Annotated in this window: 95 protein-coding genes and 3 pseudogenes (1 of these 98 cut by a window edge); 34 read left to right on the top strand and 64 right to left on the bottom strand. The window is 36.6% G+C overall.

Annotated elements, in window-relative coordinates:
• Positions 1–764: 764 nt before the first annotated feature.
• On the bottom strand, positions 765–1,217 hold the full coding sequence (locus tag HC179_RS16190; protein WP_168865243.1) for a ferritin-like domain-containing protein: 453 nt from the start codon (positions 1,215–1,217) through the stop codon (positions 765–767).
• 114 nt (positions 1,218–1,331) lie between these two features.
• Here HC179_RS16190 and HC179_RS16185 point away from each other — a divergent pair, with 114 nt between their 5' ends.
• The gene (locus HC179_RS16185; protein WP_168865242.1) at positions 1,332–2,039 is read left to right on the top strand and encodes a DUF421 domain-containing protein; all 708 of its coding nucleotides are present in this window, start codon (positions 1,332–1,334) and stop codon (positions 2,037–2,039) included.
• A 29-nt stretch (positions 2,040–2,068) separates the two neighbouring features.
• Here HC179_RS16185 and HC179_RS16180 read toward each other — a convergent pair whose 3' ends face one another.
• The 4 genes from HC179_RS16180 to HC179_RS16165 form a co-directional block, all read right to left on the bottom strand.
• Entirely contained in the window at positions 2,069–3,571 is a 1,503-nt protein-coding gene (locus HC179_RS16180) for a phytoene desaturase family protein (protein WP_168865241.1), read from the bottom strand.
• 127 nt (positions 3,572–3,698) lie between these two features.
• The gene (locus HC179_RS16175) at positions 3,699–5,567 is read right to left on the bottom strand and encodes a PTS fructose transporter subunit IIABC (RefSeq protein WP_168865240.1); all 1,869 of its coding nucleotides are present in this window, start codon (positions 5,565–5,567) and stop codon (positions 3,699–3,701) included.
• Between the two features lie 13 nt (positions 5,568–5,580).
• Positions 5,581–6,492 carry a 1-phosphofructokinase gene (gene pfkB, locus HC179_RS16170; protein ID WP_168865239.1) on the bottom strand — a complete coding sequence of 304 codons (912 nt, stop codon included), beginning with the start codon at positions 6,490–6,492 and terminating at the stop codon, positions 5,581–5,583.
• A gap of 4 nt (positions 6,493–6,496) precedes the next feature.
• The gene (locus HC179_RS16165) at positions 6,497–7,243 is read right to left on the bottom strand and encodes a DeoR/GlpR family DNA-binding transcription regulator (RefSeq protein WP_168865238.1); all 747 of its coding nucleotides are present in this window, start codon (positions 7,241–7,243) and stop codon (positions 6,497–6,499) included.
• Between the two features lie 324 nt (positions 7,244–7,567).
• Between HC179_RS16165 and HC179_RS16160 the strand changes: the two genes are divergently transcribed.
• The 3 genes from HC179_RS16160 (at position 7,568) to HC179_RS16150 (ending at position 10,004) form a co-directional block, all read left to right on the top strand.
• The gene (locus HC179_RS16160; RefSeq protein ID WP_205825353.1) at positions 7,568–8,161 is read left to right on the top strand and encodes an MEDS domain-containing protein; all 594 of its coding nucleotides are present in this window, start codon (positions 7,568–7,570) and stop codon (positions 8,159–8,161) included.
• A 216-nt stretch (positions 8,162–8,377) separates the two neighbouring features.
• Positions 8,378–9,313: a F510_1955 family glycosylhydrolase gene (locus HC179_RS16155; RefSeq protein WP_168865237.1), complete on the top strand. Its 936-nt coding sequence runs from the start codon at positions 8,378–8,380 to the stop codon at positions 9,311–9,313.
• Positions 9,314–9,473: 160 nt separating this feature from the next.
• Entirely contained in the window at positions 9,474–10,004 is a 531-nt protein-coding gene (locus tag HC179_RS16150; protein ID WP_168865236.1) for a hypothetical protein, read from the top strand.
• 83 nt (positions 10,005–10,087) lie between these two features.
• Here HC179_RS16150 and HC179_RS16145 read toward each other — a convergent pair whose 3' ends face one another.
• Together HC179_RS16145 and HC179_RS16140 are read right to left on the bottom strand one after the other, a co-directional pair.
• Positions 10,088–12,124, bottom strand: coding sequence for a heavy metal translocating P-type ATPase (locus tag HC179_RS16145; protein ID WP_168865235.1), 2,037 nt, complete (start codon positions 12,122–12,124; stop codon positions 10,088–10,090).
• A gap of 171 nt (positions 12,125–12,295) precedes the next feature.
• Positions 12,296–13,711, bottom strand: coding sequence for a SpoVR family protein (locus tag HC179_RS16140; RefSeq protein WP_168865234.1), 1,416 nt, complete (start codon positions 13,709–13,711; stop codon positions 12,296–12,298).
• A gap of 152 nt (positions 13,712–13,863) precedes the next feature.
• Here HC179_RS16140 and HC179_RS16135 point away from each other — a divergent pair, with 152 nt between their 5' ends.
• Positions 13,864–14,736, top strand: a complete 873-nt coding sequence (locus HC179_RS16135) for a sulfite exporter TauE/SafE family protein (RefSeq protein WP_168865233.1) — start codon at positions 13,864–13,866, stop codon at positions 14,734–14,736.
• Positions 14,737–14,796: 60 nt separating this feature from the next.
• Here the strand turns inward: HC179_RS16135 and mgtE are convergent, their stop codons facing one another.
• Positions 14,797–16,158: a magnesium transporter gene (gene mgtE / locus HC179_RS16130; RefSeq protein WP_168865232.1), complete on the bottom strand. Its 1,362-nt coding sequence runs from the start codon at positions 16,156–16,158 to the stop codon at positions 14,797–14,799.
• Between the two features lie 525 nt (positions 16,159–16,683).
• Positions 16,684–17,712, bottom strand: a complete 1,029-nt coding sequence (locus HC179_RS16125; protein ID WP_168865231.1) for a M14 family zinc carboxypeptidase — start codon at positions 17,710–17,712, stop codon at positions 16,684–16,686.
• 139 nt (positions 17,713–17,851) lie between these two features.
• On the opposite strand from HC179_RS16125, the gene HC179_RS16120 reads away from it, so the two are divergent.
• A complete protein-coding gene (locus tag HC179_RS16120; protein ID WP_060667079.1) occupies positions 17,852–18,109 on the top strand; it encodes a YhdB family protein in 258 nt (85 codons plus the stop codon).
• 378 nt (positions 18,110–18,487) lie between these two features.
• Here HC179_RS16120 and HC179_RS16115 read toward each other — a convergent pair whose 3' ends face one another.
• The 36 genes from HC179_RS16115 to HC179_RS15945 form a co-directional block, all read right to left on the bottom strand.
• Entirely contained in the window at positions 18,488–19,027 is a 540-nt protein-coding gene (locus tag HC179_RS16115) for an NADPH-dependent FMN reductase (RefSeq protein ID WP_168865230.1), read from the bottom strand.
• A 128-nt stretch (positions 19,028–19,155) separates the two neighbouring features.
• Positions 19,156–19,788 (bottom strand): response regulator, encoded by a 633-nt coding sequence (locus HC179_RS16110; RefSeq protein ID WP_168865229.1) that lies wholly within the window; start codon positions 19,786–19,788, stop codon positions 19,156–19,158.
• Positions 19,785–20,924, bottom strand: a complete 1,140-nt coding sequence (locus tag HC179_RS16105) for a GAF domain-containing sensor histidine kinase (RefSeq protein WP_168865228.1) — start codon at positions 20,922–20,924, stop codon at positions 19,785–19,787. Before HC179_RS16105 ends, HC179_RS16110 begins: the two co-directional genes overlap by 4 nt.
• A 323-nt stretch (positions 20,925–21,247) precedes the next feature.
• Entirely contained in the window at positions 21,248–23,011 is a 1,764-nt protein-coding gene (locus HC179_RS16100; RefSeq protein ID WP_168865227.1) for a phospho-sugar mutase, read from the bottom strand.
• A gap of 176 nt (positions 23,012–23,187) precedes the next feature.
• The gene (locus tag HC179_RS16095) at positions 23,188–24,894 is read right to left on the bottom strand and encodes a glycerol-3-phosphate dehydrogenase/oxidase (protein WP_168865226.1); all 1,707 of its coding nucleotides are present in this window, start codon (positions 24,892–24,894) and stop codon (positions 23,188–23,190) included.
• A gap of 148 nt (positions 24,895–25,042) precedes the next feature.
• Positions 25,043–26,533: a glycerol kinase GlpK gene (gene glpK / locus HC179_RS16090; protein ID WP_168865225.1), complete on the bottom strand. Its 1,491-nt coding sequence runs from the start codon at positions 26,531–26,533 to the stop codon at positions 25,043–25,045.
• A 21-nt stretch (positions 26,534–26,554) separates the two neighbouring features.
• Positions 26,555–27,112 carry a glycerol-3-phosphate responsive antiterminator gene (locus tag HC179_RS16085; protein WP_168865224.1) on the bottom strand — a complete coding sequence of 186 codons (558 nt, stop codon included), beginning with the start codon at positions 27,110–27,112 and terminating at the stop codon, positions 26,555–26,557.
• A gap of 477 nt (positions 27,113–27,589) precedes the next feature.
• Positions 27,590–28,099, bottom strand: coding sequence for a GNAT family N-acetyltransferase (locus tag HC179_RS16080; RefSeq protein WP_168865223.1), 510 nt, complete (start codon positions 28,097–28,099; stop codon positions 27,590–27,592).
• 69 nt (positions 28,100–28,168) lie between these two features.
• Positions 28,169–28,606, bottom strand: a complete 438-nt coding sequence (locus HC179_RS16075) for a hypothetical protein (protein WP_168865222.1) — start codon at positions 28,604–28,606, stop codon at positions 28,169–28,171.
• Positions 28,607–29,082: 476 nt separating this feature from the next.
• A complete protein-coding gene (locus HC179_RS16070; RefSeq protein WP_168865221.1) occupies positions 29,083–30,369 on the bottom strand; it encodes an IS110 family RNA-guided transposase in 1,287 nt (428 codons plus the stop codon).
• 594 nt (positions 30,370–30,963) lie between these two features.
• A complete protein-coding gene (locus HC179_RS16065; RefSeq protein ID WP_168865220.1) occupies positions 30,964–32,715 on the bottom strand; it encodes an adenine nucleotide alpha hydrolase family protein in 1,752 nt (583 codons plus the stop codon).
• Positions 32,716–32,779: 64 nt separating this feature from the next.
• Positions 32,780–33,736, bottom strand: coding sequence for a hypothetical protein (locus HC179_RS16060; RefSeq protein WP_168865219.1), 957 nt, complete (start codon positions 33,734–33,736; stop codon positions 32,780–32,782).
• A gap of 83 nt (positions 33,737–33,819) precedes the next feature.
• Positions 33,820–34,014: a hypothetical protein gene (locus HC179_RS16055; RefSeq protein ID WP_168865218.1), complete on the bottom strand. Its 195-nt coding sequence runs from the start codon at positions 34,012–34,014 to the stop codon at positions 33,820–33,822.
• Positions 34,015–34,194: 180 nt separating this feature from the next.
• On the bottom strand, positions 34,195–34,599 hold the full coding sequence (locus HC179_RS16050; RefSeq protein ID WP_168865217.1) for a hypothetical protein: 405 nt from the start codon (positions 34,597–34,599) through the stop codon (positions 34,195–34,197).
• Positions 34,596–35,177 carry a hypothetical protein gene (locus HC179_RS16045; RefSeq protein WP_168865216.1) on the bottom strand — a complete coding sequence of 194 codons (582 nt, stop codon included), beginning with the start codon at positions 35,175–35,177 and terminating at the stop codon, positions 34,596–34,598. The genes HC179_RS16050 and HC179_RS16045 overlap by 4 nt, the downstream gene beginning before the upstream one ends.
• Before the next feature lie 279 nt (positions 35,178–35,456).
• Positions 35,457–35,837 (bottom strand): hypothetical protein, encoded by a 381-nt coding sequence (locus tag HC179_RS16040; protein WP_168865215.1) that lies wholly within the window; start codon positions 35,835–35,837, stop codon positions 35,457–35,459.
• A 278-nt stretch (positions 35,838–36,115) separates the two neighbouring features.
• The gene (locus tag HC179_RS21300; RefSeq protein WP_168865214.1) at positions 36,116–40,381 is read right to left on the bottom strand and encodes a PKD domain-containing protein; all 4,266 of its coding nucleotides are present in this window, start codon (positions 40,379–40,381) and stop codon (positions 36,116–36,118) included.
• 1 nt (position 40,382) lies between these two features.
• Positions 40,383–41,354 carry a hypothetical protein gene (locus tag HC179_RS16030; protein ID WP_168865046.1) on the bottom strand — a complete coding sequence of 324 codons (972 nt, stop codon included), beginning with the start codon at positions 41,352–41,354 and terminating at the stop codon, positions 40,383–40,385.
• Between the two features lie 302 nt (positions 41,355–41,656).
• Positions 41,657–42,145 (bottom strand): peptidase M23, encoded by a 489-nt coding sequence (locus HC179_RS16025; protein WP_168865213.1) that lies wholly within the window; start codon positions 42,143–42,145, stop codon positions 41,657–41,659.
• 20 nt (positions 42,146–42,165) lie between these two features.
• On the bottom strand, positions 42,166–42,543 hold the full coding sequence (locus tag HC179_RS16020) for a hypothetical protein (RefSeq protein WP_168865212.1): 378 nt from the start codon (positions 42,541–42,543) through the stop codon (positions 42,166–42,168).
• Positions 42,544–42,574: 31 nt separating this feature from the next.
• Positions 42,575–42,748, bottom strand: coding sequence for a hypothetical protein (locus HC179_RS16015; protein WP_168865045.1), 174 nt, complete (start codon positions 42,746–42,748; stop codon positions 42,575–42,577).
• A 16-nt stretch (positions 42,749–42,764) separates the two neighbouring features.
• The gene (locus tag HC179_RS16010; RefSeq protein ID WP_168865211.1) at positions 42,765–42,914 is read right to left on the bottom strand and encodes a hypothetical protein; all 150 of its coding nucleotides are present in this window, start codon (positions 42,912–42,914) and stop codon (positions 42,765–42,767) included.
• A 10-nt stretch (positions 42,915–42,924) separates the two neighbouring features.
• A complete protein-coding gene (locus HC179_RS16005; RefSeq protein WP_168865210.1) occupies positions 42,925–43,080 on the bottom strand; it encodes a hypothetical protein in 156 nt (51 codons plus the stop codon).
• A 33-nt stretch (positions 43,081–43,113) separates the two neighbouring features.
• A complete protein-coding gene (locus HC179_RS16000; RefSeq protein ID WP_168865209.1) occupies positions 43,114–43,251 on the bottom strand; it encodes a hypothetical protein in 138 nt (45 codons plus the stop codon).
• A 15-nt stretch (positions 43,252–43,266) separates the two neighbouring features.
• A complete protein-coding gene (locus HC179_RS15995; RefSeq protein WP_168865208.1) occupies positions 43,267–44,061 on the bottom strand; it encodes a hypothetical protein in 795 nt (264 codons plus the stop codon).
• Between the two features lie 132 nt (positions 44,062–44,193).
• The gene (locus HC179_RS15990) at positions 44,194–45,189 is read right to left on the bottom strand and encodes a type II secretion system F family protein (protein WP_168865207.1); all 996 of its coding nucleotides are present in this window, start codon (positions 45,187–45,189) and stop codon (positions 44,194–44,196) included.
• Positions 45,182–46,708, bottom strand: coding sequence for an ATPase, T2SS/T4P/T4SS family (locus tag HC179_RS15985; protein WP_168865206.1), 1,527 nt, complete (start codon positions 46,706–46,708; stop codon positions 45,182–45,184). Before HC179_RS15985 ends, HC179_RS15990 begins: the two co-directional genes overlap by 8 nt.
• Positions 46,708–47,907, bottom strand: coding sequence for a CpaE/TadZ family protein (locus tag HC179_RS15980; RefSeq protein WP_168865205.1), 1,200 nt, complete (start codon positions 47,905–47,907; stop codon positions 46,708–46,710). The genes HC179_RS15985 and HC179_RS15980 overlap by 1 nt, the downstream gene beginning before the upstream one ends.
• A 14-nt stretch (positions 47,908–47,921) precedes the next feature.
• The gene (locus HC179_RS15975; RefSeq protein WP_168865204.1) at positions 47,922–48,809 is read right to left on the bottom strand and encodes a hypothetical protein; all 888 of its coding nucleotides are present in this window, start codon (positions 48,807–48,809) and stop codon (positions 47,922–47,924) included.
• A 20-nt stretch (positions 48,810–48,829) separates the two neighbouring features.
• Positions 48,830–50,368: a hypothetical protein gene (locus HC179_RS15970; protein WP_168865203.1), complete on the bottom strand. Its 1,539-nt coding sequence runs from the start codon at positions 50,366–50,368 to the stop codon at positions 48,830–48,832.
• A 218-nt stretch (positions 50,369–50,586) separates the two neighbouring features.
• Positions 50,587–50,721 (bottom strand): hypothetical protein, encoded by a 135-nt coding sequence (locus HC179_RS21230; RefSeq protein ID WP_277351329.1) that lies wholly within the window; start codon positions 50,719–50,721, stop codon positions 50,587–50,589.
• Between the two features lie 14 nt (positions 50,722–50,735).
• Positions 50,736–51,254 (bottom strand): hypothetical protein, encoded by a 519-nt coding sequence (locus HC179_RS15965; RefSeq protein ID WP_168865202.1) that lies wholly within the window; start codon positions 51,252–51,254, stop codon positions 50,736–50,738.
• Between the two features lie 52 nt (positions 51,255–51,306).
• Complete coding sequence (locus HC179_RS15960; protein ID WP_168865201.1) at positions 51,307–52,176, bottom strand: hypothetical protein; 870 nt, start codon at positions 52,174–52,176, stop codon at positions 51,307–51,309.
• Positions 52,177–52,262: 86 nt separating this feature from the next.
• Entirely contained in the window at positions 52,263–53,153 is an 891-nt protein-coding gene (locus HC179_RS15955) for a S1 RNA-binding domain-containing protein (RefSeq protein ID WP_168865200.1), read from the bottom strand.
• Positions 53,154–53,362: 209 nt separating this feature from the next.
• Positions 53,363–56,128, bottom strand: coding sequence for a type IV secretory system conjugative DNA transfer family protein (locus tag HC179_RS15950; protein WP_240948552.1), 2,766 nt, complete (start codon positions 56,126–56,128; stop codon positions 53,363–53,365).
• Entirely contained in the window at positions 56,121–57,392 is a 1,272-nt protein-coding gene (locus HC179_RS15945) for a replication-relaxation family protein (RefSeq protein WP_168865199.1), read from the bottom strand. Before HC179_RS15945 ends, HC179_RS15950 begins: the two co-directional genes overlap by 8 nt.
• A 1,013-nt stretch (positions 57,393–58,405) precedes the next feature.
• Here HC179_RS15945 and HC179_RS15940 point away from each other — a divergent pair.
• The 8 genes from HC179_RS15940 to HC179_RS15905 all read left to right on the top strand — a co-directional run bounded on the left by HC179_RS15940 (position 58,406) and on the right by HC179_RS15905 (position 68,007).
• Positions 58,406–58,837: a hypothetical protein gene (locus tag HC179_RS15940; protein WP_168865198.1), complete on the top strand. Its 432-nt coding sequence runs from the start codon at positions 58,406–58,408 to the stop codon at positions 58,835–58,837.
• A gap of 1 nt (position 58,838) precedes the next feature.
• Entirely contained in the window at positions 58,839–60,293 is a 1,455-nt protein-coding gene (locus HC179_RS15935) for an FtsZ/tubulin family protein (RefSeq protein ID WP_168865197.1), read from the top strand.
• A gap of 482 nt (positions 60,294–60,775) precedes the next feature.
• The gene (locus HC179_RS15930; RefSeq protein WP_168865196.1) at positions 60,776–61,807 is read left to right on the top strand and encodes a hypothetical protein; all 1,032 of its coding nucleotides are present in this window, start codon (positions 60,776–60,778) and stop codon (positions 61,805–61,807) included.
• 989 nt (positions 61,808–62,796) lie between these two features.
• Positions 62,797–64,419, top strand: coding sequence for a hypothetical protein (locus tag HC179_RS15925; RefSeq protein ID WP_168865195.1), 1,623 nt, complete (start codon positions 62,797–62,799; stop codon positions 64,417–64,419).
• Between the two features lie 424 nt (positions 64,420–64,843).
• On the top strand, positions 64,844–65,701 hold the full coding sequence (locus HC179_RS15920) for a tyrosine-type recombinase/integrase (RefSeq protein ID WP_168865194.1): 858 nt from the start codon (positions 64,844–64,846) through the stop codon (positions 65,699–65,701).
• Between the two features lie 120 nt (positions 65,702–65,821).
• Positions 65,822–66,412 carry a hypothetical protein gene (locus HC179_RS15915; RefSeq protein ID WP_168865193.1) on the top strand — a complete coding sequence of 197 codons (591 nt, stop codon included), beginning with the start codon at positions 65,822–65,824 and terminating at the stop codon, positions 66,410–66,412.
• Entirely contained in the window at positions 66,399–67,160 is a 762-nt protein-coding gene (locus HC179_RS15910; RefSeq protein ID WP_168865192.1) for a hypothetical protein, read from the top strand. Before HC179_RS15915 ends, HC179_RS15910 begins: the two co-directional genes overlap by 14 nt.
• Positions 67,141–68,007, top strand: coding sequence for a hypothetical protein (locus tag HC179_RS15905; RefSeq protein WP_168865191.1), 867 nt, complete (start codon positions 67,141–67,143; stop codon positions 68,005–68,007). The genes HC179_RS15910 and HC179_RS15905 overlap by 20 nt, the downstream gene beginning before the upstream one ends.
• Positions 68,008–68,023: 16 nt before the next feature.
• On the opposite strand, the gene HC179_RS15900 is transcribed toward HC179_RS15905, so the two are convergent.
• The 8 genes from HC179_RS15900 to HC179_RS15865 all read right to left on the bottom strand — a co-directional run bounded on the left by HC179_RS15900 (position 68,024) and on the right by HC179_RS15865 (position 76,365).
• On the bottom strand, positions 68,024–68,908 hold the full coding sequence (locus tag HC179_RS15900; RefSeq protein ID WP_168865190.1) for a ThiF family adenylyltransferase: 885 nt from the start codon (positions 68,906–68,908) through the stop codon (positions 68,024–68,026).
• Positions 68,901–69,857, bottom strand: a complete 957-nt coding sequence (locus tag HC179_RS20930) for a Mov34/MPN/PAD-1 family protein (RefSeq protein ID WP_205825352.1) — start codon at positions 69,855–69,857, stop codon at positions 68,901–68,903. The genes HC179_RS15900 and HC179_RS20930 overlap by 8 nt, the downstream gene beginning before the upstream one ends.
• A 77-nt stretch (positions 69,858–69,934) precedes the next feature.
• Complete coding sequence (gene ltrA / locus HC179_RS15890; protein WP_168865189.1) at positions 69,935–71,746, bottom strand: group II intron reverse transcriptase/maturase; 1,812 nt, start codon at positions 71,744–71,746, stop codon at positions 69,935–69,937.
• 804 nt (positions 71,747–72,550) lie between these two features.
• A complete protein-coding gene (locus HC179_RS15885; protein WP_168865188.1) occupies positions 72,551–73,240 on the bottom strand; it encodes a hypothetical protein in 690 nt (229 codons plus the stop codon).
• Positions 73,200–73,751, bottom strand: a complete 552-nt coding sequence (locus HC179_RS15880; RefSeq protein ID WP_168865187.1) for a hypothetical protein — start codon at positions 73,749–73,751, stop codon at positions 73,200–73,202. Before HC179_RS15880 ends, HC179_RS15885 begins: the two co-directional genes overlap by 41 nt.
• A gap of 15 nt (positions 73,752–73,766) precedes the next feature.
• A complete protein-coding gene (locus HC179_RS15875; protein WP_168865186.1) occupies positions 73,767–74,117 on the bottom strand; it encodes a hypothetical protein in 351 nt (116 codons plus the stop codon).
• A 47-nt stretch (positions 74,118–74,164) separates the two neighbouring features.
• Entirely contained in the window at positions 74,165–75,277 is a 1,113-nt protein-coding gene (gene dnaN / locus HC179_RS15870; RefSeq protein ID WP_168865185.1) for a DNA polymerase III subunit beta, read from the bottom strand.
• A gap of 74 nt (positions 75,278–75,351) precedes the next feature.
• Entirely contained in the window at positions 75,352–76,365 is a 1,014-nt protein-coding gene (locus tag HC179_RS15865) for a Rad52/Rad22 family DNA repair protein (protein WP_168865184.1), read from the bottom strand.
• Between the two features lie 355 nt (positions 76,366–76,720).
• On the opposite strand from HC179_RS15865, the gene HC179_RS15860 reads away from it, so the two are divergent.
• The 13 genes from HC179_RS15860 (at position 76,721) to HC179_RS15800 (ending at position 93,086) form a co-directional block, all read left to right on the top strand.
• Positions 76,721–76,963 (top strand): helix-turn-helix domain-containing protein, encoded by a 243-nt coding sequence (locus tag HC179_RS15860; protein ID WP_168865183.1) that lies wholly within the window; start codon positions 76,721–76,723, stop codon positions 76,961–76,963.
• Positions 76,935–78,392, top strand: coding sequence for a P-loop NTPase family protein (locus HC179_RS15855; protein WP_168865182.1), 1,458 nt, complete (start codon positions 76,935–76,937; stop codon positions 78,390–78,392). The genes HC179_RS15860 and HC179_RS15855 overlap by 29 nt, the downstream gene beginning before the upstream one ends.
• A 152-nt stretch (positions 78,393–78,544) precedes the next feature.
• A complete protein-coding gene (locus tag HC179_RS15850; protein WP_168865181.1) occupies positions 78,545–78,883 on the top strand; it encodes a DUF4258 domain-containing protein in 339 nt (112 codons plus the stop codon).
• 29 nt (positions 78,884–78,912) lie between these two features.
• Entirely contained in the window at positions 78,913–80,199 is a 1,287-nt protein-coding gene (locus HC179_RS15845; RefSeq protein WP_168865180.1) for a DUF3854 domain-containing protein, read from the top strand.
• 95 nt (positions 80,200–80,294) lie between these two features.
• On the top strand, positions 80,295–81,212 hold the full coding sequence (locus HC179_RS15840) for a hypothetical protein (protein ID WP_168865179.1): 918 nt from the start codon (positions 80,295–80,297) through the stop codon (positions 81,210–81,212).
• A 270-nt stretch (positions 81,213–81,482) separates the two neighbouring features.
• Entirely contained in the window at positions 81,483–82,121 is a 639-nt protein-coding gene (locus HC179_RS15835) for a hypothetical protein (protein ID WP_168865178.1), read from the top strand.
• A 198-nt stretch (positions 82,122–82,319) separates the two neighbouring features.
• Positions 82,320–82,706, top strand: a complete 387-nt coding sequence (locus tag HC179_RS15830; RefSeq protein ID WP_168865177.1) for a hypothetical protein — start codon at positions 82,320–82,322, stop codon at positions 82,704–82,706.
• Positions 82,707–82,776: 70 nt separating this feature from the next.
• Positions 82,777–83,097 (top strand): PrgI family protein, encoded by a 321-nt coding sequence (locus HC179_RS15825; RefSeq protein ID WP_168865176.1) that lies wholly within the window; start codon positions 82,777–82,779, stop codon positions 83,095–83,097.
• Between the two features lie 3 nt (positions 83,098–83,100).
• Positions 83,101–83,994 carry a hypothetical protein gene (locus tag HC179_RS15820; RefSeq protein ID WP_168865175.1) on the top strand — a complete coding sequence of 298 codons (894 nt, stop codon included), beginning with the start codon at positions 83,101–83,103 and terminating at the stop codon, positions 83,992–83,994.
• Positions 83,948–86,002: a VirB4 family type IV secretion system protein gene (locus tag HC179_RS15815; RefSeq protein ID WP_205825351.1), complete on the top strand. Its 2,055-nt coding sequence runs from the start codon at positions 83,948–83,950 to the stop codon at positions 86,000–86,002. The genes HC179_RS15820 and HC179_RS15815 overlap by 47 nt, the downstream gene beginning before the upstream one ends.
• Before the next feature lie 11 nt (positions 86,003–86,013).
• Positions 86,014–90,273, top strand: a complete 4,260-nt coding sequence (locus tag HC179_RS15810) for a TrbL/VirB6 family protein (RefSeq protein ID WP_168865174.1) — start codon at positions 86,014–86,016, stop codon at positions 90,271–90,273.
• A complete protein-coding gene (locus HC179_RS15805; RefSeq protein ID WP_168865173.1) occupies positions 90,236–92,413 on the top strand; it encodes a peptidoglycan DD-metalloendopeptidase family protein in 2,178 nt (725 codons plus the stop codon). The genes HC179_RS15810 and HC179_RS15805 overlap by 38 nt, the downstream gene beginning before the upstream one ends.
• 16 nt (positions 92,414–92,429) lie before the next feature.
• The gene (locus HC179_RS15800; RefSeq protein WP_168865172.1) at positions 92,430–93,086 is read left to right on the top strand and encodes a hypothetical protein; all 657 of its coding nucleotides are present in this window, start codon (positions 92,430–92,432) and stop codon (positions 93,084–93,086) included.
• A gap of 17 nt (positions 93,087–93,103) precedes the next feature.
• Here HC179_RS15800 and HC179_RS15795 read toward each other — a convergent pair whose 3' ends face one another.
• Positions 93,104–93,646 carry a hypothetical protein gene (locus HC179_RS15795; protein WP_168865171.1) on the bottom strand — a complete coding sequence of 181 codons (543 nt, stop codon included), beginning with the start codon at positions 93,644–93,646 and terminating at the stop codon, positions 93,104–93,106.
• Positions 93,624–94,760, bottom strand: coding sequence for an energy-coupling factor transporter transmembrane component T family protein (locus tag HC179_RS15790; RefSeq protein ID WP_168865170.1), 1,137 nt, complete (start codon positions 94,758–94,760; stop codon positions 93,624–93,626). Before HC179_RS15790 ends, HC179_RS15795 begins: the two co-directional genes overlap by 23 nt.
• A gap of 211 nt (positions 94,761–94,971) precedes the next feature.
• Here HC179_RS15790 and HC179_RS15785 point away from each other — a divergent pair, with 211 nt between their 5' ends.
• Positions 94,972–96,612, top strand: coding sequence for a putative bifunctional diguanylate cyclase/phosphodiesterase (locus tag HC179_RS15785; RefSeq protein ID WP_168865169.1), 1,641 nt, complete (start codon positions 94,972–94,974; stop codon positions 96,610–96,612).
• A gap of 58 nt (positions 96,613–96,670) precedes the next feature.
• On the opposite strand, the pseudogene HC179_RS15780 reads toward HC179_RS15785, so the two are convergent.
• A pseudogene (locus HC179_RS15780) lies at positions 96,671–97,472 on the bottom strand (ATP-dependent DNA ligase).
• A gap of 137 nt (positions 97,473–97,609) precedes the next feature.
• On the opposite strand from HC179_RS15780, the gene HC179_RS15775 reads away from it, so the two are divergent.
• Positions 97,610–97,972 carry a YhjD family protein gene (locus HC179_RS15775; RefSeq protein ID WP_168865168.1) on the top strand — a complete coding sequence of 121 codons (363 nt, stop codon included), beginning with the start codon at positions 97,610–97,612 and terminating at the stop codon, positions 97,970–97,972.
• Between the two features lie 512 nt (positions 97,973–98,484).
• Here the strand turns inward: HC179_RS15775 and HC179_RS15765 are convergent.
• From HC179_RS15765 to xerS, 6 genes are all read right to left on the bottom strand, one after another.
• Positions 98,485–99,129 carry a JAB domain-containing protein gene (locus HC179_RS15765; protein WP_168865166.1) on the bottom strand — a complete coding sequence of 215 codons (645 nt, stop codon included), beginning with the start codon at positions 99,127–99,129 and terminating at the stop codon, positions 98,485–98,487.
• A 232-nt stretch (positions 99,130–99,361) separates the two neighbouring features.
• A complete protein-coding gene (locus HC179_RS15760; RefSeq protein WP_168865165.1) occupies positions 99,362–99,694 on the bottom strand; it encodes a hypothetical protein in 333 nt (110 codons plus the stop codon).
• A 14-nt stretch (positions 99,695–99,708) separates the two neighbouring features.
• Positions 99,709–100,047 carry a hypothetical protein gene (locus tag HC179_RS15755; protein ID WP_168865164.1) on the bottom strand — a complete coding sequence of 113 codons (339 nt, stop codon included), beginning with the start codon at positions 100,045–100,047 and terminating at the stop codon, positions 99,709–99,711.
• 510 nt (positions 100,048–100,557) lie between these two features.
• Positions 100,558–100,848: a hypothetical protein gene (locus HC179_RS15750; protein WP_168865163.1), complete on the bottom strand. Its 291-nt coding sequence runs from the start codon at positions 100,846–100,848 to the stop codon at positions 100,558–100,560.
• A gap of 13 nt (positions 100,849–100,861) precedes the next feature.
• Complete coding sequence (locus HC179_RS15745; protein ID WP_168865162.1) at positions 100,862–101,404, bottom strand: hypothetical protein; 543 nt, start codon at positions 101,402–101,404, stop codon at positions 100,862–100,864.
• A gap of 85 nt (positions 101,405–101,489) precedes the next feature.
• On the bottom strand, positions 101,490–102,569 hold the full coding sequence (gene xerS, locus HC179_RS15740) for a tyrosine recombinase XerS (RefSeq protein WP_168865161.1): 1,080 nt from the start codon (positions 102,567–102,569) through the stop codon (positions 101,490–101,492).
• A gap of 1,052 nt (positions 102,570–103,621) precedes the next feature.
• On the opposite strand from xerS, the gene resA reads away from it, so the two are divergent.
• The 3 genes from resA to HC179_RS15725 all read left to right on the top strand — a co-directional run bounded on the left by resA (position 103,622) and on the right by HC179_RS15725 (position 105,728).
• Positions 103,622–104,152: a thiol-disulfide oxidoreductase ResA gene (gene resA / locus HC179_RS15735; protein WP_168865160.1), complete on the top strand. Its 531-nt coding sequence runs from the start codon at positions 103,622–103,624 to the stop codon at positions 104,150–104,152.
• Positions 104,153–104,483: 331 nt separating this feature from the next.
• Positions 104,484–105,191, top strand: coding sequence for a cytochrome c biogenesis CcdA family protein (locus tag HC179_RS15730; protein WP_168865159.1), 708 nt, complete (start codon positions 104,484–104,486; stop codon positions 105,189–105,191).
• A 279-nt stretch (positions 105,192–105,470) separates the two neighbouring features.
• Positions 105,471–105,728 carry an urease accessory protein UreH domain-containing protein gene (locus HC179_RS15725; RefSeq protein WP_342515730.1) on the top strand — a complete coding sequence of 86 codons (258 nt, stop codon included), beginning with the start codon at positions 105,471–105,473 and terminating at the stop codon, positions 105,726–105,728.
• A gap of 30 nt (positions 105,729–105,758) precedes the next feature.
• Here HC179_RS15725 and HC179_RS15720 read toward each other — a convergent pair.
• Both HC179_RS15720 and HC179_RS15715 read right to left on the bottom strand, forming a co-directional pair.
• Positions 105,759–106,328: pseudogene (locus HC179_RS15720) on the bottom strand (DUF4158 domain-containing protein); the annotation flags it as partial.
• A pseudogene (locus HC179_RS15715) lies at positions 106,319–106,865 on the bottom strand (recombinase family protein). The pseudogenes HC179_RS15715 and HC179_RS15720, both read right to left, overlap by 10 nt.
• A 316-nt stretch (positions 106,866–107,181) precedes the next feature.
• Between HC179_RS15715 and cadC the strand changes: the two are divergent.
• Together cadC and HC179_RS15705 are read left to right on the top strand one after the other, a co-directional pair.
• Positions 107,182–107,550 carry a Cd(II)-sensing metalloregulatory transcriptional repressor CadC gene (cadC, locus tag HC179_RS15710; protein WP_168865157.1) on the top strand — a complete coding sequence of 123 codons (369 nt, stop codon included), beginning with the start codon at positions 107,182–107,184 and terminating at the stop codon, positions 107,548–107,550.
• Positions 107,543–108,956 carry the 5' portion of a heavy metal translocating P-type ATPase gene (locus tag HC179_RS15705; protein WP_168865156.1) on the top strand. Its footprint extends 758 nt past the window's final position, so only the first 1,414 of its 2,172 coding nucleotides appear in the window; it begins with the start codon at positions 107,543–107,545; its stop codon lies beyond the right edge, outside the window. The genes cadC and HC179_RS15705 overlap by 8 nt, the downstream gene beginning before the upstream one ends.

The following is a 108,956-nucleotide window of genomic DNA, read 5'->3' as shown; positions in this document are numbered from 1 at the left end:
AATGTTCACGTATTTCCACCTCTGCCGGGCGTCATTGCTCTTCTATGAGGACAATGTTCACGGATTTTCCCTTTCTCCGGGCGTCATTGCTCTTCTATGAGGACAATGTTCACTTATTTCCACCTTTTAAGGGCGTCATTGCTCTCCTATGAGGACAATGTTCACTTATTTCCACCTCTTCAGGGAGTCATTGCTTTCCTATGAGGACAATGTTCACTTATTTCCACCTCTTCAGGGAGTCATTGCTTTCCTATGAGGACAATGTTCACTTATTTCCACCTCTAAAGGGCGTCATTGCTCTCCTATGAGGACAATGTTCACTTATTTCCACCTCTTAAGGGCGTCATTGCTCTTCTATGAGGACAATGTTTACGGATTTTCACTTTCTCCGGGCGTCATTGCTCTTCTATGAGGACAATGTTCACTTATTTCCACCTCTTAAGGGAGTCATTGCTTTCCTATGAGGACAATGTTCACTTATTTCCACCTCTTAAGGGAGTCATTGCTTTCCTATGAGGACAATGTTCACTTATTTCCACCTCTAAAGGGCGTCATTGCTCTCCTATGAGGACAATGTTCACTTATTTCCACCTCTTAAGGGAGTCATTGCTCTTCTATGAGGAAAATGTTTACTGGTTTTCCCTTTCTCCGGGCGTCATTGCTCTTCTATGAGGACAATGTTTCATGCTATTCTCTTCCTAAGGGATTCATACACTATTAACCCAAAAAGCAACCGACTTCTCACTCGAGAAATCGGTTGCTTTTTATCCTTTACTTTCCGTATAGAAAAATAAAAACCATACCGCATGATTCTGCTCATCTGCTGCTGCTCTTTTGAAGACTCTCCTAATATAAGGATTTTGCGTAGAATCAGCGATATCTAAATAAAAATCCACGGTTTCCTGTTCATCCTTCAATGATGCAACCAAACCCTCCTGGTAATCATCCATACACTCTTCCGTTATCTCAGGAGTGGCCGTTTTTCCAGTTAACGATTGATAAATTTGACTGAACGTATTATAGTGCTTGATTTCATCTTCTCTTATTTCGGTTATTCTCTTTCGAGTTTCCGCATCTGGTGCCATTTGGGCAAGTTTTTCGTAACAGGCAACGGCACTATATTCTCCATTAATTGCTTTCATGATATTTTCTATTAAAGTGGGATCCTGTGGAGCCCTTGTATAGTATGGATAATAATACCCAGTCAAAATTCCCATCTCCTTTTCAGGTCAATTCCTACTAATACTGTATGATGCAATACTTTTATTCATGCCTTATATGGTAATACTAATAGGATTAAACTCGAAGTCTTGCGAAAAGGAGCTGGAATAATGCCTGAACACATAGAAGTGGTCATCCGATCCATTCTAGCCTTCAGTATCCTTCTGATAGGAACGAGAATTTTAGGAAAACAAACCATCTCACAGATGACATTATTTGATTTTATTGCGGGAATTTCTTTAGGGGCCATTACAGCAAATTTAGCTTTCAACCTGACGATTGATATTCATCATTTCCTTATTTCATTCTTCATATTTGTTTTAATACTATTTATTACTGCCTATATCTCTATGAAAAGTAGAAAGGCGCGAAAGATCTTGGCAGGTGACCCAACCGTTATCATTCAAGAGGGAAAGATACTAGAAAATAATATGAGAAAGATGCGTTACACATTAGATTATCTAAATCAACAATTAAGAGAAAAGGATATTTTTGAAATTGAAGAAGTACTTTATGCTATGGTGGAACCTAATGGAACCCTCACAGTATTGAAAAAGCCTTTATTCCGGAGCGTAACACCAAAGGATCTCCAGCTACAGCCAAGTGAAAAGATGTTACCCATTGAACTAATAATGGATGGGAAAATTATTACAAAGAATCTAGCGGAATATAACCTTTCCCTACACTGGCTCGAAGGAGAGTTAAGAAAACGTAGTGTTACATGCAAAGAAGTATTGTATGCAGTCCGTTCCTCTAACGGATGTCTTTATTTTGACTATTATGACGATAACCTCCCTTCTCCAGTAGATAAGGAATAACGATGTAAATAAGCACCCACAAGGTGAAATCACACTCTTTGACGAGGGTGATTTCCTCTAATTGCATCAGCCACCATCCAGCCGCTCAAGCTGCTTCCTAATGAACCAGCTCCTGGAAAAACGGTATCTCCACAAAACCATAGCCCATCCACGCCAGAGTTCGGAGAGTAACTTTTCAATAAACTATATTTTCCTGATGGAATATAGCCACCTACCTTTCCATAAGACCGTTGGGTATAACGCTTGAAAGTCACGGGAGTTCCCGCCATCTTCATATCAATATGGGAAGAGAAACTCGAAAACCTTTTATCAATAGAATCAATGATTCTCTCCATGTATTCTTCTTTTAAGTTTTCATACCTTTCCCTCTCCCACCACTTGTCCACATTGGTGTGAGTGGAAATAGTAATGGACGTTTTTCCACGTGGAGCGAATTTTGTATCCCCCTCTTGTGACATGGAAAATAAGAACTGATTCCCTTCTGATAATGGAGAGTCATAAGAGGAGATAAAATGATGAAATGGGATGGAACTTGTTTCTGGCATCATAAACGAAGGTTCTGCTCCAATATAAAGTGTAAAAGCTCCCCAAGCATCTTTTTGTTTTTCTTTCTCCTCTTTTATAGGTAAATCCATATGCAACTCTGGCTCCAACAACGAAAACACATTATGAATAGGGGCATTCATAATCACCTGCTTCGTTCTAAATACCTCTCCACGTTTGGTCATAATCGTCCAGACATCGCCCTGTTTGGCTATACTGACCACTTTATGACGCAGGCGCAGTTCTCCACCAGAAGTACGATAGTTTTCCGCTAACGCATGGATGATAGAAGCAAGGCCACCCTCCACGTAAAATGCTCCCTTATGAAAAATACTTAATGCCATATAACCTAACAAAGAAGGACTAGATGCTGCTGTGGTCTGAACACTATCCATCAGCTGACCATTGATAAACGTCATAAACGGCTTATTTTTCGTCAAACCGAATTTAGATAGCCGGTCTTGTACTGATTGCGTCAAGTAAGGTGTCAACCCTAGAAGTTTCACATCCATACTTTTTAGTAAATGAAAATACTCTGATGCAGTGGATGGTGGAAAGATAGCGCGTTTCTCCACAAATTTCTGCAATATCTCGGCTACCTTAAATACATCTTCAAAAAATGCATGAATACGGACTTGATCGCACTCAAATTTTTTAACGATTTCTTTAAACCAGCTCTCTTTGTCCGAAAAATAAGTAACCGTCCGGTCAGGAAGGTACACATTCATTATTTCATTAAGCTTTCTCATTGGAGGAATTGGTGCATTTAGCTCTTCAAAGAGTCTCTTTAACATCCCACCCTCTTCAAAACCCATGCCAACTGTCGCACCAGCACTGAACCGATATCCACCTCGGTCAAATTTGCTCGCACACCCACCAAGCTCACTGGCAGCTTCAAGGGTCAAAACGTCGAACCCAGATTTTGCAAGAAGAGCTGCCGCAGTAATTCCACCAAAACCTGTTCCGATAACGATTGCATCTTTAAGCATGATGTTCCCTTCTTTCTTACATGGTAGTACCTATTATATACAAAGGGTACAAAGTCACTAATGTTGGATGTGTTTAAAACTTTTAATAGAAAAAGTGATGAGATACCCCATCACTTTTTCAACCATATTACATCACAACTCTTTTTTTCAACAACCCTACCATTACCGCCGTCACAGCAGCTCCAATTATAATTGCCAACACATACATGAAAATACCGCCGGTCACAATTGGAATAACAAACAATCCACCATGCGGAGCTGGCAATCCTATTCCAAACAGCATAGTCAAAGCACCTGCAATTGCTGAACCTACCACCACTGAAGGGATGACGCGTAACGGATCTGCTGCTGCAAATGGGATGGCACCTTCTGTGATAAAAGAAGCCCCCATGATATAACAAGTTTTTCCTGCTTCCCTCTCCTGCTTGTTAAATTTATTTTTGAAGATGGTTGTAGCAAGTGCCAATCCCAGTGGCGGCACCATTCCCCCTGCCATGATAGCAGCATGTGGCGCATAATTCCCTGCATCAATCATAGCAATACCGAATGTGAAGGCAGCTTTATTGATAGGACCACCCATATCAATAGCCATCATCGCCCCTAATATAATACCCAAAACAACTAGATTACCAGAGCCTAATCCCCCCAGCCAAGACGTTAACCCTTGATTAAACGCTTTCAAAGGAGTCACAAGTTGCAGCATGATCATTCCTGTAAAAAAGATCCCGAATAGTGGGTACAGTAGAACCGGCTTAATTCCTTCAAGAGATGCTGGTAGCCCACTGAAAACTTTCTTTAAACCTAGAACGAGATAACCTGCAAGGAAACCGGCAATCAGACCACCCAAGAAGCCAGCTTCACCTGTATATGCAATCAGTCCCCCTACCATTCCTGCTGCAAAGCCAGGTCGGTCTGCAATACTCATTGCAATGAATCCGGCAAGAACTGGTATCATCAAATAGAAGGCATTTCCGCCCCCAATAGTCATAAGAGCTTCTGCAAACCAATGGTAACTTGGGTCATCAGGATTTGCAGCATTGATTCCGAACATAAAGGATATCGCAATGAGGATCCCACCACCTACAACAAACGGTAGCATATTGGAAACACCGCTCATCAAGTGCTTATAGAAACCAGAACGTCCCTTTTTTCCTTCTGAAACAAAGTTGCCTGATCCCTTGTAAGTTTCCCCTTCTCCACGGTTTGCCTTTAATAAAAGTTCCTCAGGCTTACGAATTGCTTGGGCCACAGGAACCTGAATGACTTTCTTGCCATTAAACCGATCCATTTCCACTTGCTTATCGGCAGCTACGATAATTCCTGAAGCGTTATCAATTTCTTCTTGGGTCAATTGATTTTTCACACCACTTGAACCATTCGTTTCTACCTTTAACTCTAATCCTAATTCCTTCGCCTTGTGCTTTAACGCATCTGCCGCCATGTAAGTGTGGGCAATTCCAGTCGGGCAGGCGGTTACAGCAAGAATCAACCCTTTATCAGAAGAAAGAGAGGCTGCTTCCACTTCTTCCTCTTCAAATAATTCCTTTTCCTTGTTATCTATTAATCTGATAACTTCTTCTTTAGAGGATGCTGCTAATAAAGCATTACGGAATTCAATATCCATCAGCATGGAAGACAACCGAGATAAGGTTTCCAAGTGTTCGTTGTTGGCCCCAGCACTTGCTGCAATCATAAAAAACAGCTGACTTGGCTGACCGTCCAGTGACTCGTAATCCACACCATCCTTTGCAATACCAAAGGCGATCGCTGGTGTCCTCACCGCATCCGTTTTTGCATGTGGGATTGCTATTCCCTCACCGATTCCAGTCGTGCTCTGTGCCTCCCTGGCAAGGATCGCTTCTTCATACTTCTGTTTATCTGCAAGCTTTCCGGCACGATCCAATGAGTCAATCAATTCTTTAATAACATTAGTTTTGTTACTTGATCTTAACTCCAGGGTAACTGTTTCTTTAATTAGTAAATCTGTAATTTTCATGGTCCTTTCCCCCTCATAACTTTTCTATGCTTACTAGGTTTATCATTCTATTTACATCTGATGTTTGACAAAGGTCATAAGAAAATGCCGTCGCACTTCCGGAAGCTATTCCGTATCGCAACGCTTCTTCACTTTTTTTTGAGTTTATATATCCCGCGAGAAAACCCGCAACAAGGGAATCCCCAGCACCTACGGAATTTTTCACTTCACCACGCGGCGCTTTTGCGCAGAAAACACCCGATCCTGTGTAAAGGATTGCGCCTTCCCCAGCCAAGGATACAACGACATTCTCAACACCTTGTTCATGAATCTTGCCTGCGTAATGGATAACATCATCTTGTGATTGAATGGTGACACCAAACAGCTCCCCAAGTTCATGGTGATTTGGTTTAATGAAAAAAGGTTTGTATGGAATGAGTGTTTTTAATGTTTGCCCTCCCGTGTCCAGTACTACTTTTGCTTCATGTTGCTGACACTTTTGTATGAGTGTTTCGTAAATATTAGATGGAACTGTTCCCGGGATGCTCCCAGCAAGCACGACGATATCTTCACTTGAAAGCTGATTCAGCTGTTGAAGCAATCTCTTCACCGCATCATCACTTACTAAAGGTCCGGTTCCATTGATTTCCGTTTCCTTATCGGCTTTTAGTTTTACATTAATACGCGAATGGCCTTCGACTTCCACTAGCCTGACCGCCACTTGTTCCTCTATCAATTTCTCTTTTATAAAGTTTCCGGTAAACCCTCCTGCATAGCCTAGTGCTATCGTATCTGCACCAAGTCTTTTTAACACTCTGGAAACATTTATCCCTTTTCCTCCGGGGTAATAATTTGTTTTGGAAGCCCTATTTATCGTTCCCTCTTCAAACCCCTCCACCTCAACTACATAATCAATAGAAGGATTCAATGTAATGGTATATATCATGAGTTCACACCTCTATCACAGTTGTTATCTCTTTGTAAGCTGCTGCAAGACCTTGTTCGAATTTATTAGTTATAAGTGTTCCTGATTGAAGGGGTCCAATTTTCGCAAATGCTACTTCATTGACTTTAGAGGAGTCCGCGAGGATGAATGTTTCATTTGCAAGCTTAATTGCCAATGTCTTAATACTCGCCTCTTCAGGATCAGGAGTTGTATAACCTGTTTTTGGATGCACGCCATTTGCCCCTATAAAAGCTTTATCAAAATTGTACTCCAGCAAGGATTGACTAGCCTTGCTTCCGATAATGGCACCTGTTTTATTTTTCATAAATCCTCCAACAATGTATGTTGTTAGCCCTTTGTCCATTAAAGATTGAATATGGGCAAACCCATTGGTAACAACGGTTATCTGCTTATTTTCAAGATAAGGAATCATCTGAAATGTTGTGGTTCCAGCATCAAGGAAAATGCAATCTCCCTCATTTACAAGCTCTGCCGCAGCTTTAGCTATCAGTTGTTTTTCATGAAGATTTATCGAAGATTTCTCAAGAATGCTTGGCTCTTCTGTCTTCTGATGTATCCTTGCAGCTCCACCGTGGACTCTTTTTAATTTATTCAACTCTTCAAGCTGACTCAAATCTCTTCGTATTGTTGACTCTGATGCTCCTGTTGCATCTACGAAATCTTGTAGCTTTACTATTTCTTGTTTTTGAACCAACTCTAGAATCTTTTGTTGTCTTTCTGGAGTTAACATGCCATTCACCTTTTCTTTTGTTCGTTTGTATGTAAGTTACATTGTAATGTAAGCTCTTACAAAAATCAACCACAAACAATCATAAACGATTAATATCAACCATAAACACTCAAACTCTACCATGTTCTTTACGTTGATTTTTCGAGTATTCCCGCAACTTAGACCGCTTTCCAAACAACTTTCAGACTATTTCAATCCCATATCAATCAAACGAATAGAATTAGTGGTATACTTGGTAGGATATCCTCTAGAAAAAACATAAGATGATTCATGATACGGTGTCCACGGTTAACATCCGAGGTAATGACGTAATGTTTATTTTGGTTGAAATCAAATCTATTTTTAGAGGTGAGACCAATTACTGTATCTTCAATCCAAAGTCTAGAGAGTATAAAAGCAGGTCACGTCTACTATCTCTTTGAGGATAGAGATGTCTACCTGGATCACTTGATAACATTTGCGAAAACAGGAGTAAACACTGGTGAAAATGTTCTTATCATTGAGAGCATGAAAAACATTTCAAAAATTTACGCTGAATTAAATAAACATTTTAATGAGGAACAGAAATCAAATATTAGAGTAGTAAATAATTTTGATTACTATTTTGCAAGCGGGGATTTTAATACAAAGGCTATGCTAGCTCATTTTGCAAAAGATGTAATTTTGTTTAATAGGGTAAACAGTACTATTCGCACTTGGGCCAATGTGGAATGGGCTTCAGATGATCCTGATGCAGATAAGTTAAAAATCTACGAAGCAACCATCGACGACTTTGTATTAAATGAAAACATGGTATCAGTGTGCGCATACTCCAGCACCTCAGTCACACCAACGTTAGACACAATTTTGAAAAAGGTGCACTATTACCAAATGACTGATCACAGCTTTACAGTGTCAAACCTATATAAAAAACCTTGAGGGCTTACTTCCCTCAAGGTTTTTTTGTAATATTTTTAGTTATATTCTATAAACCTGCAAACTTTCTCGATATTTACAGGATACTCTATATTTATTACAGGTAGGATACGACCTTGAATCTTAGCCAATCTAGGGCTTTGAGTTCTTTCTTGATGTAATGTTTCCCTCACAGACGGGTGGGAAATAAAGAAAGATAAACACTATGGAGGTTCGGAAATGAAAAAAAAGGTGAAGTTATTTATCACGATGTCAATAATAAGCATTCTGGCTGTTGGTTGCTCAAGTAAAGGACAGAATAGCAATGATAAATATTTTATAGAAGCAAAGGAAGACACCATAAATCATATCCACGGAATTGGTTACTTGGGTGATAAACAAGATTTTTTTCTAGCAACCCATCATGGCCTTTTCCGTTTCTCTGAAGATAAGTGGTATAAGACTAGTAGAAATAATCATGATTATATGGGATTCCAAACTACAGATGAGCAATTCTTTTCCAGTGGTCATCCTGAGCTAGGCTCCGATTTAAAAAATCCCCTAGGAATCATAAAAAGTAATGACCAGGGAAAGTCAATGGAAAAGTTAGCTTTTTACGGAAAAATTGACTTTCACTATCTTGCGGCGGGCTATAAGAGTCACACTTTGTATGTTTTTAATGAGCAAGAAAATTCTTTGAAAATTGGTCTCCATTTTTCGATTGATGAAGGTCAAACATGGGAAACTGCTTCTATGAAAGGAATCTCTGCAAATTCGGTTGGAAACATTGCGACACATCCTACTGTTTCCGAAAATGTTGCTATTTCCACCAATAAAGGATTATTTATTTCTACTGACTTTGGTAATGAGTTTAAATTACTTACAAGTTCAAATCCCGTGACAACAGTGGAATACCAAGAGGACAGCCTAATTTACTTTATCTTGGAAAACAATGAAACCAAATTATTAACATACAATTCTAAAAATGAAACTTTCGACGAATTGTCCCTACCTGAAGGGATATCTCGTAAAAATCCCATCTTGTTTATTGCCACGAATCCTGAGAATCGGAAAGAAATAACAGCAGTCTCCTTAAATAATGACATTTTTCAATCGGATGATAATGGAGCAAGCTGGAAGCTACTAGTAGAGGAAGGAAACGTCACGAATGAATAGTGATCGTTCAATTCCGATAAGTTTATAAATATTAAAAAGCAGAACTCAGAGTAAAACTAGCATTCTTTAGCCTCTTTTTTCGCTAAGGTGTTACTTAATAATTCTAAATAGTATTCCATTAAAAAATAATTACATTTATACGAACTAGGGGGAAATACCAGTGGAACAAATCTCAAGAACCTGGAATCTAATATGGTTTCCATATGTCATTTACATCATGTACTTTTTAGGAGTTGGGCTCATTTCTGGAGGAATAGTCCATATGCCAATAGAACCAGCACGATATTCTATAATCCTAATCTTAGGTTCCTTCTTATTTATTTCTGCATCTTTTGTAAATGAGTTTTATATAGAAAAAAAGAAGATGAATTTACCTCAAGCTATGAAGCTTTTATTTTTTTCACTTTTACTTTCTTTAGGAGTAGGTATGGTAAGCGGCGGTATCCAGCATTTTGGTGATTTGGGAGGTTATGCTGTAGTCTTAATTCCAGGTGGGATAGTATTGTCGGTTTTAAGTTTTATTTTCAAAAACAATATTAAGTTAAACACTAAACAAACTACTTTAGTAATTACAATGTTATTGCTTCTAGTGTCCCCTTTAGCATTCACACTGAACTGGTATGTTGATGGAGTAACCAGAACTGAGAATATCAGTGAGGTAAAAAATGATGGGCATGGACATGGGCATTAATATTCTGGATAAAATTTAATAATTTTTTTACAAAGAAAAGCTCGCAGTAGTTGGCCTGCGAGCTTTTCTTAATATAACATTACTTATTCGTCTTTGAGTAATTTGGCGTTAATGGCGACAATAATGGTACTTAAAGACATCAACACGGCTCCAACAGCGGGGCTCAAAACTATACCAGCATTATAGAGGATACCCGCTGCCAATGGAATGGCAAGGATATTATAGCCAGCTGCCCACCATAAATTTTGAACCATTTTCCTATAGGTCGCTTTGGATAAATGGATTACATTCACTACATCCTTAGGATTACTTTTTACCAAAACTACATCAGCAGTTTCAATTGCTACATCAGTCCCAGTTCCAATAGCTATTCCTAAATCAGCATTTGCTAAGGCAGGTGCATCATTTACTCCATCTCCGGTCATAGCCACCCGCTTATTGGTCTGTTTGATTTCCGTTATCTTTTCCGACTTTTGATGGGGAAGAACTTCCGCATAAATTTTATCTATGCCTAGTTGTTTTCCCACATATTCAGCAACTTTTTGATTATCACCAGTCAGCATAATGGATTCTATACCCATCTCTTTCAGCTCTTGAATAGCCTGCTTTGCAGTTTCTCTTACAATATCCGCCAGAGCTATCATACCAGCCAGATTGTTTTCAATTAATACAAATACTACCGTCTTACCTTCTTCAGCCCACTTGCTATATTGGTCCGTATTATAAGCTAGATTCTGTTCTCTCATGTAACCAGGGCTTACCACCTTGATGGCTTTTCCATTCACAACACCCTGTAATCCTTTACCTGTTAGGGACTTAAAGTTTTCAACTGAATAATATTTTAAGTTTCTATTATTCGCTTCTCTTACGATTCCCTTTGCAATAGGATGCTCCGATTTAGCTTCCACACTTGCGGTCAATCTCAAGAATTCCTCTTCTTCCATAGATTGAATCAAATCTAAGTTGGTTACACCGAATTTTCCTTCTGTCAAGGTTCCGGTCTTATCAAAAACAACTGAATTTACTTTTCTAGCTTCCTCAAAATTGGTTCTATTTCTAATTAACAACCCTTTTTTTGCAGAAATAGCTGTAGACACCGCTATTACTAAAGGAGCTGCTAATCCTAATGCATGTGGACAAGAGATAACCATTACAGTAACCATTCTTTCCATTGCAAATGACAATGGATACCCTGCTATCAACCAGCCCAAGAACGTAATGAAACCAGCCCCCAAAGCAACATAAAATAGCCATTTTGCTGCCCTGTTTGAGAGGTCTTGTGTTTTGGATTTTGAGCCTTGTGCCTCTTTCACTAAATTGATAACCTGGGACAGGTACGTTTCATCGCCAGTTTTTTTAACAGAGATAGTGATAGATCCTTCACCATTAATGGAACCGCCAATCGCTTCTTCTCCACTTTTTTTGTTAACAGGTACAGATTCACCGGTTAGCATTGATTCATCAATGGTTGTTTCACCTTCAATAATGCTTCCATCAATTGGGACCTTCTCACCGGGTTTAACTAATACTTTATCTTCATGTTTCAGTTTATCAATAGATACCTCTTCGGTTGTCCCATCTTCCTTTACAAGATGGGCTTTAGATGGCATCAGTTTTACTAACTCCTCTAGGGCCCTGGATGCTCCCATTACAGAACGCATTTCAATCCAATGACCAAGAAGCATAATATCAATCAAAGTAGCAAGTTCCCAGAAAAAATTATTGCCTTCTAAACCGAAGACAGCAAATGAACTGTAAACGTATGCTACCACAATTGCCAAAGCAATAAGAGTCATCATTCCAGGATTTCTTTTCTTTAACTCATCCCTAGAACCTGATAAGAAAGGCCATCCTCCATAGAAAAAAATAAATGTGGAAAGTCCAAACAATATGAGCATATCATAGGGAAAACGCCAATCAACCTGTAAAAACATCTGAATCATTGGAGATAGAGCCAATATAGGAATCGTAATAATAACTGAAATCCAGAACCTCTTTTTAAAATCCCCTATCATATTATCATGGTCATTATGGTCGGTGTGATTATGGTTTGAATGATCATGACCAGATTCTTGTTTTATTGTTTTTTGATTATTGTGACCAGAGTGCATATCCGACATCAAGTTTTCTCCTTTCTTTAATATCCTTATTTACAGTAGTTATTCCCATAACCTTTGCAGAAATGGTGCAGATTAATAAAAAAGTATAATTTCTTTAAATTAGAAAAACCCCATCCCTAAGAATGAGGTTTATTTCCCATATTCATGTCTTCTTTTTCCATTTCATGTTTACTAGATATACTTCCTATGCACGCTCTTCCCGTCATACGTAAACAATACATTTTTCGTCTCAATCACCGATTCCATATGGACTGGTCTACCCCAAATTTGAAAAATGTACGGCATTACTTTTTCTAGATATTTTAGGTCGAGCTCAATTCCCTCAAACCAATGCTTCAAATATAGCTCCCCTGCTCTTAAATAATCCCCGTCATTAACCGTAATATATGGGAACCCACCGTTAACACGCATGTTCACCAGTTGATCTCGTACTTGTTCCCAAGCCTTATCGACAATCTTGTAGTCCTTGCCCTGCTTTTGGAAAAGGTACATATCCTCCCGCATGACAAGATCTTTGTTGAGATAGTTGCGAAGGAAGGAGATGTCAGATTCTACTTCCCTCACCTCAAACATTTTTTCCCTTCCTGATCCTGGCATCACTCCATCCCGTTTCATCGCTTCAGTCGGGTTGTTGTAACGTTCCTCGATATCCTCAAAGATTTTAATGCCAAGATAGTATGGATTGATACTCGTTTTTGAAGGTTGCACAACCCCTGCATTCAATTTTGCATATTCCAATGCCTCATCACTTGTGAGATCCATTTCGCGCAGAATTCTTTGATGCCAATAGGAGGCCCAGCCTTCATTCATGATTTTCGTTTCCATTTGCGGCCAGAAATATAGCATCTCCTCTCGCATCATCGTCAGGATGTCGCGTTGCCAGTCTTCAAGCTCACTGCTGTATTGTTCAATAAAAAGCAGAATATCTTTTTCAGGTTGAGGAGGAAATTTCTTTTTTCTTTTCTTAGGAGCTGCTTTCGGTTTACTCCGATTATCCAAATTCCATAAGTCATCATATTGACTCGCCTTCTTCGGTGCTTCTTCCTCCTCCACCATATCCTCCATGCTCCAGGCAAGCTTGGATCGAATGAGAGAAGGATCAATGTGTTCCTGTATGGCAAGGACTGCATTCAAAAAGTCCTCTACTTCTTTTTTTCCATAATCATGTTCATATTGCTTAATTCTCTCGGCAGTTGCGGCCATACTCTCCACCATGTCCCTGTTGGTGTTTTGGAACCGGCAATTATTCTTAAAAAAGTCACAGTGGGCTAGCACATGAGCGACAATCAACTTGTTTTGAATTAGCGAGTTGGTGTCCAAAAGAAAGGCATAACATGGATTCGAGTTAATAACCAATTCATATATCTTACTGAGACCCAGATCATAGTGCAGTTTCATCTTGTGAAATTGCTTCCCAAAGCTCCAATGGGAAAAGCGTGTCGGCATTCCGTATGCTCCAAAAGTATAGATGATATCAGCAGGACAAATTTCATAACGCATTGGGTAAAAGTCCAGTCCAAACCCTTTGGCAATCTCGGTAATTTCATCAATGGCGTGGAATAAGGCCTTTTCATCATTTGCTCTCATTAAAACTACCTCCCTTTTCCTCTTATCACAATGTATGAACAAGGTGACAATAACATGAGAAGGGATTGTTCTATTGCGACATTTTTCTATATCCCCCCTAACTTTAGCGCATGTTATACTAAAGATAAGCGTTTTTGAAGGAGAATACATATATGGAATATATATTATTTATACTAGTAGGATTTTCAATCAGTATGCTTTCTGGTTTTTTTGGAATAGGAGGTGGCCTTGTACTCACGCCGGTCTTGCTTCTTATTGGCTACACCCCCATCGAAGCAATTTCTACAAGTCTTCTTTATACCATCGGGACATCTGTGGCAGGTGTATATGCCCATTTCAAAATGAAGAACATTCAATGGAAGGCCGCACTCATAATTGGAGCAAGTGGAGTTGTTGCCACACAAATTGCCTACCCTGTAGTAAGTTGGCTAGAGTTTAATGAATATGACACTACTGTTGTACCAATTCTATATCTTGCCTTACTTACCTATTTTGCATATAAAATGTTGAGGAATGAAAAAGGGGAAAAACCAGTTGCTTATGATGCCACTTCGAACAAGCAGAACTTTTGGAAGTTTATTTTCATAGGAGTCATTGCAGGATTTCTTTCTACTACCCTAGGTGTGGGTGGCGGATTTATCATTGTCCCATTATTGATCGCCTACTACGGTTTCTCTTCCAAGCAAGCTGTAGCAACAAGCCTTGCAGGAGTCATTTTAATTGTGAGTGCAGGATTCATTACATATGCAATAAACAATCCAATAAATTTTAAGGTAGGATTATTTTTAATTGCCGGTGCGATCGTTGGGTCTCAATTAGGCGCAAAAGCCACCTCTTTCTTTAAAAGCAGAAGTATACAAAAATTGTTGGGATTTCTATATATAGTTACCATGCTTAGTCTCATTTTAGAGATGATAGAACTGTCTACAGTTGGCTTGGTGGCCTTAGGTTGTTACACCATATTTATTAATATCTTCTTGCTGACAAGACTTTTAAAGAAGAAAGTACAGCCGTCTCATTTGTAAAAAAGAAAAGACCCTCCTTTTAACATTGAACTGTTGATAAGGAGGGACTTTTCTTTTGAATTATGGAGCCAAGTATGATAGAAATGCTGTCGCAATTCCAAAATATATTAATAATGAAAGGATATCGTTCACTGTTGTGATAAGTGGCCCGGATGCAATGGCCGGGTCAATGTTCAGTTTATAGAGAATTAAAGGAATGATAGTACCCGCGAGTGTACCGATGATAAGAGTAAAAAATAAAGAAACCCCTACAACCATTCCCAAAATCAAATCGCCTCGCCATACAAAAGCAATGATGGCAATTAAAAAAGCGCATGTAACTCCAATTGTTATTCCCACTCCAAGTTCACGGAGTACAACTTTTGTAACCAGCTTTTTATCCAAATCACGAGAGATGAGTCCACGAACAATCACTGCAAGGGACTGTGTACCTGTATTACCTGTCATCCCTGCAATCATCGGCATAAAGAATGCCAGCGCCACAACGGTACCTAAAGTATCTTCAAACCCGCTTATGATGCTTCCTGAAATAAGTCCAATAAATAATAATAAAATCAGCCACGGCAAACGTCTTGCAGAGGCCACTAGGGCCGGTGTATCGAAGTCAATATCTTTACCAGATGCAGAAAGTTTTTCAATATCTTCATTTGCTTCTTGAATGACGACGTCGATGACATCATCAACTGTAATAATTCCAATTAATGTTTTTTCATCGTCCACAACAGGGACCGCTAAGAAGTCGTAACGCTCGATGACATTTGCCACTTCCTCTTGGTCTGTATCAACATGAACGGAGATTACCCTCGAAAACATAATTTCCTGAATCTTTTCATGCGCGTCTGCCAATATAAGGTCACGGTAAGAGACAACGCCTACAAGCCTTTTTTCTTCATCAATTACATACAAGTAGTTGATGGTCTCTGCCAGTTCCGCAAAAGATTTAAGTTTATCGACCACTTCACGGACTGTGTATTCTTGAGGTATCCACACGTAGCGGTTTGTCATCAATCGACCGGCAGTTTCCGCTTCATACTTCATTAGGTCCTGAACGGCGCTGGATTCTTCTTTGTTCATTTTTGCTAAAAATCGGCCCTTAACTTCCGGATCCATTTCATCGAATAATGTAGCTAAGTCATCATTGTCCATTCGGTCCATTACTTTTGCCGATTTTTCCACACCGATTTTTTGTAATACTTCCAGTTGCAATTCCTGATTTAGTTCTTGAATTAGTGCTGTTAACTGTTCGATTGTAAGGTATGTTAAAAATCTCACTTTATGTTTTTCAGGAAGCTGTTGATAAATGACTCCTGTGTCATAAGGTTGAAGCTCTTCGATGATATCTTGAAAAGCTTTTCGCTTTCCATCTTTTAAAAAGTTGATGATGTTTAGAATGATTTGATCCTCTGTCATGTTTTTCACCATGAGCTTTGCCTCCCCTGCATGCTAAGGAGTACCAGGAACCACAATTTTTATTTTACCATGGGGGTGGTAACGAATAATGATATGTATGTTCCTGTACTTCTTATAAAATTCGTCCTCGGACTTGGACTACTATCCATTTTCGTTACCACCACCTTTAAATTTGTATATTACAGTAACTCCCTGTTTCATTGCGTTCCAGGTGTTCGCTTTCCGCGTGACGGTGCTTGAGCCTCCTCACAACGCTTCAGGGGGCTCAACATACTGTTACTCCCCCGCTGGAGTCTCACACCTTGCACTTCATTCAACAGGGGGAATCAGGTTTCACTCATTAAAAAAGCACCTGTCATTTTGGTCGAATGAAGGTGCATGAAGCCCCGCCTAACGAAGGTTATATGAGTTGATTTTGTTTTTCATATTTACTACTCTACAAGGGAAAAACGGACGGTGTCAACCTTTTTTGGCAACTCTTGAATAAAACAATTAACAGACTAAAACCCTTTTTTTTCTTTTGAAAAACCAATACGACTATTCTGCCTCATTAATTTTAATTTCATTACGGTCTAGAAAGAGATTTTTCGCTTGAGCGACAAGGTATATACCCACCTTTTTATTCCGGTTCCATTCTTCCTGAAAAACCGATATCGGAGGGTTTGTATCTTCCACAAAATAAGAGATTTCCGGAGTGAAGGAAGGCCTGCTGAATTCTGAAACAAACCAATCGGAAAACCCACCACCAACAGCATGCTCTTCCGGTTGGTCTAGTTCATACCCTGTTAATTTCGATAACTGATCTGCTATTTTCTTATCCCGTTTTACCACTGCTTGATTATTCTTGAAGTACCAATACAGAACTCTCCCAGAGGAGTGATAGGTAACCGCCATCAACGGCTCTACTTCCTTTGTAAAATGTACAACTGCTCGAACCTCTTTAGCTTGCAGAGGGTATTTCCCCTTATAATATTGGTAGGATGGAACTGACGTCTTTTCTTTAATGCTTTTCCAGCCTGCTGGGTATTGCCTGTTCAAATCAATTCCCATCCCATTTGCTTTCCAGCGATCAAAATCCGCACTATTATCATTCATGTGGATTAATTGAGTTTGATGATGTTTAGGCAGAAAACCTATGCCTTCTTGTTGAATTCGTATCCCGTCTGGATTGACCATCGGGACGAACCAAATGGAAACTTCATCCAAAATTTTCGGGTTGTAACCAAATATATCATGACCTTTTTTATACGCTTCCGAGTAATATTCCAGCTTTGTCATGACAAGGCTTGTCGTAAGCCATTCTCTTCCATGATGACCACCTAATATGATGATGTTTTCTTTACCTGTGCCTATTTTCGCAGCCCAGATATTTTGACCAAACTCTGATTTTCCCAATAGCTTGATTTGCATCGCTTCGTTATACTTTCTATTCAAAAGCCTCAAATCTTCCCTCATTCTGTCATAGGTATACCATTCTTGAGCATTCACTATTTGCTCTGCATCTGAAATGACTGGGTTGATTTGCACAAATATAAGCAGTAAAACAATCGCTTTCCATCGCTTCATTTATACACCTCAAAATCGCATTTCAATTATTTTGTGTAACTTTTCGTTTGGAGATACGACCAACATTTTCAACGGAGGAAACATCGATTTTTAACACAAAATAAAAGTACTCCTTAACAAGAGGAGGCGAGGATTCCAGATGAACACCGTTGATTATGACCGCGCCTTATATTACACGCACCGTTCTGAATGGGATAACCTGCTTATCCTGATGGTGCGGACAAAAGATGACTTCCTCTCCAAAAATATCGAGCACTTCCTTCACTCCTACAATTTCTCTAAGGATTATAAGGAAATCGAGAACAATCTCTATCAGTTGCTTCGATATATTGATCACGCTGTAACAAGGAGCACAGAAGATCAATTGGATGAAATCAGTCACGGATATATGGTGTAAATCACTTTTTAAACAAACAGTGATCCGAGGTGCTATGAGCCTTGGGTTGCTGTTTTTATTGTCTAAAATTTCCATTTTTCGGTATCATTTTGTGCTAATGAGGCTTTACACGTAGGGAATTCCAAGAGGTTAATGAATATTGACGAAGTAACAAAAAAAGTATCTCCCCTAGATGAAAAGAGACGACCATGATAACCTCTCTCGTCCTATTTCCTTGCCACTCAAGTCTTCAGACCAACCATGAAGACCCCTCTCGTCCTATTTCCTTGCCACTCAGGTCTTCATACCAACCATGAAGGCCCCTCTCGTCCTATTTCCTTGCAAACTATCCACAATTCTTATATTTTTGTATCCTAAACAATAAAAAAAGGCCACTAATTAGGCCTCTTTACTCTGCATCATATATTCACGCATTTTCACATACATCACTAACTCTTTATATAGTGCATCAACCAATTCTGAACTCTCTTCATTCACAGAATCATTTTCATAATCAAAACAATGCGGGTCCAATACCAATTGTCTTGGAATCACATTCGCATAGACGCCACGGCCAACCACACGCATATTGTTCAAGGCATTGATACCGCCTTTTCCACCACCTGCTATTGCCAACAACCCAACAGGCTTGCTATGGAACTGCTCGCTGCCAAGGAAATCCAACGCGTTCTTCAATGCACCACTCATTCCACTGTGGTACTCAGGAGATAAAAGCAGAACTCCATCTGCCTCTTTAACCTTCGCCCTTAAGGCCGCTACGTTTTCCAACTCCGCCTGATAAGACTCTCCATTATATAAAGGAATGTCACCATCACTTAAATCAATAACTTCTACACCATATTTATTTTGAAGAAATCTTGCGGCTATTCCAGTACGACCATTTTTTCTCGGACTACCACTTATCGCTAAAATTTTCATAACTAATTACTCCCTCCAACTGTCTTTATACATTTAGTATATTAGACATTCTACATTGGCAAATCGGAAGAAATAGCTAACTTTCCCTACGAAAAACGAATCATCTTTTCTACAACTAAAGTCGTAGATCAAGCAATGCCATGTTTCACTGCATATAATGCAGCCTGGGTCCGATCTGCCACTTCAAGCTTCGCCAATATGTTGGAAACATGGGTTTTTACCGTCTTTTCGGTAATAAACAATGATGAAGCAATTTCTTTATTGCTCTTTCCTTTTGCTATCTCCGCTAATACTTCCAGCTCTCGTTTGGTTAGTTCTTCATGTAAGTTTCTTTTTTCAAACCCTTTAGCAAAATGGGACATGACATGTGATGTGACTTTAGGGTGCAGTTGACTTTCCCCTCGATGAACCGCTCGAATTGATTCAATTAATTGGTCAGGTTCTACATCCTTCAGTTGATAGCCAGTCGCACCAGCACGAATAGCAGGAATGACATGATCTTGGTCAGCGAAACTAGTCAAAATTAACACCTTGGAAGGTATCTTTCTTTCCATGATCTGCTTCGTTGCTTCAATTCCATCCATTTCCGGCATAACCAAATCCATTAGAATAACATCAGGCTTCAATACCTCAGCTAGCTCCACTGCTTCCTTACCGTTTTTTGCCTCCCCGACAATTTCTATATCCTTTTGTGTTTTCAAGAAAAAAAGTAAGCCCCTTCTCACCACATGATGGTCATCTGCAATTACAATCCTGATCATTTACTCTCCCCCTTTGTGACTGGCATTTCTACACGTACCATCGTGCCTTTTCCTAACTGGCTTAAAAGGATAAATTCCCCTCCAAGCGCCTCGGTTCTCTCTTTCATGCTTTTTAATCCTAATGAAGGAATTTCTTCACTTTGTGTAAAAGAAAAGCCTGTCCCCGTATCTTTTATCTCCATGGAAACTTTATTATTTTTCACTTCAATTAACAAGCACGCTTCTTTTTTTCCTGCATGCTTTTTACAATTGTTTAGCGCTTCTTGTCCTATCCTCCATAAGCATTCTTCCATATGATTTGGCAAATCAATGACACCTTTCACCTCGGAATGTATGCTTAAACCAAGCACTTTGCCATAATTGAGCAGTGCACTCACTACCCCATTTTCCAAACCTTCTGGCCTCAATTGCCAAATGAGCGCTCTCATTTCACTTAAAGCTTCCTGGGAAAGTTCTTGCATATACGTTAGCATTTCTAGGATTTGAGCGTCTTTTGTCAGCTCTTTTGTCCCTCTTGCCGTTAGCATAAGAGAGAAAAGAAGTTGGTTGACCGAATCATGCAAATCCCTGGCTAAGCGATTTCTTTCTGCCAAAATGGAAAGATGCTGCTCGCTTTCAGAAAGCCTAATACGTTTGATTGCAGTTCCGATTTGATAGGCAACAGACTCTAAAAGCTCTAGTTCTGTATCGGTAAAATGTGTTTTGGAAGGAGAAGCTACATTCAGAAGACCAAACTTCTCCTCTCCTGCACGTAATGGGACTGTAGCATGGTGTGTAATATCATTTGTCTCCCCCCATTCAAACTTTACTGCATCCTCTAGCCTTTTACAGGCAATGATATTGGATGCGCGCTTCAGACGACCGTCCTGATAGCGATCAAGACACCAACACCCGCCCTCGCACATTGGTTTTTTATTTTTGCTTTTGAGTGCTTCTGGTAATAGGTGCTCTGCGGCCAATTCGTAATTTCCTTTTTCATCTATAAGAAAAATCCAGCCTGTTTCGAGGCTTGTCACCTGTAATAGTTCTATTAACACACTTTCTAACATTGTCGGTAAATCATTTGCTTGATTAAGTGATTCGGCAATGATTTTTAACGCGCGCAGTTCTTGAATTCTTTGATTTTCCTGGACCATGTTTCATGTCCCCCTGTCATATGATGGTTGACGCCACCTTTTATCTTTCTATTGTAACAACGGGAATCCCTTTCGGCTTTCGCATAAAGTCTGGAGTTTTTTTACGACTTTGGTCGTAGATGTGTTGAATCTCAACATAAAACCATTTCAAACATGATACTCTACTTACAACAGCACCTAATGATTCGTTTTAGGATGTAATTTTCTCTTCTCAGTTAGAGTTCGTGCCAAACTACCTTATCCCCCTAAAATCCCACCTTATAATTCGTCTCCAATAAAAAAGGGAAAGCGACCAACCTCGCCTTCCCATCTTACAACAATTTTTAAGCTTTTCCTTCAGAGTTCATGCCTTTCAAAAACTGATCCACCTTCTCCATCAGCGAAGAGGAGATGGTATCCAACTTCTCCTTGCTGGCTTCCATTGAGTCGGATTGAGTACCAAAGTAGAACTTAATCTTCGGCTCTGTCCCTGAAGGCCTTACACATACCCAGGTACCGTCTTCTAAGAAATACTTCAGTACGTTGGATTTTGGAAGTTCCATTTTTTCCACAGCTTTTGTTTCTACAACCAATCTTTCCTGTGTGGAGTAGTCCTCTATAGCTGTAACCGCATATCCAGCTAAATCAGCAGGAGGGGTATTACGGAATGCTGTTAGGAGATTAGCAATCTGCTCTGCTCCTTCTTTTCCTTTTAATGTGAGGGACTTCATGCCTTCTAAGTAGTAACCGTACTCTTCATACAATTCCATTAACCCTTCATACATCGTCTTGCCAAGTCTCTTGTAGAATGCGCATATTTCCACTGCCATGATGCATGCTTGAACGGCATCTTTATCGCGGGCAAAATCAGCAATCAAGGAACCATAGCTCTCTTCGTAACCGAATAAGAAGGTATATTCTCCACTCTCTTCATACTGCTTGATTTTCTCTCCGATAAACTTAAATCCTGTTAGCGTGTCTACAGTTTCCACACCATAACTATCGGCAATGACGCGGCCAAACTCTGAAGTTACAATCGTTTTCAGCATGACACCATTCCCAGGAAGGGTACCTGTTGCCTTCTTCTCAGACAATAAATAATGTAGGAAAAGAGCACCTGTTTGGTTACCAGTCAACACTACATAATCCCCGTCAGCATCTTTGACTGCTACTCCAAGACGGTCTGCATCTGGATCTGTTGCTATTAGAATATCGGCATCCATTGCCTTGCCATCACGAATCGCCAATTCAAATGCAGCATGCTCCTCCGGGTTTGGAGAGGAAACAGTAGAGAAGTTAGGATCTGGCTGTTCCTGCTCTGCCACTACTTTCACATTTTTATATCCAAGGGCATTTAGACCTTCGCGTACTGGTAGGTTAGCTGTCCCATGTAATGGAGTAAATACCACCTTTACATCCTCGCCCATCTCATCCCCTAACTCAGGGTGTACACTAATGGTAGTAAGCTGTTTTAAGTACTCCTTGTCTAACTCTTCTCCAATGATTTTAATCAGGCCATTATTCTTCAGCTCTTCTTCTGAAGCAACCTGTATTTCAAGCTCATTCTCCACTTCTTTCACTTTAGAGATAACCTGATCCGCTTCAAACAACGGCAATTGTCCCCCGTCTGGACCATATACTTTATAGCCGTTATATTCTGGTGGGTTATGACTAGCCGTAATGACGATTCCAGAGAACGCTCCTAAATATCGAACGGCAAAAGAAAGCACCGGCGTCGGACGCAGGCTTTCAAACACATATGTTTGAATACCGTGGCTCGCAAGTGTTTTAGCTGCTTCCATTGCGAACTCTGGAGATTTATGGCGGCAATCATAAGCAATCGCCACTCCGCCTTTTTTCGCTTCCTCACCGAATGATTCTATGTATCGTGCCAATCCTTCAGACGCTTTTCGTACAGTATATATATTCATACGGTTTGTTCCTGCGCCAATTTCCCCGCGCATTCCACCAGTACCAAATTCTAATTCTTTATAAAAGCTTTCTTCTTTCGCCTTCTCGTCGTGCTTCATTTCTTGAATCAGCTTCACCATTTCTTCATCAAGATTCGTGTGTGACTCCCATAGGTCAAATTTTTCCATCCATTTCATCTGTCTTTTCCTCCTTGCGTTTATCAGGATATAGTATAACTTCTACTTACCTACTAATGCTTCCTGCAAAAAAAATACGTCGAATTATGACAAATTACGCGTTCGTGAAACATTTCACTCATTATTATACTAAAAAACAAGGAATTGCCCTATGCAATTCCTTGTTAAAGAAAAACTTAACTGATTTTATTTGAAGCCTTTTGTTCAAAACCCTGTTCTTCGTCCACCGCTCTTACTGCATCATGTAAATGACGCTCTAACAAGATTCGATGTTGCTCTTTTTGCTCTCTGCTCCAAACTAATTCCTTGCCCATTAAATCCAATACTTTTGTTTTCCAATTCTCCACCCAGGCAATGTCGAAAAACAATGCGCCCGTTCTGCGGATGAAAAAGTCAGCAGGAGTTGCCGTCATTTCTTCTTTTAATGCATATACAACCTGTGCATACACATCTAATGGCAAACCTGCTTTTTTTGCTTGGCCCGCATCTGTTGCAACAATGGCATAAAGTTTATCCACATTAGAACCATACATGGAAGAAAGCTTCGTTGCTGTTTCTTCTGTGAACCCTAACTTCATTCCTTCTTTCACTTTCTTTTTCATATAGGAAGGGAAGTTATGAGAACCTCCGACATCTCCGCCTGAAATTGGCATATTCTTTGTTTTGGATTTACCGTAGTTTTTACCTGTTTCTTTTACAAACTGTTTATTAATTAGATCCACAACCATTTCAGCCATTTTTCGATAGCCTGTCAGCTTGCCACCTGCAATGGTAATTAATCCGGAGTCTGAGATCCACACTTCGTCTTTTCTGGAAATTTCAGAAGCTGATTTCCCTTCTTCATGAATTAACGGGCGTAATCCAGTCCAACTGGATTCAATGTCAGACTCCTTCAGCTTCAAGGAAGGAAACATGTAAGCAATCGCTTCCAGTACATATGTTTTATCCCCTTTGGTCATTCGTGGATGGACCATGTCTTCTTTGTAAACCGTATCCGTTGTTCCAACATATGTTTTCCCATCACGAGGAATGGCAAAAATCATTCTCTTGTCTTGTGTGTCAAAATAGATCGCCTGTTTTAACGGGAATTTCTTTTGGTCAAATACTAAATGAATCCCTTTTGTCAGTTGCAGATGCTTTCCTTTTTTCGAACCGTCCATCTCACGCAGTGTATCTACCCACGGACCTGCAGCATTTACGATTTTTTTAGCGTGGATAGTATAAGCCTTGTTTGATAATTGATCGACCACTTTTGCTCCTACTACTTTGCCGTTTTCATAAAGGAGTTCTTCCACTTTTGCATAGTTAACTGCTTCTGCTCCTCTTTTGACCGCTTCTTTCATTACTTCAATGGTAAGGCGTGCGTCATCCGTGCGGTATTCCACATATACGCCTCCACCTTTTAAGCCGTTGCTGTTTAAAAGGGGCTCACGTTTTAACGTTTCTTGTGGATTCAACATTTTGCGGCGTTCTGATTTTTTTACATTTGCCAAGAAGTCATACACCCTTAAACCTAAGGAAGTAGAGAACTTTCCAAATGTTCCTCCTTGTTGGATCGGCAACAGCATCCATTCAGGGGTCGTTACATGCGGGCCATTTTCGTACACGACGGCACGTTCCTTCCCTACTTCTGCCACCATCTTCACTTCTAATTGTTTTAAGTATCGAAGTCCGCCGTGAACAAGCTTAGTGGAACGGCTGGATGTACCGGCAGCAAAGTCCTGCATTTCAACAACAGCCGTTTTAAGTCCACGTGTTGCAGCATCCAGGGCGATTCCACTGCCTGTTATACCACCACCGATTACTAATACATCATAAGTCTCTTTTGTCATTTTTTCTAAAATAAGGCTTCTGTTAAAGCTCGCAAAATTTAATTTTTTCATTTTATTTGCCTCCATCCTCTTAGTGGGTATATATACAAAAAGAGACCACAGAAAACATAGACAAAGCTTTTGCTCTGAATACGTTCTGTGGTCTCTCCTAATCTCCAACCGAAATATTAACTTATATTTAGTATATCATATGCAACGCTTACTTGAAAGCAATAGTTGCATTTACTGCTTTTTTCCAACCACTGTACAATTCTTCTTGTACTTGTTTGTCCATCTCTACCTCAAAGGTTGTTTCAACCTGCCACTGTGAAGCGATTTCCTCTTTATTTTTCCAATAGCCAACAGCCAATCCAGCCAAATACGCTGCTCCAAGTGCCGTCGTTTCATTGACAGATGGTCGCTCCACTCCAACCCGAAGCATATCACTTTGGAATTGCATTAAGAAATTATTCTTCACTGCTCCTCCATCTACACGCAATGTTTTTAAAGAAATACCTGAATCATGCTCCATCGCTGTCAAAACATCTTTCGTCTGATAAGCCAATGATTCTAACGTGGCACGAATAAAATGTTCTTTAGATGTTCCCCTCGTCAAACCAAATGCCGCTCCGCGAACATCGCTATCCCAATAAGGAGTGCCTAGTCCGACAAATGCCGGCACTACATACACACCTTCTGTAGAGTCTACTTTTGTGGCATATTCTTCACTTTGACTTGCATCCTTGATCATGCGGAGTCCATCACGTAGCCACTGAATAGCGGAACCTGCTACAAAAATACTGCCTTCCAATGCGTAAGTTACTTTCCCATCAATACCCCACGCGATAGTTGTAAGAAGTCCACTCTCTGATTTAATCGGATTTTCCCCTGTATTCATGAGCATAAAACATCCTGTACCGTAAGTGTTCTTTGCCATCCCCTCTTCATAGCACGCCTGTCCAAATAGCGCAGCTTGCTGATCGCCTGCCGCACCTGCAATCGGAATTTCCTGACCAAAGAAATGATAGTCCACAGTATGTGCGTAAATTTCCGATGATGGCTTCACTTCCGGAAGCATACTTGCAGGGACATCGAGAATATCCAGTAATTCTTGATCCCATTTTAATTCATGGATATTGTAAAGAAGAGTCCTTGAAGCATTGGAATAATCCGTCACATGTGCCTTTCCACCTGAAAGCTTCCAGATCAACCACGTATCAATAGTTCCAAAAAGCAACTCACCTTTTTCCGCACGTTCTCTGGCCCCGTCTACATGATCGAGCAGCCACTTCACTTTTGTCCCGGAAAAATAGGCATCAATTAATAAACCTGTTTTTTCTCTAAAGGTCTGTTCGTGGCCATCTTCTTTAAGTTGGTCACAAATAGCTGACGTCTGTCTGGACTGCCAAACAATCGCATCATGTATCGGTTGTCCCGTCTCTTTATCCCACACAACAGTCGTTTCACGTTGATTGGTGATACCAATACCAGCTATCTGGTTAGGCTTTACCCCGGACTCAGACAAGCAAGATGCAATTACAGACAAGATGGAGCTCCATATTTCGTTCGCATTATGCTCCACCCAGCCTGACTTTGGAAAGTACTGTTGAAATTCTTTTTGGGCCGTATATACCGGCTCCCCACTCTTATTAAAAAGAATCGCTCGTGAACTTGTTGTTCCCTGGTCTAATGATAATATATATGTTTCCATTTCTAGCACTCTCCCTAACATCTATTTTGAATAATGCTCCCAAAGATCCTGTTTGGATGTGGTAACTGCTGTCGCCCCTGCTTCAATGGCACGATCCACATCTTCCACGGAACGTATCAAACCTCCTGCAAATACAGGAATGCCTGTTTTTTCTTTTACTTCCCTAATCATATGAGGGACAACCCCGGGTAATACTTCTATAAAATCGGGCTGGACCTTTTCAATTACCTGATAACTTTTTTCCACTGCATTGGAATCTAGTAAAAAGAGACGCTGTATAGCGTAGATACCCCTTTGTTTGGCTTTTGCAATCACTGCCGCTCTCGTGGAGACGAGTCCTGCCGGTTTTAAGGTTTGACATAGAAATTCTGCCGCATGTTCATCATTTTTTATTCCTTGGATAAGGTCTACATGGACAAATAGCTTTTTCTTTTCTTTTTTAGCTGCTTTTATATAATTTGGTATTTGTGAGAGTTGACTGTCTAGTATTACACCATATTCGTAGTTGCTTTGTAAAAATCTTTCTAGTGTTTTGCCGTTTTTTACAGCAGGGAGTATGGTTTGGTTTTGGAATGTCATATTATTAACCTCAATTCATATGGTAATCGAGTTTAGGTATAACGCTTACATTTTTTATACCTACATTTTAATACGTTTTGTATTAAGGTTACAACCTTTTTGCGCGAAATAATTAAGAAGCACGTTGAACACCGCTGGTGATTTCCGCACGGGGCTTCGCTTTCCTAGGGGCGGTGCTTGAGCCTCCTCACTTCGTTGCGGGGTCTCAACCTACCGCTACCTCCCTCAGGAGTCTCCGCCCCGTGCTCCAATCACCAGCTAGAAAATTAAAAAATCTTAATGTTTATGTTAACGAGTTTACTTGTGGGGTGCAAACAGCAAATCACAATGAAAATCACGACATTTTTGACATAAAAAAGGCTCAAAGAGATTTTCTTTCCTAAGCCTTTTTTACTTTGTTTTATTTCACAACAATCGCTCCTATATTCTTGAAGACTTAGTACTGAGATAGTTTAGCGAGCTTAATCTATAAAGTCGTTAAATAGCCCATATATAATTTACAAATCTCAATTTTTCTCCATTCATTACAAATTCTTCGGCACTTTCTTCTATCTTCTTAAAGCCATTTTTTTCCAAGACTTTTTGTGAAGCAATGTTATTATTTGTGGTTTTAGCAAAGATTTTTTTAAAACCATCCGTACTTAATTTATCCATTAAGGTATGTAAAGCTCTATATGCTATCCCATGCCCAGTATGTTTTTCACCCACTCTATAGCCTATGTGACCTGAGTTTTGGGTTTTGTCTATGTCTACAAAATTGATCCTCCCTAAGATTTCACCATTCGTTTTTCTTATCAAGTAAAAGTAAGATAATCCTTGACTCTGTTCATTTAATAACTGATGGTGGCGTGTAATGAAGTTGTCAAAGTAATAGTAGTCATCCCCCCTACTTGGTACCATCTTTTCAAAATATGCTCTATTTTCTTTTTCAAAGTCAATCACTGCTTCTGCATCTTCAAGTCTTAATTTTTCAACTGTAATGTCCATTTAATCCTCCCACTAACCTTATTAGGAAGTTGCAATATTTACCTCATCCTTGTTAAACAAAAGCCCCATTTAGTTTAATAAAGAAGCAGTATTCATAGAAAAGTTTAATTCATTTTCTAACATTTGATAATCAAAACTCCAGTAATAACCATTGCTACCTTGGACAATGTTTTCTCCCATCATAAATAGATTCCCACCATAAGTAGTGTTATCTTTTGTGCGGATAAGAATTTTTGTGTAATCACCAGAAGTGTTTATAGAATAGGAGTCAGAAACCTCCACTTTTGAGTGTTTTTTCATTGTTGAAATTTCCTTCGCAATCGCTAACACAGTCTCTTTATGGGTAATCAAATAAGATGTATTTTCAGTTTGAACGATTACCTCTTTAATGTCTTTTTTGGCAATTTTAAATCCCCATATTGATATATGAGTTTGTTGATAAAAAACAAATGATAAAGTTACTATTAAACTGATGCAAATTAAAATATTCCAACCCTTTTTATTCATAAACTCGACTCTCCTTTTTATAAATACGTCTTACATAATATTAAACCCTCTTGTACAACTCTTCTCCCTCTATAAAGAAAGAGATAACTCTTGTTTTCTCGCTTATTCTCAATATTTCTATAAGGTTTAATTTTTCATAACATTTGAAGTGTGGTTAGATGTTGAAAATAAGGATGATTTTGGGCATAAAGAGAAAAAGAAAGCTAACCTTTCAGCCACTTCAATCCAAAAAGTGGATAACTAGTTAAAGTATGGTCGCACTGGTGGATCTCCACATATCTCACGGAGGTCAACCCTCCCATTTCTCACAGAGTCTATGCTCTAAAATTCCTTCGTCCAACCTTTCCATGAGGTGGATGTCAGTCATGCTGCCCGACAGGGTCTATGCCCGCACTTTAATTGTTTTACTGACTAATCCGTGCTTCAAATGTCTATGACTATACTTCTTAGAAAAATACTTAAAAAAACGATGAAACTTAAGCTACGGCCTGTAATGAAGCCAGATGGGGAATGTCTTTCAACATTCTTTCTTCACTAAATTCACATTGCTTTGTGCCAATCGCAAATAAGATACGTATTAGCTTGTTACATATGGCAATCATGGACTGCATCTTCTTCAAAGGATTACTCTTTCGAGTTGTATAGTAGTGATGTAGAGCCTTAAAAGCTGCATTCTTGGCAACTAACGGCATAGCTACTCGGAAGAGGAGAGCTCTGAGTGCTTTCCTGCCTCGTTTCGTGATTTTCGTTAGTCCTTTATGTTTCCCTGAGGTGTTTTCTTTCAAGCTTAGTCCGGCCAATTTAATGATTTGGCGAGGGTGAGAGTAGTTCCTTAGGTCTCCTACTTCCGCATAAAAACCTGCCACTGTCTCCTTGCCAATTCCAGTAATGGCTAACATCTGTGGAACTCCAGGAATATGTTCGAGAAGCTCTTCAATATCAGAATCTAACTCTTCGAACCTTTCGATTATCAATTCATACTTTTCTAGTAAGGTGCGGAGCTCTAATTTAGCCATTTTTGAACCTTCACGAATGCCAATAGAGTCATTGGCTGCTCGTTTAAGTTCATGAATTTTACGGAGTCCAACCGCACGTTTTACTGCCTTTCTGAGGTGAATTAGGATCTCTTGATCCGAGATATGTTCGAGCTCATGTGGTAATACATTGAGCTTTAATAATTGTAGTGCTGCTTTCCCTTCCCAATCCTTAAAAATAGTTAAGAATTCAGGGAAATAGCGATCCAGCCAGTTGTGAATCTGCCCTTGAAGCATCTGTAAGTCAACAGACAAAAGGTCGCGTATTTTTCTAGCCACACGAAGTTCTGCATAAACTCCTTGAGGAATTTGTGGTTCAGCGTATCTTCCGTCCTTGACTAACTGTGCAATCACTTTGGCATCTTTCACATCATTTTTGGTTGGTGAGTTGTCATCCAATTCCTTGGACTTCTTGACATGCATTGGGTTCACCACGACGAACTTAATATCTTTTTCCTTTAAGAAATGAGCAAGATTAAGCCAGTAGTGACCTGTCGGTTCCATTCCAATAATCACATTGTCCATCTCATTTTGCTTCATCAGCTGGTTAATCCAGCTAAGGAACAGATCGAAATGAGCATGTGTATTTTCAAAGTGACAAGGAGCTCCAAACTCCAAGCCTCTGAAGTCTTGAGCACGCGCGACATGCTTGAACTTCGCAATATCTACACCTATAATTAGTGTTTGAGAAGTGATTTGAGCAATCTTTTCATTTTGGTTATAATTCATCTTGAAGGCCTCCTGGTATATATGATTTTGTCCATTTTGCTGGCCAGCTCAGGACACTCATATCATACCAAGAGGTTATTTTTTAGTTCAAACCCCATTTTTCTTCATAACAGGAATGCTGCCCGATTGTTTAATACCAATTATTTCAAAAACAGATGATAATCTCAATCATTTATTTTCATTTAATATCTAGATATTTTTCCACTTTCCACTCATAAAAATTAATTTAATGAATATAAGTTAAGAAGAATGAGGGTTGGACTATAATAGGGGGGAACAAGATGGAGAACTTATGGACATTTTCTATTAATGGGACTGATTGGCCTTATGATACCTATTCTTCAGCTCAAGAAGCAATAGATCAATGAGTAGAAAAGATAAGTTATAATCAATTGGAGTTCACTATTTGGGTTGGTAGATTGAGCACTAAAGATGAACAGCAGCTGGTATTCATAGTTACCGATATTGAAGAAATAAATTTCTACTCATTAACATACGAAAAAACTCCCTGCGCCATTTAATACTGCAGGGAGTTTGCTATTTTTATAATTGTTTTCATTAATTTTAAACCTTAAACACGCGCTTTCATTTTTGCTAGGAAACTTGAAATAAGTCTAGTTGATACATCGTTTCTTCTTTCTCGATAGGAAAAGGTTCTTTTCCTAAAGTAATCAACACTTTATTAATTTGTGTTAATTCTTCTAAATTTTTAGTGCGTTCTTTTAGCAACTCTCTTCCAGCATCTATATATCTTTTAGCAAAAGCTTCCCAGTCCATCCTCTCGCTCTTAGGAGGCTCATACAGCCAATTTGAGATAGCATTTACCGCTTCCTCATATGAATGTACCCCTTCCTCACAAACAAGGAAATAAGCCACGTTCCAGGCGTATTGTTCCTCCTCCCCTATATCATGATGATCGGAATAGTAGAAGTAAGACTTTCCAGTTTGTTTTACACGCTGTTCAATGTGCTTAACCAATTCATCTCGGCCAAGTTCAAAATCCTGATGTACCCAAAATTGAGGATAAGGGCTTAAAGTCTCCTCTTCTTTTAAATCTCCATCTTTATCGTATACAACCGGGCCCTCGTATTGCCAATCTAGAGGAGAAATATCCGAAACGGTATAACCCTCTTCCTTCCATACACTCTCAATAGCATGTACTATGTTGGGAGGAATAAGATTGGTTTGCAATTGCCTCTGAATGAATAATAGCTTTCTCAATAGCAAAACCCGCGCTTCAATGGTTAAAGAGCCTGGATTATACTCGGTATCTTCCGCTCGGTGGAAGTTTTCATATTCTGTTAAGCGAATTCGCTCAAGAACTGATTCTTCATTATCCTTAAGAAATCCATCTCCCAATAAATCTAATTGATTACCCGCATTGTTTATATGTTCCATGCGCTTGTTTGTTCTTTTGAGTTCCACTCTTTTAATTGGCATTCGGTACCTTGCATCATTCCGAATCTGTGCTAAAATGTTCTTATATTCAAGGAGAGGCTCTAGCTTGGTGTCTTTTTGAACTAAGTTTTTAAGCATTTTATCCTCAGAAATAGCGGTGCACGTCCAACATCCGTTCCTCCCATTTCCGCAGCTATTTCCTTGCCCGTCTGTTTTTAGAGAACACTCAAAAATATCTTCTGGATAGAAATTTCTTAATTGATTAACGCTTGTCCCCCAAGGAAAACAATCATAATCATCAAAATATCCCCATAACTGATCTCCAGATATATGTTTAATAGGGTGATAAACTAGTACATTTTTATACGTGCTATGTTTAGCAAACTTTCCTTCGTCGCCATTTAATTGATTCTTTTTTATCGACGCATTCCTTGAAATAGACTCTTGCATTCTAACTCCCATCCCCAGGATCACATCATATTCTTCTCCTATTGATACAATCCCACTTGCAATGATATCTTTCATGAGGCGATCTACTGCATTTATCTTTAGTTTGCTACTGCACCACCGGAATCTGCTATTGGGAGAAACTGGTGGATTCCCTTTACCAAGTACATTCATCCAATAATTATCTTTTAAAGAGGGTACAGCAATATGCCCAACAATAGGTAAATCTTGGACAGTAGCTGCCTTATTTAATTCTTCAATAGATTTTACTAGATAATGGTGCATATCTGGTGTTTCAACCTCCGTATTGGAAGTGACAACATGGATGGTTTTATGTCTATCTGTAGGTGGGATAGAAAGTAACATTTCCCAAAACAACAGCAATACCAACGTAGAGTCCTTTCCAAAACTTGTAGCCAATACAATCTCTTTTTCGTCTCTTAAATAGAGCTCTTTCATTTCTTCTTTTATGTCCTTAAATGGTTTATAAAAATTAGACATGATCCATTCCTCCCGATAATAAAAAAGACTCCTCCTATCACTAGGAAAAGTCTCTCTTCTCTTATTACGCGAATAAACTTAATGATTTTTGAATGGACATCCGTTGGAATTGAGAAGTAATCCTTCTCTCCACTTCAAGATTCATCATCACAAAGTCTAATCTGTAATCAATTATTTGTTTAAAACGCTCTACCTCTGATTGGGGTAGAATACGATTCTCTATTAGCGACTGTAACGCAGCAGTCTCCGGCACAGCATAGTTGACCAAGAACTCCTCCCCGTACACTCTTAGGATCTTTTCTATGTCAAAGGTGGGACGATTGGCAACTAACGAAACTGAGCCGAACTCGTGGGGCAATTTTTTGCTCTCCTTCAGCTTTTCGCATGCTATCATTTTCTTTTTTATTGATTCGTACTCTTCTTCTTGCGCCTTCACTCTTTCTTGGAGCGGCACAAACCGTTTTACCAGGTGGTCAAGCGACATTTCGCCAAATGAATAAGTATCTTCTACAGCCAGCAACTCTTTTCCATTCTTGTTAAAGCTAGGCTTTACATAGTAGGAAGATGGAAGTTCAAACTCCTTAAGCGCCACTAGCTCCTCTGGAAGCTCCTTTTTAATTAAGGTAGTATCTAATTTAATAACACTACAAACAATCTGGTCATGTAAAAAACAGAAAAGATTTTCAATTAAACCAGGACTGTCCACTTTAGTAATAGGTTTACGAATAAACTTAGCAACTACATTATGCTTTTCATATTCATGCCTTCTTACTTCACTATCCTTTAAGCGATAATGAACTTCGCTTTTAAGGGCTTCAAGTTGACTCTTATGTTGCTTCATCGCTAAATATGCGCCATCCCTTAAAAAACCTTCCATTATGTCAGCTGCTGATAGTATTACTTCTTCCTCTTGAATGGGCTCAAAGAAAGCTCTATTAGTTCTTGAACATTTTTTGCATAGTTTTATATCAAAGTGAGTTTGCTGCATATTGAACTTGCAGTTATCACAACTTTTCTCCATCTCAATACCTCCATAGCTCCCTATTATCTAGTATATTTGGGAGCGGAATTAGGTACTCCCTACTAGAAAGGGTTTATGAAGTTTTAACCTGCTACACTTGTTGCTGTGTCTTTAATTAATTTTCCTTGCATATCACAGACAATAAGCCTGGCAACACTTTTATTTGTTCTAATGAAACTCTCAAACTCTTCAATAGGAAATGTAACGGTTTCTTTTACATAACCACTTTTATTAATAAGGTAGCCTTTATAAAGACACCGCTGCTTTTCTTGAAACATGCGTATTCTCCCTGTTATTTCTTATTTAGCACTAAGTTCATTAATACCATCTTAGCGGTGCGAGGATCTAGATTATCTACTATGACAAATTTCTTGTACTCGTCGTCAGTTGTGATAAGTTTTTTATAGATTTTAGAGATATCTTTCATCAACCTCTCTCACCTTCTCTTCTTGTGGATTTCATGCGACTGATTTCCCTGTTTGTTGAGTAATTTTTTCTACAACAGTTTCAGGAAGAAAATGAGTGAATATGCTTCTTGCATGTTCCGAATCCACTCCAGGTATTAGGAAGTGCAACACTTGTTCATGTTGATCCGCTTTAAATCTGTATGAGATCTCAAATAAATGTTTCTTAGCAGGCTCTCCATCTAAGTATTCATTTGCTGCTAAAACAGAAGTGATAGTCTCAGTTTTTAGAAACTGAGGTGGACAATACTCAGAATGCGTTACAATAAGAATAGCCGGCATACCAAGTAAGATTTGAAAAGGAAAAATAGTCCCTTCTGCAATAAGTTCACCATCTTTAAATAGACGACTACTATCCACTAAGAAACAGGACTTTGAAGTATGAAATTCATATTTCATATAGCCACAACCTCCTCATAAGCAGAAAATAAATCGTATTTTACGGGCTTTAATTCCTCTTTAATATTCTCAACTTCCTTTAGTAACTCAATTAGTTTAAATGCTTTTGAATGCTTTTTCCTAATCTGTAAATTTACAATTTGGTTAGGCAAACAAATAACATTCACATTCCCCTTAGAGAAGATCCCTCTCACTTGTTGAGGTGTATAGGAAGGTCTTTTTAATAGGTCCTTAATCCAATCTTCTTGTTTTTTACCTTTGAATATAAGGTCATATTCGACAGCATTGATTGTTGGGTTAAGGCAGCCCATGGATAATTCGAACAGGTATAAACCTCCATCAATGGAACCATTAAAATACACACGGTAACCATATTGCGTTTGGGAATTACCTTGAGTACCGAACGGTACAATCCGAAAACAATGCCCATCTACTTCCCAAACAAATTCATTAGCAATATGTTTGAATCTAAAACCCTTTAATAAATTTCCAATCTCCTTAGCAGGTACAGGTGAAAAACATGTCAACTTGAACATACCTAATCCTTTCTTTTCACCATAGTTACTACAATCTTTCATACAAAAAACACCCTTTCTAAAAGTTTATTATTAAGATTTTTGCCAAAACGCAAAAAGACCCCTGGAACAAGGTTTTATAAACGACGAATGGTTTCATTCGTTAAACCTTGACCCAGAGGCCAATCAACTCTTATATATCCGCTGTCAAGCTGATTGCTGACGCTTTGAAAAATGAAAAATAAAGAAATCTTAATAAATTTATTATACCTTATTTATACCATACAAAAAAAGTACTAAATAAAAAAGACATTGCTTCCTAATGAAGAAAGCAAGTGTCCTTTAGTTTAATTTTAAAGTTTTAGTGCTAAACTCAATATCTAATAATTCTTTAAATGTATCTTCAGTATATGTGTTAACAATATAATTATATTGTAAAGTATTTAATTCAATTTCCTCAATATTATTCACTAGGGTTACCCGTTTTTTTTCTAAAGGTGATAATTCTGAAATAACTCGTTCCCTTGATGCGGTAAGAATAGTTTCAACTGTTTCTTTAAAGTCATGATCCGTTTCCCATACTCCACTTTTCAACAGGGTTAGTAACTCGACAACAATATCTTCCTCTTTAAGAATAATGATTCGTTTTCTTAAGTGAAACTTTCGATCCGCTTTCATAATCATAAAACAACCTTCTCTAATACATTTATTTTTACTTTTCATTAATATACCCTCACTTATTTAAAATAATCCTTATTTTAAGAATAAATGAATAAATATAGAAAAGTGGTGGATTCAAATATTATATTACATATTTATATAATCTTATAATATCAATTGACCTATTTATCAGCGTAAACTTGATAATTTCCTCCTTTTTTTGGAATAATATCAAAATTATTATAACACCTACAGTTTACTAAAACTACAATAATTAAGTGCTTTCTACCTATAAAATAAAAACCTCTCCTGCCGAAGCAAAGAGAGGTTTTTAAGTCGTATTAGTATGATTGATGCAAGTCAAAAGCGTTATAGCTTGAACCTAAAATTTCAATCCATACTATATCATTTCTTACTGCTCCATTATAGAATTCTACTTCAAAGTTAACCATTAATGGCCCTTTTTTCATAGCATATTCAGGATTCATGTACAGCTCCTTAAAGAAATCATTGATATGAATTTCTAATGACTGTGGATTTAACATTACAGTTTCTTCTATTACTCTGCCATTTACATCTTCAGTAATCAATGTTGCTTTTACATAATTTGAAGGAGCATCAGGTGTATTTCCAGTAAGAATAATTGTTTCTCCTGAATAGAAAAAGTGAGCCGGATGGCCATGACCTTCATGAATTTTTAACCAATCATCTGTATGGTCAACTTTTCCTTTTATAAAAAGGTCTTTAACGACAATAATTGTTTGAGTGGTGTCTTTCTCACCATACTCATCTGTTACCGTTTGCTCAACGATAATATTGCCATGTTCCTCAACTTTCCAGCAGAAATTAGGTTCAGTGCTTTCTATCACTTTTCCGCTTGGTAGTATTATTTTATAGTGAATAGTAATCCTATGGTTATCTGGATCATAAGCTGTACTTCTTAAACATATATTATCTTCTATCCAATATTCTTCTTTATCCGGTTCAATTCCGCCAACCGGCTCCGTGTTTACAAACCGTGAAACATGCGCCTCATTATCAGTTTCAATTGATTCAAGAATTTCATCTGGGTAGTCAACAAAAGCTCTAAACGTTTTCTGACCTGGATTTCTTGCTGTAAATGTTAAATAAATTGTTGAACTTGAAGCCTTTGATATAGTATTAACAGTTAAGTCAGTTAAACGAGTGTTTTCCTCATATAAGCCAATCTTATGCTTTGAAATATCTAGGTTTCCTGTGTTGCTATATATGACTTTAGCTTTGTAATTTCTACCAACTACTAAGTGAGATACATGTTTATTGCTCTCATCTACAATCTCTATAGATGTAGCTTTAAGGTTTATTTCATTTACCACTACACTCTTTGTTACTGTCACGCTACCGCCAAAAGGATCAGTTACCGTTTGTTTAACTGTATAAGTCCCTCTTATTAAGTTAGTAACAGTTGGATTTTCTGTATTAAAGGTTAATTTTTGATTGTTTGGTGATGTTATTTCATATAAATGTATCAAGCGATCACCATCTGGATCACTTGCAGTGGAAGTAATTTTGATTGTATCAGTCGTCAAGTAATCAGGTTTATCAAAATTAAATCCACCTTTAGGGTCTCTGTTTCTAACGGTAATAGTCTTGGTAGCAGAGTGACTCACTAAACCGTCGAAAGCAGTCAGTCTGATTTTCCATTCACCCTGTGTATTTAATATTCTAGTAGGGTTTACCGCGGTAGAGAAATCGACCCAAGATGAAGACTGAGGTTCTTGATATGACCACTGATATGATAATGTATCCAAATCAGCGTCTGTACTAGAATTTGTAAATGTAATATTCGTATTGTTATAGATGGTAGTTGGACTATAGGTAAAGTTAGCTACTGGAGCTCTATTTTGAACGATTAAGTTTTTAGTAACAGTATCAGAAAATTCTCCGTCATTAACAGTTAGGCGAACTTTCCATGCTCCCTTTTTGTTAAAAGTCCTTGAAGGGTCTTCTAAAGTGGAAAAATTCACCCACGAAGTGGAATTAGGTTCCTGATAGGACCATTGATTAGTTAAAATGTCCCCCTCTGGATCTGTTGATTTGTTCTCAAATTGTACATTTGTATTGTTATAAACATTTGTAGGACTCCATACAAAATCAGCAGTTGGAGGATTATTAAACTTAAACATGTTAGATGTAGCGGCACCTATATTACCTACATTATCCTGAACTTCTACCTGGATTCTATGTTCTCCATGATTTGATAGAACGATGTCTGTACTATTTTGATTCGTCCAGCTTGTCCAACTTGTATAGCTTTGACCGTTGTTATTCGATGTTCTGTAGCGGAGGCTCTTAACACCTGATCCGATATCACTTGTGTTAACTCTTACGGTTGTATGTTGTGTATTGGTAAAGGTTGCTGTAGGAACGTCACCGTCAACCTTAAGATACTTTTCAGCAGCACTCCAACCATAGTTGTCTCCTTCAGAGATATTATCAACGTTATCAGAAAAACGATGCCTAATTTCGTGACTAGCTCTATTGGAAATTCCCTTCACATTAAAAGTAACTTCTTTTATGTTCCCACTAGAGTAAGACCTATTTAGAGAGGATACAGTAAATTTGTTACTATTATGGGTGTGCGTTATATTTGTAGCACTGCCACTCCAACTATGAACAGATATATTACGATCAGAGCCGCTTCCTGTACTCAACATAGTATCTTTAAGGCCAGAGTCATAATCTCTACCTCTAATACTAACCTGGACTGAATCGTTGGGACGAATCCAGTAGTCATTTCCATTTTTATACCTGTAATTTGTAATTGATTCACTTACAAGTAAAGGTGATTCTCCATCTACTCTTATCTTTTTCCCAGTGGAGGTGTAATCTGTTGAAGAGTTTCTTGCATTATCTTCAAAGTAATAGAGAACGTCATAGGAATGACCGTGAGTTTTAGGTGTAACGCCCCATAATACCTTCCCATAAGAAGAGTTTTCTTCTTCTTCTCGCAATGCAGAGGCTATTGCCACTCTATCATTTTCGCTTAATCGAAACCTTTCATTATATGTTTCTGAACCATGAAATGTATGCAAACTCCTGACGTCTTGACCACTGCCATCTAACCTCAAATATTGTATTCTATTACCTGAATGAGGGTCATTTTGTCTAAGTCTTACATTTAAAGAATCATTGGGCCGCACCCAATAGTCTGAACCATTAACGTACCTGGCATTAAGTATGCTGTTTGAGACATGAGTGGGTGCTACACCATCAATACGAAGCCTTAAATTTGTGTCTACCCATCCAATATAATTTCCTACATTATCTTGGTGCCAAGCATTCACATCATAGGAATGACCATGGGTTTTTCCTGAAACTTGAAATGTTGCTTCTCGGGTTTTTTTTGTACTTGATTCATACGACTTTTCACCCGAAAATACATCAATACTCGAGCTTTGAGTATAATATTCATAGTTTTTATTTCCATCATTATAACTATGCCTTACTCTAGCTAAACCGCTGCCATCTAATTGCATAGAAGTACGCTCGAGTAAAGAATCATTGTCAAAGCCTCTTAAGCGAATGTTAACTTTATCATTAGGTTGTGCCCAATAATCATTACCGTTTTGATAACGATGACTAGATATACCATGTTGCTTATGCTCTGGCTTAGTATCCTCTGGAGTAAATTTTATAACAGCTTGTTCTCCACCAAAAGTCCAATAAGCCGTATTTGCCCACCTTTTATTGTTATTATCATGTGGACTTCGAACCCCATACCATACTGAAGTTCCAGTTTCATTTGCATCTATTCTGTTATACGTTCTATTTTCTTGAAAATATCCAAGATCATGACCGGAAACTCCAGTTTGTTTTGCTTGTGTCCTTCTGATTACAGGATAATCATTCATAATAAGGTTACTCGCACTTATACCACTTGTTAAATCAATTTTTCCTGTATTAAACGAACGATTATTGAATTCGAATGGTAAGATTAGTTGTGAGTAAACAATATGACTGTCTACTTTTTTAACAATATAGAGACGCCATGATACATTATCTCTATTATTTTGGAACAATTCATTTAGAGGAATATAGGCATCAAAACCGACATTATTATATTGCATGTTACACTCTATATTGTCCTTATTTGTAGCAGTAGAAGAACATTCATTATAAAGTCCAGTTGAACCTTGACTGTTATATTCCAATTCCTTAGTTGCTGATAGATTGATAGGTATAGTAGAATAAATCTTTGTCTCAGAACTACCAGTTTTTTGAGCGACTATATACGTATCATGATTTGTAGAAGTGTGTCTTTTATGTCCGAATAGAACTGCCCAACCTCTAAAGTTTAAATATGGTTGGCTTCCTCTGTTGTTAAAATTCCGATTGGTTATTTGAAATCCACCATCAATGTATTTATGTGAATAAACGTCATAAACTAGTTTACGACCAGTTGTCATATTAAAAGTTTTGCCACCAGGCTTATCGTCCCATCCATTTCTGACACTTGACGGAACATCATAAGGAGAGGAAGCAGCAAAAGCTACCTCCTCATTGGACGTCAAAGCGATGGCAACAATAATTAAACCCGCCAAGAAAAGTCTTGCAATTTTCTTCACGTCATGCCACCTTTCGTTTTATCAACCACCAACCTACAACTAATGAAACAATAATAAGTATTGAGAATAGAATTATAAGTATGGTAGAAGAACCATTCTTATTTCCTTCTTTTAGATCAGAAGCAAGCTCTTGTTCCTGAGAAATCCGACTGATTTTTTTATCTTCACTTTGAGTATCACTTCTACCTTCTTTTAAGGAGGAGTCAGATTTTTCATTTGCTTTATTTTGTTTATTCTCCTGATCTTGTTTATCTTCTTCAATATCTTTTTCCTTTTTTTCTACAGTGTTTTCTTTGTCAATATTACTACGTGCTTCTGTTGTCGTTGAACTGGTCGATACAACCTGGTTTTTTACATCTGAAGACTGACTAGACGATGTCGTTGAATTTGAATTGCTACTAGTATTACTTTTGCTACTAGTATTTGTAGTAGTTGAAGTCTTGTTAGAAGAGGAGGTGCTTGTCGACTCTTCTTGCTCCGGTTTTGGTTCAGGCTTTGGCTCCGGCTTTGGTTCAGGCTTTGGCTCCGGCTTTGGTTCAGGCTTTGGCTCTGGTTTCGGTTCAGGCTTTGGCTCTGGTTTTGGTTCTGGCTTTAGCTCTGGTTTCGGTTCAGGCTTTGGCTCTGGTTTTGGTTCTGGCTTTGGCTCTGTAACTTTAACAGTAAAAACTGTAAGCAATGCGTGGGAATACTCGCCTCCTAAAGGCAGCTCATATACCTTACCGTTTGTAGCATAACCGTTGATAAAACCTTGCAATATGAACTCATTCAAGCTAGGATCATAAAATCCCCAAACATATTCTTTTTCTCCGCAAACTCCATTTGGTCTCGCAGGATTACTTTGGGTATGTTTATTTGACTCAATAGTCATTGAGCATTTAGGAACATTAGCATTCCCTTCTTGTGGTAGCGCTGTAATGAAAATTGCTCCCAACAGTAAAAAACTCAGTAGTAATTTTTTTGATAGATTCTTCATAAAGATCTCCTCCTAGTTTTTATATCGTGGAAAGCCTTCTCTTCTTAAGTAAGTATTTAATGGGGTTAATCGAAATCAAGACACAAAAAACGGTCTCCAGGTATGTAGAGACTATCTAATTAGTAATATACCAATTAGAAAAGTTTACCTACAGTAGCCCAAAGACCGTTATATTTGATGGATTCCGGCTAATCAAAGAGACTGCCACGAAAAGATAATAAAAATATTTGCTATCTTTATTATACTATTATTCATCTTTAGAATCTATCAAATTTTCACTTTAGAGGATATAGATGGTATTTTTATCTTCTATAGTATTCATATACTACAGCTTGGCGAATTAACATACTATCTCCTCTAAAAAATCTAGGGGACTCAGTTTCTGCTACGATTATGACCGCTGGACCTCGGACTGTTTCTAATACATTAAACGTACTATTTGAAAAGTTCATTGGAAACTCCACTCCACTACTGTCATCAATAAATTCTACTTGTAGTATCTCTACCTCGTTGTGGAAGAAGGTATTAGGAAGTGGCTTAAGCAATCCATCAAGATGAAGATTGGCTTGAAGGGATTTATTTATGTTCTCAAGAGCCGCAGCTTGATCAAAAACAATTCTTCCTTGACCCAGTTCTTGTTGGTTAAGAGCTAAAGCTGCATCGTGCACAGCAAGCTCTAAACCATTTTTGAGCTTGCGTGTAGTAGACATATCTAGGTCGAAGTTGAATTGCATGACCATAATACCTGCCCACATGGTAACTAACGCCAAGCCTCTTAATAACGAAGACATACAACTACTTCCTCCTAATACTATCCAACATACTCTGACATAATCTCAGCTGTTCTTTCAATTTTTTTTGGACCTTGATTAAATATATTTAATACAAATATCGGCCCGCGTGGAACGGTTATAGTGCATTCTAAGTAACCACCACGACTGGTTAAAGTCGTAGTGGCATCTATCTCTATTTTAGATCTGTCGAAATTATAATCCTTTTCCAGGGTATCTTTCATTTCATCTATAAGACTACTAGTAAATTGCCCTTTCAAACTGGCTTCCTTCATCATCTGATGTAAAACAGTATCAACCGCTTCTCTATGCAAAGAATCGGTATAAGCCAGGAGCGGCGTAAAAATAATCGTTATAGCTATGAAAATCATCATCCACTTTGCAAGGACTTCACTCATGCTACCACATCAACTTTCGTCATAATTATAGTTAGCGCGTCCCTGGAGCACCAGTTGTAAGACCATGGTTGTCGTCACTTTCAATAACATCTCCGTAGTCAGCGACTTCCCCATCAATTAATGTATAGCCTACTACAAACAACAAAGCTACAATCACCGTAACCGTTAGTGCAATTTTCATAAACTGAGAAATACTTGAATTCATCTTTTAAAATCCTCCCTTAATTTGCTTGAATTTGATATTTGTTAAGCTTTTCATGTTGGTCATTATTAACATTAGATAGTGTCATATATGTAACGCCAATGATGAAGCTGAAAATAGCAACCACTAAAAATGCTAGTTTCATAAATTGGACTATAGAGGTATTCAAATATACCACCTCAATCAAATATTTCGTGATTCTTCTGCACTTCAACTATTTCTTTATAAGCTTCAGATTCATCATCCACGAGGGTATAACCAACCACAAAAAGGCAAGCTACAATTACTGTTACTGTCAGGGCCACCTTCATAAACGTCGCGATTGACGTATTCAACTTGTCACCTCCTTAAAGAACTTATTATAAAAACTAATTAGTTTTATCTACATATTCGGCTACATCATCAGCCATGTCTGCCATCAGGGGAGCAAGCTTGTTCCACAAGAGTGCAACCACGACAATGGAGACTAGCGCCAGCTTCATGAATGTTGCAATTGATGTATTCATTGCCTCCCATCCTTTCTACAAACTAAATCTTGATTCACTCATGATGAACGAAACCATATACACGATTACAACTACGAAGTTTAGAATTATCAAAAAGTGCGTAGCTTTAATAGGTAATTTTCCTAAATCGACATATAGCTTCCTTCTTCTTCGGTAGTTTTCAATTTGGGAGTTTATAAAAGTATCTTCCATTCCTTTTAGGGACTGAAGGATAGTTTCTCTTTTGTTATCATCAAACGTTTTAAGTACTGTTACCAAGGACTCTGCTTCCGGTGTATTTAATTCCTTCGCAAATAATTCCAGTGCGTACTCTGGCCCTTTATCTGAATTCCAATTGATAAGCAGCCTATTAAGCTCGCCGTTAATTTCAGAGAAATAAGGTTTTAAACCTTTCAGAAGGTTATAGGCATTAATCCTAGTGGAATTCATCATTTGGATCTCGCCAATCAACATATCGTATAAAGAGAATAATTCTGCATTTTTCTTTGCTTTTTTATACTCAATCCACCTTTTTAGAATAAAAGTAGAGAGAGAAAATGGATATTTAGGAGATATACCAAACATGATCACAACAATACCTACAACACTAAAGATGGAAAAATCTCCTTTGAACAGATACGGATAAACCATGTAATTTAGTATTAGTAGAACTAATAAGCTATAGCTAAAAAGATGCCACCTTATTGCATTAATTCCTAAAGGATAGCCTGCATCTTTAAATACTTTCTCAAGCTTCCCCTCAGATGATTTAACCACGATTTGTTCTTGCTGCTCTTTCAGGGCTTGTTTAAACCTTAATCTGTAATGCAATCGTTCTTTTCTAGAGGAGAGCCCTAAATAGACCAATAAACCAGAACCAATTGCTCCTAACACAGAGAAAAAATAGATGATAATAGGAAGGAACTTATAAAAAAGAACAGATTCTGCGATAATAATCCCCCCTTACAAATCGTTCTTTGGTTTTCTTAAGAGCAGAGAAACCATAAGAGAAAAAATGGTGAAAATTGCACAGACAATAAATAAGAATAGTGACCAAGTTTGACCGAACTGCAATTTAAACCAATCTTGCGGCCCTGTTACATAATAAGCCAATCCGATAGATGCTGGGAAAATGAAGATGGGCAAGTACCCATCATAAACCGCATCCATAGAGTTAGATTTTTCTTGTTCTAACATCTTCTCTGTATTTTGCATCTGACTTTGTAGCGTTAACAAAGTATTAGCAACATTTTCGTGATATACATAGGCTTTTAATATGACGTTACCTAATCTTTTACTCCATGTGTTTCCGCAAGTGTAGATAAACACGTCTATTGTTGTTCTCAACTCTTCATCATTTCGAGCGGTTTGTAAGTCATTTATTAGTTTTGAAAATACTCGCTTTAAGGAAGGTTCTTCAATATGGGCGTGTGTGTATTTTAAAGCTTCGTAAATGTTATAGCCGGAAGCGCTGTAGGAGCTTACTAACATTTCTGTAACTTTATTTACTTGATTTCCTATCGTATTCCTGGCGCTCCTCAGTTTGATTTGCAAGATGGTATATGGAATGATACTCACCAAAATAGCGAAAATAAGAGAAATTACCAGGTCTTCAAACTTAACCACTGAAAAGCATAGAATAGCTACAAACAGTAACCCGCTTAAGAAGAAGAAGTTTGATACCACATGCTCCCCACCTTCGTCATTACTTGATTTCAACAAGAAATAGATATGACGGTATAGAGGGCTTCTTTCTTCTAGTGGTTTTTCATTCTTTGAAAAAGCTCTACTCCTTTTTAGTTTGGAACGGTATCTCATCTGTGATAACCGTTCTTTGATCGGTAAGTTTATTATTTGGTGAGCTGTCCAAATCGTGATAACAATTAGTATTAAATAAAATACATAATCTAGAAAAACAGTTACCTTGATGTTATGCAATAGGTCATAAATTTTATCCATTTATACCGACACTTCCATCCAATAAATCGTCAATAGATAATTCTTCTTCATGATACGATTTCATCGGGCTTTCTTCTTCTCGCTGTTTTAGCAAACTATAAAGGATTTTTGTTTCCTCCATATTTTCCTCGGCCATTAATCGCAACAGGCGCTTTGAAATATTAGAAGAATAATAATATTTTCTTGATAGTCTGGAATACCTTATTAAATCTACTGTTGTATGCTCTCCTGTTTTGGTATCAAAAACCACTTCCGTAACACCAATGACACGTTTTCTTTTCCTGTCTCTATCAGCTGCCATACTAATGATGATGTCTAAATTCTTTGCAATACGTTGGACTTCGACTTCAAATCTTCTGGTAGGGAATTCATCTAATGTGTGTCGTGCAAGCTGCTCTACTATATCCTGTACATCTGTTAAGTGATAGGTAGATAACGCACCTCTTTCACCGCGCTCCGTAGAAATATTGAATGCCTCAATTTCAAGGGAGCGGATTTCCCCTATTACGATATAATCATGTTCCATTCGCAATAATCGCGGAATGGCATTATGCAGATCCCCTTCTTTTGCTTGAATTTCAAAGAACAATCTGTCTTTAAAGTGTTTAGAAAGCGCTAACTCAAAGTGTTTTTCTAAACAAGCACCTACATATTGAGGATTTCTCTCTCCTATTAAGGTTTTCATAAAGGTAGATTTTGCGGAGCGAACTCTCCCAGCTACAATCGTATTTGGCATAGCTCTAGATAACGCTCTATACAGCGGTACATCTTTAAAAGGGATTGTATCAAAACTTGCTTGATCTTCTAGAGTGAATTGATTAACAGTAAAGCGGCGTAACATGATGTAATTATCTTTACTTCTCGGAGGTTGTATCATGGTGATACGACTACCATCTTCTTTTTCTAATTCGACTTCTGGATTTTCACGGTTTAAGACCGTTTCAGCCGAGCGGATTAGGAATGCCCGCTTAATTCGCTCTACTCTATGAATACTCTCAAACTCTTCGGCTTGCCGAACGAATTGTCCGTTTATATCAATCCAAAGTTGTGTACCACGGACACAACAAGCTTCACTTTCAGGGTAAATGTCCCATTTTGCTAGCACACTCAACCCCCAAACTTCATGGAATACAGCCTGGCTAAGTGTCTCAAAGTAAGAAGGATGATCGGTAGAAGTGATGTTTTTATCTCTCAACACTCGTTCTATCTCCGCTATAAAATAACCAATAGCAGCCTCATCCCCAATTATTGCTTTATGCTGTCTTTCTAAATACTCTCCTTCATTAACATTATTTGAATCTAACTCACTCTTAATAATGTCGCATATCTGTTTGAAGTCCTTTTTCTTCTGATAATTAAATCCAGATACTTGTTCATCTTTTTCTATTTGAGTATGTTTTGAGACAAAGGATGCAACATCAAACGGAGAATCATTAGATAAGTCGTCAAGGTGCAATGGGAGATTTCGATTGGATCGGTCTTCCGTTTTTTCCAGTACTTGAATGTTTTCATTACTCATTATTGGGCCACCTTCTTACTAGCAAAGAAACCAAAGAATCCTCTTTTTCCATCTGTCACATTAACATCTTCACGAATAGTTAACTTTGACCTTGATATGATGCTGCTAGCAATGGTAGAAATGGAGTTTCTGTAATCCTTTGTAGCAATTTCATGTAATAAGCTTTTTCTTGCAATTGCCTGAGATCCCAAATTTCCTTCATCAGGAATGGAAGTCAGTAGAAACATGTCTAATTCTTCCGAGAGATCCTTTTCAGAGATAAGAGATAATTCAGACTCGTACTTATTGATAATCAACATGAAATCCTCAGTTTTAATTTTCATTGGTTGTAACAGTTGATGAAAAGTATGTGGCCAATATCCCCTATATCCCTTAGGCTCCTGGGTTGTCACTAAAAACTTCATTTCGCTTTCCAAGAATGCTTGCCCGTAACAAGCATTATCAAAATGTGTTCCAGTATCTATGAGTACAACATCAAATGTTTGTTTAGCCACGTTTATCAAATGATGAATTTCTTCTGGATTGTAGTACCGTTGCAGTTTAACGTCGCGGTTTCCTGCTAGTAAGTGAAAGCCATTAGTTAAAAAGGTAGAATCCAATAATTTTTGTTCGGTTAAGTTCTTTGTTTTTAATTCTACCTTCATATCATCTAAGTACTTCCCGCGATACTCAGTAAAGTAATCAGCAGGGTCCCAAGGATTAAGTGATAATACTACTACCTTATTGGTAACTCTCTGTGCTAGTGCCTTTGCAACATTCAATACTGTTGTGCTAACTCCAGCTCCAGAATGCGTTCCACTAAAAGTTATCACTCTTTTTCCTTCTGTGTACTCTTCCTCGAAAAGCGCTTTTTTAACTGCATCACTTATCTGTTCGCCTACAAGGTATTCATCTAAAGTATGAATGCTATATGCGTTGCAGACTGCTTGAATGTTCTTTGTAACTGTATGGTTTGTCACATGTGGTAATTTATATAAGATTGGTACAGTAGGGTTTTGTTCCCTTATATACTTTATATCCTTATAAGATACCGAGCTGCCATCAAGGAAAATGGCATTATATCTTAGGTCGTTATCTAAGCTGTCTCTCTGCAAAACTAAATCAATCTTTTCAATACTTGTCAGAATTTCTTTTAATGCTGAATCTACAGAAATTAACTGGACTATAAATGTGGTACCTTCCCACTCATCCTTTGCCAACCCGTCTCACTCCTTTACACATATGTTATATATAGCTTGTATCCCATTTCGATATATTCCTTGAGAAACCGATATTCGTCTTCTGTTAGAATTAACTCTAAATCTGAAATAGTACCTGTGGAGGTTAATCGTTCCTCCTCAGAGGAATTCTCTCCGTTGCGAACTTCATTTCCACTTCCGTCTTTTGCATAGATAATTGGAATATCCACCAAAAGCGGTATGTTTCCAGATTCTATTTGAGCAAGCAATTCCGTTTCGCTTAAGTCCTTGATATTCTCATCTATTATGCTTTTTCTGATTTTCTTTTCTGTGTCCTCTTTATTGCTTACTTCCGTTTTATTGCTTGCGGCTATATTCTCTCTTTCTTCCTGGTACTGCTCACTCTCTTCATTTTGCTTTTCTTCAAGTTCTTTGAGCTTTTCGATTTGTTGGGGAGATAAGCCTTGTATATCAGCAGATCCGTCCGTGTTCTCAGGTGCGAAGAGATAAAGGCTGATTTTATCGTTTCTTCTTAACGTAGAAGGTTTAGCGTAAATCCATTCATTTGGAATAGGACGTATGGCTTGCCCAAAATACGGATTAGGTTTGAGTCCTTCAAAATCTAAAGAGCGTTTAGACAGTAATGAATTGCCTGCTAAGTGGTGGATAGCCGTTGTTCCTAAAACATCTTCTAGTTCATGTGGTAAAACAACACCTTCTACTATGGATGTTCTCCGGCGTTTTTCTACTGATAATTTTTCTTTTGTTATCATTTCATGCTCCAGAATTTCCACTCCTGGCTTTACGACAACCACATCTATACTATCTATTTGATCTTTGATTTTTACGTCCCATATTACGATAAAACCGATTACACTAAGAGCTAGAGTTAGCCCTGCGGTTATTTTCATCCATGGTTTCACTATTGTCTCCCTCTCTGGTTTTAAACTTCTTTTAACTCGACATTCTTACTTTTAAAAATGCTCTTAAACAAAGAACCTTCTTTTTTCTTTTTCTTAATAAATTCTTCTGGTAATAAATCTTCTACTATGGGATTAAATGCTTGGCTAATTAATTTGATATTTTCTTTTTTATTTGGCAAAAAACTACCGACAAATTGCATTTGGAATATCTCTTCTGAAGGTACATTTGGGATTAGATAAGCAGCTCCATCAAGTATCTCTTTTGCAATTTCTTCACTCATTTTGTTGCCAACAATTTGTGTTTTTTCTTCTTTGAGCATTTCACGAAGCTTATTCATTCTGTGTTCTTCGGTCATTTCAAACCTTTCAATTAGTGGGATATCTGGCTCGAATAACATAAATACATGATCAGCTATACTATAGAGCTCTCGGTAAACTTCTCTATGCCAATCTCCTCCAACATCAACCACTACATAAGGGGTTTTGTGAAGAGACAACAGCAGTTTCATGAAAAGTGTTAAATCTATGGTTTCTTCTGGATAAACATCTTCCTTCATGGGATTTGTGGCTACGATGTTAACTCCTTCGTGTTTCCATTCAAAGTTATCGTTTTGGGATTCGATAATGGCTTCGTATTCAGTTGTTTCTTTCCTTACCTCCATTTCTAATTTGGCGAATAAGCTTTTATAGTTAGTAGCATTCTTATGTCCGTAAAAGCGGTCAAAGGTATATCCAACTTGATATGGGTTTTCTATATAAGTTGCCCCTACTCCCATATCAGAAATGTGTTTTGCTAAAATATGTGCAAAGAACGTGGTTCCTGTTCTTCTATAAGGACTACCTACCAAGATAAGCTTGGGTGGAATGGTAACCCCCACTATTTTTTCGACATTGTTGGTTACATTAAATTGATACTGTTTTTTAATGACTTGCTTTTGGATAACTTTCTTTTCTACTACTTTATTTACAACCTTTTTCTCAACTACTTTTTTTATTACTTGTTTTTCTCTTGAGTTGCCAGCTGGCTTTTCTGAAGATTGTACTTTTGTTTCATCTGAAGTAATTACCTCATCTTCATCTGTAACCGCATCCTCAACCTCCACTTTCGGCGCCTGTCTCACTTCATCTGTCATGAACTTCGCTACTTTGGAGTAACGAGGTTTCTCTAACAATTGCTCTGTGAAAGCAGCGATACTAAAACTCGGAGTATTAAAAATATCTAAAACATTGTTACTAGCCAAAGAGAAAAGTAGCGGATCTCCTCTTTCTCTCTCACATAAGTAAACGACACGAATTTCATCTTCGTACTTCATTCGCAATTTTTGTATTATCTGTATAAGCTCTTGTTCTTTTTCTTCTTTAGTCAACTTACTACTCTGCAAGTAAAAATCATGAAGAATTAGGATGGTGGGTTTTTCATGTTCAATAATTTCATCCAGGTAATCTCGATGGAACACTTCGTTTTCAATAATGTAGAAATTGTTGTTATAAGCGCTAAGTGCTTTCCTGACTATCTGGCTATAACTTTTATCTCCTGTTGCAAGCAATACTCTTTGCATGGATACACCTCCTAAAAACGTAAAAAAACCCACAAAACACATGAAATAAAAGCTAAATTTAGCTTCATGTACTTTGTGGGTGCTTCCCAATTTATATAATTGTGAATCTAAGATTAAATGCACCCCGTCAGCGGAACGGGGTACATAAAAACCCTTAGAAAAGTGTTCTTCTAGATAATACCACTTCTTATTTTGGTGGTCAATATTAAAGTTAGTCCTTATATCTCATTCAACAAGTACGTTAGAACTACAGCAAATAGTGGCACAACAACCATGAGTGACGAATATCCCAAGACTTTATTTCGTTTCTTTTTTCTCATTATATCCTCTGGTGTTCTGAATAATTTACTCATGTAAAGTGCTCCTTTTAAAATGGTTTTCCTTGCTGTTCAGCCGGTTCTGCAGCTGTTCCCCATGAATTAATAATGTTATTCTGACTTTCCTTCACTATTAAGTAGTTTTCACGCAATTCGCCTTTATCAACCCTATCATTATTGGCCATTTCAATTGAGTCCAGAAACAATTGGTGCTGCTCGTTAATATAACCAATTAGGCTCCTATGATACGGTTGTATATTTTGATGGTAGTAATCATGGCCATCTACATGTTTAACTAATTCAGAGGAATCCTTGATAATTTCTTTTAATGAATTTGCAAGTTGATCAGCAGATACATCTTGCACATACAAGCTGTCCACTAAGGCATTGTAGCGATCTAGGAGACTCGTAGAGTCGTTTAAGGTATTACCTAAAAATGTTTGATATGACTCTAGGGCTTCCCCGAGTTCCGGGTCATTATTAGCCTTAGCAGATCCACTATCTGAACTAGAACAACCGCTTGTAAAAACAAAGCAAACTGCAAGAATTAATATATAGATGTGCTTCATTCTTTCTTCTCCTTTACACTTGAGGAAATTAACCCTGCTGTTACAAGCAAGGTTAATTAATTTCAAAGAAATCTAGATACATACGCTTGACCTCTTGTCCTTGTGGAGCGAAACATGATTTTGTTAGTCCGTGTTCTTCAAAAAACTCCTCTACACAAAGCCAAACGGTGAATGGATATGTATCTAGCATTAAATGTTTATGGATGTGCTCTGCAGCTGATAAGGTACTAACAAAAATAACCACAATAGGCATCGTTTCTGTTACTCCTTGTATAGGGAGAGACTTTTTCGTATCATATACCTTCTTCCATTGATGCAGTTTCCCTCTTAAAAACCCTACAAAGTCTTGTGACATTTGAACTCTCTCAATAATTAAATTAATATCCGCCTTAGGAGTGCTAACAAGAGCAGTACCTAGAGGTTTCTTAATGGCCCTGTTTAGGTCCATCACACCATTCCACACCCAACCCTTGATGGTTTTACTTTCCACTAATAAGCACCTTAACTCATTCATAGCTACATAGCGCTGTAACGTTTTAATGTTATGGTTATCCCATGAATTTGGATTCATAAAAGGAGTAGCTGGATAAAAATGTTTCATTAGCTTATACCCTGCTATCCCCAATGTAAATGGAGCGGGTGGGCGGATTTCTTCTGCTTCATCATTTTCCAATCGACAATGCCAACGGTCAACAAAGCCATTTCTTCTTAAGCGTTCCAATATTTTTGACGTTTCTGACCTAGACATCTTCGCACTTAAATACCTTCTTATCTGATCTTCATTCGCAGCAATAGCATCCCCAACAATTTTCAGTACAGTAAAATCCTTCTCATCTAAAAGCTTCCTTTGGTAAGCATTTATCGTTTGCTCCACGTTAACAAACGGTCGGTAGTTTTTAGGTAGTTTTCTATATCCATACATAAGGGGGTGATCCCAAAATGGAACATCACCCTCTCTCGAAAGATAGTACTGAATCTGCAGTTCGTTACTTTCAGTTTGAGTGGTCATTATTCAAATAAGAACGAACCTAAATCTTTGATTTTCTTCTTTCCGCGTGGATAATCTACAATTACAACCTTGCCTCTTCTTCGTCTTGCGTCGATTTCTCGAATACGACACGACACAATATCTCCAACTACCGGCTCTTCCAAAGTCCGTGGCTTAATTGCTTTAAGTACAACACCTTCTTCTATTTGCACAAACAACCCATGAATCTGACTAACTTCCACTACTCTTCCGGCAACTACTTGCATTTCTTTAAGATTTTCAAGTTTGGAGAATGGATCTTCCATAGTGAGCTTCCTGGAAACACGGACTAAACCTTGTTCTTTGTCAAATTTTACTACTTTTACATTGATTTTACTTCCGCGGTCTACAACGGTAGAGATATCAAAGGAACGATTCCAATCCCAGTCATTTCGAAGCATAAAGCAGTCTACTCCATCCACACGAACATGAATGGTATCCGATTTTCCGTTAATACCTGAGACTGTACCTTCAAAAATTTCATCGTTTAAAGATTCTTTCTTTTCCAGATAATCAAGTTGGCTCCAAAACCCCTCTGCTTTAATCTTGTCCGCTTTCTTAACGGATACAATCGCGATTTGGTGGTCTAGGTCAATTCGCTCAATTACCATGTTTTGAATAGATCCAACGAAACCATTCAACGACTTATATTTACGGTCACTGAACTCTGCTTCTGGGCAGTAAGCTTTCACTCCACCACGCAAACGGAAAATTGCTACTTCTGTTTCTTTTAGAACAGTTTTTCCTTCTTCTTTAACAGGTAGATTCAAAAACCCTACAGATTGCACAATACCTTCAATGATTTCTTGATTTCTGTGCGCTCTCGCCAAACTGTCTAATTCTTCTTTTGACCATGTTTGTGTTTCTAACATTCCTTATTCCTCCACTCTCAAGGTAGTTTAGTAGTGTAATAAAATGCAAAAAAACCCACAAGGAGACAATGCACATAAGTACACTATCGTTCTTGTGGGTTTTTCCCAGATTATTTATGTCGCAATAGATTAACGACGATTGTTTATACTGTGATTCTAAACGATATTGGAAAATGATGCAATACTTTCCTTAATCTTCGTATTTGAATCTATTCATCTACAAATTTTACAATTTCATCTAAGAAGCCCTTTTCTTTATCATTTAAAGAAGATACTGGTAGTTTAGTGTTTAATCGTTCTTCATCCGCTTCTTTTTCTCTCTTTTCCTCACTAACAGGCTCCCCCTTTAACGTTTGGGACCAATCTGTGATGGGCTCAGCATCTAATGTTTCCGGTCTGTGATTTTTATCTTTAGACTGGCTAGAGTCAATAGTTTCCCTTTGTGTATGTGTATGGGTATTTGCTGTTGTATCTTCTAAGACGAATGGATGATTTTCCTCAAGTTCTACAGCAACAGCTGCCTCCTCTTTTGCTTCCAGAATTACATCTTCTAGTAGAATTATAGGCTCCACTTCCCGCTTCACCTTACTTCTTAATCTAGAGGTTGGTGGAGCGGTATATACTACAGAATCCTTTGGCATTTCATCAAGACGTTGTGAGATAGACCTTTCTACTTCTTCTTCAAAAGATTTTTCATGAGAATCCCCAAGTTGTTCCTTTGATTGTGAAAGTAGTGTAGTTTCTGGGACAACTTCCACTTCATCTTCGATAGGCTCAATATCAATTACATCGTCTATAGGATTAGAGGTAATACCCGCTCTTTCTTCTAACCAAATTGCAGCCGCTTCATCATCTACCAACACGGCAGCCTTCTTGAATTGCTCTTTTGGAACGAAATTAGCTTTTATCCTCCTTACTGGCATAGGACGATTATTAACTACAATCTTAACCGCACATTCAAATTCCCGTTGGAACATAATATCTGCTTCAGACAAAGCAACATTCTTAACCTTTTGAAACGTAGATCCAGACCTGGTCATTGGATTATCTTGGAGCGGAGAAACAGACATCTCGTTAGTACTCTCTTCGTACTCCCACTTCTCTCCAAACATTTTGGAAAAGTACTGAGAGTCAAATGCAGGTAAATCCCCATACACGAATCTATTTCTAAGCGTACCAATCAAGGTTTCCATGTAGTGTTCCCCGTATCTATCAGCCAGCTGGGCGATAGTTTGCATAATTACTGTCACGATTACTTTATATTTACGTGATTGTGCAGGGAATTCTCTAAACGGTTGGTAAAGGTAATCTGGCGCTTCATCAATTAGGATATGGTGGAATGTACTAGTATTTGGAGGTCTACGGAATACGGCATTTTGTAGACTCAGCAACACAATTTTCCCTAACACATTCGCAAGTCCAGATAGCTCCCCTTTTGCTGTGTTAACTAAAAGGACTCCACCGGCTTCCAAGTGCTGATCAAAATCGAAATCACTTTTACCAAATAGTACCCTTCTTATGAGCGGGTTAGCACCCACGTCATTCAAGATATTTCGTAAACCTTGTACGTATTCCGCTTTCGCATCATAATACTTATCTTCCCCTCTATACTCTCCTTCCTGTACTTTTTCCGTTATCTCCCCTTGCGGAGTACGAATTGTTTTTGGTAATAAGTTTTGGTCAAACCATTCGTCAATCTGTTGAACAATCTTCCAATGGTTCCGTTCATCTCTATCCTCAATGGAATCTATATCTTTTGGAATTCTAGCTTTGAGTAATACGTGCATCCTTCTTACTAACTGAGAGTTATTATACATATCTAATAACATATCAAACGTTACTTCTTTTTCAGGTTCGTGCAGCTTCAATAAGTAAATATAATGCTTTAAGTGGTTCCTTTGCGATTGCTCGAAGAAGAAGTTTCCTCCATCACCACTTTCATTCAAACCCTCAATAACCATAGCAAATGCTTCTGCTACCTTATCAACTGGCCCCTTCATCGCATTAATAGAAGGGGTATTCTTATCTAACGGATTGATATAAGTAATACTTTGCTCTGGAATGTTATGAGCTTGAACTAATTGAAATGCTTTTTGACAAAGATCATTTGACGGCTCAATGATGGATATTCCATTCAAGTACATTCCTTTTACCTCTTCTGAGTGATAATTCTCATGCTTTGAAATTCGAGGATAGGAATTAATGAATTTGGTTATATGATGTAAATCTTGATTAATTTTAGGTAAAGCTAATGCTGCTGTCTTACCAGTACCGATACTACCGATAATTATCCCGTTTAACGTTCTATCTCGACCTGGTTGCACCACAATTTCATTATTTTCTATATCAGGACCTAATTCAACATCCGGCCACACTTCTCTTTTTTCTACATCAGCTATTTTTTGTAGCCAACGCCCAGACCACGTAAACTCTCTGAATGCTTCCACAATATCGTTCTGATCTTTTGTATATAGACCACCAACATACAGGATGATTAGAAACACAACCATATACGGCAAGGATACTAACAACCAGAAAAAATGCTCTGTGTTATTGAAAAGCACACTTCTCATACCTACATGTTCTATAAACACCTCAGATAGTCGGGATTCAAAGTACGGAATGACATGCTGATAGGTATTAGCTGTGACATGCCACAAGAAATGACCAACTACCCCTCCTATCATGACTAGAAATTGCGTAAGTCGCCATCCAAGGGGCTGAAATTTTGATAATCTCGTAGAAAATAACCAACTGTATATCAACATGACCATGATGATGATAGAGGCTACCTTACTTGGATATAAGGGGTCTCCCATTAAAAACAGAGAGTACCGCTCCCCACTAATATGTGTTTTTATGAGGATCACCTGGTTTATTAGCGCTCTAATTAATTGAAATGCAGAATGACCAAGTAAAACCGAGCCCAAAACAAACGGCCAATTTTTTTTCCACCAATTATCCTGGTCATTCATACGGCGTTACCTCCTTTTTATACGGGGAGGAAAGCTTATAAAAAGTAGGCTGTTCTTCTAATTCGTAACCCCATTTCTCAATACTCCCTACAATACAACGCTGATATTGCTTCCCTATCACGTCCTCCTCCATTTCCATTAGGCTTGAATAGACCACAAGCAGCCTGTCTATCTTTTCTTTAAATCTATTAGCACTTACCAAATAGTGATTAAAATCCAAACGCTCTAAATTTTTTATATGTCCTTCTTCTATCCTCAGTACCCCTACCGTTTCAAACTCGGTATTACTCTTGGTTGCGACTTTATATATCGCATCCACTTGGTAATACCGCTCGATGTTATCTGGGTAATACCGCTTTATATCTTGCTTTTCAAACATGTAAGGAAAAACATAATTTAACTTATCCAGCGTGTGGATTGCTAAATTAGTATCTAGCTGTCTCCTCTCCGGTGTATATGGAGATTCTTCTTTAACCAATTCTAAAAGTTTCTCTTTGGCTCTGAAGAATGGCAAAACATATATTTCTAAATTGGAGCGGTTAATTCCCTTTACTGAAAGTAATGCCTGCTTGATATTTCCCACCCGCTTAAACCGCTTGCCGTATGAATGTCTAGTAGAGAAAGAATCATCCAAAATCGCGAAAAATACAACGTGAGTCGTGTTAGGCTGTTTCTCACTCAGCTCCACATATCTTTCCACCTTCTCCTTGATTACCTTATTTGTCTCTTTTCCTGTATCAAGCTCAATATATATAGTCTGCGACTCAGTTTTCAGCAGCCAATCAGGAATGATTGCAAATGATTGCTCTGTCACATCTACTACCTCCTCATAAGGTGATAGTGATTGCACTTCAAACTGTTCCTTCCTGGACTCAATGAGCGTTCTAACAACTAAATCTTGAGTAGATAAAAAGTGGTCAATGTTTCTGACTGATGAAAACCTATTAATATCTCTGATGATTTTCCCTGTTAATCTCTGATTATCTATTATTATCTCTAATCCTTTAGCACCTATTCTGTAATACTTGAAGCGGAATCCTTTCTGGCCAAGCGAATAATCATGATCAACCAGGATTTCTAATTTAGAAAGCTTCTTTACCCTGTTAGCAAAACCTACATAGGTGATATCAGTCTCCTGAGAAACTAAAGCATACATTTGTTTAGTAGTTAATAATTTATGATGGTACAAGATGGTGAGCAGATCCATCTCATACTCTTGTAATAGCACCCCATTTCTATTTTCTCCAATTACAAAACGATACATAGTAATCCTCCACCTCCTAAAACAACAAAAAGCCCCCACAGCAAGATAGACAGCTTTCAGGCTATCTATATTCTGTGGGGGCTTCCCATTTTATGCAGTTGCTATAATTTCCAACACATTATAGCACAAATCTTAAATGAAAAGGCAGAAAATTTCTAATGAAAGATTACTATCTATAGAGCAGAATTTTAACTATTTCTATAGGTACATATGGAACATTATAAATTGTTAGAGATTATTGCAAATTATTTGCGTTGATTAGGGTAACAAAACCGTAAATAGTTGGACTTCTTTTTGGAAATTCATCTTGCTTAATTTGACTGGTATTAAAGGGTTTTTAAACAAAAATAGGGTATGAGTCCATTCATATAGTCAAATTCATATCCTTAGCATATGAGTTTGACCCTATGAACTTGAACCTATGAACTTGTACTAAATATATGAAGCGTAACCAAGCTATTTCTTATGGCTAATATACAGAGCTAATAGTGAATTAAAAGTTAGTAATATAGAAAAGAGATCCAGTAACATCTTTCCATCACCAGTTAATAAACCTTAAGGGGGGAGATGAAACACAAAGACTTAATACTATTTTTTGCGTCTTTTTATACACTCATATTATAGAGTCTATATATATACTCAACTATTATATATAATTGTGTTTTTTTTAATAATCATTGTTATATAAGCGTTTATATTTACACTCTTTATTTAGACTCTATATATTCAAAAGCATATTAGAAACGACGATTTTATATACATTCAACTATATTTTTTCTAAGAAAAGGTACATTTATTAATATTAAGCGGGGGAAACAAACAAAAATGATGAAGAAAAGCCACAATAAAAGGATTTCACACTCTTAATATAGAGTCTATAAAAAAACCCTTTATTTATAAGCTATTAACGAGTTTTAAAATATTAAATTAATTATAAAAACTCAAGTCAAGACTCTTGTTTAAGAGTCTTATATAAGGTAATATAAAGGAAATAAATAAAAGGAGGAAACGATTTGGACGGTGAGCTGCACATTAAACACGTAGAAGTAATGTTACAACCAGAACAGATATCTATGTTTGCCGACATTATCGAACAAGAAGAATCTACTAAAAAAGTATTTTTCTTTATAGGCAAATCATTAAAGAAGAAACAGAGCGAAGAGAATGCTATTAGCGGCATCACTATTAATGATATCGTGGAGAATGTAACGGTAGAAAGAAAAACTCGCTTAACTAAAGGGAGAAACAACTATACATATAATACAGCAGTTACAAACATATACAGAAAAACAGCTGAAGGTATCGTAGATAAATTATTAAGCATGTCTCTACTACACTACCAGGCTATTAAACCTTATAAGTTTATCTTCTTGACACGCAGAGGTGTACAGGTATTAGAAGAATTAATAAAACGATCTAAACAATCAAATACAAGGAGTGTCTAATATGAATAAGTTTACGAGTAATTCCCCTGCTATTAATATGACTATGGTAGGCTTTGGGCAAGCTGGTAACAGAATGGTTGATATGTTTGGCGAATTGAAGAAGAAAGATGGTACACCGGTTTACAATTGCCTCGCTTTAAATAGTAATGACGGAGACCTAGAAGGTTTAAAACATGTACCTAAAAGCAATCAAGTCTCTTTAAATCTAGGTGGATTAGGTAAAAACCCTGAGAAAGCTATGAAAGTTATTGAAGATACTGCAGATGTTAAAGAAAAACTAAAGCAATTTATCACTGACCGAGTTCGCCCTTCTGATGAATTGGTACTTTTCTTCGCTGGTCTAGGTGGAGGAACAGGAACGTCCACTATTATCAAAGCAATCGAAGAGTTTAACGACTTCCATAATAAGCCGATTATCAAGGAAGAGTTAGTAAAGCTTCAACAATCTACTCCCCCTCAAGAATTTAAAGAAAATATTAAGAAATATATGCTACAAGCTGTTAAGAATGCAGATAGTCGTACAGTAAAAATCGGAATAGTAGTAACTTTACCTGTCCGTGATGATGGACCCGATGTACTTAGACAAGTAAATGATTTTAGCCAAAGAATCTGGAAGCTTTCAAAGGATAAATCAAAAGGAATTGCTTTCGTTATTTTTGCTGACAATCAGCAATTCTACGATGAATACGACGGACTTTCTGATACCATCAAAACAGGTATGAAGATTGATAACTACCGAGATTATGCAAACATAAAAATTAGAGATATAATCCACGAAGTCAACACAGCAACAACCGGTGGCGGAACTTCTGTTATTTTTGATAAATCCGACTTTAAGCGCTTAGTTTTAGAACATAGAGGTTGCCTGGTACTTAACAAAGTTGAGAAAAATATTAAAGATGTTACGAATGAGCATGACATTAATGATATGTTTAAAAAGTCTATTGAATCTAGTTATCTTCACGATCCAATCCAAATAACAGAAAAGCAAGAAGATGGTTCTATTGTAGCTTCTAAAGTTCACCACGTTGGCTTATTAGCTGTTTTAGCAAAAGATAAACAGTTCAGTAGCTCTTTTATTGATAAATCTAAGAAAAGCATTGTAGATGCCCTTCCTATAAGTGGCACTGTATTTTCTGGATACTTGGTTGGTAATAACGACTACCAGGTTAGTGTTTACACCTTTTATAAGACAGAGGCCCTCCCTACTCGCCTAGCAAAAGGTTTAGTTGAGGAGTTTGAGGAATTTAAGATTAAGCAACAACAATATATCTTTAAAGATTCCGCAATTGCTTCTATTGCAGCTACCTCAGAAGAAGATGAGTTCAATGATATGGATATAGACTTATCTGAATTTGGATTTGACCTTGATAACGAAGATAAAAAGGAAGATACGAAAGCAAAAGAAAACAATTTAGATCTCGATTCATTAGATTTCTCGGAATTAGAAGATTAAAAGCTATTTATAAAGCTTGAGGGCTACCACCTCAAGCTTTTTTCATTGTTCTCACATTTTCCAAAGAATAAAAACAGATAAATCAAAATCAATCACACTATTCTACTTATCTACTGAATTAGCAAACGATAATTACAGCGATTCCAAATGATTGGACAAAATCAAAGAAAATTAAGGGAAATCAATTTAACTATCGAAGTAAATCACATGATTTTAATTGAAAGCTACCGCTTATTATTTATTTATATTAGATACTGATAGATTTACCGATAATAATAGATAATTAATATAAATCACTTAAATAATTTAAAATTATAGGTTTTTATCTTACTTTACCGTTCAAAATCAATTGCGATAATAAGCTTGATTTCGCTCAATTAAGGGCATAAATTGTTGTATTCTATAGTTTTTAAGAGTAATATTTACTTATTAGAATTAAACGGAAGGTGGTGTTTCCGCTGGATAGGGAAAAGCTTAAAGAATTGATAGAAGAAAAACTTAAAGATGATCCATTATTTAAAACCTTAGAGCGTATGGGATTAAAAGAGCATATTTACCAGGGCTCATTATTCGAACAAGTACACGTGGAAAGTTCATATTCCACCCGTGAAGCTACTTTCTTATTAGATTTGGACGGAAGGGATTACCAAATCAGAAACTATATCAAGCGGAATGATTTACATGTTTATCTAGATGTACCTAGAGTAGGGCATCAACTTCGATTAGATTTAATTTCTCTCTTTAAATTCAAGATGATCTTTGTTTTGGTTGAAAAAGGAGGAAAATCACCGATAGATATAGCTAGTATTGTGGGTACTAGAGTAGAATCTTATAGCCCATTAAGAACTGCTACTAATAAAAATTCCATCAACTCTAGTATGCCTATGCCATCTAACGATAGTTCTTATTCAGAAGAACTTGACGAAATGCAAGAGAAGTTGGACAACCTGCAAAATATGTTTCTTTTAAATCAACTAAAGCAGCAAAAGAAAGAATGGCAAGAAAGAATTTCAGCAGCGGAACAACAACAAGTAGAGTGGGAAAAATCCATCTCTGATGTCATAGAAAAAATAGAAATTATTGAGTGGACACATACCATTCAAAAACAAGCAGCATCCAATCCTACAATTACAAAAGAGCTTATAAAAAAGATAGATCGTGAACGCCCAAAAGAAAATCTCTGGAGTAAATTATTTGGAGTAAAACGTATTCAAGTAGATATTGAAGCGATGTTTAATGAGGTAGCTACGATGATAGAGGCTGAGGCAAGCTCTGGTCCAGTAATATCAGACGAATTGAATGAAAAGTACACAGAATTAAAAGGCAGACGGACAGAACTAGAAAAGAAGAAGGAAGAAATTCACCTTGCTGTACAAAAAGCAAAAGAGCAGTATCTTCCTAAAATTAAGCAACTGGATGAAAAAACAAACAAGATCCTCTCACGTGTTGATGCGGAAGACCAAGTCTTTCAAACTATGTTAGAAGTAAGTTCTGGAGCAGAGGAAGAAAAATAATTTACATTTAATCACTATTAAGTTATAATATGGATATTAAACCGGTGAGGTGATTGTATGTTCCATTTATTATCAAAGACTAATCAGGCCCTAGCTGACAAAATAATGGTTGGTGTATTAGTTACTGGAGTAGTTTTCGGGGTAACAGTCACAATTATGAATTAAACTAGTACATTTTCTATATACTAACCTACCAACAGATCGCGATTAAAGCGGTCTGTTTTTTGTTTTTGTTTGTTGTTAAATACAAAAAGCCCTCGATTCATGAGAACCGAGGGCTTTTTTGGGATTATATAAGTGTTTTACGCTATTACGTAAAAAACTATTAGATTGTGTAATAAATATATCATCTTTAGCTTTTTTTATCAAGTTTCTAAAATTGTCAAATTTCGACTTTTAAAAAAAAAACATATTTACAATCTATTTTTCACTGTGCTAACATAAGGGTGGGATTAGATAAGTGGCTAAATTTATAAATATATACTTTGTTTTTGTAATACCAGTAGGGGAGTAGTCTAACTACCACACCTATGTCTAAACAGAGTAAATATTTATGATTTTAGACGCTATTTTTGTTATACCCAAAAATAGTTCTCAAAAAAAAACAAAAAAAGAGAGCGCAAGCTTTTAAGGAACAGGCGCTGGAAGCACCGTCACAAAAACACCACTCACACTCAAAACCAAAACGATAATTTAACTAAGAACATTATAACAACAAAGATAAAAATACTCAATAAGTAAGTTCTTACAAAAAAGAGAGATAAATATAAAAATATATAGTGGAGTGGTGTGTTTTTTGTGACGATCTACCGGATTTTGGATTGGTCTGTCATTTTCAAAAAAATATGCCACTTTTTTATATTTTTATTGATATTTTCGGCTTGATCCGTAGAATGCATCCTAGCTGCCTTTCTTTAAAATGCTCAATTTTCCATAAGTACATTTGTACCAAAGGAAAGTGTAGTTTTTAAAAGAGGGAGGTAGTCAACGTGGCAAGTTTACAAATTCCAGATTCCATAAGTCAATACTTTTCTTTTGAAAAAACATCTGTGAAAGGCATTATTGTGCCAGTTGAGTTTATTTATGAACTCTTTTCAGTAGAAAAGCAGTACAACCTCAAAGAAACTTTCATTTCTTCGCTTTCATCTAGAGAGCGAAGACTTCACCATGTTACAAAATCTGATATTATGACCGCCTTAAGTCTGTTTGTTACGTGTAATGCTTCAGGAGTAATATCAGAAGTAACTCCTCACCGACTATATAAAGAAAGAGTAGCTCATTTATTCCCATTATCCTTTCAAGAATTTTACACTTCGCTGGAGAAATTTCAGCACCTATCACTAATTAGAGTGGAAAAGAATGAATATACCAAACGTATCTCTATTGCTATTAATCACTTTATTAATAAAGAGAAGTCACCGGAAGGAAAGAAGCCGATTCTACATAGATATGTAGTTGTTCATCCTATTGTATTTAATCAAAAGTTTATTAAGATGCCTGTAGGGTCCTGGAAGCTATATTTGCTCCAGCTGTGCAGAAGTTATAAGTCGTATCGTTCTTATAACTTCGCAGACGTAAATGTTTTTACAGAAAAGCCAGTTTATCACTTCTCACTTAAAAGCCTTTTGTTAAAGCAGCAAAATAGTGACGTGAAAAATGTTATTAAGGAGCTAGTAGATACCGAATTAGCAGATGGCCAATCACTTTTCATTAGACCATTATCCGCTCCTTTATTTGAGAGAAGGGGCAAGCGGTATGAAAAGGCCAATCTTATGATTAACCCTGCTTATATTCTTTACAAAACACCAAAAGAGGAATATCGTTTTCCTTTACAACCAGAAGAAACATACCCTCGCCAAGCTAGCTTCATTGAAACTGAATTTGCTAGTGAGGGTGTAGGGGAACTAACAAGTGAAACCTTAAAAGGGCAATATAAGGGCTCTTTATTTAAAAACCTTGTTTATATTCTGAAGGATCAATCCAGAAATGCAATTAGACATGCTGTAAAGGAAATAGCTGAATTATGGAAAGAGACAAAGCAGCTTCCATATAACATGGAGCAGTTTGTAGAAAAATCCATTCGTCACAAGAGAGAAATTGATTATAAGCGCATTTTAAGAGAAGAGAGAATCTATGATTATTTAATTTACGGATATAAGCGCGGTGCCGTACAAGAAGACCGGATTTTCACATTCATTAGTACTTTGAGCCATTTAAGCTTAAAAGAATTTCGTCATGTGAGTCGTATTGCATATAAGAAACTAACTGCTATATATGCTACTTCTCAATCAGACCTTCAGTATCGAACTAACCCTGATTTAGATTGTATTCCTGGTATAGAACTGGTACGACAAAGAGCAGGACAATTAAAGGTTAGTACTAATGCCTATGAAGCACTAGAATTTGAATTTATAGGGAAAGTGTTACCTTTTACGAAAGAGGATGAGTTACATAAACTTCCTAGTATTATGATGAAAAAGTTAAATACATTAGAGCGGGAGAAGAATGTATTTATCAAAACACCTTTTGGATTCAAGTTAGAGAAATTTCTTCTTGATGAGTACAATAATAATCGCCACCAATTCGCTACAAGCAGCATGATCCATGCATAGAATTTTTAAAAAAGCAGGATATTAGGGTTTTTCCCTTTTTGCCTAAATTCGTAAAAAAGCAATATTTTTAATGTGAACTATGTGGAGAATGTTAATACTGTTAATTAAATGTGCATCAATTGTGTATAAAAATGGTAGATTAACCCCAGCAGCAGGCATCATTAAAGCTGTTTTTACCAAATTATCTATTGGATACTTTTGGTACAAAAAAAGGGTGCATTTGTTGCTATCGGGCTATTTGTACTATAAAATAATGGGAAATAGAGTATATGAATTTGTTATTTTTACGAATTTAGTAGAATAGAAACATTCATATCAAGTAGTTTAAAAGTCTAATAGACATTATTCTTTTAAAAGGTTTTATTTTTAAAGTTGTAATTACATATAAATAAATATAGGCATAGCCACATTGGGAGGGAGTTTTATGAGCTATGGATTTAAGCAGTATTTAGAAAATGAAGGGTATAAAGAAAAAACTATTACAACTTACCTAACTTGTGTAGAGTGGTTCTTCGCTTACCTTGATTCGACACACAAAAAACAACCAGAGCTCCATGAAATTAATCCTTCTGACATAAAAGGGTTTATGCTATCAAAATTAAATGATGGCAACAGCATTCATAGTATCAATAAACACATAGCAGTATTGAAGACTTTTTTTGATTATTTATGGAAAAATGACAAAGTTCCCATTGATCCTGCTGTAAAAATTAAACGGATGAAAGTCCAAGATGCAGGACCTAATGATATTTCATATAAGCTCCTACTTGATTTGAAATCCAGAATATTGAGCGATTGCCGATATAATTTAATGACAAAATGTATCTATGTGCTTGCCTTAAATGGGTTACGTTTTTCAGAATTCCATTTTCGCAAAGATGATGTTACCATTAATTCTAACGGTAACATTTCAATTCATATCCAAACTAGAAACAATAAGAATAGAATTGTGCAGCTGACAGAAAGTGACGCAACTATGTTTGAATCGTTTTATATAGATACACAATTTAACCCAGGGGAATATGTGTTTACCACCAAAAGGCAGCAAACCAATGAATTCGTGCCGATTGAAATAGATAGCTTGTATACCTATTTAAAGTACATTAGAGACGATTACTCTCTACCGAAGAGGTTTAAGTTAGATGATATACGAATAGCCTATGTGCACTATCTAAAAACTTCTAGAGACTATGTAATTGACCAAATAGCAGAAACATTAGGAATAGAAAAAGTTCGAGCTGCCGAATTAAGTAAATTAGCAATTGAAAGATATAATTCCTGATAGTATAATTTAGTAGAATTTAATATACATGGGACACCCCACTGATAAAACAAAGGTTTAGAACAAGACCTTTGACTTATTGGTGGGGTTTTTTGTTTATATAGGGGGGGGGAGTTGAAATTGAATATTAGAAAAGCAATGGAAGATCTAACTGTTTCTGTATTGATAGGAGGAGGGGAGGTATGCAGAAATAAAGAAAGTATAATATTTTCCTATCATCCCTCAAAAGAACAGTATCTAAAACAATATATATCTATAAACGATCTAAGTCTATATGTGAGGATAGATAGAAAATCACAAGAATGCTCAGTAATGTTTAACAGCTATAATAGTCAGATCCTTTCGAAATGGAATGAAAATAAAGAAAGCTTTGTTAATGCAAATATTTCACAAGATATTCTTTATTTATTTATTATCCTGTTTGGCAAAAGACAATTAGAAGGGATATTGATAAATTGCCAGGAAAGCATCGTAACCAATCGCTCTATAAGTTACTTTATTCATAAGTTAATAGGTGTTTTAGCTATACCTAATCCTAAAACCTTAAAAATACTCGATGTACCTAATTTGCTCTTAAGCGCGATTAATAAAGAAATCGGCTTATCCGAATGTGTTGAAATAGCGAATTATTTAAATGAAAGCGAAAAAAAATACATTACTAGAGCCATAAATGGAGCAGAAAGGCAGTGGAGGTCTTATGAAATGGCGTAGTGTGTTTATCAGTTCTTTAGTAAGCGTTACTCTGCTGGGGTGTAACAATAAAGGATTGGAATCAGAGATTGATAGAGTAGAAGCACTAAAGAAGGATTTAGAGAAAGAAATACAAGCACAAGAGAAAGTGGAAGAAGAAAGGATGGAAGCTTATCAAGAGATGGAGCGGCCATTGGATGAAATACTCGAAAACATAGATAAAGAGGATATGAGAGTATTAGAATCCAAAGAGATAAAAGATCTGATACTTGAAAAGGAAACATTCACAAGCGAAGTGGAGTTTTCTAAAGCTGTAGCTTTTGCAACGTATAACTTCTTTTCTATGAAGTGGAATCCAGAAGAGTATTATGAATTCCTTAGTAAACAAAGTACAACCTATTACAAAGAAAACGTACTCGATAATAAAAAACAAGCGCTTCAAGTATTTGGCAATGTCCAAGGGATTCTTAAAGAGCAAAAAGGGTTAATCCCTGTTGATTATGAAGTTACAGAAGTTGTTTTAGACAAAAACGGCAACAGCGGATACTTTTATCGTAAAGATACATTAGCAAAAGGCGATGAAGCTTTTTATATTATCTCTATTGTGAAAGAAGGCGATTCGTGGAAGTTTGAAAGCGAAAGTCCTTCAGCACCTTACGAAAAAATAGATGATAACGTTAAAGAAGAAAAAGAAGAAGAGTCACCAGAAAACACCGATGCCCCAAAAGAAACGGAGGAAGATGTAGAGAATGAACATGGAGAAGAGTAAATATACCACCACTGTCACATCAGAGATTTTACAGTCACACTTTGAGACTAACCAAGAATTTAGGGATGAATTTTCAGGATATATATATTTTTATGCGCAAAAGTTTAAAAAACAATTGCGTGAAGAGCAACACGATGAATTTGAAAGAATATTTGAAGAGGTGTGTAAGAGTCAATTCTTCCAAGGATATTATCTAATGCTTGAAATTCTCCGTGATGAAGATACCAACTTACCACAAGAGTTTTTAGAGCAGCCGATTGGTGTTTTAACAAATGAAGTACCGTCCATGTTAAGGAAAGCTTATCAAGAGACTCTAAAAGAAATCATTAGAACTGCTCCAACTCAAAAATATGTCATGTGGATGATTACAAACTATGAAAATATATACGATTTAGTTAACCAAGTAATCTTTGATATAACATGCCTCGGTTCTAGAAAAGCTCTTTTAGATGAGAGATTGAAGAGAGACATCCAGGAGATAAAAGAAAGTAAAACACTATTAGGAAATGGGTACGATCTTAACTTCATAACTCCTCAAACATATATAAAATTACAAACTATTAATAGCCAAGTGGAAACCTGGGATATTCATTGGTGGTCAACCGTAAACGACGAACGAGAAAGAGTAGGGGATATTACAGCAATTGCTATTAACACTCCAAATGAAGAAGTAAATGGTTATATCCTTAATATCCAAATGTTGAATATTATAGCTGATCATGAAATAACATCATTTTCCCAAAAAATAGCCTATCGCTTTTCTAATAGAAATCAAATACCGTTACCAAATGTCTTAGTAAATGTATCGGTGGTAGAAGAATTCTATCAACTAGTTCCTCAAACATAAGAAAAAACACCCTCATCTAAATAGATGGGGTGTTTTCATTTATTAGTTCACTTTTCATATAACCCTTTTGGGCATGAAATACTGTTAAACTCTTGGAGATGGTACCACATTCAAATAACTCAGAAAGATAGGAACACAGTGCCAGAGCTGCCATTCTATTTGTTTGCAACCTTTGAGGATCTGATGCACTTAACTCCTCACAACTTAGCTGAGAAGGCTTAATTTCATCATCATCCACCATGATTTCAGGGAATCTAGAAGCAACTGGCTTCAAGATAGTTTGACCATGCCACTTCAAACCTGCGCACACCTGGCCAGTCCAACCACTAAAGTTATAGTCTTTTAGTTCATCTTCTGTCCATTGGCTTTTAGGTCTAACTGGGTAGTCATTAGGTACAGCTGCACTTTCGTTTCCAGAATCTAAGTATAATAGTGTTGGTACTGTTTCAAATAATTCGTGAAATATTCTCCGCGTGTAATTATTATCCACACAACCGATGAGAATAGGTAACACTACGTCTGTACTTCCTGAATAGCTATGGTAGTCAATATTAAAAAGTCTCCTAAGCGCGTTTACATCTTCAATATAGCTCTCTGTGAAAGAATGAACAGGAATACCATAAGCCTGGCTGTATCTACCAGCAAGTATTTCCGCTTTCTTTTTTCCTATATTACTTTCAACAAATAGTTGATTATTGATATTCTTATTTTCAATAGTATCTGGATCTGCTAAACAATAGTAACTTTTTTTGCCAAACATCATAAGCATTTGGGATAGCTGTTGTGCAACTGCTGAGCCCGTCCCGCCGACTCCAACTTGGCAAATTACGGGAAATAGTCTCTTATTACTAGGAGGATAATAGTTATAGTCAGGAGTTAAAAAATTCAACACTTTAGACATATTCTAACACCTCAACCATATCTGTATTAATGCTAACCGTGTCATCAAAAGGACTTTCAAAGATTAAACAAGGGTTAATCTTAATATGCCTCTCTGAAGCAGGATCAAATATCCGTAGAGTTAGCTCTGGAAAAAAATTGTCCACCCTCCCTACAATAGCGTATAAGATACCAGGGCACCTTTCACTTTCATCATCAATAGAAGAAGGGGTAGCACCCATTGTATGGTGCGAATGGATTTCCATCACCTTTTTAAATGGAATGTCCATCAATCTCTCAGCAATAGAATATGCCTCTTCAACAGGTTGAACTAAAAATCTACTTACAATTTGTTGAGGAATGTCCATAAAAAACTCCATTGTTTTTACATTGACGTATATATCCGCATGTAACTCTACTCCAAATCGTTCAGAATACTGCTTAGATAAAGAGATAAAGTCTTTAAGTAAGGAAAAAGGGATTTTCTTAGTAGAAAAAGAACTCTCTGAATTAGAGAGTCCCTTCTTCTTTGCCTTTGGTACAGCAATTATAATATTCTTTTTCTTTAGATAGACCATCTCAGTATAAGCTGCTACTAGATCTGGATAATCTTTCTCTAATCTTTTTCTTACTTCCTCACCGGTGATTTTTTGATACTTGGTCTCCTCTTTTGAAACTGTAGCAATTCCGTTCTCAATCTCCTCTGTAGAGAAATATTCCGTGATTGGTAGTTGCTCTCCAAGGTGATAGATATTCGTATCAAAATTCACTTCAAATGGGTCGCTTTCTTTTTTTGCAGCTGGCGCATTACCATTGGTTCCTGTTGCTGCATTCTTTTTCGCAGCTTCTAAAAGGTTGCGTGCCTCTGCTTGTTGTTTCTTTCTCGCTTCTTCCTCTTGCTGTTTTTTAATTGCTACTTCGTCAGTAATATTAAACAGTAGCGATAGGTAAGTCTTTGAGGTTATCTCCAACTTTTCCCCCGCTTCACACCGTACGTGCGATTTTCACCGCATACGGCGTTCCATCTAACTTTGATTAGTCCTTAACCTTATATCGCTTCTCTGTGTGCTTTTACCCTCAACTTGTTTAGCTTCGCAAGTTGTTCTTTATTAAGAGAAAGATTCTTGAGTATGTGTGTAATCTTGTCCTTATCCTTCAAATGTATTAATTTGTGAATGTCTTTATGGACAATCGTGAGATTGTGATAGCTATCATCTCCACCGAACTCTTTGGGAGTTATGTGGTGACAGTGAATTTCATTAATATGAAGTTCGTCTTTTAGGATGAAGCATTTTCCATATTGAGCAACAAATTTGGAGATACGGTTATCATTGTACTCGATACTTGTACCTCTGATATAGGATTTGGCAAGAAGCTTTAATGTTTCACGACTAACACATTTTAACCCTTTATGAATTTTTGTTCTCCCATTTGCTGTGTAGTTACAGGTATCCTGGGAGAAGTTCATAGCAGGTTTATTCCTCTGAGCGTATATGGGGACTAAAACCATTCCTTGAATTCTCCAAAGTTTAGGTTTGTATTTGCCATATCGCTTTTTGAGGGTTTTGGTCATGTGGTCTTGATTTGCTTCTGCAAGATTTTCTCTTAACCGGTTGTGTAGCACGGTTCTAATAGAGTAGTTAATCTCCGCTAGGTCTATTGTTATAAAGGTAGCAACTGAATAGTAATTTTGTATTCCCATTACCACTGCATTATAGTTCCAGACAGTTTCAGCATCAGGTTTATCTTTGATTTTCTTGATTTGTGATTTAATCAGTGTTTTAGCTTTTTCCTTAGCTTTTTCAGTCATTTTGGACTGCGCTACAAACTTTTTCCCTTTTTGGGTGGCTTTGATTTTAACACCTAAAAATTCACTGCCCTTTTTCTTAAGGTTAATTACCTTAGATTTTTCTGCACTAATTTCAAGTGCTAGTCGGGATTCTAGAAAATCAATAGTAGCGTGAAATATCCGTTGAGCGGTGTGGTAATTACTGCACATGATTTTAAAATCGTCCGCGTATCTGATGATAAAGCATTCCTTTAATCCAGTCTTTTTGAGAGGGGCGTATTTATTTTTTTCAGTTCTATAGGTTCTTCTTGTTTTGAAAGTTTCCCATTGGTTACTGATCCACCAATCTAACTCATTAAGCACGATATTTGAGAGTAGGGGACTTAGGATGCCACCTTGTGGTGTTCCTTTGGTCGGTTTTCCTTCACTCTCAATTTCAGCTTTAAGAAGACGAGATATTATACAAAGTAGTGCTTTATCTCTTATTCCAAGAGACCATATTTGCTTGAGAAGTTTTCCATGGTTCACATTATCAAAGAAGCCTTTGATGTCAACGTCTACGCAATAATGTTTTTTCCCTTTATTAATAAGGTCATTCATTCTTGCAATAGCATGGTGTGTACTACGGTTAGGTCTGAATCCATAGCTGTGTTTATGGAATTTAGCTTCGCAAATAGGTTCTAGAATTTGTAATATACATTGCTGGAAGATTCTATCCCATATAGTAGGAATACCTAAAGGTCTCTTATCTCCATTTGGTTTGTCAATAAACACCCTTCTTACAGAATGAGGAGTGTATCTATCGAACTTGGATTTAACCGTTGAGATTACTGTTTCTATACTGAGACATTGGATATCTTTAATAGTAAGTCCATCAGTCCCAGGTGTTTTGCTACCTTTATTCCTCTTAATGTTTCTATATGCTAGCCTTATGTTATTTTCATTGCTCATAAGTTCTATAAGGTTATAAAAGTTATTGTTGTTTAGGCTTCTTGAATACAATTCATCTTGTTTTTCTTGAGTTGAGTAGTATTCTGAGTGCCTTAACTTTGTTTTCTTTTCCTTGGTCATAAGTCGGTCCCTCCTTGAAAGGAGAAAAACCACTCTTAGTCTTACTCGAACCTTATAACTCATTAGAAACGATTACTTTTTATTAGTGGACTTAATCTTTCTGTTAGACTAGTGGCTATCCCTCCACGTTCATTAGACGCTTCACAGGTACTGTGCCACCACCTTCATCTGCTTAAATTAGGTTATGTATTTGACTGTTATCATCAATACTTTCCCTAAACCATTTCGTAGGGGGCAAACCCTCCATGTAGCAGACTTACCACGTTCCATTATTCCTATCTGTGCATATACCCTTAGATTTCTCCTTTAGTCCTGCAACTTGAAATGCGCCTTTAACACATTATGGGTTTTCATATTTCAAATTTTTACTCACCCACGGTTGCCACTCTTAATGAGTGCCTGGACATTTCTATCCAGTCATCTTATAGACCCGTACATTCGGAGATTCGTCAGTTCTAGCTAAACATGAAAGCATTAAGAACATTCTAATCATAGGTATTTTGTAGACTCCCGGCCTATCAGTTACACCATCCACCTCTGGACAGCTTTCGTCAACATTACTTGATACGGTAACTTTCAGCCGCCTTTACCGAGCTTCAGACAATAAGATATATGCCTATCTTTTGTGCCTGTCGGAGTATCAGAGGAAGCCCTTCATGGCGTTACCCAGTCATTTGACTTCTCGGAATAATAGTTCTACTAACTTATTAAGTTAGCGCCTAACCTTTTCAGTTAGGAACGTGTCGCACTAGAAAAAATGTCTGTTTGTTCAATTGTCATTGTTATTTCTCCTCTCAAAATTTATTATTTTTCAAACTTTCCAAGACCAAAAAATGAATTGAAAGTGGCATGTTTTGGTACTAGAATCTCATCGTTAAATTCGTTTTCGTTAAAAATCTCCAAGAACAACTTCCATAGTGGATCCCCGGTAGTAGTTTTTGCACCATAATCACTAGAAAATGGTGAGTTAAAGAATAACGAGTGCATACTTTCTAATTCGCTAATACACTTGATATCGGGGAGTTCTGTACCGCCCATACAAACCTGCGCATTTTCATTTACATGAGAGTAAGGGAAGGCGAAGAGTGGAGTTGTTTGTGTTATTCTTCTTTTCCCTTTGACGGCTACAATTTTACTCAATATAACGGTGTAGCCGTTCTCTTTTGTTAATCTCTTCTCACTTAAAAGGTATTGAAAAATAAGTCTAGGAAAACCAACTTTAATTTTTTTGTTGGAATACTCAATTTCCCATATTCCTTTTGGTATCTCGATATACACATGTAAGCCTGGTGGGGCTACAGAATATTTAATACAATTTTTAGGAAGTATAGGACTCTCCCACATGGTAGTTTCTGTAGAAGCAGAGAAAAGATCTACCAGATCATTCAATTGCATAAGATAATTACTCACTCTACCATTTTCTGTTTGTTTGACTTCAACATAATCCTTTAAATTACGCAACTTTGTCGAGTCTATTGTCACTTCCAACTTCATGTTGTAGTACCTCCAGACATTTATTTATATCAATGGACACCTTATGAAGTTCTAATAAAGCTTCTGTTATTTCATGAAAAGTATGAACATACTCCACACAAATAGAGATACCTTCTTTTGATGGAAGAAGGGACATACATACTGATTCATCATGAAATTCAATCCAACAATCATTAATGATCCCAATAACCTTTCTTTCATCTTGCTCAATAGCATTCTTAAGAAGGGGATTAGAAATGATTATTACAAGTTCCATAGAACTAACTCCATATTTTTGCTGAAATTCCTCCGATTTGTTTTCATTAAAATCATACGTCTCAACACCCTGGAATACCGAGCTAATACCCTGAACAAAAATATCCAGACTATTCCCTTCTTGATAACCGTTAATGTGAACCATAGGATTATCAAAATTACTCACGTTTACACCATAGTCATGAAAGAGTTTCAACGTGAAAAGGTTACTCAAAGACATAGTGTAGGAATCCATATCATAGACATCCATTTCCATTAATAAAATCTCCTCTCAAATGAAGATATCTTCTTCATTTTTTGTATATACCTTTTTCTTTGATTTATTTATTGAATACATCAAAGATAAAATAGTGTTATACCTCATTAACAAGTTATCTGGATCACAGATAAAGGTTTCTCCTCCATCATCCCAATGCAGAGGCAGTTCATTTAGAACATCAATTGCCTTTTGCACGTCTTTTACGGAAAAAGAATCAAAGTCAATCTCACTTGTAGGTGTATGAGTCCATATATAGTGAATTGCTTTAGCAGTACCGGAACGATCCTCAACTTCTGATTTCTCTTTGTTTTTTACTTCAAAGGGCTTAAGTCTAGCTTGAAGTTTTTCAAAGTTAACTCTCATAATTTCCTCCATATAAAAGAGAAGGGGAATGTCCCTTCTCTCTTGATTTATGCAGTACGGACTGGAAGAATTAGTTGCAATTCTTCTTCATCAGGTACCACAACAAATGGTCTCATTTGGCCACTAAAGCATAAATCTACTTCATCCTTATCTATGCTTTTTAAGGCATCTTGAAGATATTTCACATTAAACGATATCGTAAAATCCTCTTCTCCTTCGTAAGCATTGTAAGGAACCTCTATCTTTCCTTTACCTTTTTGCGATTGATTAGTAGAAAGGTGTGCCGCTCCATTAATGTGAAGCTTTACAATCCCGCCTTTATTATCGTCAGCAGATAAGGACAGACTCTTTAATGCATCTAAACCATCATAAAGATCTTGACGCATTATGGTTAGTTTGTTCTGATGTTCAGTAGGAACTAGACGAGAAGTGTCTGGATAATTCCCTTCAAGCAATCTTGATAGGTAAAGAGTATTACCGTTTTTCAAGAGTACTTGTTGCTGATTGTGATATAGCTCAACATCTTCGTCTGAGAACACTCTACTTGCGTTATCAAGGCTCTTAGCAGGTATTACCAACTTGAAGTCCTTATCAGATTTAGTTGGCTTAGAGACCCTACTTAAACGGTGAGAATCCGTACATACCAAGCTACAATATCCTCCAGAAACTTCTACGCATACACCCGTTAGGAGTGGACGCACTTCACTGGTAGAAGCAGAAAAGGCTGTTTTTCTAATTAAATCCCTAAACTCATTTCCGCTGTACGTAACAGTAGGAGTGTTATTTAAGTGAAAGTTATTAAATTTAGGGTATTCCTCTGCATCAAGTGTGATGATGACAAAATCACTCTTTCCGCTAATAATCTGACAATTCGGGCCATCTGTAGAAACCTGGATTTCTTTCTTGAATTTCTTCACTATTTCTACAAGATTTCTCGGTAATACCGCCTTTCCTTCGGACAAGACAGTTAGGTTTTTATCATCCACCGGAATTGCATACCGAACAGTTTCAGTCGCATCAGAACCAGTTACCACAAGCATATCCATTGTCACTTCAATTAGAATACCTTGAAGAATAGGGATGCTGTGTTTTGAAGAAATAACCTTGATCACTTTGTTTAAACCTTCAAGAAAAGTCTCTTTATTAATAGTAAATTGCATGTTTTTATCCTCCTGTTTTTTAATATAAAAAAAGCATGAAATAGTTTAGTTGCTACTATTCCACGCTTTCTCTCTTATGCAGTACGATTTGCCTGTTTTTCTTGACGAATCATACTGATTATTTGTTCTACATCGCTTTTCTTACACTTGAAGAATAAGCTAGGGATGTCGTTCAGCTGCACTTTAAGAACAATTTGACAATAATTTAATAATTGTTCCGGTGAAAGCTGAAAATTTTTCGCACTTGCTACTAGCGCTGAAACGGGTTTTAAAACTGCATAATAGTTTTGAAGCTCAGTTTCCGTTGCTTTGCTAATATCATTTGTCTGGGTATTAGGGTTCGCCTGCTTGAAAAGAGGTAATCTAATGTTGTTAGGAATCCCAATCATATTCTCTTGACCAGCAATAGCCTTTAACGCCTCGTTACGGTTAAATGGCTGTGGACCATTATTATTGGTGTTCTGCGGTGTCTGTTTGTTTTCATTCTTGTTGTTATTGGCACCTGCAGATTTCCTGTTGTTACTTTGGTTTACTTGATTACCTCTTGGAGAAGCTTGCTCACCAGCTGGTAATGCCCAACTAGGAAGGTCTGGGGTTATCCAGTATCCAGTGACATTTTGCTTTTTGTCATTGATATAAGTTTCTCCCTTTTTATTAGAACGGTTTTGATAAACATCAACCCACACTTCTGTAAGGTCATATAAATAACGACCTATACCGAATTGAACAGCTGCACGTTTCATAGAACCACTTATTGCACCCTTAGTAGGTTCAATGTTTGTTAGATCCGCGCCGTCCCATTTGGTAGTTTTATTACCATTAATCGTAACAGTAATACCACATAAAACACCGTTATGAATCTCTTTAAAATTGTTTTCCCAACCAAACGGACCAAAAATGGCATCTAAACGCTCCATAATTGCCCTGTTCTGGACATAAGGAACTACGATAGCCTTAGCACCGTTGTTGTTTTTGAAGCATCTTTGTACGCGCCACTCAATGTCTTTTGCAGGGAACGGCTCTTTCAATTTCTCTTCTAATTCATAGATTGAAAGAAGCGGCCCCTCCGTACAATTAATTCCTGTCATACTTAACACTCCTCTAAAGGTTTTTTATTCAATCCTCTTTTTGCGCAACAAAAAAGCCCTTGAGTTGTTTAGTATTCATACAAAAAAAGTATGACCAAACAGCCCAAAGGCTTATTAATTATTAAATATATACCCGCTGACGTATATTGTCGCAAAAAACCGAAAAGGAAATTGAATATAAGATTATTATACCGAAAGCTTTTAAAAAATAAAATACAAATTAACTCGAATGTTCAAGAAACTGATAAAATATGATATTATGAAGAAAATACAATACATAGCAAATACTGCTCATATTTCTCTTAGGAGAAGTGTGAGCTTTTTTATTGTTAATTAATTGTTGGAGGGTGAATCAGTGAGACTAGAACAAATAACGATAGAAACTGATGTAGAACGGTTAGTATTATTACGGAAGAAGTTAGAGAAAAGACAATATGAGTTTGCTAAAGAACTTGGAATAAGTACTAATTATCTTGTTGCTGTTGAAAATTACCGACTACCATTTACCGATAAGCTTAAAAGGAAAGTGGATCGTTATCTAAATAATTTAGAAATGGAGAAAGTAATGCATGACTCAAGTGCTTGTTTATTTAAATAATCAAATAGATTTGCAGAAAGTTCTGGATTCTTTTAAAGCAGCACAAGTTAACGACGGGGATATTACCATTGAAGTAGCACATACAGCAGAAGACTTCTTCACTTACTCCGAGCGCAATTCTTACTATTACTACGTTATTGATAGTGAAGAGTTCTTACCACTTCTTGAAGAAAAAGAGGGATTGGTATTACTATGCTTTGGAGAAGGGAAACAATTCAAACGAGAGGAACGTAAAATTAGGTTTGCTAATGTCTACGAATTAACAAAGTGGTTAATGAACTTAAGAAGTTTGTCTGTAAAAAATCCTGCAACACAAAGCAAGGAGAATAGGGAAAAAGAAACGAAGAACACGAAGGAGGTACAAGAGAATCCAAAAGGAAAAAAAGTCAAAAATGATAGTTCTGCAACTAAAAAAAAAGGTCAGGGAAATGGGGACAATACAGGTAGACCCGAGAAAGTAGAAGAGGAACAAAGTAGTGAGCATAAAAGTAATCAAGCGGAGGAAGATGATGATGTGTCTTCAATTGCTGCGCAAATAGATTCAGAAGAACAAAAGGAAAGAATTGCTTTTAGAGCAAAGGAAATAAGAAAGAAAATCTTTCACGGTGTAAGTTGGGATGATAATAAAACCATTGGGGTGTGGTCTCCAATGCATAGAATGGGAGTTACCACTTTCTTAGTGAATTATGCTGTTTTTTTAGGCTCACAAAAAATACAATGTGCTGTTATTGAAGCGTTAAATGAAAATCACCTCTTGAAAAATATCATAAAAAGATACAATGCCCCTCCTGAAGAATGGATTTCTTATGCAAAAGCACTGCATAGTACAGATGAAGAAATGGATAATGTTTCATGGACGTACAAGAATGTGTTCTGGCTGCCGCTCGATTCAAAAGATATTCACTTCGACTGGGATGAAGATACCCTTTACCATTATTACAACAATGCCAGCTACTTTGATACACTTCTAGTAGACCTACCAACTGGCAAGATGGAAGATTTCACTCTCCAAACACTAAATCACTTAACCGAACTTTGGATAATAGTTGACGATTCTTATCATCAACTACAAGCTTGGAAAAATTACATTCATAGTTTGGCTGAGGATTATAATCTAAAGATATATCTTATTTTCAATAAAGAATTTAAATTTAGTCAAGCGAATAGATTAGCAGATGAACTAAACCTCCCTTTACTAGCAACCCTTCCATCCTTATACGAAGAGGTTGTGAAAAACACTTATGAAGATAAACCGATAATAGAGCAAAAACATGTAATGGAGCTCTTAAAAGACCCATTTTCGAACATTACAAAACACTTAGTGGATAGTGATTTTTCATATAAGAATGTACAGGATTCCTTTTTCAAAAGGAGCATGACCAAAATTCAGAAATCGTTGCAGAGCAAAAAGAAGCATGGTATTATTTGATTAATTAGTTATTTATTGCTTTTTTACGCGACTGTTTCTGTCAGCGGAATCTAATACAAAAAATTTAAGCGATCTTTGGATTTGGTTTTAGTAACCTTTGTTACTAGCAAACTATTTTCCATTGGTCGCTTTTTTATTTGAAGGAGAGGTGAATGGAATTGAGATTAAAAGAGAAGTTACGCGCAATTAAAAAAGTATTGATGAGTGGGAACACAATAAGAATTGGCACTCATACTAGAGACCAACTTATAAAACGCGGTTATTCCAAAAGAGACATTTTACATTGTATCTTCACTGGACAAATAACCGAAGTTCAAAGAGGTATGAATTACTATGCAAATAAGGTTTGCCCAACTTATGTCATTGCTGGCAGGGATACGTTTGAAAACCCAATTGTGGTAGTTATTTCAGATGAAGGAAATAATTTGTTTTCCTTAGTAACAATCATGCCTCCTATTGATAAAAATCGTTTTGAGGAGACTATATCGTAAACTAAAAAACCTTAGAGGAGTGTTATTGTATGACAGTAAACTACAAGGCTAACACTTTAAGAAGAACAAGTGTACCTGGCTGGTTCGAGTATTCCAAAGAGCCGTGTCCAATTTGTGGTCATAGCGGAGGCTGCATGGTAAATAAAGAAGGAGAAGCGGTGGCGTGTATTCGAAAAGAAAGCAAAACCGCCTTTTCTAAAAACAGCGCTTGTCCTTCATGGCTTCATTTCTTAAAGGGTGCGAAAAAGAAAAAAATTGACGTAGCTGCAACTTCCGAAGTAGAGCATCAACAAAAGCTAGAAAGCTCTATTCTAAACAAAGTGTACAGGGCTCTTCTAGATTGTACTATTTTAGAAGATGGTCATTATCAACATCTTACTTCAGCTAAGCGTGGACTAACAGATCTTCAGATTAGAAATAGAGAGTATCGCTCTTTTCCTTCAAAGCCTTGGGAAATTGTAAAACTAATTGAAGATGAAACTGGAATTAGTGACTTTACAGGAATTCCTGGCTTTTATAAGGCTAAAGGAAAGTATGGGGATTATTGGTCAATTAATGGTTCTGACGGGATATTAATACCTTTTAGAAACACTAAAAATGAAATCGAAGGGTTTCAGGTTAGGATTGACAATCCTCCTAACGACGTAGAAATAAAGCGTTTAAAAGAAGGTTTACAAGCGAGAGTGATAAAGCAACCTAACCTTGTTCAAGTAATTTTTGAAGGGGAGATTATCCAAGAAATAGAAATGGAACTTAAGAAAGAGAATGTGATCACCTATGAAGGAAGAGTAGTTGGATGGGTGACGCTAAAAAAGGGAAAACGCTATTTTTGGTTTAGCAGCGCAAACAAAGAGTGCGGAACAGGCCCCGGCAGTCCCGCTCCAGTACATGTATCTATTCCGAGCTTTCAATTACAAGGTTGGCAAGTTGGAGAACAGATGAAAACCAGAACAGTTTGGCTTGGTGAAGGACCATTAAAAGGGGATATTGCAGTAGACCTTATCGTAGAGCTATACGACGAAATAGAATTACATGATATAGGTACTACCATCCTTTCATTACCTGGCGTTGGCTCTTGGAGACTAGCGATTCCGCTCCTTGAAGAAATGGGAGTAGAACAGGTCAACATTTGCTTTGATATGGATGCTATTACAAACCCATATGTGAAGAAGCATTTAATGGAAGCAGCAAAAGAACTAAAGTCTAGAGGTTATAGAGGAAACATCGTTCTCTGGTCAGAAAAGGAAAATGCGGGTGGCATAGACGACTTGCTTTTAAAGAGAACTACTGTTCCTCAGATAAAACGACTTTTTTAAATTCAAATAAATTGTAAAGAGCAATTCAAGTTATATTGAATTGCTTTTTATATTGTTGGAATTTGGTCGATAAAAATAAATGGGGTGTAATGAATATGTTTGGTTTTTTTGAAAATTTATTAATTCAGCATCAAAATGTACTAGAAACCATGCTGATATCTTCTGTGGGAGGTATAGTAATATTTTTTATAAATCTGCTTCTAAACAAGAAGAAAGAGAAAAGAGATCGAGGAAATGAATATTATAAATTCTCATCTGGCAAAATTCATGCATTCAATGTAATACTAATCTCATTAAAAAAAGCATTAGAAGATCCGCTTTGCAGTTCTTCTAGAAATGAAGTGAGAGATAAATATGAAAGCATTGGTCATGAATTGCCTATAGATATTGCATTAGACATAGAGTGTTTTATTATTAAAGATGTAGATAATCCATTCGTAGAAAAGAAAAGACAAAACTTACTAAAGAAAGCAATTCTTCAATTAGAAAAAGAAAGAAGAGCTTTTCAGCTGATAAACTACGATTTTGTAGAAAATGAAAAGATGTCTAACTCTAAGTCAAGAAATTTCTTTAGGACTACATTCTGGTTTTTATTTTACTATTTAATGTTCTATATAGTATTTCTTACAGTTTTAATCTATTTAGAAAACGAGACAAAGATAATAATGGAGACAACAGCAGATGGAGAAATTAATAATCCATTTGTAAATTTTTTAGCCCTTTCAAGCGTAACCTTGGCCCTACTATCAATTGTATTCATAATTAGTTATTCCTATTTTAGATTAGAGGAAAAATTCAAGAAATTTAAGATGCTAAAAAGTCAATACTCTAATGGAGAATACGTGTCAGAGGGAGAACAAGGTCACTATATATGTTCTATATGTAAAAAGAAGAAATATTTTGAGGCATATGAAAAATTCCCTAGTTGTGAACGGGATCTAAAACATATCTTTAAAACCATCCTTAAAGATAAATCATATGACTGGAAGAAAGAAGAACAAAGAAAAAGCTAATGGCCTCCATTAGCTTTTCTTTTTACTCGGTAGTCCATATTTATTGCCGTTATCTAAACACTTTTTTGCTAAATCATTCTTTGCACTTTTCTTCGCACTGGTTGCCAAAATAATCAACTCCTAAACTTTATATTTACCTATCAATCTCTCCAATAATAAATGGTTTTATACATTGTAATAACTCCCCCATCCTTCTCATATAGATAAAAATAAGTCTAGGACACTAGGACAGTGTTCTAAAGTAAATTTCATTAAAAGGGGGAGATTTTGTTGAGGGAAGAAGTGTCAAATAAACCGCCAAGGAAAGATAAAAAACGAGATGTACGCCCAACAATTTCTAATAAATTATATGTAACAATTGATAGGATTTCTTATATTACAAGAATGCCTATAAAAAATGTAGCAGAGGAATTATGTGAAAGGGGAATGCAGAAAGCTAATGTAATAGATCATATATCTAGTTATTTTCAACGGTCCTACTGGCATAAGTCCACATTCTATAATGAGAATTTAGGCAATAAAAAATTTTTGGGAGCCAAAGCTATTAAGGGCAATAAACAAAGAATCACTATCCGTTTTTCGCAAACCTTCCATGAACGGTTATACCACCTGGCTTATGCACTTGATACAAGCGTGTCTAGCGCAACGGGGTTTTTATTGTTTGCAGCTTGCAAGGATGCCGACATAGTAAATGACATTGTGGAGAGAAGTATGTCAGATCACCTAGATGAAGTAAGGGTGAAGGAATTAAAAGAAGTGGTAAAATATATTAATAAGAGCAATCCATACTCAGAGGAAGTATCATTTGTCCACCTTATCTCCTACTTAATGGATGAATTAATGAAGAGCACAGAAGACACGTTTAAAAGAGCTGTAGATAAATGGTTAGAAGGAAGAAAGAGAATTTAATACCTTGTGGGAAATTTACAAATATTTGTTGATTTTCCCAAAATATTTCGCTATATTAATAATGTATTAGATTAACAGCTTAATATATTTGGGAACGCCCCACTTAGCATATGAAAGAATGCCATTCTTGCATTCTCTTTTCGTATGATAAGTGGGGCTTTTTGTGTTCCCGTAGAAAAAAATGGAGGTGTACCCAAATTGAAACTAGGTACCGTAGTTAAAACGGCAGGGATGGTCATTACAAGTATACTAACTTTTCTTGTAGTAACTCCCTACCATGCATCCGCTAGTGTTAATGATGCGCTCAAACGTGTTGGGATTAAACCTAACGGGGACTTTGGGGACTCAGGAGTATACGACGATTTAACCAACATGGTTTACTTCGTTATGGCTCTGGGTGGTTTCTGGATTATTTTCTGTCTTATCTGGGGTGGTATGACTTTGGCTGGAAGCGGAGGAAACCCTCAAAAGAGAACGGAAGGGTTTATTAAATTGGCATTAGTAGCAGTTGGAGGATGGATAATTCTCAAGAGTTACGATATTGCCGGCTTTATAGCTGGACTAGGCACAGCATTCATTATGTAAATTACTATCATTAATCAATAAGCAACCCCCTCTATCTTAGAGGGGATTTGTTTTAATGGAAGGTGAAAAAATGAGGAAAGAAACGGTACCTGTGGATATGTCCTCTGAACAAAAATCCATACTAGGTATTATATCGAAAAGACAATTAATTTATTTCATAATAGGTGGTTCCATTATCTACTCCTATACTCCTACAGTGTTTAATCTTGGTCCCAATATCTTAATTTCAATAATTATGTGTTTAATGGCAGCTACACCAACTGGTGCAGTCGTATTTTTCCTAGCATTTTATAAATTAGAAAAACGTCAGCTAAGTTTGGATCAGTATTTATTAATTAAAGCACAATATCGAACTCAGCTAGGAAGCTGGAGAAAAGGAAGGAGAATCTAAATTATGAAAGATATTTTAATAATGGCATGTATAGGCCTTGCGATTTATGTTTTTGCAAGAGTCATGCTAAAGGAACCGATTCTCCCATGGGGGAAGCAAAAAACGGTGTCCAACTTAACGAAAAAAAAATCTAAGAAAAAGAGTAGTATTCAAGCTGACATGGATACATCTATTCCTTTTGAAGATTTATTCTCTGACTTGATAGAAATTAAAGACCATATGTTTATAAAAACCAACAATCAATTCGTATTAGTCGCAAAAGTAGAAGCGGTTAATTATTTCTTGCTTAGTAACGACGAACAAGAAGCGATAGATATATCATTTGAAACATGGTTAGCACAATTTAACTATCCAGTTGATTGGTACTTACAAAACAGATATATCGACTTAAGTGAGCCCATTGAAGAAATGCGCAAAATCATGAGAACAGAAGACGACTTAGATGCTAATGCTGCAGAGTATGGACAAGCAATGATTGATGATCTAATGAAATGGCAGTCCATCTCTCCTAGATATGAAACAAAAAGGTTTATAGTGTTCCACCATCAGATTGAAGTTAATGATTTAAAAGCAGACACTGCAGAAGAGTTGGAGACTAAAATTTTAGAAAAAGCTTTTGCAGAATTATATCGTCGCTTCAATACCGCCAAAGGTGCCTTAAGAAAGGCAGGGATGGAAATAGATATTCTTACTAATGAAGATTTAGGTGAGCTTTTATATTACGCATTTAACCGCAGAAAAGCGTTTAAGAACAAGTACAAAGACGTAGCCCTCCAGGAACAACTTTCACTATATGTTACAGCTGATCAAGACGACAGTCGCATAGAAGCAGTAAAGGAGATGATTGAAGTTGAAACTTCAGAAAAAGAAGAAGCAAGAGAAAAGGAAGCAAGCTGAGGAAAGTAACCAACCCAATCAACTAGATATGAAACCATCATTTTGGGATGTAGTTGCCCCAGAAGGAATGGCCATACGACAAGAAGATTATGATTTCGGGGTTATCAAGCAATCTTTGGGGTCCAAGACATACTTTCGGCCATTTTATATACCTAAAGACGGTTATCCGAGAAAGCTACAAACTAATTGGTTATATTCTTTAACTTCAAGCGGAGAATGTGACGTGCTAATTAAAGTTCATAAAATCCCTAAGTCTGATTCTATTAAGATGCTGCAAAATCAGATAACCATGTTGAAATCCAATTTAAACTTTCAAACTAAAAGAGGAAACATCGACCAGGTAAACGATTTGCAAACAAAAATCTTTGATACCGAGCAATTAATGGCAGAAACTCAGTTTTCTGAAAACGATTCTTATCATGTTGCGGTAACGGGAATGCTCTATGCTCAAAGTGAAAAAGAACTAAACAATTATAGCGAGTATGTAGAAGATGAGCTCACTAGTATGTTTTTTAAAGTGACTTCCGCTTGGAGCCGAGTTAAAAAAGGATTTCGAACGGTATTACCACTTGGAAACAATGAACTAAAAGATGCTCTTAGAAATATTGACCGTAGAGCCCTGAGCACTTTTTCTCCTTTTATTAGCGGAAGTGGCCGTTTTAATGGAGGAGTTCCTTTAGGTATTAACAAAATCACCGGGCAAAAAGAATTTTACAATGCTTTTGGTACAAAAGAAATTAGACCAGATAACTATAACATGTTCGTGAGTGGAACATCTGGGAGTGGAAAATCACTTGCAATTAAACTTCTTTTAGCAAGAGAGACTACAGGTATGGGAGTTTACACCCGGCTTATTGATGTAGAAGGGGAATTCGTAAAAATCGTTAAGCGTTTAGGTGGAATGAACTTAAATATCTCAGAAGAGTCGAATATACGGATTAATCCTTTAGCGCTAAACGTTACGAATATTCCTTTAGATGAAGACGATGAAGAATTAGAAATTCTGGAAGATGGGGATGAAAAGGAGATATTCGAGAAGGATGGAAAAAAATACATCTCCTTTGTCCCACTGAGAGAAAAATTAAATGAGGCTTTGGATTTCTTTGATATCGTGTGTAGAGGAAAGAATGGGGAAGAAGGTGGATTAGACGTTTTCGAGAGAAACTATCTAGAAGAAGCAATTTATCATATCTTTGAAGAGTTTGAATTCACAACACACCCATCTTCCTTATACGAAAATTCCGTAAAAGAGATAGATGGTCAGCTCATCCAGTCCAGAGCAAGAAAGCCAGAACCGACAATATCTGATATTTATAACTACTTATTAAAGGTTTATGGAGAAGAGCCAAAGGCAGAAAGATTAATAGCAGCTATTCGTCCATTCTTAAGAGATGGATCAAAACCAATTTTTGATGGGCAAACCTACTTAGGAAAGAACATGACACAAGCTCTCCACAATGCAAGATTAGTAAACTTTAATATTAGCGGAATGGAAGAAGGTTTCCTTCGACCTATCGCCTACCATGTCATTCTTAATTATGTATGGGAGTACTTTGTAAAAAATGTAGATAACGCTTCAAAAAAGAAAATTGTACTAGCAGATGAAGCGTGGACATTGGTGGATTCAGAGCAAACTGTAGACTTCTTAGAAAAAGTAGCACGTCGTGCTCGAAAAAGAAACTGCGGGTTACGTTTAGCATCTCAAGATTTCGTTCGTTTTATTGAAAGTAAAAAAGCGCGGGGGATCTTACAGAACACATACACCTTCTTCTTTTTAAAACAAAATAAAATTGATTTAGCCAGCATTAAAACGAACTTCGACTTATCAGCAGGTGAAAGAAGCATTCTATTTGGAAATCCGGATAAGGGCGAAGGAATAATACGTTCAGGTAAGTCTTCCACTTGGCTAAGAACAGATCCAAGCGAAGAAGAATTGGCTTTTGTTGAGTCCAATCAGGCTGTACTGGATGAATTATTAGAACGGAAGCGGAGACAACGTGACTTTTAGGAGATGAATAAATGAATAAAATCTTTGACGTCGTCGAAAGTCTTTTTGAATTTTTATGGGAACTTCTCATAGAACCCTTTCTTGGATTGAAGAAGTTAGACGACCTGATATTCGGTAAGGATACTTTATGGGGAGAAGAGTTAATTTGGAGGACATTTGTTGAATCTGAATTGCAATATGCATACTTTCCAGGTTCGTTTGTCATGACAATAATAGCAGGTTTTCTAATATTACTTGCGGTAATCATTGCCGGAATTAGAATATCGGGGGCCACCATTAATCCTGCTAGCAGAACGGCATTAATTGAATTCTTAAAGGATGCTCTTATTGTAGGAATTCTTCTTTCGCAGTTAGGTACAGTTTATACTCTGATATTTCAATTCAATAGTACCATTGTAGGGATTTTTGAAGGGCCTGTAGAAAATATGCAGACGAATTTCGATTTAGTAAGTGATGGTGCTGGTGCTGCTGGTTCTATTTTAGGTTGGATTGTCATTCAATTAGCATTATTAGGTTTGTTAATATGGGCAAATTTTTACTATATGATGCGAAAATTAACTTTATTGATCCTAATGATATTAGGTCCAGTAATGGTTGCTCTATACCTATTCCCAAAAACAAAGGCCATAACAGCTGGATGGTTCAAAGAGCTTGTTGGCAGTGTGTTGGTTCAAAGTATTCATGCTTCGACCATTTGGATAATTGCTGTTATCGCTTCTACACAAAATAGTTATAGTGTAGCAACAGGTGGATTTTCAGTAGCAGCAGTAATCCTATACATTATTTTTATTCCTATTTCAGAGAGTATTCGTAATCTTTTTGGGCTAGGCGGAGGAATGCAAGGTGGACTTGCTAAGGCTGGTGCAATGTTTGGAATGGCTGGACTTGCAGGTATGTACGGTTCGGTTAAAGGTGCATTAGATGGTAAGAGTGTCGGTTCTGCATTGCAAGGAATGTATCGTGGTGCAAAGGATAAAGTTAAAGGCGAAGGTAGCACAGACAAGGATGTAAAAAACACTATAGGCGCTAACACAGGCACAGACACCGGAACCACTGCAAAAGCAGACAAGATGTTAAAGGCAGGACAAATTTTAGGTAAAACCGGGAAAATGACAGCTGGAATGGCCGGTTCTATTGCCGGTTCAGTTATGGGTCCAATGGGAGCAGTAGCGTTGGGAACCATTGGAGGAGAGTTAGGTGAAAAAGCCGGTGGGCTTGCTGGTAGAATGGGAGCGGCGGGCGCTCAAGGTATTGCTAGTAGATTAGCCAAGGGGAAAGAAGGCGCCTTAAAAAGTTTAGCGGATCAGAAAAATAAAGATGCGGATAGTGCCATGATAGATTCTCTTACTGAAGATGAATCTACTAAATGGGCAAGTGATAATAAAGAAGGGTTTATGAAGGACCTTAAGGAAAGGTTTCCAGATGCAACAAATGAAGACTTAGAGAAAAAATGGAATGACGAATTAGGACAACGAAGAGGCAAGTTTAGAGATGCTGCTGAAAAAAAATGGGAGCAAGCAAAATCCAGTAATGGTAAATACGCAGATGCCAACAAATTAAAAGAATCACTTAGTAATGATATGACTAGCGCATGGGCAGAACAAAATCAAGCTCAATTCATGGAGGACTTCACTAAGAATAATCCACCAGAAAAGTCTTTTGATAAGATGACTGAAGCAGAAAAAGTAGATTATGAAAATAAGAAAACTGATGCCTGGAATAAAAAGCTAGGGCAAAAGAAAGCTCAGTTCCAAAAAGCTGGTGAAGATACAGCTAATGCTATGGTGAAAGGTCAAGATCATAACTTAGTCAATAAACAAGATTTCGCTTCTACTATGGTGGATAGAGCGCTTGGGCTAGAAAAAGAAGATTTAAAGCAATCTATGAATTTAAATAATGACGAAGCTATTAGAGAGTTTGAACTAACTAAAGATTCTCGTCAACAGGCTCTGGTCAAAATATCTCAAAAGTCCTTAAATAGTGTCCCAACAATAAATAATATTGAAAACGGACGTGCAGGTGAAATAGGAAGTGCTATTGCAAAAGAAATGACTAGTGATTGGGCCGTTAATAATAAAGATGCCTTCATGAAGCAATATGAAAACAGTAACCCTCCTAAACAGAATATGAGCCAAGAGGAAAGTGAGGCTTATAACAGCAACAGAGAAAAAGCTTGGTCAAAGAGAGTTGCTGGAAAACAATCTACATTCGAAAAAGCAGCCACACAAACCATTGAAGACTTTGGAGGGAATCCAAGTTCAGTAGTAAGTAAGGCGGACTTTTCTTCTAAGATGGTTGATAACGCTATGTCACAAGAAAAATCAGCTTATATCACTGATAATGCTGACAAACTTGGTGGAGTAGAAAAAGCGGAAGCAGCATTTAAAGCTACTAGGGGAGAAAGAAAACAAGCTTTAACAATGTCAGCTACACGTTCTTCCGGGAATGTGGAATCTATTTCGTTTGGTAATGTTACTGAAGGAGCTAAAGGAAGTGTTATAGCTAATCAGATCTCTGAAGATATGACAAAAGCATGGGCAAGTAACAATAAAGACCTGTTCATGCAAAATTACGAATCAGCTAATCCTCCTAGCCCTAATATGTCTCCTTCTGAAGCAAAAATATATGATGCTGAAAAACAAAATTCTTGGAAGCAAGTGGTTCAAGGGAAAAAGCAACAGTTCTCCCAAGCGGCTAGCGAAGTGGTAACTCAAATGACAAATGGAAATCCAAGTGCCATAGTCGACAAAAATCAGTTTGGTAGTGCAATGGTTGATAAAGCCATGAATATTGAAAAAGCAGGTCTAAGTGATATTAGTACAGGTTCGATTGGATTTGAAATTGACTATGGAAAACAAGCAGGTGAACGAAAGAAAGTCTATGCTAACGTAGCTCAAAGTTCAATAAATGGTGTAGAAGGGGTTCAAATATTCAACAAATCTGGTGCTGTAAACAGTAATTTTCTTGCAAGCCAATTAGCAAGTGCGGAAGTAGAAACGGAAAGAAAAGCATTTGTAAATGCTGCTCAGAGTAATGGTATATCTAAAAATGAGGCAATTGTCCAATGGAATAATCAAAACCCTGGTGTATTTGAAAATAAGTATCAACGGATAAAACAGAATATCCCGGATAAGATTTCTTCTCCAGATATCCCACTTATGACAGCGGGTAGAACTGTAGCTCAATTTGTTGGTGAAGCTTCTGGTATGAATACGGTTCTACGTACAGTGCAAGGTATTGGGCAGGGAGTAGTTAGTGGATACACTAATGCAGCGGAAACAGGTGAAAACAGGTTAGTGCAAGCCGTAAAAGGTTCATTCTCAGGGGCTGCCACAGGTTTTGTTAGAGGTGGAGATGCAATAGAGAAACAACAAAATTGGAGTAATGGAATTGCCTACGCTTCAAGTGTTTTAGGTGGTGTATCTGGATACCAAGTGGCGGCTAAAATTGCAAACAAAGTAAGTCCTTTTAATAACCAAGTTAAACAAGCTATCTATGAACCTTCTGAAGTTATGCAAATGGCACAGACTACAATAGATGACTTTGGCACCCAGAAAGTTGCTAGTGGAGCTGTAAGAATGGTTACCACTAACAATGGTTCTCACATTGAAATCCGAACCAAAACTGGAGAATCAAGAATTGTTTCTCGATACGGTTCTGGTCATAGTGGATTAAAGAAAGGTGAGGTAGTATATCAGGATTTAGATGTGCAAAACGATTCATTTGTTCCGACAAAAGTGAATGGACAATCCTCTGTTTATCGGGTTGATAGTGGGGGAGGTAAGATCCCGCTAAATATGGACTTAAACGTAGACCCCAATAGGCTATTAGCAAACCGATTAAACCCAAAAGCCGTATCCACTAGACAAGCACCAATGTATAGTCAACAAGTTGATATGGGTAATTTTTATTTGGACGATGCAATGGAAAAAGGGTTTAAAAATGTACATGTAGTTGTAGAGAGAGGCAAGAGTTATATAGCTGGAAATCAGGGAGATCAAACTTATCGTATATCACCAATTTATCCAGGTGATACAAGAATACCAGATGGTAAAACCTACAATATTAACTGTGATGTTGTTAATAGCAAGTTGATTAAAGGTAAGACTGTGCTTGATAACACAAATGTTAATCAGCAACATGTAATCGAAGAAGTAGATTTTACCTCTTCTTTGGATCCCAATAAGATGCTAACCATCAAGCCGAATAAACGTTTAGAAAATAGAAGAAATAATGAACCGTTTAGAAGAAAGCAAGGATTGTTGGGGTGATCTGATGGAAGAAAGAGAGATAGAAGAACAACATCAATCTAATCCAGTTAAAGAAGCAGCTGCTAATCAAGTAAGAAAAAAAGGTCGCAAGCTTGTAGCTAGAGCATTAAAAAAAGGTGCAAAGCTTGCGGCTAACGCCGCTGCTAAAGGTATTGCTGTCCTTGGAAAAGTATTATTATCATTGGCCGCAGCAGTTGGAATACCTCTACTTATTAAACTAACAATCATTATTTCTCTTATTCTGATTGTTACGTTAGTCAGTTTGTTTTTGTTAGGTGGACTTGGTTCAGATTCAGAATTAGATGGTGATTATAAAGTACTGAATGAGTATATCATCGAACAAGCAAATAATACGGTAGATATGTCTAAACCGGAACAAGCACGTTATAGAGTTCCAGAAGGTTTAATTGCATCAGTTATTCAAATAGATGGGTTATCAGAAGAAAGTAACATAAATAACCATAAAGACCTTATTAAGAAAATGACTACGTCATTAAAGCCGGAGTTTACTTACGAAAGATTCAACGAATACGAAGAAGTGGAAACAACCGTTTGTGAGGATGGAGTATGCGGTTCACCATCGTTGAAAAAGATAGACCATTGGGTTAGCAAGCTAACATTCGTTGATTATTGGAATGGCTTTACAGCAATTCAACATGACCCTTACTTAACTAACTGGACCACCAAAGAAGAAATCTCTTATAGAACAGAAACACATAAAGAAATGCAAGAGGTAAGCAAAACTATTACTAAAACAAAAACTGAATATAGATTAGAACTAGTAAGAAAAACACGACAAGAAGCATATGAAGTATGGGAATCCTCTCCCTATTTAGATGATTACGGAAATCTAGCATGTTGTATCTTTAAAAAAGTAACAAAATACAAGACTGTTGTATATTACGAAGAAGAGCTAGTCCCTTATGAAGTAGAATATGAAGAAGAAATAACTGTCACGGAAGAAGTGGAAGTTGAAGTAAAGATAGAAATAAAAACGATCATTCGTACCAGGAGACAGTTATTTAACTCCTCAGAAAACCAAACAGAAGACTATAGCACGTTTGATAATATATTGAACAGTTATAATATGGGGAAAAAGGACAAACAATTAATAGATGGCTTATATGAACTTGTAGGTGGCATAAGCAATTATACACAGTGGCTAGAAGGATATAGCGGAGGTTCTTGGGGTGGAGGCTTTAATGGGAACATAATTCCTGGCGATAACGTACCACCACAGTACATGCCAATATATTTAGCAGCAGAATCCGCTTTCGGTGTGGATTGGTATGTAATAGCGGCTTTACACTTTGTAGAAACAGGTTATTCTACTCACCCAACGATGATTAGTAATATGGGAGCAGTCGGACATTTCCAGTTTTTAAAGAGAACATGGGTTGGGTGGAGCTTTAGTGGCAATATAACAGACACTATACTAGTCAGCTTAGACCACATTAATCGACATCGCGGGTTCGGTACAGATGCAAATGATGATAAGAAAGCAGATCCTTGGGATATGGAAGATAGCGCATTCGCTGCAGCAAGATACCTTGCCCACTCGGGTTATAAAACTGACCCACGAAAAGCGATATATGAATACAACCGAGCTGATTGGTATGTTGATAAAGTCCTAAAAAAAGCAGAAGAGATTAGGGTGCAAGCAACATACACGCCTGAGTCTGGGATGCCACCAGTAACCTCAGGTCATTATATGGCTCCAACTACAGGACCAATAACTTCTGGCTTTGGTGAGAGATGGGGTACTAACCATAACGGAATTGATATTGGTAGAAAAATAAATGGGAAAGATAGAAGTAATGTGCCAGTAGTATCTATTGGAGATGGGAAAGTAATAAATTCATACTATTCCAGTTCTTATGGAAATTGCATAATAATCAGACATAATTTTGATGGAGTACAATATGAATCGCTTTATGCTCATTTAGAAAACAGAGCTGTAAAAACGGGACAGGAAGTGAAAAAAGGGGCATTTATTGGATATATGGGGGATACAGGATATTCTACTGGACCCCATTTACATTTCGAGCTCCACCAACCCGCATGGGAAAGTTCTAAAAAATATGCATTTAACCCGTTAAGCAATAATAAAGGAATAATTATTAGCATTCCTGGATCGTAGTTGAGGATGTGTTTATATGAACTTAAAACAAGTTTATCTAGTAAGTTTCCTGTGTATAATCTTTATAGCAGTTGTTGGAGGATATGTCTATAAATATTTTACACCTCAAGAAGTATCATACAGAGAGATCAGTAGTGAAGAAGCGGTTAATACCATTTTATCTTTACGTGAACAAATAGACAATGTGGAAGTAACTTCAATGTCTTGGATAAAAGGTGTAGATAAACAGGCAGACATAGGGTATTTAACCGATGTAGATGAAGAAATTTTAGCAGCTAATGCTAAGCCTGAAGAAGCCATAAAATATTTATTGGGTAGTCTTCAAATGGGAGATCCTGATGCGTTTTCCCAAGCATTTGACCCATCGGTGTTTTCTAATGCAATATTTGAACATCCCAATGATGATAAGTATGAAGCTTTAATGGAGATTATGAATGAATTGTCTAGAGAAGGTACTCTTGTTTCAAGTGAACTACTTACAACGGAATACTCTTTTGGAGTAGAAGATAAGAATAATACTTCAGTAATTTTAGAGTATAATGATGGAAAGAAAGTGGAGATTGAAATCGCTCTAACCTTTCAAAAGTATAATCATGGGAAGAATGCGAAGGGGATTGTCTTTATTTCAACATCTCCAACCGACATCATTAACCAAATCAAGGAACAGACATAATAGGATAGAGCCATATATTAATTATGGCTCTTTTTAGTATGTTTAATAAATTCATTAAAGGTTAGATGTTTTCTTATAGTTTTATATGAAGGTAGGGAGTTTAGTTTAGCATATTCATTCCATTGTAGTTGGTTAACATAACTGTTTGGGTGGTTTTTAAGAAGTTCAATAATTCCTTCTTTATTATAAGATTTAGGAATATGCCTAGGTGTAGTTCTAACTCCTATAGTTTCTTGGGCTTGTTTCCAACTACCAAAGTGATTAATAATTGTTCTACTAGAAGGTAATTCTTCTTTCTCAGCATATTCATCCCACATTAAGGTCGTTGTAAAATGATCTTTATGCTTACACAATAATTCTGTCATTTCGCTTTTATTTGCAATAACTCTTCTCCTTGTATTAACCCCTAGATGCTCTTTCACCTTTCGCCAGCTTCCAATGCTTTTTATTAATTGATAAGAAGAGGGCAATCCATACTTTTTTGCATAACGGTCCCAGTCACTTCTACTCGTTAGCATGTCCTTATGATGTTTTAGATTATGAAGGTATTTTAAGTCCAATGTCCGATAACTCCTTATTCAAATCACTATAGATAAGGCTAGCCATTTCATGATTATGAGCTTTATAAAGCTTTATTACTTCCAAAGGCTCTTTCTCAAAGACAGCCATTTCTCTTTCCCCTGAAATATGTTTAATTAAATCATCGTATTCTTTCAAGTAAACTAAGGTATCGTGTAGTAAATGGTGTCTGAAGTGTATACTGATAGATAATCCATGAAAATACTTCTCGAGTTTAGAGTCTTTATCTAAGTCCTTCTCTACAATAAGGTTCAAATCGTTGCTATATACTTTCTTTGTAAAATTATCTTTTAATATTAAACCATCTTTGCCTGGTGTTTCAAACCCTACTTCAAAACCGGTAAAACCATATACATCTGAATATCCTTCAGCACTCCACTCTGGTTTAAAGTAAGAGTTTTGGTCAGTTGCGTTAGTTTGCCATCCGTATAATTTACTACAAGAAGATTTCTTAAAGTAAAGAGGTGAAGGAAGTAATATAAACATCTTATCTCTCTCTTCCGAATAGCCCATTAAAAACGATTTATCTCCTACAATGAATAATCTATTCAAATAATCTTTTGCTTCTTCAACCGTAAGAGAGCGCCGTATGTCTTTTTGTAGGTAGTTTTTCTTCTGATTCATAGTGTATAATTTTTTCTCTTTTTTAACTTTCCGTTCGGCCGCTCCTTTTCGTAGAAATTCTTTGGGCGATTTAATGAAGAGGTATAATGTAACCATTAAATATAATGGGAAACCTAGAATAGTCAAAATGGCTGTTTTAAAGAAATTATCATTGTTTTCATCAACGATATAATTCCCAATCAAAACCAAACCCAGCATTAGAGTCAAACCTATAATGAAGATAATAAACATGCAGATTACTATGTAGAAGAACCAGGCTAAAATTAATAGTGGCGTCAATTCTGCATTAATCAATCCTAATCTTTCAAAAAAGCCAACAATCCCTAGTATATCTAGAACAGCATATATCTTATCCCAAAACATTACTGATAATATAATAGCTGCTACTCCAATTAGACCAGCTAAGCCTGCGGATCTGCCTCGGTCATAGTTAAGTTTTGCATCCCAGAACCACAATAAATCTCTTAACATATTTTTTCACCTCATTTTTAAATAATTCAATAAGTTTTACTTTACTTAATTTTATTCTAATATTTTCCTTTGGTCAATTGTTTTTTAAAATATATTAATTTATAATAATACAAGAAAATGTTAACTAAATAATTTGGGAGCTCCCCAAGGATGTAGGGTCTATTTTTATAGCCTTATCTCTTTGGGGAGCTTTTTTGGTAGGAGGATGTACTTGACTAAATTCCATTGGAAATTACTAATATTGATTTCTTCCATTCTAGTTGTAATTATTGCTATTGGATTGTTTTTTAAGATTCTAATACTGAGACAGGAGGGATATAACCAAAGCACGATATTATACTTTGTAGGAATAACAGCTATGATTACTACTTTAATTATAAGTTTTATCTATCAACTATTAGGAGGATTGAATAACAGTATTTCTAGACTAATACAACAAGTCCAAACCATGAGGAAAGGGACTGGAGATAAAATAACGGAGAGTGAAAAATGGAATGGCCTAAGAGTTCTGCAAAAAAATCTAGACGATCTTTCTAACTCATTGGAACACTTAAAAGCTAAGGAAATGAAACTCAACTTTCATCTCACACATGACCAATTAACCGGCTTGCCTAACAAAACAAAATTACACCAAAAACTTGTGGCTTTACAAAAAGAAGAAAACCCACCATTTATTATTATGGTAGATATCCACGGATTTAAAGTCTTGAATGATACCTATGGTAAAGAAGCAGGGGACTACATTCTAATAGAAGCTGGTAGGCGTATAGAAAGCGCGGCCCCAATTCATTTTGTGGCGAGAGTGAGTAGTGATCAGTTTTGCATTGTTACCAATCAGATTAAAGATAAAAGGGATGCGCAGTCATTGGTCGCACGAATAAAAACCGTTCTATTAAACCCTTATAACTTTCAAAGGGAAGATATTAGAATTGATATAGCTGTAGGTATTAGTAAATGCGATACAGATGATGTTGAATCCAGTCTTACTCGTGCAACCATTGCTTTGTTCTCATCAAAAAGCAAAGGAAGAGGCCAGGTAGAATTTTACGTGCCGGCTATGAGTGAACATCAAACAGAAAAAATGAGGATTGAAAACAAGTTACATCAAGCTGTAGCAAACAAAGAAATTTACCTAGAGTATCAACCAAAAGTATCTTTAATTAGTGGTAAAACAATAGGAGTGGAGGCTCTAGCACGTTGGATTGACGCTCACTTGGGCTCAGTCCCTCCAAATCATTTTATTCCCATAGCAGAAGAAACAGGGCTGATAACCACATTAACAAGGGATCTACTAATGGAAGCGTGCAAAAGAGCGTATGAATGGAACACTAGAGATACATTCATTCCTATTTCCGTTAACTTATCTCCAATCCTCTTCACTTTATATCCAGAGCTGGACAAGTTTATCGAAGAGGCTTTAAAAGAATCTCAACTTAATCCAGGACTATTAGAAATAGAAATAACAGAAGGGGTTTTGTTATCCAAAGGCAGTGTAGATGTCTTGCAAAAGATCTGTGATTTAGGAGTAACTATATCAGTTGATGATTTCGGAACGGGGTACTCTTCATTAGGATATTTAAAAGACTTCCCGATTCACACACTAAAAATAGACAAGTCCTTTATACAAATAATTAGAAAGGACAAAACAAATCGAGAGCTTGCAGAATCTATATTATTTTTAGGGAAGAAGTTGGGGCTTCAAGTAGTGGCAGAAGGTGTAGAAACGAAAGAGCAGCTTCAGTTTTTAATGGAAAAAGGTTGCGATGCTATTCAAGGTTATTACATAAGTAAGCCGCTCCCTTTAAAAGACCTCCACACCTTTTTAAACGAAGATTATAAAGTTTCGGTATAAAAAATATAAAAGAGACTATCAGGAATCCATATTGGAGGAGGATCCTAATAGTCTTTTTTTACTCCCAGCTGTCGAAAGAAGGGATACGTAATAAGTTATTCTTAGTTAAATTTCTGTATTTTACTTTACAAGGAATTGGTTTAGTATAAATATATTTCTCGTCTTCGCCGGTTGACGTTTTTAGGGAATATAGTAATTTTCTTTCCTTTATTGGAACAAACTCCATAATACCAGCAGGTCGTCCATCCTTAAATGCTAATAACCAACCAAATTTATCTTTTCTTAAACCAACAATATCAACAGAATCATATTGATAATTAATTACCTTATACCAGTGCTTGGACCTTTTATGCTCATAAGGAGAGTTCTTATCTTTAAGTACTATACCCTCTAAGCCCTTATCCTGAGTTAATTGGAAATACTCTATGCCATGGCCGTACATCCACTTACTTACCACAATATGCTTGTGTTCAATTGCTAGTGAATCTAATAGCTCCTTACGCTCCCACAAAGGCTTCTGAGCAACCTTCTCATGATTAAGGTAGATTATATCGAATATGCAAAATTGATAAAAATGGGTGCTTTTTGAAGACCTGAAGACCTCCATGGCAGCTTCGAAGTCTGGTGCTCCATTTTCTCCAGGTACAATAAACTCTCCATCAAGCATCGTACGATCTGGAATATCTATATTTGTAAGGGATTTGAATAAGGAAGTTACTTCATTTCCATGTCTCGTATATAACTTAACTTTATGATTAAACTTGGATAATAACAGCCTAAAACCATCTAACTTCGGTTATAAAGTCACTATTATTGAAAGGTTCTTTGCTCTGTTCAAGTAACATAGGTTGAATAAACAATGTTTTTCACACTCCTATATCTTATTGTAACAGTAAGTTTTCTTTATTTAATTAGGAGGTGATTTCCAATCGCTACTTTACAACAAAGAACATATGTTCTAATATTAGTGGTATAAATTGAAGTTGAGAGGGATATTATGGGTAATATTCTACCTAGTGAAGATATAGAGATTGCCGATCAATACGTCATACTTAACCTTCTAATTGATACATTAGAACGTGAATTAAAGTCAATTGAAGCTTCCACTATTCGGTTGCAGAAACCCTATCTAGAATTAACAGATAATGTATTGAAGACGGGGAGAAGGGACCTGATAGAATTAAAAAGAGTAATGCGTCAAAAGGGGATAAAAGTTTTTGACAAAGTAATCCATAGTGAAGGTGACTTTTGGAACTATAAATATTTGATAAGAGGGTATGAGGGTAATTTAAATTACTTGAAATATGCGCTAAAAATGAAGATGCAAAAAAGGTTAATGGAGTACTTCCAACTAAAATGAGTATTTAGATGCTTTTTAACAAACAAGCGTTCTTTTAAGGGTAAAAGTGGTATAATGGAGAAGACAGTTTAATACGGGTGGAGCGGCTAAATCCCTGTGGAGAACGGGGGTGAAGCCATGAGCGAACTACAAATCTTTCTAACGTCTGGAATATTCATTCTAGCTTTTTTAAACTTTGTGGTCGTACTAATTAAAATGAACCAAAAGAAATAATCCACCCGTCAAACGCTGGCAAGTGAAGGCCGGGTGGATTTCGTTCGCCCACAGTAGCTGAGCCACTGCAGAATTATTCTGTCACGAGTCAAAGTGTTGGTAGCACTTTGGCTCCTTTTTTATTATATGCTTCTAATGTAAATTATATCACAATCCATATAACTGTAAACTTATTTCATAAGGTAACTTAGTAGAAGTCTAATTTTCTTATAAAAAATATAGCAAAAAAACATAAAAAAGGAGTGTTTCTCTAGAGAAACATTCCTTTTTAAATAATATATATAGTCACTCTCTAATTATTAGATATAACCTTTTTCTTTAAGGCTAACAAATCTACCGGATCCACCAATCACAAGGTGGTCTAAAATATCTATACCAACTAACTTTCCAGCTTCAACAAGCCTTTTTGTTGTGTCAATGTCTTCTCTTGAAGGGCTAGGGTCGTTGCTAGGGTGGTTATGAGCCGCGATAAAACTAGCTGCGTTAACTCTTACAGCTTCGCGTAGGACATCCCTTGGATGGACTATACTGGCGTTTAATGTACCCTTAAAGATATTTTTTCTAGAAATAACTTGGTTCTTTGAATTTAGATAGATTATATCAAAAAATTCTTGATTAAGATACTCCATATCCGAAAAATATTTTGCCGCATCTTCAGGAGAACGAATAGTGAAACGCTCTTCTTTTTGATATTTTCTAATGTAGTTAGCAAGACCAAATGCCGCTAAAATTCTACTAGCTCCTAACTCACCAATGGATGGATACTCCAGTAAATCGCCTTTTGATAATAGACCTAATCCATTAACTCCTAAGCTTGCTAATTGCCCTGTTACAGAAGCATCTGCCTTTGGTCCAATTAGTATAGCTAACATATTCTGCAAACTTGTACAATCTTCTCCGTAAAAGGCCATTTCTTCTTTTGCTACAGTAAAATGATTTTTCATAATACACACTCTCCTAAAGGTTTTTTGTTTTTGAACACAAAAAAGCGCTCTTTAGAGACGATTCTTAGACAAAGAGAAAACTCTTTGATTAGAAATCGTTCCAAAGAACGCTTATGGTTTAGTGTTCAACTGCAAATCATAAATGATTGCAAAAATAAGAAAAAGTAAAAAAATTATTAATTTGATTATACCCTATAAGTGTAATCCGAACCATATGTTTTATATTTTTTGTTTAGGCATCTTTAAGGATTTGCTCGATTGTCTTATAGATACACTCAGCAAGATCTCTGTTCCAATTTTGATCCTCATTACTCACGTTTTGAAGCTGTTCTTCAATATTTCTTGCTGTAATTGTAGAAGCAGGGAGGAGAAAGCAAGTATTATATTGCGGTATACTCACTAGCCAATTAAAGCCTTTAGTTGACATATTTTCTGTTAGATTTATGACATATTCTAAAGAATTTTCTTTGCCAGTTCTAAAGGTATAACCATTCGAAAAATTATGCTTTTCTTTAATACGGTTCATTACAGCTATTTTCATATAATCTATGTTTACATGTTCCATTATTCCACCTACCTTCAATTTTTCTCTACAGAGTCATATTTAGCCTGGTATGAAATGATACCTATGAGAATAAGGCCTAACAAAAATAGGAGACTTCCATATAACTTAAGAATTATAGGATGAATAAATTCAGATAAAATCGGTACAGGGGCAGAAGTTAAACCTAAAAATAAACCACTAGAAATAAGTATTACCCCAAGAGCAATGTACTGTAACTTATCATTTAGGCTTTCAAGTGAAGCTAATGTAAAGCCAACTATTAATAATATTAGAGCAGCTACTCCTACAATATTGTTAATCCAGAATAGTAAGGATAAAGTTAATACCAACGTTCCAATAATAAAATAAATCAATTAATCACTCCGTTCTAGTATAGTTACGATGATAAACGCTATTAACCCAATAGAATGATCTAGTACTTCCATCAATCATTTCTCATAGAATCTATTTTATATGCATGATAAAAAGCAAAAATACCCCAAACTATAAACAGTCCTAAAACCAATATTATTTTCATGAGACACCTCTTTCATACCGGGGATTTCTTAAACCTTTGTTTTCGAAAAATTAGTACTTTTCTTCATTTATCAAAGTCTGGAATGTTTTTTACTGGATGAAAAGCTTAGAAGGTTCACTAAAAGTATGGAAATAAAGACAAAGATGTAAAAATAGTGAGGTTCATAATAATGTAAGTTAACATGTTTTTTAATCCACGTAGCTGATTGTTAGGGGTCTATATAACTTCTATTGTTCTAACTAAATAAAACATCATGAAGAAATTTTATAGTAAGTCCGATAGTAAAGAATAATGCTACTATCCCTATAGAGTTTCATAGATAGATTAATCATAAATTAAACCTGCATTAAAATATTTGTCTATTTTCAATTTTATAACCTGGGACCATTGTAATTATCTCAGTATTGGTAAGAGTTTTAACCTTAAATTTGGTAGATTCTTTCGGAGAGCGGTCTATCAGTTCTATTTCCTTAACATTATGTTTTCCATATACTTCAAAAAGCTTCTTAATCTGATCCTCCCTAGCTTCTCCAATTTTATATTTGATCAAAATGGGAGATACTAAGACAGCTACTAAAACAAAATAAAAAGGAAGAACATCTAGACTAATTAGATATTCAAATAATGAGCTTAACATAGTTACCATCCCTTCAATTTAAGTCATAATTTATTGGCAAATGTACAGTTACTTCTTCAATTTCATTTACTAATGATGTCTCAACTGTTAATTCTTCTGGAACTTCTTTATATCTTACAACTGGATTTTCATCAGGCTGTAAATCAAACTTCATATTAAGTATACGTTGCTCCACTAGTTTTCCATTTACTACAAAAGAAACTCTTTCTTTATCTAGCTGTAATAAATTTGGCTCAACTTCCGCAATTGACAATGAAGATATGTAAGGCTCTACATATTCTTTATTCCATGTGCTTTCTATACGATATGAAGCGATTAGATAAAATCCTGTTGAGAAAACAATAACACTTATAACTATTAGAGTAGTTAAAAAATCCTTATAGAACATTTCTTTTAAAGGTTTTATTCTGCCTCCCTCATATAATAAGAATAGAAAAACAACTGCCAATATTAAAGATAGTGAAAATAGACCAATGTAATCAACTAGATCAAATAACTGAAACGACTCAAAGAAAGAATATGAGGGGGTATTTTCTAACACTTCATTTAAACTCATAGGGTGTGCTCCTTTATTATAAATTTAATATGATTACTTATTAGATGCAGCCTAGTTAAAGTCTAAGGTCTTAACTTTTTATCTATCAATCGTCCAGTGCATCAATAGCTTGCTGTGCTTGTTCTTCCGTTGTATTTACGTATAAAGAAGAAGTTTCCGCTGATGTATGGCCAAGTTGTCTCATGAGATCATATACTGAATTTCTTTTTGCATATTCAGTAGCAAAGGTATGTCTGAATTTATGTGGAGAGAGTTTTTCATCCCTATAAGCTTCAGTATATTTCATAATTATTTGCTGGATAGAGCGTACTGAAAGCGGCTGTGCGGCCTTTTTATAGTTTGTAAGGAAAAAGTATCTATCAGTATCTCTAGCTTTATATCTAGAGCCTCTGATACGTTTATACTCCTCTAAAAAGGGAAGAGCAAACTTCCTAAAGAAAACCGATGATTCCTTATTACCTTTTCTTAATACGTAAAGTTTCCTCTTTTTCATATTTACAGAAGAGAGGGAGAGGTTGGCTAATTCACCAACACGTATTCCAGAAGCTAAGAGAAGGGAGATAATAGCGAGATCTCTCTCAACGTCGCGTTTATAATACCCCATTTTAATCTTTTGTCCCTCTATAGCTTTTGGATAATCATATGCTACAAAGTTAATGAAATCTTGAATCTCTGGACCGTGTAGTATCTTTTCACTTATTCTTTCAGCTCGAACATCTAGGGTTTCAGTATTCTTTTTCATTTTCACCTTAGCCATTACGTTTCGATAAAAGTAACATTCTCCAGCTTCATCTTCAGTACGTTCAGTAAGAAACTTAAATAACGATTTTAATGAACTTTTCTTACGATTAATGGTTTCGTCTTGTAGTTCTTGCTCGAATGCAAGGAAAGAAAAGAATGAGTTTGCTTCCTGCAACTTTAAATTCTCAAGTGTAGTGAGCGGAATTTCTTTGATGTTCTCAACTTTAGCAATGCCTTCAACAATTAACCAATTAAAAAACTTTTCAAAATCATGAAAGTATCCCAAAAGGGTGGAAGGTGAAACATTCCCGGAAAACATATCATCCTTGTATTCTTCAATATAAGGAGGGAGGTTCTTTAGTTTTTCATCTAATTTTTCTTTATGGAGGCGTTGTTGCCTAGTAAGTCGTTCTCGCTTAGCCAAATTATTAACACCTCTTAGTATGTCGTATTTTGTCGAAATGTGTGCGTGAAATACAATTTAACGCTTATAAAATTGCGCCTAGAAAACGTTCAATCCCTTGGTATATAAGGGATTGGGCGTTTTTTTTATTATATCATAATTAACGTTAAAAGAGGTTAACGCTTATTTTGGATAAAAGAGGAAGTAATAGACTGTTCTTAAATAATGATGGGAATCCGATTAACTTACTAAAATAATTCTTAAATTTAAAAAGCCTACTACCTGCAGGGTGCAGATAATAGGCTTTTTTTTGGATTCACACTCTGATTGAAAACTAGGAATAAAAGAAGCTGTTGTTTCTATAGGGGATATAAACATAATGTACTGTGTATAAGGATTTAAGGCGACCAAAGTGGGACTTTCAATGAAATTTGCTATTGAACGTTTCTCAAGATCCTATAGCGAGTATTTAGTCTTAAATCCTATTTGAGGCCGCTGGTTCTATAATCAAATTGTCTAGTCATGCTTATTCCGCAATCGGGCCAGATTGTGGTATAAAGTAGAAAAGCAACTTGAATATCAATCTAAAGAATGAAATACGAGCTAATTGTAAATTGGAAAAAAATAGATGTAGAGGATTTTTAGATAATGGTCAGTGTAAATCTTAACCGCATCCTATTAACTAACGTATAAAATACAAAGTCAGAGCCTGATAAAAATATTTAATCAACTACAATAATTGATTCTGAACTGGTGGTATAAGTCAGTTTCAATAAACACTTTATTATAATTAATCTAAAAAATAAAAGCTGGGTTTCTAATTTAATGGAAAAATCAGCTATATACTTTTAATTTGATTTACACAGATAATCATTAGCCATTTATCGATCATTTCAGTAAAGATTTATTTATTCTTCTCCCCGTTTATGCTCATTCCTTTATAAAGGTGGGCAATATCCTCGACTAGGAAGATTCACTTTCATAAAACCTTCACACTTTTATCTCAGATTGGCATACAGTGAATGCTATAATTGCCTCAATACTAAAATATCAACCATAGGAGAGAGATGTAATTGAATAAAAAGCAAAGACTGATTATGCGTTCGGTTATCTTAGCCGTAATGGTGATTGCAGTAGGATATACGATGTACATAAATTTTGTTCAATCTGGTGAAATAGTAGAGGTTGGAGATAAAGCACCGAATTTTGTTCTAACAGACTTAGAGGGCAACCAAGTAATGCTTTCTGACTATGAAGGGCAAGGGGTGTTTTTAAACTTCTGGGGAACTTGGTGTAAGCCTTGTGAGCGTGAGATGCCTTACATGGAGAAACAGTATCAAGTATACAAAGAGCAAGGTGTAGAAATCCTTGCAGTAAATATACAGGAAACAGATCTGGCAGTTGAAAAATTTCGAGATCGCCATGGAATGACATTTCCTATTCCCATGGATAGAAATGATCAAGTAAGACAGGCTTATGGAGTTCTTCCATTACCTACCACAATATTACTTGACCAAAATGGCATTGTAGTAAAAAAGCATTCAGGAGAATTAACAGAGGCAAGAGTGAAAGAATTCATGGAAATGATTAAGCCAAACCCTTAAGAAGTTCAATAACTGTTTGAGACTAAATTTGTTTATCGCCATTATTAAGATATCCCACGGTTGAAATAGTTTCGGAATAAGAACGGGATATCGCTACTATTTTTATAAAAATTTGTATGTTAAGCGATTTATAAACAAAAGTCGATTTCCTTTTAAGTTTAGGAACGACTTTTTTATTTGTAAAATTAAAAAAGTTAGCTTAATTAATCTCAAGCCTAAACAAGTTCTAAAAATACGTTATCCTTACTTTCTTCTAAATACTGTTAGATTGTCTTAGAAAATATGATAGTAGATACTTGAACTTTATAAACAACTTCAGGAGGTCTTTTTAATGGAGCATCTAAACTTATTTCTAGCATTTGGTGCAGGTCTCTTATCATTTATTTCACCATGTGCGCTTCCTTTATATCCTGCTTTTCTTTCCTATATTACTGGAGTGTCTGTAAATGATTTAAAAAATGAAAAAGGTATTCTACGTGGGAAAGCTTTTGTTCATACCATTTTATTTTTAGTAGGATTTTCAATTATCTTTTTAGCTTTAGGGCTCTCCACGTCATTTATTGGTACTTTTTTTATAGGTAATCAAAATTTATTACGGCAACTTGGCGCTATGGTCATGGTGTTCTTTGGTTTAGTCCTTACAGGGCTTCTAAATTTCAACTTCCTACTTTCTGATAAAAAAGTTAAATTTCAAAAGAGACCTACAGGTTATTTAGGTACAGTTTTGATTGGCATTGGTTTTGCTGCTGGTTGGACGCCTTGTTCAGGTCCAATCCTTGCTGGTGTCATCGCCTTAGGTGTAACAGATCCAGGGAAAGGATTTATTTACATGTTTTTTTATGTATTAGGATTTTCCATTCCTTTTCTTTTAATGACCTTATTTATTAATAAAATGACTTTTATTAAAAAGCATAGTGCATTATTTATGAAAGTGGGAGGTTCAATAATGATTTTGATGGGAGTCTTATTGTACTTTAATTTAATGACCAAAATTATTGCTGTATTAGTTAGTTGGTTTGGAGGGTTCACTGGATTTTAACTGTTGATCAATAAGTTTACCAAGTAATATGTCATAAATTTATCAAGTATATGCAATGTTTTATGAGTTATTTCAACTATGATTAGAGAAGTAGGAGGATAATTCATATGTATGAGATATTTAATAAATTCAGTAATTTTTTTCTGCAGCCTTTCTTTAATATGGCGATGTCTTTTGAAGGATTCCAATACTAATTGCATTGATATTAGGTGTGGTAGGTTCTCTGGTACCTTGTCAAATCACAGGGAATTTAGGCGCGCTTATGTTGTATGGTAATAAATCTTTACAAAAAAAATAGCATGGGGGGATGTTTGGCTTTTTACTATGGGGAAAGTTTTAGCTTTTTCCATAGTGGGGATAATATTATGGGTTTTCGGTAAAGAAATCGAAGCTACCTTGACCAATTTCTTTTCTTGGATTCGAATTTTTATCGGTCCGGCAATCATACTCATTGGATTATTTCTTTTAGGCGTTATTAAATGGAAATGGTCCATCCCTGTACTATTAAAAAAGGGGAAAATTGGGAACTTTCCTTAAGGGGTAGTACCAGCGAAGCTGTCACTACCCCTTAAAGAGTGAATTATATATTTTCTCCTTTGCCCGTCGCCTTGTATCCCATACTAATCAATACTAATCTTCCAATCATTGTCATAGCAGGCAGAATGATTTTTCGCTTTCGCATTTCTTCTAAAGTCATCCTTATTAGGAAAAGGGCATTTGAATTTTCAATTGCATGGGGGAGTAATGCCTGTGAAATAATCCGATATGACTGTGCTGAAAAATTAGAAAAACCATAATGCTTTCGTATTTCCTCAATATGTTCATGTTTTGTTTGCTCTCGTTCAGAATATCACTTAAATTCACTTGCATCTACTTGTAACTGATTAGCAACATAGTTTATCACCTTATCAGGAACATTCTTGATATCTGAAAGAGACCAACCAGGGTAACGAAAAAGACAAATTTGAATAGCGAATCTCAATCGATTATGATCTCTTCTTCTACGTCTTATTACCTCAATATCATCTTGTGTAAGGGTATAGTAATACGCTAATTCCCAATCACTTAAAGTAGACGGGATTATCAAAAAATCCTTCTTTGATCAGGTGTAAGTAGTTCTCTCGCTCTTAGACACACAGGAAAAGCCCCCTAATCCAACCAGAAGGTTTAATTTTTTTCCAAAGCTCGCGATACAACACTGATTTACTAACACCCGTAATATCAGTAATTCCTTTGATGCTAAATTGTTTAGATGAATGTAGTTTTAAAGCACGTTCCACCAACTTGGAGTCTTTGGAAGGTCTCCCCCCATTTCGGCCTCTCATTCTTGCAGATTGTAATCCTGATTTTGTACGCTCACTGATAATATCTCGTTCAAGTTCAGCATTACTCGCCATTGTTCGGAAGAAAAAACGTCCCATAGCTGTTGACGTATCAATATTATCCTGTATGGAAAATGACCTTTTTTTCTTCAAAGGTTTCAACCAATTCAATTAGATGTTTTGTAGACCTTGAGATACGATCCAACTTATAAACGACCACAGAATCAACTTTACTTATAGCCTTTAGAAGTTGTTCTAATTCTGGACGTTCTTTTCTTGTTCCAGTTATTTTCTCTTTGTAAATAACAGCTGCGCCTGCTTTTTCTAAAGCATCAATTTGAAGATCTATAATTTAATTTTGAGTAGAAACACGAGCATATCCAAAGATTTTCCCCATTTTAATTCACTCCTTCAAAATAATTATTCCCTAATTCGGATTCGGAGTCAATTTTGGGAAAGATGTTAAAGGGAAGCTTTTAGGGAATGAAAAACATAAAAACTACTGAATTATGGAGGAGTAAAAATTAATCCCTAAAACGTTCGTTAATGGAAATTACTATTATAAAAAATAATTTTATGTTTTTCATTCAAATACTCACTTGAATATTAACCAAGGAAAGGTATATACTATATTCAAGTAAACACTTGAATATTAATGGGGTGATAATGTGAATAAGAAAGATACTTGTGAAATTTTTTGTTATGACGAGAAAAAGGTCAATCGAATACAAGCTGATCTAAAAACAATCGATATTGTTAGTGTTGCCCAAATGTTAAAAGCAATTGCGGATGAAAATAGGGCAAAGATTACCTTTGCTTTGTGTCAAGACGAAGAGTTATGTGTGTGTGATATAGCAAATATTATTGGTATTACGGTGGCAAATGCTTCTCATCATTTAAGGACCCTTCATAAGCAGGGGATTGTAAAATATAGAAAAGAAGGAAAACTAGCGTTTTATTCGTTAGACGATGAACATATTAGACAAATAATGATGATTGTACTAGAACATAAGAAAGAGGTGAATGTCAATGTCTGATCAAAAGGCAATAACATCTGAACAAGAAATGAAGGCCTATCGTGTACAAGGTTTTACTTGCGCAAACTGCGCGGGTAAATTCGAAAAAAATGTAAAACAGCTATCTGGAGTTGAGGATGCAAAAGTAAATTTTGGTGCATCTAAAATTGCTGTTTATGGTAATGCAACGATAGAAGAACTAGAAAAAGCAGGTGCATTTGAGAATCTTAAAGTGACTCCTGAAAAATTTGCTCGTCAAGATTCACAAGAGGTGAAAGAGGTTAAAAAAGAAGAAAAAGTGCCGTTCTATAAAAAACACAGCACTTTACTCTATTCAGCCTTATTTCTTGTCTTTGGTTACCTTTCCTCATCTGTTAATGGGGATGAGAACATTGTTACTACATTATTATTTGTAGCATCTATGTTAATCGGAGGATTATCACTCTTTAAAGTCGGTTTACAAAACTTGATTCATTTTGACTTTGACATGAAAACCCTTATGACAGTAGCTGTTATAGGTGGTGCCATTATAGGAGAATGGGCTGAAGTTTCCCTTGTTGTCATACTCTTTGCAATTAGTGAAGCACTTGAGCGATTCTCTATGGATAGAGCAAGACAATCGATTCGTTCATTAATGGATATCGCTCCTAAAGAGGCACTCGTTAGACGTAATGGACAAGAAATAATGATTCATGTTGATGATATTGCTGTTGGGGATATCATGATTGTAAAACCTGGTCAAAAGATTGCTATGGATGGTGTAGTTGTAAGTGGTTACTCTGCCGTTAACCAAGCAGCTATTACAGGTGAATCAGTCCCTGTTGAGAAAACGGTTGATAATGAAGTATTTGCAGGTACCTTAAATGAAGAAGGATTACTTGAAGTACAAATAACGAAACTAGTAGAAGATACAACGATTTCTAAAATTATTCATCTTGTAGAGGAAGCACAAGGAGAACGTGCTCCTTCGCAAGCATTTGTTGATAAATTCGCGAAATATTACACACCGATCATTATGATCATTGCAGCATTGGTTGCTATAGTCCCTCCTTTGTTCTTTGATGGCAGTTGGGAAACATGGGTTTATCAAGGATTAGCTGTTCTTGTTGTTGGTTGTCCTTGTGCATTGGTCATATCGACTCCGATTTCTATTGTTTCAGCGATTGGGAATGCTGCTAAAAAAGGGGTCCTTGTAAAAGGCGGAGTGTATTTAGAAGAAATGGGCGCCTTAAAGGCTATTGCATTCGATAAAACAGGAACATTAACAAAAGGAGTCCCAGCTGTAACTGATTATAATGTGTTGAACAAACAGACAAATGAAAAAGAATTACTATCCATTATTACTGCATTGGAGTATCGTTCTCAGCATCCTCTTGCTTCAGCCATCATGAAAAAAGCAGAAGAAAAGGACATTACTTATTCTGACA

This window comes from Bacillus sp. RO1 (genome assembly GCF_012524115.1).
GTDB lineage: Bacteria > Bacillota > Bacilli > Bacillales > Bacillaceae_I > Sutcliffiella_A.
Note: the sequence above shows the minus strand (reverse complement) of the source record. Positions and strands in the feature narration are given on the sequence as shown.

Excerpts from the sequence above, each read along its gene's own strand:
- HC179_RS16110 (WP_168865229.1), bottom strand. The coding sequence starts at position 19,788 with ATGATCAGGATTGTAATTGCAGATGACCATCATGTGGTGAGAAGGGGC.
- HC179_RS16030 (WP_168865046.1), bottom strand. The coding sequence starts at position 41,354 with ATGAAGAATCTATCAAAAAAATTACTACTGAGTTTTTTACTGTTGGGA.
- HC179_RS15880 (WP_168865187.1), bottom strand. The coding sequence starts at position 73,751 with ATGGAAATGGATGTCTATGATATGGATTCCTACACTATGTCTTTGAGT.
- dnaN (WP_168865185.1), bottom strand. The coding sequence starts at position 75,277 with ATGCAATTTACTATTAATAAAGAGACTTTTCTTGAAGGTTTAAACAAA.
- HC179_RS16075 (WP_168865222.1), bottom strand. The coding sequence starts at position 28,606 with ATGAATAAAAAGGGTTGGAATATTTTAATTTGCATCAGTTTAATAGTA.
- HC179_RS16095 (WP_168865226.1), bottom strand. The coding sequence starts at position 24,894 with ATGAAAAAATTAAATTTTGCGAGCTTTAACAGAAGCCTTATTTTAGAA.
- HC179_RS15950 (WP_240948552.1), bottom strand. The coding sequence starts at position 56,128 with ATGAATGACCAGGATAATTGGTGGAAAAAAAATTGGCCGTTTGTTTTG.
- HC179_RS16060 (WP_168865219.1), bottom strand. The coding sequence starts at position 33,736 with ATGGAGAAAAGTTGTGATAACTGCAAGTTCAATATGCAGCAAACTCAC.
- glpK (WP_168865225.1), bottom strand. The coding sequence starts at position 26,533 with ATGGAAACATATATATTATCATTAGACCAGGGAACAACAAGTTCACGA.
- HC179_RS16190 (WP_168865243.1), bottom strand. The coding sequence starts at position 1,217 with ATGGGAATTTTGACTGGGTATTATTATCCATACTATACAAGGGCTCCA.
- HC179_RS16125 (WP_168865231.1), bottom strand. The coding sequence starts at position 17,712 with ATGAAGCGATGGAAAGCGATTGTTTTACTGCTTATATTTGTGCAAATC.
- HC179_RS16055 (WP_168865218.1), bottom strand. The coding sequence starts at position 34,014 with ATGTTTCAAGAAAAGCAGCGGTGTCTTTATAAAGGCTACCTTATTAAT.
- HC179_RS16000 (WP_168865209.1), bottom strand. The coding sequence starts at position 43,251 with ATGAATACATCAATTGCAACATTCATGAAGCTGGCGCTAGTCTCCATT.
- HC179_RS16020 (WP_168865212.1), bottom strand. The coding sequence starts at position 42,543 with ATGAGTGAAGTCCTTGCAAAGTGGATGATGATTTTCATAGCTATAACG.
- HC179_RS15875 (WP_168865186.1), bottom strand. The coding sequence starts at position 74,117 with ATGAGAGTTAACTTTGAAAAACTTCAAGCTAGACTTAAGCCCTTTGAA.
- HC179_RS15885 (WP_168865188.1), bottom strand. The coding sequence starts at position 73,240 with ATGAAGTTGGAAGTGACAATAGACTCGACAAAGTTGCGTAATTTAAAG.
- HC179_RS15825 (WP_168865176.1), top strand. The coding sequence starts at position 82,777 with ATGAGGAAAGAAACGGTACCTGTGGATATGTCCTCTGAACAAAAATCC.
- HC179_RS15730 (WP_168865159.1), top strand. The coding sequence starts at position 104,484 with ATGGAGCATCTAAACTTATTTCTAGCATTTGGTGCAGGTCTCTTATCA.
- HC179_RS15750 (WP_168865163.1), bottom strand. The coding sequence starts at position 100,848 with ATGTTAAGCTCATTATTTGAATATCTAATTAGTCTAGATGTTCTTCCT.
- HC179_RS16025 (WP_168865213.1), bottom strand. The coding sequence starts at position 42,145 with ATGTCTTCGTTATTAAGAGGCTTGGCGTTAGTTACCATGTGGGCAGGT.
- HC179_RS16175 (WP_168865240.1), bottom strand. The coding sequence starts at position 5,567 with ATGAAAATTACAGATTTACTAATTAAAGAAACAGTTACCCTGGAGTTA.
- HC179_RS16045 (WP_168865216.1), bottom strand. The coding sequence starts at position 35,177 with ATGAAAGATTGTAGTAACTATGGTGAAAAGAAAGGATTAGGTATGTTC.
- HC179_RS15990 (WP_168865207.1), bottom strand. The coding sequence starts at position 45,189 with ATGGATAAAATTTATGACCTATTGCATAACATCAAGGTAACTGTTTTT.
- HC179_RS15945 (WP_168865199.1), bottom strand. The coding sequence starts at position 57,392 with ATGTATCGTTTTGTAATTGGAGAAAATAGAAATGGGGTGCTATTACAA.
- HC179_RS16015 (WP_168865045.1), bottom strand. The coding sequence starts at position 42,748 with ATGAATTCAAGTATTTCTCAGTTTATGAAAATTGCACTAACGGTTACG.
- HC179_RS21230 (WP_277351329.1), bottom strand. The coding sequence starts at position 50,721 with ATGAGTAAATTATTCAGAACACCAGAGGATATAATGAGAAAAAAGAAA.
- ltrA (WP_168865189.1), bottom strand. The coding sequence starts at position 71,746 with ATGACCAAGGAAAAGAAAACAAAGTTAAGGCACTCAGAATACTACTCA.
- HC179_RS15920 (WP_168865194.1), top strand. The coding sequence starts at position 64,844 with ATGAGCTATGGATTTAAGCAGTATTTAGAAAATGAAGGGTATAAAGAA.
- HC179_RS15910 (WP_168865192.1), top strand. The coding sequence starts at position 66,399 with ATGAAATGGCGTAGTGTGTTTATCAGTTCTTTAGTAAGCGTTACTCTG.
- HC179_RS15955 (WP_168865200.1), bottom strand. The coding sequence starts at position 53,153 with ATGTTAGAAACACAAACATGGTCAAAAGAAGAATTAGACAGTTTGGCG.
- HC179_RS15790 (WP_168865170.1), bottom strand. The coding sequence starts at position 94,760 with ATGTTAAGAGATTTATTGTGGTTCTGGGATGCAAAACTTAACTATGAC.
- HC179_RS15900 (WP_168865190.1), bottom strand. The coding sequence starts at position 68,908 with ATGTCTAAAGTGTTGAATTTTTTAACTCCTGACTATAACTATTATCCT.
- HC179_RS15935 (WP_168865197.1), top strand. The coding sequence starts at position 58,839 with ATGAATAAGTTTACGAGTAATTCCCCTGCTATTAATATGACTATGGTA.
- HC179_RS15760 (WP_168865165.1), bottom strand. The coding sequence starts at position 99,694 with ATGGAACATGTAAACATAGATTATATGAAAATAGCTGTAATGAACCGT.
- HC179_RS16180 (WP_168865241.1), bottom strand. The coding sequence starts at position 3,571 with ATGCTTAAAGATGCAATCGTTATCGGAACAGGTTTTGGTGGAATTACT.
- HC179_RS15765 (WP_168865166.1), bottom strand. The coding sequence starts at position 99,129 with ATGAAAAATCATTTTACTGTAGCAAAAGAAGAAATGGCCTTTTACGGA.
- HC179_RS15985 (WP_168865206.1), bottom strand. The coding sequence starts at position 46,708 with ATGAGTAATGAAAACATTCAAGTACTGGAAAAAACGGAAGACCGATCC.
- HC179_RS16050 (WP_168865217.1), bottom strand. The coding sequence starts at position 34,599 with ATGAAATATGAATTTCATACTTCAAAGTCCTGTTTCTTAGTGGATAGT.
- HC179_RS15865 (WP_168865184.1), bottom strand. The coding sequence starts at position 76,365 with ATGACAGGAATTAATTGTACGGAGGGGCCGCTTCTTTCAATCTATGAA.
- mgtE (WP_168865232.1), bottom strand. The coding sequence starts at position 16,158 with ATGGTGAAAAACATGACAGAGGATCAAATCATTCTAAACATCATCAAC.
- HC179_RS16040 (WP_168865215.1), bottom strand. The coding sequence starts at position 35,837 with ATGAAAAGTAAAAATAAATGTATTAGAGAAGGTTGTTTTATGATTATG.
- HC179_RS16140 (WP_168865234.1), bottom strand. The coding sequence starts at position 13,711 with ATGAGAGCAAATGATGAAAAGGCCTTATTCCACGCCATTGATGAAATT.
- HC179_RS16165 (WP_168865238.1), bottom strand. The coding sequence starts at position 7,243 with ATGTTAACTCCAGAAAGACAACAAAAGATTCTAGAGTTGGTTCAAAAA.
- HC179_RS16185 (WP_168865242.1), top strand. The coding sequence starts at position 1,332 with ATGCCTGAACACATAGAAGTGGTCATCCGATCCATTCTAGCCTTCAGT.
- HC179_RS16065 (WP_168865220.1), bottom strand. The coding sequence starts at position 32,715 with ATGTCTAATTTTTATAAACCATTTAAGGACATAAAAGAAGAAATGAAA.
- HC179_RS15805 (WP_168865173.1), top strand. The coding sequence starts at position 90,236 with ATGAACCGTTTAGAAGAAAGCAAGGATTGTTGGGGTGATCTGATGGAA.
- HC179_RS15965 (WP_168865202.1), bottom strand. The coding sequence starts at position 51,254 with ATGAAGCACATCTATATATTAATTCTTGCAGTTTGCTTTGTTTTTACA.
- HC179_RS15855 (WP_168865182.1), top strand. The coding sequence starts at position 76,935 with ATGACTCAAGTGCTTGTTTATTTAAATAATCAAATAGATTTGCAGAAA.
- pfkB (WP_168865239.1), bottom strand. The coding sequence starts at position 6,492 with ATGATATATACCATTACATTGAATCCTTCTATTGATTATGTAGTTGAG.
- HC179_RS15845 (WP_168865180.1), top strand. The coding sequence starts at position 78,913 with ATGACAGTAAACTACAAGGCTAACACTTTAAGAAGAACAAGTGTACCT.
- HC179_RS16100 (WP_168865227.1), bottom strand. The coding sequence starts at position 23,011 with ATGAAATGGATGGAAAAATTTGACCTATGGGAGTCACACACGAATCTT.
- HC179_RS16120 (WP_060667079.1), top strand. The coding sequence starts at position 17,852 with ATGAACACCGTTGATTATGACCGCGCCTTATATTACACGCACCGTTCT.
- HC179_RS16145 (WP_168865235.1), bottom strand. The coding sequence starts at position 12,124 with ATGTCGGATATGCACTCTGGTCACAATAATCAAAAAACAATAAAACAA.
- HC179_RS15775 (WP_168865168.1), top strand. The coding sequence starts at position 97,610 with ATGGGTAATATTCTACCTAGTGAAGATATAGAGATTGCCGATCAATAC.
- HC179_RS15960 (WP_168865201.1), bottom strand. The coding sequence starts at position 52,176 with ATGTATGGATATAGAAAACTACCTAAAAACTACCGACCGTTTGTTAAC.
- HC179_RS16070 (WP_168865221.1), bottom strand. The coding sequence starts at position 30,369 with ATGAATTATAACCAAAATGAAAAGATTGCTCAAATCACTTCTCAAACA.
- HC179_RS16135 (WP_168865233.1), top strand. The coding sequence starts at position 13,864 with ATGGAATATATATTATTTATACTAGTAGGATTTTCAATCAGTATGCTT.
- HC179_RS15840 (WP_168865179.1), top strand. The coding sequence starts at position 80,295 with ATGTTTGGTTTTTTTGAAAATTTATTAATTCAGCATCAAAATGTACTA.
- HC179_RS15970 (WP_168865203.1), bottom strand. The coding sequence starts at position 50,368 with ATGCAAAGAGTATTGCTTGCAACAGGAGATAAAAGTTATAGCCAGATA.
- HC179_RS16105 (WP_168865228.1), bottom strand. The coding sequence starts at position 20,924 with ATGGTCCAGGAAAATCAAAGAATTCAAGAACTGCGCGCGTTAAAAATC.
- HC179_RS16115 (WP_168865230.1), bottom strand. The coding sequence starts at position 19,027 with ATGAAAATTTTAGCGATAAGTGGTAGTCCGAGAAAAAATGGTCGTACT.
- HC179_RS16080 (WP_168865223.1), bottom strand. The coding sequence starts at position 28,099 with ATGGACATTACAGTTGAAAAATTAAGACTTGAAGATGCAGAAGCAGTG.
- HC179_RS15850 (WP_168865181.1), top strand. The coding sequence starts at position 78,545 with ATGGAATTGAGATTAAAAGAGAAGTTACGCGCAATTAAAAAAGTATTG.
- HC179_RS15810 (WP_168865174.1), top strand. The coding sequence starts at position 86,014 with ATGAATAAAATCTTTGACGTCGTCGAAAGTCTTTTTGAATTTTTATGG.
- HC179_RS15820 (WP_168865175.1), top strand. The coding sequence starts at position 83,101 with ATGAAAGATATTTTAATAATGGCATGTATAGGCCTTGCGATTTATGTT.
- HC179_RS15800 (WP_168865172.1), top strand. The coding sequence starts at position 92,430 with ATGAACTTAAAACAAGTTTATCTAGTAAGTTTCCTGTGTATAATCTTT.
- HC179_RS16155 (WP_168865237.1), top strand. The coding sequence starts at position 8,378 with ATGAAAAAAAAGGTGAAGTTATTTATCACGATGTCAATAATAAGCATT.
- HC179_RS15905 (WP_168865191.1), top strand. The coding sequence starts at position 67,141 with ATGAACATGGAGAAGAGTAAATATACCACCACTGTCACATCAGAGATT.
- HC179_RS16085 (WP_168865224.1), bottom strand. The coding sequence starts at position 27,112 with ATGACATTCCAAAACCAAACCATACTCCCTGCTGTAAAAAACGGCAAA.
- HC179_RS15745 (WP_168865162.1), bottom strand. The coding sequence starts at position 101,404 with ATGAGTTTAAATGAAGTGTTAGAAAATACCCCCTCATATTCTTTCTTT.